98 protein-coding genes, 2 tRNA genes and 4 pseudogenes (2 of these 104 only partly in view) are annotated in these 115,343 nt (G+C 37.9%); 34 read left to right on the top strand and 70 right to left on the bottom strand.

Annotated features, from left to right (window positions below; all coding sequences use genetic code 11):
• The 11 genes from rplJ to JO40_RS00785 form a co-directional block, all read right to left on the bottom strand.
• On the bottom strand, window positions 1-162 hold the start of the coding sequence (gene rplJ / locus JO40_RS00735) for a 50S ribosomal protein L10 (RefSeq protein WP_044977398.1). The gene continues 417 nt to the left of window position 1, outside the view; 162 of the gene's 579 nt are visible here — the first part of the coding sequence; its start codon is at window positions 160-162; its stop codon lies beyond the left edge, outside the window.
• A gap of 1 nt (window position 163) precedes the next feature.
• Entirely contained in the window at window positions 164-844 is a 681-nt protein-coding gene (rplA, locus tag JO40_RS00740; protein ID WP_044977400.1) for a 50S ribosomal protein L1, read from the bottom strand.
• Window position 845: 1 nt separating this feature from the next.
• Window positions 846-1,277 (bottom strand): 50S ribosomal protein L11, encoded by a 432-nt coding sequence (gene rplK, locus JO40_RS00745; protein WP_044977401.1) that lies wholly within the window; start codon window positions 1,275-1,277, stop codon window positions 846-848.
• A 90-nt stretch (window positions 1,278-1,367) separates the two neighbouring features.
• Window positions 1,368-1,925, bottom strand: a complete 558-nt coding sequence (nusG, locus tag JO40_RS00750; RefSeq protein ID WP_044977403.1) for a transcription termination/antitermination protein NusG — start codon at window positions 1,923-1,925, stop codon at window positions 1,368-1,370.
• A gap of 3 nt (window positions 1,926-1,928) precedes the next feature.
• Window positions 1,929-2,108, bottom strand: coding sequence for a preprotein translocase subunit SecE (gene secE / locus JO40_RS00755; protein WP_044979646.1), 180 nt, complete (start codon window positions 2,106-2,108; stop codon window positions 1,929-1,931).
• 24 nt (window positions 2,109-2,132) lie between these two features.
• A tRNA-Trp gene (locus tag JO40_RS00760) sits at window positions 2,133-2,205 on the bottom strand.
• 46 nt (window positions 2,206-2,251) lie between these two features.
• A complete protein-coding gene (gene rpmG, locus JO40_RS00765) occupies window positions 2,252-2,422 on the bottom strand; it encodes a 50S ribosomal protein L33 (RefSeq protein ID WP_044977405.1) in 171 nt (56 codons plus the stop codon).
• Between the two features lie 41 nt (window positions 2,423-2,463).
• Window positions 2,464-2,536 (bottom strand) — tRNA-Thr (locus JO40_RS00770).
• Window positions 2,537-2,690: 154 nt separating this feature from the next.
• Entirely contained in the window at window positions 2,691-4,100 is a 1,410-nt protein-coding gene (locus JO40_RS00775; protein ID WP_044977407.1) for a TolC family protein, read from the bottom strand.
• The gene (locus tag JO40_RS00780; RefSeq protein WP_044977409.1) at window positions 4,097-5,236 is read right to left on the bottom strand and encodes an HlyD family secretion protein; all 1,140 of its coding nucleotides are present in this window, start codon (window positions 5,234-5,236) and stop codon (window positions 4,097-4,099) included. Before JO40_RS00780 ends, JO40_RS00775 begins: the two co-directional genes overlap by 4 nt.
• Window positions 5,233-7,389: a peptidase domain-containing ABC transporter gene (locus tag JO40_RS00785; protein WP_044977411.1), complete on the bottom strand. Its 2,157-nt coding sequence runs from the start codon at window positions 7,387-7,389 to the stop codon at window positions 5,233-5,235. Before JO40_RS00785 ends, JO40_RS00780 begins: the two co-directional genes overlap by 4 nt.
• Window positions 7,390-7,680: 291 nt before the next feature.
• On the opposite strand from JO40_RS00785, the gene JO40_RS00790 reads away from it, so the two are divergent.
• A complete protein-coding gene (locus tag JO40_RS00790) occupies window positions 7,681-8,730 on the top strand; it encodes a hypothetical protein (protein ID WP_044977413.1) in 1,050 nt (349 codons plus the stop codon).
• Window positions 8,730-9,431, top strand: coding sequence for a hypothetical protein (locus tag JO40_RS00795; RefSeq protein WP_044977414.1), 702 nt, complete (start codon window positions 8,730-8,732; stop codon window positions 9,429-9,431). Before JO40_RS00790 ends, JO40_RS00795 begins: the two co-directional genes overlap by 1 nt.
• 72 nt (window positions 9,432-9,503) lie before the next feature.
• Here JO40_RS00795 and JO40_RS00800 read toward each other — a convergent pair whose 3' ends face one another.
• Genes JO40_RS00800 through JO40_RS00810 form a run of 3 tightly spaced genes read right to left on the bottom strand, consistent with a single transcriptional unit; the run spans window position 9,504 to window position 12,682 of the window.
• A complete protein-coding gene (locus tag JO40_RS00800) occupies window positions 9,504-11,864 on the bottom strand; it encodes a polysaccharide deacetylase family protein (RefSeq protein WP_044977415.1) in 2,361 nt (786 codons plus the stop codon).
• 11 nt (window positions 11,865-11,875) lie between these two features.
• Window positions 11,876-12,058, bottom strand: coding sequence for a hypothetical protein (locus JO40_RS00805; RefSeq protein WP_044977417.1), 183 nt, complete (start codon window positions 12,056-12,058; stop codon window positions 11,876-11,878).
• 15 nt (window positions 12,059-12,073) lie between these two features.
• Window positions 12,074-12,682: a hypothetical protein gene (locus tag JO40_RS00810; protein WP_044977420.1), complete on the bottom strand. Its 609-nt coding sequence runs from the start codon at window positions 12,680-12,682 to the stop codon at window positions 12,074-12,076.
• Window positions 12,683-12,989: 307 nt separating this feature from the next.
• Here JO40_RS00810 and htpG point away from each other — a divergent pair, with 307 nt between their 5' ends.
• The 3 genes from htpG (at window position 12,990) to JO40_RS00825 (ending at window position 17,759) form a co-directional block, all read left to right on the top strand.
• A complete protein-coding gene (htpG, locus tag JO40_RS00815; RefSeq protein ID WP_044979647.1) occupies window positions 12,990-14,912 on the top strand; it encodes a molecular chaperone HtpG in 1,923 nt (640 codons plus the stop codon).
• Between the two features lie 74 nt (window positions 14,913-14,986).
• Window positions 14,987-15,376, top strand: a complete 390-nt coding sequence (locus JO40_RS00820; protein ID WP_044979648.1) for an Hpt domain-containing protein — start codon at window positions 14,987-14,989, stop codon at window positions 15,374-15,376.
• A gap of 145 nt (window positions 15,377-15,521) precedes the next feature.
• Window positions 15,522-17,759, top strand: coding sequence for an ATP-dependent helicase (locus JO40_RS00825; RefSeq protein ID WP_044977423.1), 2,238 nt, complete (start codon window positions 15,522-15,524; stop codon window positions 17,757-17,759).
• A gap of 2 nt (window positions 17,760-17,761) precedes the next feature.
• Here JO40_RS00825 and JO40_RS00830 read toward each other — a convergent pair whose 3' ends face one another.
• Together JO40_RS00830 and JO40_RS00835 are read right to left on the bottom strand one after the other, a co-directional pair.
• A complete protein-coding gene (locus JO40_RS00830; protein WP_044977424.1) occupies window positions 17,762-19,501 on the bottom strand; it encodes an ABC transporter ATP-binding protein in 1,740 nt (579 codons plus the stop codon).
• Window positions 19,491-21,284, bottom strand: a complete 1,794-nt coding sequence (locus JO40_RS00835) for an ABC transporter ATP-binding protein (RefSeq protein ID WP_044977425.1) — start codon at window positions 21,282-21,284, stop codon at window positions 19,491-19,493. Before JO40_RS00835 ends, JO40_RS00830 begins: the two co-directional genes overlap by 11 nt.
• A gap of 189 nt (window positions 21,285-21,473) precedes the next feature.
• Here JO40_RS00835 and pepT point away from each other — a divergent pair, with 189 nt between their 5' ends.
• On the top strand, window positions 21,474-22,679 hold the full coding sequence (gene pepT, locus JO40_RS00840; protein ID WP_044977427.1) for a peptidase T: 1,206 nt from the start codon (window positions 21,474-21,476) through the stop codon (window positions 22,677-22,679).
• A gap of 103 nt (window positions 22,680-22,782) precedes the next feature.
• On the opposite strand, the gene JO40_RS00845 is transcribed toward pepT, so the two are convergent.
• The 4 genes and pseudogenes from JO40_RS00845 to argF form a co-directional block, all read right to left on the bottom strand.
• Window positions 22,783-23,607: a PhnE/PtxC family ABC transporter permease gene (locus JO40_RS00845; protein WP_044977429.1), complete on the bottom strand. Its 825-nt coding sequence runs from the start codon at window positions 23,605-23,607 to the stop codon at window positions 22,783-22,785.
• Entirely contained in the window at window positions 23,604-24,470 is an 867-nt protein-coding gene (locus JO40_RS00850; RefSeq protein WP_044977431.1) for an ABC transporter permease subunit, read from the bottom strand. Before JO40_RS00850 ends, JO40_RS00845 begins: the two co-directional genes overlap by 4 nt.
• A pseudogene (phnC, locus tag JO40_RS00855) lies at window positions 24,467-25,238 on the bottom strand (phosphonate ABC transporter ATP-binding protein). The gene JO40_RS00850 and the pseudogene phnC overlap by 4 nt, the downstream one beginning before the upstream one ends.
• A gap of 72 nt (window positions 25,239-25,310) precedes the next feature.
• The gene (argF, locus tag JO40_RS00860; protein WP_044977432.1) at window positions 25,311-26,327 is read right to left on the bottom strand and encodes an ornithine carbamoyltransferase; all 1,017 of its coding nucleotides are present in this window, start codon (window positions 26,325-26,327) and stop codon (window positions 25,311-25,313) included.
• Window positions 26,328-26,461: 134 nt separating this feature from the next.
• Here argF and JO40_RS00865 point away from each other — a divergent pair, with 134 nt between their 5' ends.
• Both JO40_RS00865 and nth read left to right on the top strand, forming a co-directional pair.
• A complete protein-coding gene (locus tag JO40_RS00865; protein ID WP_044977434.1) occupies window positions 26,462-27,655 on the top strand; it encodes an MFS transporter in 1,194 nt (397 codons plus the stop codon).
• Window positions 27,639-28,271: an endonuclease III gene (gene nth, locus JO40_RS00870; protein WP_044977435.1), complete on the top strand. Its 633-nt coding sequence runs from the start codon at window positions 27,639-27,641 to the stop codon at window positions 28,269-28,271. The genes JO40_RS00865 and nth overlap by 17 nt, the downstream gene beginning before the upstream one ends.
• A gap of 152 nt (window positions 28,272-28,423) precedes the next feature.
• Here the strand turns inward: nth and JO40_RS00875 are convergent, their stop codons facing one another.
• Both JO40_RS00875 and JO40_RS00880 read right to left on the bottom strand, forming a co-directional pair.
• Window positions 28,424-29,278: a methyl-accepting chemotaxis protein gene (locus JO40_RS00875; protein ID WP_044979649.1), complete on the bottom strand. Its 855-nt coding sequence runs from the start codon at window positions 29,276-29,278 to the stop codon at window positions 28,424-28,426.
• 13 nt (window positions 29,279-29,291) lie between these two features.
• Window positions 29,292-30,062: an oxygen-binding di-iron domain-containing protein gene (locus JO40_RS00880; protein ID WP_044977436.1), complete on the bottom strand. Its 771-nt coding sequence runs from the start codon at window positions 30,060-30,062 to the stop codon at window positions 29,292-29,294.
• A 245-nt stretch (window positions 30,063-30,307) separates the two neighbouring features.
• On the opposite strand from JO40_RS00880, the gene JO40_RS00885 reads away from it, so the two are divergent.
• The gene (locus JO40_RS00885; RefSeq protein WP_044977438.1) at window positions 30,308-31,867 is read left to right on the top strand and encodes an NAD-dependent epimerase/dehydratase family protein; all 1,560 of its coding nucleotides are present in this window, start codon (window positions 30,308-30,310) and stop codon (window positions 31,865-31,867) included.
• A gap of 12 nt (window positions 31,868-31,879) precedes the next feature.
• On the opposite strand, the gene JO40_RS00890 is transcribed toward JO40_RS00885, so the two are convergent.
• Entirely contained in the window at window positions 31,880-33,490 is a 1,611-nt protein-coding gene (locus tag JO40_RS00890) for an ATP-binding protein (RefSeq protein WP_044979650.1), read from the bottom strand.
• A gap of 70 nt (window positions 33,491-33,560) precedes the next feature.
• Here JO40_RS00890 and mazG point away from each other — a divergent pair, with 70 nt between their 5' ends.
• Window positions 33,561-34,406, top strand: coding sequence for a nucleoside triphosphate pyrophosphohydrolase (mazG, locus tag JO40_RS00895; RefSeq protein WP_044977439.1), 846 nt, complete (start codon window positions 33,561-33,563; stop codon window positions 34,404-34,406).
• Here the strand turns inward: mazG and JO40_RS00900 are convergent.
• Both JO40_RS00900 and JO40_RS00905 read right to left on the bottom strand, forming a co-directional pair.
• Entirely contained in the window at window positions 34,396-35,205 is an 810-nt protein-coding gene (locus JO40_RS00900; protein WP_044977441.1) for an FKBP-type peptidyl-prolyl cis-trans isomerase, read from the bottom strand. The genes mazG and JO40_RS00900 overlap by 11 nt on opposite strands.
• Window positions 35,206-35,286: 81 nt before the next feature.
• Entirely contained in the window at window positions 35,287-35,793 is a 507-nt protein-coding gene (locus JO40_RS00905) for a hypothetical protein (protein WP_044977443.1), read from the bottom strand.
• A gap of 173 nt (window positions 35,794-35,966) precedes the next feature.
• On the opposite strand from JO40_RS00905, the gene JO40_RS00910 reads away from it, so the two are divergent.
• The 11 genes and pseudogenes from JO40_RS00910 to rsmG all read left to right on the top strand — a co-directional run bounded on the left by JO40_RS00910 (window position 35,967) and on the right by rsmG (window position 48,204).
• Window positions 35,967-37,619: a nucleoside kinase gene (locus JO40_RS00910; RefSeq protein ID WP_044977445.1), complete on the top strand. Its 1,653-nt coding sequence runs from the start codon at window positions 35,967-35,969 to the stop codon at window positions 37,617-37,619.
• 94 nt (window positions 37,620-37,713) lie between these two features.
• Window positions 37,714-38,796, top strand: coding sequence for a divergent polysaccharide deacetylase family protein (locus tag JO40_RS00915; protein ID WP_276324844.1), 1,083 nt, complete (start codon window positions 37,714-37,716; stop codon window positions 38,794-38,796).
• The gene (locus JO40_RS14975; protein WP_276324845.1) at window positions 38,702-38,983 is read left to right on the top strand and encodes a divergent polysaccharide deacetylase family protein; all 282 of its coding nucleotides are present in this window, start codon (window positions 38,702-38,704) and stop codon (window positions 38,981-38,983) included. The genes JO40_RS00915 and JO40_RS14975 overlap by 95 nt, the downstream gene beginning before the upstream one ends.
• Before the next feature lies 1 nt (window position 38,984).
• Window positions 38,985-40,001, top strand: a complete 1,017-nt coding sequence (tsaD, locus tag JO40_RS00920; protein ID WP_044977448.1) for a tRNA (adenosine(37)-N6)-threonylcarbamoyltransferase complex transferase subunit TsaD — start codon at window positions 38,985-38,987, stop codon at window positions 39,999-40,001.
• A 107-nt stretch (window positions 40,002-40,108) separates the two neighbouring features.
• Window positions 40,109-40,498, top strand: coding sequence for a hypothetical protein (locus JO40_RS00925; RefSeq protein WP_044977450.1), 390 nt, complete (start codon window positions 40,109-40,111; stop codon window positions 40,496-40,498).
• A 39-nt stretch (window positions 40,499-40,537) separates the two neighbouring features.
• A complete protein-coding gene (locus JO40_RS00930) occupies window positions 40,538-41,530 on the top strand; it encodes a radical SAM protein (RefSeq protein WP_044977452.1) in 993 nt (330 codons plus the stop codon).
• Between the two features lie 52 nt (window positions 41,531-41,582).
• The gene (locus JO40_RS00935) at window positions 41,583-42,467 is read left to right on the top strand and encodes a helix-turn-helix transcriptional regulator (protein ID WP_044977454.1); all 885 of its coding nucleotides are present in this window, start codon (window positions 41,583-41,585) and stop codon (window positions 42,465-42,467) included.
• Between the two features lie 109 nt (window positions 42,468-42,576).
• Window positions 42,577-44,311: pseudogene (locus JO40_RS00940) on the top strand (ABC transporter ATP-binding protein).
• Between the two features lies 1 nt (window position 44,312).
• Complete coding sequence (cydC, locus tag JO40_RS00945; RefSeq protein ID WP_044977456.1) at window positions 44,313-45,980, top strand: thiol reductant ABC exporter subunit CydC; 1,668 nt, start codon at window positions 44,313-44,315, stop codon at window positions 45,978-45,980.
• A 68-nt stretch (window positions 45,981-46,048) separates the two neighbouring features.
• Window positions 46,049-47,422 carry an aldehyde dehydrogenase gene (locus tag JO40_RS00950; RefSeq protein WP_044977457.1) on the top strand — a complete coding sequence of 458 codons (1,374 nt, stop codon included), beginning with the start codon at window positions 46,049-46,051 and terminating at the stop codon, window positions 47,420-47,422.
• Window positions 47,423-47,439: 17 nt separating this feature from the next.
• The gene (gene rsmG / locus JO40_RS00955; protein WP_044977460.1) at window positions 47,440-48,204 is read left to right on the top strand and encodes a 16S rRNA (guanine(527)-N(7))-methyltransferase RsmG; all 765 of its coding nucleotides are present in this window, start codon (window positions 47,440-47,442) and stop codon (window positions 48,202-48,204) included.
• Here the strand turns inward: rsmG and JO40_RS00960 are convergent.
• The 9 genes from JO40_RS00960 to JO40_RS01005 all read right to left on the bottom strand — a co-directional run bounded on the left by JO40_RS00960 (window position 48,201) and on the right by JO40_RS01005 (window position 55,845).
• On the bottom strand, window positions 48,201-48,878 hold the full coding sequence (locus JO40_RS00960; protein WP_044977461.1) for a metallophosphoesterase family protein: 678 nt from the start codon (window positions 48,876-48,878) through the stop codon (window positions 48,201-48,203). The two genes, rsmG and JO40_RS00960, sit on opposite strands and share 4 nt — an antisense overlap.
• 166 nt (window positions 48,879-49,044) lie before the next feature.
• Complete coding sequence (locus JO40_RS00965) at window positions 49,045-49,650, bottom strand: DUF2628 domain-containing protein (protein ID WP_044977463.1); 606 nt, start codon at window positions 49,648-49,650, stop codon at window positions 49,045-49,047.
• Window positions 49,651-49,667: 17 nt separating this feature from the next.
• Window positions 49,668-50,195 (bottom strand): hypothetical protein, encoded by a 528-nt coding sequence (locus JO40_RS00970; protein WP_044977464.1) that lies wholly within the window; start codon window positions 50,193-50,195, stop codon window positions 49,668-49,670.
• Between the two features lie 27 nt (window positions 50,196-50,222).
• The gene (locus tag JO40_RS00975) at window positions 50,223-50,450 is read right to left on the bottom strand and encodes a hypothetical protein (protein ID WP_044977467.1); all 228 of its coding nucleotides are present in this window, start codon (window positions 50,448-50,450) and stop codon (window positions 50,223-50,225) included.
• Between the two features lie 642 nt (window positions 50,451-51,092).
• Entirely contained in the window at window positions 51,093-51,353 is a 261-nt protein-coding gene (locus JO40_RS00985) for a Txe/YoeB family addiction module toxin (protein WP_044977471.1), read from the bottom strand.
• A complete protein-coding gene (locus JO40_RS00990; RefSeq protein WP_044901942.1) occupies window positions 51,350-51,610 on the bottom strand; it encodes a type II toxin-antitoxin system RelB/DinJ family antitoxin in 261 nt (86 codons plus the stop codon). Before JO40_RS00990 ends, JO40_RS00985 begins: the two co-directional genes overlap by 4 nt.
• Before the next feature lie 265 nt (window positions 51,611-51,875).
• Window positions 51,876-53,261: a DNA repair protein RadA gene (radA, locus tag JO40_RS00995; protein WP_044977473.1), complete on the bottom strand. Its 1,386-nt coding sequence runs from the start codon at window positions 53,259-53,261 to the stop codon at window positions 51,876-51,878.
• A gap of 15 nt (window positions 53,262-53,276) precedes the next feature.
• Entirely contained in the window at window positions 53,277-54,107 is an 831-nt protein-coding gene (locus JO40_RS01000; RefSeq protein ID WP_044977475.1) for an Mrp/NBP35 family ATP-binding protein, read from the bottom strand.
• 133 nt (window positions 54,108-54,240) lie between these two features.
• Window positions 54,241-55,845 carry an ATP-binding protein gene (locus JO40_RS01005; protein WP_044979651.1) on the bottom strand — a complete coding sequence of 535 codons (1,605 nt, stop codon included), beginning with the start codon at window positions 55,843-55,845 and terminating at the stop codon, window positions 54,241-54,243.
• Between the two features lie 299 nt (window positions 55,846-56,144).
• On the opposite strand from JO40_RS01005, the gene JO40_RS01010 reads away from it, so the two are divergent.
• Entirely contained in the window at window positions 56,145-56,966 is an 822-nt protein-coding gene (locus JO40_RS01010; RefSeq protein WP_044977476.1) for a leucine-rich repeat domain-containing protein, read from the top strand.
• Here JO40_RS01010 and JO40_RS01015 read toward each other — a convergent pair.
• From JO40_RS01015 to JO40_RS01050, 8 genes are all read right to left on the bottom strand, one after another.
• Window positions 56,963-57,742 carry an ABC transporter ATP-binding protein gene (locus JO40_RS01015; RefSeq protein ID WP_044977478.1) on the bottom strand — a complete coding sequence of 260 codons (780 nt, stop codon included), beginning with the start codon at window positions 57,740-57,742 and terminating at the stop codon, window positions 56,963-56,965. The two genes, JO40_RS01010 and JO40_RS01015, sit on opposite strands and share 4 nt — an antisense overlap.
• 5 nt (window positions 57,743-57,747) lie before the next feature.
• Window positions 57,748-58,767, bottom strand: a complete 1,020-nt coding sequence (locus JO40_RS01020; RefSeq protein WP_044977480.1) for a FecCD family ABC transporter permease — start codon at window positions 58,765-58,767, stop codon at window positions 57,748-57,750.
• On the bottom strand, window positions 58,767-59,702 hold the full coding sequence (locus JO40_RS01025) for an ABC transporter substrate-binding protein (RefSeq protein WP_044977482.1): 936 nt from the start codon (window positions 59,700-59,702) through the stop codon (window positions 58,767-58,769). Before JO40_RS01025 ends, JO40_RS01020 begins: the two co-directional genes overlap by 1 nt.
• Before the next feature lie 244 nt (window positions 59,703-59,946).
• Entirely contained in the window at window positions 59,947-61,185 is a 1,239-nt protein-coding gene (locus JO40_RS01030) for a methylaspartate ammonia-lyase (RefSeq protein WP_044977484.1), read from the bottom strand.
• 81 nt (window positions 61,186-61,266) lie between these two features.
• Entirely contained in the window at window positions 61,267-62,724 is a 1,458-nt protein-coding gene (locus JO40_RS01035; RefSeq protein ID WP_044977486.1) for a methylaspartate mutase subunit E, read from the bottom strand.
• A 148-nt stretch (window positions 62,725-62,872) separates the two neighbouring features.
• The gene (locus JO40_RS01040) at window positions 62,873-63,919 is read right to left on the bottom strand and encodes a dihydroorotase (RefSeq protein WP_044977488.1); all 1,047 of its coding nucleotides are present in this window, start codon (window positions 63,917-63,919) and stop codon (window positions 62,873-62,875) included.
• Window positions 63,920-63,946: 27 nt separating this feature from the next.
• Complete coding sequence (locus JO40_RS01045; RefSeq protein WP_044977490.1) at window positions 63,947-64,540, bottom strand: carboxypeptidase-like regulatory domain-containing protein; 594 nt, start codon at window positions 64,538-64,540, stop codon at window positions 63,947-63,949.
• Window positions 64,541-64,605: 65 nt separating this feature from the next.
• Window positions 64,606-66,318 carry a DEAD/DEAH box helicase gene (locus JO40_RS01050; protein WP_044977491.1) on the bottom strand — a complete coding sequence of 571 codons (1,713 nt, stop codon included), beginning with the start codon at window positions 66,316-66,318 and terminating at the stop codon, window positions 64,606-64,608.
• Between the two features lie 85 nt (window positions 66,319-66,403).
• On the opposite strand from JO40_RS01050, the gene pyrF reads away from it, so the two are divergent.
• The gene (gene pyrF / locus JO40_RS01055) at window positions 66,404-67,306 is read left to right on the top strand and encodes an orotidine-5'-phosphate decarboxylase (RefSeq protein ID WP_044977493.1); all 903 of its coding nucleotides are present in this window, start codon (window positions 66,404-66,406) and stop codon (window positions 67,304-67,306) included.
• Here the strand turns inward: pyrF and JO40_RS01060 are convergent.
• The 6 genes and pseudogenes from JO40_RS01060 to JO40_RS01085 form a co-directional block, all read right to left on the bottom strand.
• A complete protein-coding gene (locus JO40_RS01060) occupies window positions 67,296-68,210 on the bottom strand; it encodes a DUF4340 domain-containing protein (RefSeq protein ID WP_044977495.1) in 915 nt (304 codons plus the stop codon). The genes pyrF and JO40_RS01060 overlap by 11 nt on opposite strands.
• Window positions 68,207-69,693, bottom strand: a pseudogene (locus tag JO40_RS15135) (GldG family protein). Before JO40_RS15135 ends, JO40_RS01060 begins: the two are co-directional and overlap by 4 nt.
• Window positions 69,690-70,376 (bottom strand): ABC transporter permease, encoded by a 687-nt coding sequence (locus tag JO40_RS01070; protein ID WP_044977498.1) that lies wholly within the window; start codon window positions 70,374-70,376, stop codon window positions 69,690-69,692. The pseudogene JO40_RS15135 and the gene JO40_RS01070 overlap by 4 nt, the downstream one beginning before the upstream one ends.
• A gap of 39 nt (window positions 70,377-70,415) precedes the next feature.
• On the bottom strand, window positions 70,416-71,198 hold the full coding sequence (locus tag JO40_RS01075; RefSeq protein ID WP_044977500.1) for an ABC transporter ATP-binding protein: 783 nt from the start codon (window positions 71,196-71,198) through the stop codon (window positions 70,416-70,418).
• Between the two features lie 4 nt (window positions 71,199-71,202).
• Complete coding sequence (locus JO40_RS01080) at window positions 71,203-75,804, bottom strand: SpoIIE family protein phosphatase (RefSeq protein WP_044977502.1); 4,602 nt, start codon at window positions 75,802-75,804, stop codon at window positions 71,203-71,205.
• Entirely contained in the window at window positions 75,801-78,746 is a 2,946-nt protein-coding gene (locus JO40_RS01085; RefSeq protein WP_044977504.1) for a hypothetical protein, read from the bottom strand. Before JO40_RS01085 ends, JO40_RS01080 begins: the two co-directional genes overlap by 4 nt.
• Before the next feature lie 141 nt (window positions 78,747-78,887).
• Between JO40_RS01085 and JO40_RS01090 the strand changes: the two genes are divergently transcribed.
• Window positions 78,888-80,177, top strand: a complete 1,290-nt coding sequence (locus JO40_RS01090; RefSeq protein WP_044977506.1) for a UPF0164 family protein — start codon at window positions 78,888-78,890, stop codon at window positions 80,175-80,177.
• A gap of 3 nt (window positions 80,178-80,180) precedes the next feature.
• Here JO40_RS01090 and JO40_RS01095 read toward each other — a convergent pair whose 3' ends face one another.
• From JO40_RS01095 to JO40_RS01120, 5 genes are all read right to left on the bottom strand, one after another.
• The gene (locus JO40_RS01095; protein ID WP_044977508.1) at window positions 80,181-82,292 is read right to left on the bottom strand and encodes a DNA topoisomerase IV subunit A; all 2,112 of its coding nucleotides are present in this window, start codon (window positions 82,290-82,292) and stop codon (window positions 80,181-80,183) included.
• A 135-nt stretch (window positions 82,293-82,427) separates the two neighbouring features.
• Window positions 82,428-83,723: a glycine reductase complex selenoprotein B gene (gene grdB / locus JO40_RS01105; protein WP_084224501.1), complete on the bottom strand. Its 1,296-nt coding sequence runs from the start codon at window positions 83,721-83,723 to the stop codon at window positions 82,428-82,430.
• Between the two features lie 11 nt (window positions 83,724-83,734).
• Window positions 83,735-85,024, bottom strand: a complete 1,290-nt coding sequence (locus JO40_RS01110) for a glycine/sarcosine/betaine reductase component B subunit (RefSeq protein WP_044977514.1) — start codon at window positions 85,022-85,024, stop codon at window positions 83,735-83,737.
• Between the two features lie 118 nt (window positions 85,025-85,142).
• Window positions 85,143-85,760, bottom strand: coding sequence for an epoxyqueuosine reductase QueH (locus JO40_RS01115; protein ID WP_044977516.1), 618 nt, complete (start codon window positions 85,758-85,760; stop codon window positions 85,143-85,145).
• Entirely contained in the window at window positions 85,757-86,941 is a 1,185-nt protein-coding gene (locus JO40_RS01120; RefSeq protein ID WP_044977518.1) for a DHH family phosphoesterase, read from the bottom strand. The genes JO40_RS01115 and JO40_RS01120 overlap by 4 nt, the downstream gene beginning before the upstream one ends.
• Window positions 86,942-87,110: 169 nt before the next feature.
• Between JO40_RS01120 and JO40_RS01125 the strand changes: the two genes are divergently transcribed.
• Genes JO40_RS01125 through aat form a run of 3 tightly spaced genes read left to right on the top strand, consistent with a single transcriptional unit; the run spans window position 87,111 to window position 90,562 of the window.
• Complete coding sequence (locus JO40_RS01125; protein ID WP_044977519.1) at window positions 87,111-87,416, top strand: ATP-dependent Clp protease adaptor ClpS; 306 nt, start codon at window positions 87,111-87,113, stop codon at window positions 87,414-87,416.
• Window positions 87,413-89,791, top strand: a complete 2,379-nt coding sequence (gene clpA / locus JO40_RS01130) for an ATP-dependent Clp protease ATP-binding subunit ClpA (protein ID WP_044977520.1) — start codon at window positions 87,413-87,415, stop codon at window positions 89,789-89,791. The genes JO40_RS01125 and clpA overlap by 4 nt, the downstream gene beginning before the upstream one ends.
• A gap of 27 nt (window positions 89,792-89,818) precedes the next feature.
• Window positions 89,819-90,562, top strand: coding sequence for a leucyl/phenylalanyl-tRNA--protein transferase (gene aat / locus JO40_RS01135; RefSeq protein ID WP_044977521.1), 744 nt, complete (start codon window positions 89,819-89,821; stop codon window positions 90,560-90,562).
• A 23-nt stretch (window positions 90,563-90,585) separates the two neighbouring features.
• Here aat and trhA read toward each other — a convergent pair whose 3' ends face one another.
• From trhA to lon, 3 genes are all read right to left on the bottom strand, one after another.
• Window positions 90,586-91,236, bottom strand: coding sequence for a PAQR family membrane homeostasis protein TrhA (gene trhA, locus JO40_RS01140; RefSeq protein WP_044977522.1), 651 nt, complete (start codon window positions 91,234-91,236; stop codon window positions 90,586-90,588).
• A gap of 140 nt (window positions 91,237-91,376) precedes the next feature.
• On the bottom strand, window positions 91,377-92,279 hold the full coding sequence (locus JO40_RS01145) for a Fic family protein (RefSeq protein ID WP_201771187.1): 903 nt from the start codon (window positions 92,277-92,279) through the stop codon (window positions 91,377-91,379).
• A 63-nt stretch (window positions 92,280-92,342) separates the two neighbouring features.
• A complete protein-coding gene (lon, locus tag JO40_RS01150) occupies window positions 92,343-94,766 on the bottom strand; it encodes an endopeptidase La (protein ID WP_420832858.1) in 2,424 nt (807 codons plus the stop codon).
• A 171-nt stretch (window positions 94,767-94,937) separates the two neighbouring features.
• Here lon and JO40_RS15140 point away from each other — a divergent pair.
• Window positions 94,938-95,105 (top strand): annotated as a pseudogene (locus JO40_RS15140) (ABC transporter ATP-binding protein); the annotation flags it as partial.
• 21 nt (window positions 95,106-95,126) lie between these two features.
• On the top strand, window positions 95,127-95,933 hold the full coding sequence (locus tag JO40_RS01160) for a hypothetical protein (RefSeq protein ID WP_245608945.1): 807 nt from the start codon (window positions 95,127-95,129) through the stop codon (window positions 95,931-95,933).
• A 40-nt stretch (window positions 95,934-95,973) separates the two neighbouring features.
• Here the strand turns inward: JO40_RS01160 and JO40_RS01165 are convergent, their stop codons facing one another.
• From JO40_RS01165 to JO40_RS01195, 7 genes are all read right to left on the bottom strand, one after another.
• Complete coding sequence (locus JO40_RS01165; RefSeq protein WP_010691828.1) at window positions 95,974-96,486, bottom strand: ClbS/DfsB family four-helix bundle protein; 513 nt, start codon at window positions 96,484-96,486, stop codon at window positions 95,974-95,976.
• 73 nt (window positions 96,487-96,559) lie between these two features.
• Entirely contained in the window at window positions 96,560-97,465 is a 906-nt protein-coding gene (locus JO40_RS01170) for a helix-turn-helix transcriptional regulator (protein WP_044977524.1), read from the bottom strand.
• 92 nt (window positions 97,466-97,557) lie between these two features.
• Window positions 97,558-97,773, bottom strand: a complete 216-nt coding sequence (locus tag JO40_RS01175; protein WP_044977525.1) for a hypothetical protein — start codon at window positions 97,771-97,773, stop codon at window positions 97,558-97,560.
• A gap of 343 nt (window positions 97,774-98,116) precedes the next feature.
• A complete protein-coding gene (locus tag JO40_RS01180; RefSeq protein ID WP_044977526.1) occupies window positions 98,117-98,524 on the bottom strand; it encodes a type II toxin-antitoxin system VapC family toxin in 408 nt (135 codons plus the stop codon).
• Entirely contained in the window at window positions 98,508-98,786 is a 279-nt protein-coding gene (locus JO40_RS01185) for a FitA-like ribbon-helix-helix domain-containing protein (RefSeq protein WP_044977527.1), read from the bottom strand. The genes JO40_RS01180 and JO40_RS01185 overlap by 17 nt, the downstream gene beginning before the upstream one ends.
• Window positions 98,787-98,872: 86 nt before the next feature.
• Window positions 98,873-99,664, bottom strand: a complete 792-nt coding sequence (locus JO40_RS01190; protein ID WP_044977528.1) for an alpha/beta fold hydrolase — start codon at window positions 99,662-99,664, stop codon at window positions 98,873-98,875.
• A 120-nt stretch (window positions 99,665-99,784) separates the two neighbouring features.
• Window positions 99,785-100,105: a nucleotidyltransferase family protein gene (locus JO40_RS01195; RefSeq protein ID WP_044977529.1), complete on the bottom strand. Its 321-nt coding sequence runs from the start codon at window positions 100,103-100,105 to the stop codon at window positions 99,785-99,787.
• Between the two features lie 453 nt (window positions 100,106-100,558).
• Between JO40_RS01195 and JO40_RS01200 the strand changes: the two genes are divergently transcribed.
• Window positions 100,559-101,827 (top strand): OmpA family protein, encoded by a 1,269-nt coding sequence (locus JO40_RS01200; RefSeq protein ID WP_044977530.1) that lies wholly within the window; start codon window positions 100,559-100,561, stop codon window positions 101,825-101,827.
• 158 nt (window positions 101,828-101,985) lie between these two features.
• On the opposite strand, the gene nifJ is transcribed toward JO40_RS01200, so the two are convergent.
• Window positions 101,986-105,546, bottom strand: coding sequence for a pyruvate:ferredoxin (flavodoxin) oxidoreductase (nifJ, locus tag JO40_RS01205; protein ID WP_044977531.1), 3,561 nt, complete (start codon window positions 105,544-105,546; stop codon window positions 101,986-101,988).
• Between the two features lie 331 nt (window positions 105,547-105,877).
• Between nifJ and JO40_RS01210 the strand changes: the two genes are divergently transcribed.
• Both JO40_RS01210 and JO40_RS01215 read left to right on the top strand, forming a co-directional pair.
• The gene (locus tag JO40_RS01210; RefSeq protein WP_044977532.1) at window positions 105,878-107,479 is read left to right on the top strand and encodes a 5'-nucleotidase C-terminal domain-containing protein; all 1,602 of its coding nucleotides are present in this window, start codon (window positions 105,878-105,880) and stop codon (window positions 107,477-107,479) included.
• Between the two features lie 78 nt (window positions 107,480-107,557).
• Window positions 107,558-108,739 carry a YibE/F family protein gene (locus JO40_RS01215; RefSeq protein ID WP_044977533.1) on the top strand — a complete coding sequence of 394 codons (1,182 nt, stop codon included), beginning with the start codon at window positions 107,558-107,560 and terminating at the stop codon, window positions 108,737-108,739.
• A 53-nt stretch (window positions 108,740-108,792) separates the two neighbouring features.
• Here the strand turns inward: JO40_RS01215 and JO40_RS01220 are convergent, their stop codons facing one another.
• The 6 genes from JO40_RS01220 to eno all read right to left on the bottom strand — a co-directional run bounded on the left by JO40_RS01220 (window position 108,793) and on the right by eno (window position 114,468).
• The gene (locus JO40_RS01220; protein WP_245608946.1) at window positions 108,793-109,455 is read right to left on the bottom strand and encodes a C39 family peptidase; all 663 of its coding nucleotides are present in this window, start codon (window positions 109,453-109,455) and stop codon (window positions 108,793-108,795) included.
• Window positions 109,456-109,499: 44 nt separating this feature from the next.
• On the bottom strand, window positions 109,500-110,762 hold the full coding sequence (gene uraA / locus JO40_RS01225) for a uracil permease (RefSeq protein ID WP_044977534.1): 1,263 nt from the start codon (window positions 110,760-110,762) through the stop codon (window positions 109,500-109,502).
• 145 nt (window positions 110,763-110,907) lie between these two features.
• A complete protein-coding gene (locus tag JO40_RS01230) occupies window positions 110,908-111,429 on the bottom strand; it encodes a hypothetical protein (protein WP_044977535.1) in 522 nt (173 codons plus the stop codon).
• 114 nt (window positions 111,430-111,543) lie between these two features.
• Window positions 111,544-111,834: a DUF2087 domain-containing protein gene (locus JO40_RS01235; protein WP_044977536.1), complete on the bottom strand. Its 291-nt coding sequence runs from the start codon at window positions 111,832-111,834 to the stop codon at window positions 111,544-111,546.
• A 202-nt stretch (window positions 111,835-112,036) separates the two neighbouring features.
• Complete coding sequence (locus JO40_RS01240) at window positions 112,037-112,753, bottom strand: HAD family hydrolase (RefSeq protein ID WP_044977537.1); 717 nt, start codon at window positions 112,751-112,753, stop codon at window positions 112,037-112,039.
• A gap of 413 nt (window positions 112,754-113,166) precedes the next feature.
• Window positions 113,167-114,468: a phosphopyruvate hydratase gene (eno, locus tag JO40_RS01250; RefSeq protein WP_044977539.1), complete on the bottom strand. Its 1,302-nt coding sequence runs from the start codon at window positions 114,466-114,468 to the stop codon at window positions 113,167-113,169.
• 122 nt (window positions 114,469-114,590) lie between these two features.
• Here eno and JO40_RS01255 point away from each other — a divergent pair, with 122 nt between their 5' ends.
• On the top strand, window positions 114,591-115,145 hold the full coding sequence (locus tag JO40_RS01255; RefSeq protein WP_044979656.1) for a GNAT family N-acetyltransferase: 555 nt from the start codon (window positions 114,591-114,593) through the stop codon (window positions 115,143-115,145).
• A gap of 59 nt (window positions 115,146-115,204) precedes the next feature.
• Window positions 115,205-115,343, top strand: the 5' portion of a protein-coding gene (locus tag JO40_RS01260; protein ID WP_044977540.1) for a class I SAM-dependent methyltransferase. The gene runs 653 nt beyond the window's last position; only the first 139 of its 792 coding nucleotides appear in the window; its start codon is at window positions 115,205-115,207; its stop codon lies off the right edge, out of view.

The raw sequence follows: 115,343 nt of genomic DNA on the forward strand, positions 1-115,343 counted from the left end.
GCAAGCATTTTCCCTAAGCTTTTTGCGGAGCTCGGTAATCTGCTCAACCTTTAAGCCTCTGTACTCGGTAAAAATAAAAGCGGAGGAGGCTTTTACATCTTTTTTGATGTTTTCAATCGCTTCGATTTTTTGGCTATTCGGATTTTTTGTTCTTAATGCCATTTTACTCTCCTACCTTATAATCAACCCAAACGCCGGGGCCCATTGTCGAACTTATCGATACGGATCTGATATAGTCGCCTTTTGCATCGGCAGGCTTTTTTCTCATCGTTTCGTTTATAAGAGCCTGTACGTTTTCTACAATTTTGGAAGAATCCATAGAGACTTTTCCTACAGGGAGGTGCACAACCCCGCCCTTGTCGGCACGGAATTCCACACGGCCTTTCTTAAGCTCATTTATAGCGCTTGCAATATCCGTGGTAACCGTTCCTGTTTTGGGGTTAGGCATTAAACCTCTACGGCCGAGAACCATACCCAAACGTCCTACATCCTTCATCATGTCAGGGGTAGCAACGGCAATGTCAAAATCAAGCCAGCCTCCCTTTACCTTTTCAATGTATTCCGTAGAACCTGCATAGGCAGCTCCTGCATCAAGAGCTTCTTTTACTCTGTCATCGGTACAAAAAACCAAAACTTTCTTTTCACCCCTAAACTGATGGGGTAGAACAAGGGTATCTCTAACACTCTGTCCCTTACCAAGGGTCAAACTTACATGAACTTCGACTGTTTCATCGAATTTGGCGTATTTAAGCTCTTTGACAATATCAACAGCCTTGGGAAGCTCATAGGAAGCCGCAGAATCATACTTTGTAATTGCATTTTTGTAATTTTTTCCGTGTCTCATACTAACGCTCCACCTCTACACCCATACTTCGTGCAGTTCCTGCAATGATTTTTTTTGCAGCTTCAATGTCGTTTGCATTGATATCGGGCATCTTTGTTTTTGCGATTTCTTCCAATGCGGCCTTCGAAAGTTTTCCAACTTTTGCAGTAACCGATGCAGCAGAACCTTTTTCAATCTTACAGGCTTTTTTGATTAAAACCGATGCGGGCGGTGTTTTGAGGATAAAAGAAAAACTCTTATCGGCATATACCGTAATAACAACGGGGATAACCAAACCGGGCTCCATGGACTTTGTACGGTCATTGAACTGCTGTACAAACTGAGGCGCACTTACACCGTGCGGACCTAAAGCCGGGCCTACAGGCGGCGCAGGAGTTGCTTTTCCTGCGGGACACTGAAGTTTAATCTGTGTCACAACCTTTTTCTTTGCCATCTTCTCTCCTTCCGGTACAAACGGAGATATCTCTCCTCCCGTAATATACAATTAAAGTGCAGGTAAAGGATACCGCACCTTATTTAAAACTTAAATGATTTCAGCTTGAGACATTTCAACTTCAACCGGTGTAGTACGGCCGAAAATTGCAACCATAACTCTTAACTTATTTTTATCTGCCATAACCTCATCAATAACGCCTGTAAATGAAGCAAAAGCGCCTTCAATGATTTTGACATGCTGTCCTTCACTGAAATTCTGAATAACCCTGATATTTTTATCACCCTTAATTTCACCGGTTTTTTGTAAAATTTCCTTTGCTTCTTCGGAAGAAATAGGCTGAGGTTTTTCATTACCTGCCGTACCCAAAAATCCGGTTACACCCTGAATTTTGCGGATTTCGGAACAAATGTTTTTCCAGCCAAGATCGGGAAGATTCATCTCAACAAGCATATAGCCGGGGAGAAATTTACGCTTAACATTGCGCTTTTTTCCGCTCTTATTTTCTATTACAAGTTCTTCAGGTATTTTTATGTCCGTAACAAAATCTGCAGAAATAATGCCTTTTTCTATAAGAGTACGTATCGTTTTTTCAATTTTATTCTCATAGCCGGAATAGGTATGAAGAATATACCAAGCCTTAGCCATTACTTAAAAAATCCAACCTATGCAAGCTACAAAGAGAGCATCAAGCCCGCCGAGAAAAACAGCTACGATTAAGGTAGAAATCAAAACCACCTTTACCGAAGACCCTACTTCAGAAGCCGTAGGCCAGACAACTTTTCTAAGCTCCCCTATACATTCTTTCCAAAAAGTTCCAATTTTAGCCATAAAAACCTCGTTTTTTTTAAAATACAGGCCAGGAAGGACTCGAACCCTCAACATTCGGTTTTGGAGACCGACGCTCTACCATTGGAGCTACTGACCTAATTGAACCTAGACCCTGCATCCTAAACAGACACGGGTCTATTCGGTTATTTTATCTTTGTTTCCTTATGCAATGTATGCTTTCGATCAAAAGAACAATACTTCATCAGCTCAAGCTTACCTTGAATGTTTTTTCTGTTCTTAGATGTAGTATAATTCTTTCTTTTACATTCGCTGCATTGAAGAGCTATGAGCTCTACAGCCGTTTTTTTAGCCATTACTTTACCCTCCGCAAAATTCTAGGTCATCGTTTCCGAAAAGCTCCCGAGCAGAATTGAACTGCTGACCCCAACCTTACCATGGTTGTGCTCTGCCGACTGAGCTACAGGAGCAAAATGCCCACAAAATAGGTTCGTGCATTCTATCAAATCAGGCCTTTTTTGTCAATACATTGATATGGAATTTTAAGCTAAATTAAACTAAAATCAGGCATTTCAATAAAAAATGCCTGATTTTAAAAAATAAATCTAAAAAAGTATAAAACCTCTAAAAATTATAAACCTGCAAAACCTTTAAAACATACGATAGTCTTTCCGAATAATAATTTATTTCCGTTTCCTTTAAAAGATTTTTTGCAGCATCTAATTCATGAAAATCGGTTTTACCCTGTTTATAAAGCTCCTCAGCAAGAGTAAAGTATTTTTTTTGAATTTCAAGGGCTGATTTTGCCGTTTCTATCATAAAAAGAGCTTCCTTAATATCTTTTAATCCCGCTTTTTTTTCTTCTTCAATTTTACGCTTTAAAGAATTTTCATCTAAAGAGTTAATTTCTTTTAAAATTTTAAAATTTTTATTCAGTCTAAAATCATCATGCAGAGGAGATAAGTTTATCTTTAAATTCATAGAGACTGACCATTTAATTGAGGGATTATCCTTCCAATAGCCCATAAAGGCTGTCGAAAAAGACGGATAATGATCTTTTGAAGGAAGTACATCTGCACTAAAAGAAATAAACAAGTTGGGAATTCGGCTTTGAAAATTGCTAACCGATTCCATCCATAAAGTTTGATGTTTTAAAAGACTAACCTCGTCCCCGGCAGAGGCTTCTTTTTGAAGAAAAAAGGTAAAATTTTCAAAAAAAGACAGCCAATTGTCGATGTCTTCAGTTAAGTCATAAAAACGCAAGCCCATAGCTTCTATCTCATCAATAAGAGCATTGTAATTTTGTTGCGTTTGAAAAAGTAAAATTTCCGTTTGCCTCATTTTTTTATCCGCTTCGGAAAAGTCCAAAATAGAAAGCTTTCCTTGCGAAACCAAAACTTCATTTTTTTCGGTTTCTTCAATATTCCAATTTTGAACATGTTTTAATAGCTCAACCTTTTTCTTTAAAATTTTTTCTAAGCCGATGGCTGAAAGAGTTTTTAATATCAGCTTTTTTTTATCCAAATCTCTTTCAAGCGTGTAAAGTTTTTTCTTTTTTTGATAAAGTCCGAATTCTTGTTTTACAAAATCAGGCAGAACAGAAGGAGCCATAAACCATAAAGGCATATTTAAACCTGCTATAGAGTTATACTTATACGAATACTCCGGTGTACTATCAAGAAAAACCATGCAAGATTGTTTTCCTATGACATTAAGGTTCATACCGAGCGGAAGTCGTTGGTTAATTCCAAAAGACGAAACAAGATCTAAAGACTTATAAGGTTTATCAAACTTTACACCGGAAACCGAAGTATTTAACTCAGTATACGGAGCAGGGAACCAATTTGCAAATTCCGAAAAATTGAGCCTTTTATTCAGATTAAAGTTTAATTCTATTTTTTTGTATTGAGGATTTTTTTCGATTAATGGGTTTACCTTATCAAAAAATTCTTTTATTCCAACTTCACTATCCGCTTCAGCATAAGCCGAAAATAAAATAAAAACAAAAAATATATCTAATAAAAACTTTTTCATTGTACCTCCAGTCTTTTTAATATAAAGGAAAGAATGGAACCTGTTTCGGTTATTATAAAGGCTTCAGTGTCTAAGCCTGTTTTTAAAAAATGGGGCATACCTTTTTTATCAGACAAGCTATTTCCATTTAATTTTACAAATACGGCATACTCGAAATTTTTTGATCCTAAAAGAACATCGGGAAGAATGGTTTCAATCTGCCCCTCCAGACTGCCGAATTCGCTGTAAGGAAAGGCAGGAAATTTTAGACGGACTTTCATGTCTTCCCTTATCAAACCGGCTTGTGAAGAAGGAAGCCTCAGAACAACTCTAAGGTTATCATTAGAGGCAGGAACAATTTTTAGTATTTCTTGACCGCTAAAAATATTGTCTCCGCAATTTAAAGATGAAATTTCTTGAATTTCGCCTGAAATAGTAGCGTATATGTTAAAAAGTTTTAAATTTTCCATGACCTTAAAAAGCGAGATTTTCAGATTTTCTTTTTGAAGTTCCAAGGTTTCTTTTTCGGTGAGAAGAGAATGAAAAAAAGAGGTTTTATATTGTTCCAAATCACTTTTGTTCTTTTCAACGTTTAAACTAAGGATTTCAAGTTTTTTACTTGCCAAGCTAAAGTTGGGAAGAGCTTTTTCTTCTTCAAGCAGCTGGGAATTTGTCTCTAAAGTTTTTTCCAAATTATTTTTGATTGAAAAATAATTTTCCATACGTTTATAAGCTATTGCTCTTTCAGGCTGTACAAGCATTAAATCTTTTTCCGCACTTTCAATACACATCCGTGCATCTTTAATTTTCTTTTCAATTTTAGATATTAAATCTTCAAGATTCCGCCTTTCTTTTTCAGAGACCTTATCGTCTATGCTTAAAAGAATATCTCCTTTTTCTACATATTGTCCCGAAGTAAAATAAATGTTTTTTACGGTTCCTGCTGCAAAACTTTTTACAAAAGAAATGTTTTCTACAGGACGCACCATCCCTGATGTCCTTATGACTTCTTCTTTTTTTCCGAAAATAAGCCAAAAAATACCAAAAACCGCAAGCAGGCAAATAATAGAAATTACAGAGCTGAAAAAACCGGTCTTTTGCTCTTGTAATACCTCTCCGGTATAGCTTAAATCTTCAATATACAATATCTTTTTCATGCTACAATTTCCTCCGCTCCATTTTGTGTTTCCCACAATTTTGAATAAAGGCCATCCTTTTCCAGCAAATCGGCATGAGTCCCCGATTCAAGTATTTTTCCTTTGTCAAATACAAATATCTTGTCACAGTCTTTAATGGAACTTAGCCTATGTGCGATAATTATAGATGTACGCCCTGAAGTAATTTCTTTTAAAGTACCTAGAATTTCATTTTCAGAAATTCCGTCCAGAGCTGATGTCGCTTCATCTAAAATTAGAATTGAAGGGTTATGTAAGAGAATACGCGCAATAGCTATACGCTGCCTCTCGCCACCCGAAAGAGTTGTACCATGTTCTCCTACAAAGGTATTGTATCTATCCGGAAGAGCTTCGATATATGAAGAAGCACCTGAAATATCTGCCGCAGCAATCATCCGCCTATAATCGCAGTTTCCTGAACTCCAATTTATATTTTCAGCTATCGAACCTGAAAACAAAAGTATTTCCTGCGGAACATAACCTATGTGTTTTCGATAAGAATCCGTCTTTAAATCTTTTAAATTTATGTTATCGATAAAAATATCACCTTCTTGAGGAGAATAAAATTTCATTAACAGTTTCGCAAGGGTCGTTTTTCCCGATCCGGAGGCACCTACAAAGGCAACTCTTTCCCCGGGATTGATACTCATATTTATATTGCTCAAATTTGTTAAATGCGGATCATAGTTAAAAGAAAGATTTTTTATATCTATTTTTCCTGAAAAACCTTCCGTTTCAATTTTTCCGTTATCCAAATCCTCTTCCGTTGCTTCATCAAAAATTTCTGCAAGCCTCTCAGCTGCAACATAGGCTTCTTGCAGCTGAGGCTGGAGAGTCAATAATCTTGCAAGAGGATCTAAAAAGTATCCGGAAAGAATAACAAAAGAAATCAACTGACCTAAGGACATTGAGCCGTTTAATATATTCAAACTTCCCATCCAATAAATAGCCAAAGTTCCGCATCCTCCGATAAAATTTTGAATACTGTTTTGATAATTCGAAAACGAGCCTAAATTAATTCCTTTTCGAATAGCATTTACAATTTTAAATTCGGCACGGTCTACAGCCTTGTCTTCGGCCCCTAAAGCCTTGATTGTTGCGATTCCGTTTAAACTTTCTACAATGCAGGAATGTTTTTCTGCCTCGGCAGCAGCTCTTTTTCTAATTTTTGTTTGATAAGGTTTTGCATAAAACCATACAAGAATCGAGCTGATTATAACGGGAATAATAGCTGCAACCAGTAGATTGGAGCCCAATGAAATTAAAAATACGGATCCGAAAATCAGCATAAGAGAATCTAAGACTACGGTTAATGCCGTAGCAGAAATTACCTGCCTTATGGTTCCCGTATCGTTCATCCTGGCAATAATTTCACCTGTCTTTTTTTGAGTAAAAAAACGCATCGGCAGATGAAGCACATGTTCAAAATATCGGTGCACCAAGACCATATCTATTTTAAAACTCATATGCATCAAGAGTTGATTCCGGGCAAGAGCTAAAAGAGTCCTAAACATAACCACTCCTAAAAAACCTATCGAAAAACTTGTGAGAGAGTCGTTTAGACTTGAGCTTAGAACCTCATCAATTAAAAACCTAAAATAAAAGGCGCTTATGATACCAAGAAAAGACAATATAACGCTTGCCGCAAAAATTTCAACACATATTTTTTTATGAGATTTTAAAATACTCAAAAACCTAAACAAGCCCTTTGATGAATCTTTTCCGGAAAAATTATGGCCGGGTAAAACTATAAAAAATACGCCCGTCCACATATTTTTAAAAGTTTCTATGTCTATTTTTTTAGAGCCGCCCGAAGGATCAATTAAATGAACATACTTTGAATCCCATCGATAAACAGTGCAATAAAAATTCTCATTTTCTTTTACTATGTGGGCAATACAGGGCAGAGGAATGTTTTTAGGAAGTTCTTTTGACTCGGAAACAGCTCCGCGGCACGAAAAACCTAGGGTTTCGGCGGCATGAATTATGCCCCATCCCGACAAACGGTTTTTGTTGTGCCGTAAGATTTCCCGTATATTTTCTACTGCTATTGGCTTACCATAATGTCTGCATATATTGGCAATACATACAGCTCCGCAATCATCTTGATTTGTTTGTAAAATAATATTTTTCATATATACCTCTCTATATTTTTTATAGTTTTTTTTTGCAACAAATAGCAAAATTTTAAAAAATAAATACAAAAAAAATTAGAGCTTGAAAAAAATAAAAAAAGAGTATCATTATTTTATATATTGGGAGGTGCAATAAACAGTTCGGCACAAATGGTGCCTCTCTGTTTATCTGCCGAGTTTGCCTTTCCGGCAAACATCGCATTATTGTATGCAGTTTGTAAACAAACTGCTTGAAAAAACTTTTTTCAAAAATTTGATAATTTTTTCAAAAACTTTTTATGGGAGGTATCAATGAAAAAAAATTGTAAAATGATCATTATTCTGTCCGCCCTTGTGTTAATTTTGTTTTCCGCCTGTGCATCAAAACAAAAAACACAAGACGCTGAGCCGAAGCCGAAAATTGAAGAGCCGGAAGTTGTCGAAATAAAACCCGAAACTCCGAAACAGGAAACCGTTAAACCTGAAGACCCTCTTCTTGCAAAAATTAAGCTTTTTCAAGGAAAAAACGGAAAAGTAAATCAGGCGAGAAAAAAAGCCATGGATTTGAAAGCAGACAAAGCATATCCCGATTTCTTTAAAACTGCGGAAGATGTTAAACAAACGGCCGACACAGATGCTCAAGCAGGAAACTTAAAAGAAGCTATAGCTAAATACGAAGAAGCTATAATCAGATATGAAACCCTTCGCAATCTTACAGAAGCGGCTAATTTACGAGCCGAGATAGAAACTAACGGTTTTGCCGCATATAACCCTACAGACTATGTCGATGCCGAAAGATATTCGATCAACACATCAGATCATTATCCTTTAGACTATAAAATGGCAAAAGAATCTTCGGAAGATGCCTTACAACTCTATAAAAAAGTAGTAAATAAGGGTTATTTTGAATTTACCAAAACGTCAAAAGACACCGCAAAAGAGTATAAAGATGACTGTGATTCAATCAAAGTAGCAAGAAGCAGAAAAGAAGAATACAACAAGGCTGTAAGAACCTATAACCGTGGAAAATCGGCCGCCGACAGATCAAACTATAAGGAAGCCTACCAGTCGTATAATGAAGCTGCAAAAATCTTTGCAAAACTATACGAAGAAGTAGCTTTAAAACGAGCAGAAGCGGAAAAAGCAATGGCAGAAGCTGCAAAGCGGCAACAAGAAAGCTCGGATTTGGCCTTAGAAGCCGATCAGGAAGCTCCATTGACCGAAACCGGAGAAGGATTTACCGAAGGAGAGCTTGATTTACAAAACCTTTCTACACCTCAGACCGGAGCACCTGTTGAAAACATAAACACACATGGAGATGAGCCTGAAAACAGCCAAACTAGCGAAGGAGGAAACCAATAATGAAAAAGCTTATTACAATCTTAATATTTTTGATGGTTTTAATACCTCTTTTTGCCGTATCCTATGATGACAACGAATATCAAAGAAAAAGCAGGGCTTATACGGAACTTGCAGCAAAGGCCTATGATGAAGGAGATTACGAAGCCTCAATAGAATACTCAAAACTTGCAGAAAGCTATGCACAGCAATCGGCAGACTTTATCCAAAGAATGTTGGCTAAAACCGAAGCCGAACAAGAAATGAACAAGGCCCGCACAAGATTCACTTGGGCAAAAGCGAACGGAGCCGAAGAAAAATATCCTGATGCTTATAAAACAGCGGAAGAAGCCTTAAATGCAGGGGGCATAGCCTTCGATAACGAAAACTACGATGTAGCAGTCGTATGTGCCCAAAGAGTAATAGATGCTCTTTCGGTAGTTAAGGGAAAAGACAACACAGGCCTTGCAGAACTCCCTTCTCAATATAGGGTAAGAACTTGGAGAGGAGAAAAGGACTGTTTGTGGAACATTGCAGCCAAAAAGGAAATATATGGAAACCCCTTTATGTGGCGCAAACTATATGAGGCTAATAAGGATAAGCTCCCCGACCCCAAAAATCCAAACTGGGTAGAACCCGGTATAATTTTAACGATTCCGTCAATTAAGGGAGAAAAAAGATCCGGCCTTTACGATCCTTCAACAACCTATAAAAATTTTAAATAAGAAATTAAAAAAGCCTCCAAATTTTAAAATGTTCTGGAGGCTTTCCTACAAGAGATTTTATCGACAACTTTATTAAGAACCCAGTACTGTTCTTACATCGGTAATCTCATATCCCATCTCAGTTAAAACATCAATTAAAAGCTGCAAACTATAGTAAAGATAATCGCCTCTACTTGAAAGAGCTTTACCTATGCGTATGGGAATTATGGAGCCAGGCTGAACCGAATCAGCTATATCCTCAATCAGCTCCGCAGAAGACTTATAAAGGGACGGTACGGTCAATTTTTCATCGGCACTAAGCCAATCGGCCACACGCACATCCGGTGAAATAAAAACATAGCCTGCACTTTTTCCTGCATTTACAATGAGAGAAGAAGAAATATAATGAGGGGTATGCCAAATAAGAGAAAGCTCGGAACCTGTGAGAGAATAAAAATTATCTTCATTTCGGGCAAGTCCCTGCTTTATAAAATTATCATCTATTCTATAACCCGTATCGTTTAAATTCCATGTGGTAAAAAAGAGCGAACCGCACTGGTGTCCGCTTTTTACAATCTCTTTTACGGCATTGGGGTTTTGCCTCATGGCTTCTCCGTTTATAAAAAAAGTTGAATTTATATTATTCTTTTTTAAGGTATAAAGAATACTCGCAATTCCGTCCATATCGTCCATGGCATCAAATACCAAGGCAACACGTTTTTTTCCGTTCCGGCTTCCATGCGAAAAAACGGAAGAAGAATTGAGACTCTCAAACGAAGATTTTTTTTGAGCCGTATCCCGATCCCGTAAAAAGCCTCCGTCTTCCAACAATGGGCGCGTTATAAAATCTTTAAGGCGGCGGATATAAATCATATTTGAAAAATAGCCCGAATTTGAATCTATATAAATTCTATCTGAAAGATTTGTGTTTTTCTTTTGCATAATTTTTTTTGGAGAAAGTGTCCATGTTAAATTTGAAATGTATTGCAAAATTTCTACACTATCGGAGGCCGAAAGCTCACTATCGGGCTCATCATTAGGGCTGCTTTTTAAACTTATTAAAATTTCCTTGCCTGAATCCGACCAGCTATAATCCTGCATAGCCGAAACGGAAATTTTTTTCTTACTTATGTCCGAAAAGCTATCCTTAAAACTATACTCGTAAATATAATTTTCACCGCCTAAAAAAACGGTAAAGTTATTTTTCCAAACAGCCGAAAAGATTTTTTCATCGGAAAAAACATTTATCTTTTTCCATGAAGAGCCTCCGTTTTCTTCCGTATGTGAAGTATCATAAAAAACTATGCCCTCATCTTCCTTAAAAGCGGCAACTTCAAAATTAGGAGAGGCTGCTAAAAACGAGCTTTTTTCTAAAATGGGAATCCTTTCAAAACTTGAAGAAGAAGGAGGAATTTGCCATGCCCTTAAAATTTTTGCTCCGCCTTCAAGGCCTTCGGCAAAAACAATCGGAGAATTATCTTTCCAATGAACATAGACTTCAGCAGTATTCCCCGGAAGCAATAAATAAGGAATAGAGTCTGAGGAGTAAACATTTATATAATCGTCCCCATCCAGTTTAATATGGTAAACATTTCTTTTGTCTTTAACAAAAACGGCGGTCTTACCGTCAGGTGCTATAAAAATGGAATCAAAGGTCTGAGAAAAATCCGAAGGTATTTTTGCCGCAAGTTTTCCTGTCGAAAATAATGGAGCGTAAAAAGCCTTTGTAAAAAGCTCTATAGAGGAAGCCTTATAAAGGGCATTCCCCGATAAAAAAACAAATTCCGAGGAAGAAATCCATTTTAAATTTTTTATTTTGCCTTGAGAAAGTTTTCTAAAATTCTTATCGGGAAAAGAAGCTGCAGAAAACCATTCAGGCCGTGCAAAATAGATTATCGAATCGTCTTCATACAAAATAATTTTTGAATCAGGCGACCAGGATACGGGAAGATCATTTCGGACGGTTTTGTTACTCAATATATATCTTCGGCCCGTATGGGTGTCAACCAGTACGAGCCGACCGAAAACAAGGGATTCAGGCTCTACCAATGTAAGCCATCTTCCGTCAGGGCTTGATTTTATATTGTTAAAAGCTCCTATCTTTGACGAATTGGATGCTGAAAGAGGTTCAAAATCCGAATTAAAATCAACAGCCCCGGAATTAAGATCAAGCCTTATAATACCGAAGCGGTTTGAAACTTGTAAAAATTTATTGTTCCCTAAAAGCTGCAACTTTTCGGGAAAAAATGTAAGCTGTTCTATTTTATTTTTTTCATGTGAATACTTAAAAAGAGTTTTATATGAATAGTCGTCACAAGCATTCGTTTTGATCTCGAATAAAATATCTCCTTCATTATTTATATCGGCAGATTCAAAAGAAAGCTCGGGATGAAGACTTAATAAGCTAAAAAAAACAAAGCAAACCGATAAGATAAATTTTGATTTTTCTTTCATAAAAAACTCCGTCAATTTTCCGTCAATATATTTGAATGGGTGTTAATAATATAAGTCAACTCTTCTTCAAGTTTTTCCAAGGATTCCTCCATTTCGGTTATCTTCCTTATTGCAATTTTTTTTTGAATTTCACCTATTTTGCCGAAAACTTCGTCTATTTCTTTGCGGTCTTCACCGGCCATTGCTTTGTTCATTTTAATCACTCCTTTTTAAGAAATCAGAGCAGTTATATTCTTTCGGAATTCACCGGACGTAATTTCCCCATTGATAAAACTTTTTATCTCCTGTTTTATCCTCATAGGAAAACGGCTCCAATATTTTTCAGTCCAATTCCCCATAGTAGTTTTTAACTCATCGTTTTCTTTTGCACTCATTTCGCCTATACTGTAAGAAACAAATTGCAAAATCATTCCGTATAATACATCGGCAGGAATGCCGTCAACTTTTCCGTTTTTTGCAAGACTTTTTATAGTTCCGTCATAGGAACCTTGTTCGGGAATCCAAGAGTCGATAAGAGCCTTCATCTGATCCTCAGAAAGTTCCGGAGCTTCCTTTAAAAGCATATCGGCCGCAAAATCACGGAAAGTGTGACGTACGCCTTCAAGACTTGACTGAATCGACTTGTTGATGGATTCGGACATTTGCTTTGCCATATTTTCCGGATTTATAGCTGCAAGGGGACTTGAAGCTGAAGCCTCATTTCTTTTCCGTTCCAAGGCAGCTGCAATCACCTCTATTTCCCTTTCCCCGGCCCTATTTAGGATATAATCAACGGCATCAAAAAGCTCCCACTCCTTATTTTGCATATCATTAGCCATGTCTTTTATTATACATCTTTTTTAAGGCTTTGAAAAGAGATGATTTTCCATATAAATCAACACCCCCGATGCAAGCATTACCGAGAAATGGCGGATATTAACCGCACGAATACAATTCCATCCTCTTGCCTTTTTACTGATAATTTATTACTTTTTAAAACATATTGATTTAATATTACATTTTTAAATACCCCTTTGCGGTTTATTTTGATATAATATGCACTTTCTCATTTCATTACGAAAGTGCGTAAAAAAACAATGCTCGGGATTTGAAAATCCCTCAAGCTTATTTTTTTTGGAGGTTGATATGGCACAGTACAAGTTTGAAACTGAAGTGAACCAGCTTTTGTCGCTCATTATTCATTCGCTTTATTCAAACAAGGAAATCTTTTTAAGGGAGCTTGTCTCAAATGCTTCGGATGCATTAGACAAGTTAAAGTATTTGACCCTTTCCGATGAGGCTTATAAGCAGATTAAATTCGAGCCCAGAATCGATATCTGTTTTGACGACACAGCCAATACGCTTACCATACGGGATACCGGCTTGGGTATGAACGAGGAAGATCTAAAAAATAATTTGGGAACGATAGCAAGATCCGGAACAAAGGCTTTTTTAGATCAGCTTGCAGCGGCCGATAAAAAAGATTCCAATCTTATAGGGCAATTCGGTGTAGGCTTTTATTCGGCCTTTATGGCAGCATCTACCATCGACGTTATTTCCAAAAAAGCAGGTGAAAGCAATGTTTGGAAATGGACTTCGGACGGAAAGGGTTCCTACGATCTGGAAAAGGTTGACGATACGGCCTTCCCCATAATAGATGATGTGCCCGAAGGAGCAAACGGAACCTGCGTTATCCTTCACCTAAACAATGAAGATTCGGAATATGCTACTCGATGGCGTATCGAAGAAATAATTAAAACCTATTCCGACCACATCGCATTCCCAATCTATCTTCATTTTACCGAAAAGCAATATGACGATAAGGGCAAAGTAAAATCGGAAACCTTTAAAACCGAACAGATAAACGATGCCGGAGCTCTTTGGCAAAGACCAAAATCGGAATTAAAAGAAGAAGATTATTTTAACTTTTATAAATCCCTTTCACACGATTCCCAAGACCCTCTCCTTTATGTACACACAAAGGCGGAAGGAACTCAAGAATACACAACCCTCTTTTATGTTCCGTCGAAAGCACCCTTCGATATGTTCCATGCGGATTATAAACCGGGCGTTAAGCTATTCGTAAAGAGGGTCTTTATTACGGATGATGAAAAAGAACTTTTGCCCACGTACCTCCGTTTTGTAAGAGGTGTTATAGACAGTGAAGATTTACCCCTAAACGTAAGCCGCGAAATTTTACAGCAAAATAGAATTCTTTCAAGCATAAAAAATGCTTCGGTAAAAAGACTTTTAGGAGAGTTTAAAAAGCTCGCCGAAAACGACAAAGAAAAATACAATAAATTCGTAAGCGAATTTAACCGCCCTTTAAAGGAAGGCTTGTACAGCGACTATGAACATAGAGAAGAACTAGCCGACTTGGTACGCTTTAAAACGACTTCACCTGAAGTAAAAGAGGACGAGTGGACGAGCTTTGCTGATTATGTTTCAAGAATGAAAAGCGATCAAAAAGCTATCTACTACATCACAGGTGAAGACGAAAAGACCTTGCGCCAATCTCCTCATCTTGAAGTCTACAAGCAAAAAGGATTTGAAGTTTTAATTATGCCCGATGAGATTGACGATATAGTTATCCCTTCATTGGGAAAATACAAGGAATGGGAATTAAAAGCGGCAAACAGAGCCGGTTCCGATAAGGAGCTTAATACCGAAGAAGAAACTAAGGAAGCTGAAAAAAAAGAAAAGGACTTTAAGCCCGTACTCGAAAAGATTAAAGAGGTTCTCGGCGATAAAGTAAAAGAGGTACGCTTTTCAAAACGGCTTTCCGATTCTCCTTCATGTATAGTAGTGGACGAAACCGATCCCAGTTTGCAGATGGAAAGGATGATGAAGGCAATGGGGCAGTTTAATACGAGTTCCGTAAAACCGATTTTGGAAGTAAATGCCGACCATCCCTTAGTTCAAAAATTAAAGGATTCGGAAGATAAAGAATTTGTAGAAGATATGTCTAACCTCCTTTTAGAACAAGCGCTTTTGGTCGAAAGCGGAGAGCTAAAGGCTCCAGTGGATTTTGTAAAGAGGCTTAATAGGCTGATGACAAATTTAAAATAGATTTTATTGACGGAATGATAAACAGTTCGGCATGGATTCTGTCGGGCTGTTTATCTTCGTATTTGGGAGAAGATATGTATTTAGATAAAACAGCGGCAATGGAGCTTGTAGACGGGGACATGGAAATATACATGAGCTTACTTGAAACCTTTATCGAAGCCTATGAAAAAGATGAGGCCGAAATGGATCGTTTAAAATTTATTTTAGATGCAAGTGCCGAAGCTGTTTTAAGCGATGAGACCTTGCGTGAAAATGTACGGAAAACGGCACACAAGATAAAGGGAAGTTCCTATACGGTCGGTGCAAACATCTTGGGCGACTCTGCAAAAAATATCGAAAAGTTTTTGGTTGAACCTTCAAATATTAAAACTCTTGCAAACATTGAATTGCTTGAAGGATTTCTTGCAAAGTTTAAAGAAAATTATGCTAATACTTTAAAAGAGATAAAAACGGTTATTGCATAAAAATTCCAGTTATAGGGAACTTCAGATTTTTAGAAGTTTTCTTTAAATTTATTCAAGTATTTTGTATTTTGGGAGCCGATCTTTCCCTTGTACAATCCATAAAAACGTGCTAAAATGCAAAACCTTAATTTTGCGGAGGATTGTTTTGGCTCAACCGGATTATTTGAACATTCTTAATGAAGAGCAGCTTGCAGCTGTTAAGCATCAAGGCTCTCCTCTTTTGATTCTTGCGGGCGCAGGCTCCGGAAAAACACGGGTTATTACAACTAAGATTGCATACCTTATTGCCGAACATAATATCGGACCTGAACGGATCCTTGCCGTAACCTTTACAAACAAGGCTGCCAAAGAAATGTCCGAAAGAGCGGCTCATCTGGATAAAAGAGCGGAGAGGGCAATGATCAGAACCTTTCATTCATTTGGAGCATGGATACTACGCATGTATGCGGAATGGGCAGGGCTCTCTCATAATTTTACAATCTATGATGATGACGACTCTCTTTCCCTTTTGACCCAAGCCTCCCCCACTCTTACAAAAAATGCTGCCCGCGGTATCATAAAAAAAATTTCGCGTGCAAAGGATTATTGCCTTCTTCCCGATGATCCGCTTTTACAGGAAGTCGATCCTAATCCCGAATTTGCAAAAATCTATGCCGAATATCAAAAGAGATTAAAAGAAACCGGAAACGTAGACTTCGGAGATCTCATCATGATTCCCGTTATGCTCTTAAAAGAAAACCCTCAAATAAGAACATCTCTTCAAAACCGGTTTTCCGTAATAATGGTCGATGAATATCAGGACTCGAACATAGCCCAATTTGAATTCTTAAAAGTCCTCACAGGAGAAAATACTTATATCTGCGTTGTAGGAGACGATGACCAATCAATCTACCGTTTCCGCGGTGCCGAAGTTCAAAACATATTAACCTTTGCCGATACTTTTAAAAACACAAAAATAATAAGGCTCGAAAAAAATTACCGCTCATACTCGGAAATTCTTGCAGTCGCAGATTCCGTTGTAAAAAAGAATACGGGCCGTCTCGGTAAGACCCTTGTTGCCGAAAGAGGAAAGGGTCAAAAACCTCATATTTATTTTTTGCCTAATCAGGAAACCGAGGCGGAACTTTGTGCCCGCCTTATATCGCAAGAAGTCGAAAACGGAGGAGCATATTCCGACTGGGCTGTCTTGTACAGGACTAACGCCCAATCCTTAAATTTTGAAACGGATTTTTTACACAAAAAAATTCCATATCAGGTTATAGGTACTTTAAAATTTTATGAGCGTGAAGAAATAAAGGATGCGCTTGCCGTTCTTGCCTTTATCTCAAACGGAAGGGACGAGGTTGCTTTAAGGCGTATCATAAATAAACCTGCACGAGGTGTAGGAGAAATTACTCAAAAAAAATTAATCGATCTTTCCCGAGAACTTATGTTTTCTCAAAAAAGCGATGAGCTCATGTTGGAGTCCAAGGACGATTATATCTCGGCCATGTCTGCCCTCATTAATTCGGTCTCCCTCACAAAAAAAGCAAAAGAAGGCTTAAAGAATTTTTTAAACACCATAAAGGAATTACGCAGTATAATAGAAGCCGGAGACATCTTTTTTAAAAAAGAAGAACCGAAGGGCGAAGGCTTAGCTCCTTTTATCTATGAGGTTTTAAAACAATCGGGCTTTGCCGAATATTACGAATCGGTAGACTCTGCCTCCGGCACTCAAAAGACGGCGAACTTAAATGAGCTTGCAAACACAGCATCGCTTTACGATTTTTCGGTAAAGGGCTTGAGCGAATTTTTAGAACACATCGAATTGGATAGAAGCCTTGCCGGCTCCGAAGAAAAAAAAGATTCCGTAAACCTCATTACCATTCATAACACGAAGGGCTTGGAATTTAAAAACGTAATTATCACGGGCCTTGAAACGGGAGTCTTTCCCCGCGACAACGGAAACTTCGATGAGCTTGAAGAAGAAAGAAGACTTATGTATGTAGCCTGCACCCGTGCAAAGGATGCTCTCTACATGACAAGCTGTGCTTCCCGCCGCCTTTACGGCAGCCTAAGCTTTACCCAGCCAAGCCGCTTTATCTTCGAAATAGATCAAGGCCTTGTAAACATCTCGGAGGCCTCATCTTCTTATTCTACTTTTTCAGGAAGTTTCGGGAAACAAATACCTGCCGATTTTAGCACAAAAAAAGAAGAGCATCCCCTTCTTTCCAAATGGAAGAAGGGAGAAAAAATTTATCACGATGATTACGGCTACGGGGCAATAATTAAGGCCGATGCTTCAAGCGGAGAACTTGTAGTAAATATCCAATTTGAAACCGGCCTTATAAAACGCTTTATGCCTGAATATCAGGCAAACGATATGACAATAATAAAAGACTGATTTTACTTTTGCAGTCTGTACCATTCGGCGTATTTGGAATTTAGGGCAATAAGTTCTTCGTGAGTTCCCGATTCCAATAATTTGCCGTCATCGATTACATTTATTATATCGGCATTTTTTACTGTAGAAAGACGGTGTGCAATTATAAGTGTGGTGCGACCCTTCTTTAAAACTTCGATACCTGCATTTATAAATTTTTCGGTTTCGGTGTCAATGTTTGCCGTAGCCTCATCTAAGATCAGAATTTTAGGATCCCTTACCATGGCACGGGCAAAACAGATAATCTGCCTCTCACCTTCCGAAAAGTTTTTTCCGTTTTCGCTCACTTCGGCATCCAAACCTTTTTCCGAACGGCCTATAATGTTTATACCGCCTACAGCCTTTAAAGCTTTTTCGCAAGATTCCCTGTTTATAAAAGGATCGTTTAAACTTATGTTGTCAAAAATCGTTCCGCTAAAAAGATATGGTTCCTGCAAGACCACTGCAATTTTGGAACGCAGAGTTTTTAATTCAAGCGAGCGTATATCTTTCCCGTCAATTAAAACTTCACCGCCGGAATTTTCATAAAAACCTAAAATCAAATTCATAATCGTAGATTTTCCGCAGCCGGTTTTTCCGACAAAGGCTATGGTCATCCCGTCTTCCGCATTAAAATCAAGCCCTTTTAAAATCGGAATACCTTCCTTGTATTCAAATTGAGTGTTTGAAAATTTTATATCACCCAGGGGTGAATAAGGAGAGCCGTTTGTTCTTTCATGTTCAAAATTGATTATCTCCGAAACTCTTCCCGCCGCAACAAAAGCGTTTTTGTAAATATTTATCTGCATAAATAATTTTAAAAAGACATCTGTTATTTCCTTGTTATAACTTATAGCGATTACAAGAGTACCGACAAGAAAATAAGCTCCCTGAAAATACAGATACCCGAATACTCCCAAGAGGGCGGCGTAAATTAGTGTCCTGATTCTTGCAATAATATTCCAAGAAAAAAGTCCTGAAAGTAAAACCATTTTCCGTTTTGAAGTATAGGCCGGAAGATTAAATTTATCGAATTCTTTTTCTATTTTTTCCTCTGCACAAAAAGCTTGCACGCTTTCAATAGAATTAATGCTTTCATTAAAAAATCCGCTTAACTCTCCGATTGAATTCCTATAATCGCGTGTCGGCTTGTCGGCTTTTTTTAAATAATACCAAGCAAGAAAATAAATAATCGGCAGGTAGGCAAAACTCGCTCCAAAAAGATATAGGCTCATAAATGCCAAACGGATATATAAAACTATGCACAATAAAATTACACTAAATACCTCGCCTAAAACCGAGAAGTATAAATCTCCTACTGCATTTACATCGGAAGAAAAACGGCTCATTATATTTCCCGAAGTCATTTCATCAAAATGTTTCATCTTTAAATTTAAAAGATGACCGGCCATATCCATTTGAATATGCTCACAGGCAGTATTTGCAATTTTTCTAAAAAGCAATGTTTTTACATACATCGATAAGAAAAATAAAAGAGCAGTCCCAAAAAACAAAAGAGCGTGTTTAATTAAAAAATCTTTTAAATCCGGCATATTTACAAGGTCGGCATTTATAACGCTTGCCGTAATTGTAGGAAGATAGGCTGAAGATGCAATAAAAATTCCTACTGCAACAAAGGCTGCAAAAACATAAGCCTTGCAGTATTTTAGGTACGAAAGAAAAAATCTGTAATTTACTTTGAGTTTATTGGTCTTATCTTTCATCTTTTTTTCCTCCGTCAATTTGCAGGTCTGCATCTTCAGCTTGCATAAGTTCCGCAGAATGGCTGTGCTGGTACTCAAACTGCTCCGCATACCAGCCGCCTTCTTTTATAAGTTTTTCGTGTGTTCCTTGTTGAATAATTTTACCGTCATCAAGCACAATTATTTTGTCTGCATGCTGAACAGCCGAAAGACGGTGTGCCGATATAATGCAGATATTAAATGAAGAAGATTTTTTTAGGTTTTCGATTATCTTAACTTCGGTGTCTGCATCGACGGCAGAAATGGCATCATCCAAAATTAAAACTTCCGGCTCCTTAAGAAGAGCACGGGCAAGGGCAATTCGCTGTCTTTGTCCTCCCGAAAGCATAACTCCCTTTTCTCCTATTTTTGTATCGATTCCGTTTGTAAGTTTTTCGATGTCGTTTTTTACGTCAGCTGCTTCCAAAACCTTTAATATTTTTTCTTTTTCAATTTCCTTTTCATAAAAACACAAGTTTTCGCAAACGGTTCCCGATAAAAGTTGAGGACGCTGACTTACATAAGCGGTCTTATTTCTAAAAGAAAAAATATCGCAATTTTTTAAGGGAATATTATTTACGAATATATTTTCATTTTGAGGATACAGGCTGAAAAATTGTTTTATCAAACTTGTTTTACCCGAACCGGTTTTTCCGGTAATCCCTAAAATTTCTCCTTGTGAAATTTCAAAAGAAATATCCTGTAAAACTTTCTTTTCGGAATCGGAATACGCAAAGCTGAAATTTTTAAAAGAAATTTTTTCTACTCTTTCGATTTTTTCTTTGTTTTCCATGGGCGGAAATTCGTTGTTATCTTTTATAAGAGCATTTATTCTGTCGATAGCTGCATCTGCCGACTTTTGAATTTGTAAGTAAAAGCCGCTTGCCATTCCGCTCCATGCAATTATTCCGACAAAAACAAAAAACGAAACAAGATTGCCTGAAGTAATTTCTCCTATGCGAACAAGATAGCCTCCGTAGCAAAAGGCTATTATGATACAAAGATTTGTAATAAAGGCTGTACACGGCTGTAAAAAGGAAGTGAGTTTAACTTGTGCATAAAGAACCGAAAAATAATTTTTAACAATTGAAGAAAGTTTTTTTAACCTGACTTGTTCATTCACGTAACAACGGATAAGTTTTATTCCTTCGGCAAGCTCCAAAATACCTTGGTTGACCTTGGAAAATTCCGCATAGGTTTTACTCGTTCTATCCTTTATTACTTTACCCAAATAAAAATAAATAAGAGTTATAAGCGGTATTGGAAGGACTACTGCAAGGGTCAGCTTCCATGAAATTAAAACCGACATCATAAAAATTGTAACTCCGGGATAGGCAAAGGAATCCATCAGCATTACAAAGCCGCTAGCAAAATAATTTTCTACGGCAGCAACATCATTTGAGGTGCGTGCCAAAATATCGCCTGAAGTATATTTTTTAAAAAACGGCGGAGTCTTTTTTAAAACCGAAGAAATTATTTTTTTTCTAAAAAGATAGGCCGCCCTGTTCCCGGAATTATGAATAAAAAACATAAACATTGAAGAAAAGAAATATCCCAAAAAAGTGAAAAAAATTATCTTTACAACATATGCAATAAGGGAACTTTGCGTCATAGTAGAATTTTTTAACTCATCTACGGCAAGACCTATGTAGTAACCCGGAACAACCGTCAAAAACTCATCCGAAAGCAAAAAAAATCCTCCGAACATTCTTTTAAGCCTGATAGATTTAAAAATATCCCCGGCATCCTTTTGTATCTTAAACATAACTACTTCAATGCCTCCTAAATATTGTAAACTTAATCTTACAAAATAGTATAATATATCGGAACCGATATTGTCAATAAGTACATAGAACGGACATAAGACGGAACGGATATCTTATCCCCTCTTTACACAATACAGTAAAAGTGTTAGGTTGTAAGCCGTAAAACTTAATATTTGTATGGAGGCATTATGGATTATCTTGAAAGATTTAAAAAATACATTTCGATGGACACTAAGTCTAACGAAGAAAATGAGTGCTGTCCCAGCACTCCCGGACAGCTTGAGCTGGGAAAATATCTTGTAAAAGAATTGACCGATATGGGCTTAAAGGCCGAACAGGATGAACACGGTTATGTTTATTCGTCAATCCCTTCCAACACCGATAAAAAGGTTCCCGCAATCGGTTTTATAGCCCACATGGACACGGCTCCCGATTTGGACGGTAAGTGCGTAAACCCGAAAGTCTTTGTGTACAAGGGCGGAGATATTAAACTCAACGATGAGTACACCATGACCGTCAAAGATTTTCCTTTCTTAAAAGAGCTTGAAGGTCAGGAGATTATTACAACCGACGGAACAACCCTCTTGGGTGCAGACGATAAGGCCGGTATTACAATCATCATGGGTGCTATAGAATATCTTTTGGCTCATCCCGAAATTAAACACGGTGAAATAAAAATAGGCTTTACACCCGATGAGGAAATCGGAAGAGGCGCCGATCTTTTTGATGTAAAAAAATTCGGAGCGGACTTTGCCTATACTGTAGACGGCGGTCCCTTGGGTGAACTCGAATACGAAAACTTTAATGCCGCAAGCGTTAAAATAGAAATTCAAGGAAAGAATGTGCACCCGGGTTCTGCAAAGAATATGATGGTTAATTCTCTTTCTGCGGCCAGAGAATTGGAAAATATGCTTCCCGAAGAACAAAAACCGGAATACACCGAAGGTTATGAAGGCTTTATTCATTTAACTTCAATCGAAGGAAGCGTTGATTTTACAAAGATGTCTTACATTATCCGCGATCACTTTATGGAAAGTTTCCTTCACAAAAAAGAACTCATGAAGGCTGCGGTTGATTTTTTAAATAAAAAATACGGCAATATAATCAAAATGGAAATAAAAGATTCCTATTACAATATGAAAGAAAAAATCGAACCTCACATGGAAATAATTGAGCTTGCAAAAAAATCTATGATTGATATAGGTATTGAACCCAATATAGTACCGGTCAGGGGAGGAACTGACGGAGCCCGCCTTTCTTTTATGGGACTTCCATGTCCTAACCTTTTTGCAGGAGGTTATAATTTTCACGGCCGCTTTGAGTTTATCCCCACAAGAGCATTCGAAAAGGGAATTGAACTTGTAGTAAAAATTGTTGAGAATAACGCAAAGTAATTTTTTGTTTCAATACGAACGGGGGCAGTTTGAATTTTTTTCTTATTCTTTCTGCCCCGTCAGGCATCTTGTAAAAATACAAAAAGTTTTTTTACAAGATGCCTTAATGCCTAATCTTGTTTCTTATCCTTGTTGAAGAGATTTCCAAAATAATTGCCGTTCCGAAAATAAGATAAGATATAAATCCGACTTCACTCATATTAAAATTTAAGGAGCCGGCCATAAAAAGCTCATAACCTATTCCGCCGGCTCCTGCAGCAGCTCCTACGGCAACCGCATTTCCAAAGTTAATCTCGAATCTAAAAAAGCTCCACGAGATTAGATTATTTATCGAAGCGGGAAGAACTGCCTGACTTATAATTTCGATGTAGCTTGCCCCGCAGGCTTTTAAGGCCTCAATCGTTTTTTTGTCTATGCCGTCAAAGCTTTCCGAAAAACCTTTTACGAGATAGGCTGTGCTGTGAAAGCTCATACCGAGGACGGCAGCCTCTGCTCCTATGTTTGCAACTACCGAAAATATTAAGACCCAAATAATTGTAGGCACGGAGCGGATAAGGGACATTGCCGTTCTTATGATTTTTACAAGATACTTGTTTGAAAGATTTTCCGAAGCGACTATCCCTAAAAAGAAAGCAAGCACCACTCCGAACACGGTGGTTAAAAGGGCAAGGCTTAAACTCACCAAAAGAGAAAAAAATATTTCCGCATAAGAATATTTTTGAGACAGCTTAGGGTAAAAAAGCAAATCTTTTGAATATTCGGTAAATTGTAAAAATGCCTTTTGAATTCCATAGTCGGGTTTTTCTATTTTAAATAAAGTTATAATTGTAAGACAGGATAAAAAAATAAGAACAAATAAAATTAAGCCTCTTTGTTTTGAGAATTTTCTTATCTTTATTTTTTTAATTTTGTTTGCTCGTTCAATCATAGAAGAACTCTCCTTATTTTGTTTGAAAGAATGTCGATGAGTAAAACTATGATTACAAGGCATAGAATAATTAAGCCTGCACTGTTATAACGGAAACTTTTAAAATAAAGGTTAAATAAAAAACCTATTCCCGTTCCGGTTAGAATTCCTATTAGAGCAGAGTCCCTCACATTCGTTTCGACTGTGTATAAGAGCCACGAAACAAGGCCGGGTGCTATGCTTGGGAATACGGCATTAAAGAGGGCCGGAAAATACGGAACACCGGCAGCCCGCAGTGCCGTAAAGGATTCTTCACTCGTTTCTTCTATCATCTCCTTAAAAACCCTTACCAGATGGCCCAAGGTAATTATAAAGAGGGCTAAAAAGCCTGTAAAATTATTTTGTTTAAATGAAAACAATAAAAGCATTGTCCACGCTACCAGCGGAATATTTCTTAAAAACGAAGCTATAAGGGTAAGGATTATTGTAAAGGGTTTATTTATTCCTGTGGTTTGAGAACCGAGGAGGGCTAAGATAAGGGCAAAAAATGCCGCCGCAGTCGTTGCCGAGACAGCTATTACACAGGTCTCACCCAAAGTTTTTATTATAAGCGGAATATGTTTTAAACTTTCATTGTCGGGTATAAAGTTTTTTATAAGCCAAGTTATTGCAAGGGGAAATTTAAGAACCGCTTTAATATCTTTAAAACCGGTTATATTTGATGCAAAATAATATATTAAAACAAGACTTAAAAGAATAATGATTGCCTTTAGTTTTTTTCTTGCAAAAAAAATTTGTTTTTTTTCCCAAGAGTATGAAGTTTCTTTTTTATGATAATGTCTTTTCTTTTTGTCCTCAGAGTAAATTTTTAAGTCGAACTTCATAGGACTTTTTCCCCGCTGTCCATAGAAACACTTGTAAAAATTTCTTTATGCAAGACTTCATCGTTTAGGGAATCCGGTCTTCCGTCAAAAACTATTTTTCCGTTATTGAGCGCGATGATTCTGTCGGCATATTTTTTTTGCAGCTTCCATTTGGTGCAGACTTATAAGACAGGCAATGTTTTTATTTACTGCAAATTCTTTAATATAATTTAAAACCGTTTCTGCCGACTGAGGGTCAAGGGAGGCTATGGGCTCATCACATAATAAAAGCTTCGGATTTTGCATTAAGGCTCTTGCAATTCCTATTCTTTGTTTTTGGCCTCCGCTTAATTCGCTGCATCTTTGAAAAGCAAATTCTTCCATGCCCACGGTTTTTAAAAGAGCAAAGGCTTTTTCTTTTTCTTCTTCGGTATAAAGGCCTAGAGCTCCCCGGTAAGAAGGGATTGAGCCGAGGCAGCCGTGCAGAACATTTTCGACTGAATTAAGACGCTCGACCAGATTATAATTTTGAAAAATCATTCCTATCTTTGAGCGGTATTGCCTTAATTCTTTTCCTTTAAGCCTGTTTATTTTTTCTCCCAAAAAAATAATTTCTCCCTCATCCGGCTCAACCAAGCGGTTTATACATCGAAGCATGGTAGATTTTCCAGCTCCCGATAAACCTATTACTGCTGCAATTTCGCCTTCTTCTATTTTAAAAGAAATATTTTGTAAGGCCTTCCGTCCGGAAGGATAAGTTTTTGAAATATTTTTAAGTTCAAGAATCACAAGGCTAACCTTCGAGTTTTTCATAAGTCTTTATTTAATGACTTATGAAAAACATCGCAAATATAAAAAAGATTAGCACATTGTGGCATACATAACTGCTTTGATAGTATGCATGCGGTTTTCGGCTTCATCAAAAACAACTGATTTTTGAGATTCAAAAACTTCATTTGTAACTTCCATTTCGGGAAGACCGAATTTTTTGTGAATCTCCTGCCCCTTTGTTGTCTTTAAGTCATGGAACGAGGGGAGACAATGTAAGAAGATTGCATCCTTGTCCGCATTGTCCATAGCGGCCTTATTTACCTGATAGGGTTTTAAGAGTTTAATACGCTCTTCCCATACGCTGTCGGGTTCTCCCATTGATACCCAAATGTCGGTATAAAGAACATGAGCTCCCTTTGTACCCTCGTTTACGTTTTCGGTTAAGGTTACGCTTGCTCCAGTTTCGGCTGCGATTTTCTTTGCTTCGGCCACCAAGTCTTCAGCAGGGAAAAGGTGCTTGGGCGAACATGCTGTAAAGTGCATTCCCATTTTTACGCAAGCTATCATGAGAGAGTTGGCCACGTTGTTTCGGGCATCTCCCATGTATGTAAATTTAAGCCCCTTCAAATAGCCGAATTTTTCTTCGATTGTAAGAAGGTCTGCGAGCATTTGAGTCGGGTGAAAGAGGTCGGTTAATCCGTTCCATACGGGAACGCCGGAATATTCGGCCAAGGTTTCTACGAGTTCTTGGCTGAAGCCTCTGTACTCGATACCGTCATACATTCTTCCTAAAACGCGGGCAGTGTCTTCAATAGATTCTTTATGTCCCATCTGTGAAGAGTTCGGATCAAGGTAGGTAACGCCCATTCCAAGGTCATAACCTGCAACTTCAAAAGAGCATCGTGTTCTTGTAGATGTTTTTTCAAAAAGAAGAACGATGTTTTTTCCTTCGAGGTATCTGTGAGGAATTCCAGCCCTTTTCATATCTTTAAAATTTTTTGAAAGGTTAAGTAAATACCGGATTTCATCTGTAGTAAAATCCAACAATTTTAGAAAACTTTTTCCGCGCAAATTTTTTGCGCTCTTTCCGCGAATTTCTTTAAGCATAGTTTTAACTCCTTAAACTGCTATTGATGAATGGGAACAATATATCAGCTTTTGTAAAAATAATCCAGTACCTAAAATACAATGCGGACACTTGACTATTCCGATAAAAAGCAATATCATAGCGGCAGTTTCTTATGAAAGATTTACGAAAAAGAACCTTTAATGTTTCAGGCCTTAGTTTTTTAGTTTATTCTCTTTCTTCTATTGCAATCTCAATATGCCTCGTAAATATTAAAAGAGACTTAAATTTTTCACTTACGGAAGCGGGCTTATTCGGAATGCTTTGTGCTATCGAGCAGATGATAATTCTTTTTATAAGCCCCATCTTTGCAGCCAAGTTCGGCAAGATAAAAGTTCTGCGAGCTTCTCTTTTGATATTAACAGCAGGGCTTTTTTTCTTTTCAAAAAGCATTAACTTTTTTACTGCACTTTTAAGCGCTCTTTGCATGGGACTGGGCGTTGCAAACATGGAAGCCCTGCTGACTCCCATAGTAAATGATTTGTACCCGAACGATACTGGCGCAAAGATGAATATGATGCACGCCTTTTGGCCATTGGGAACTTGTTCCGGACTGATAGGTTTCGGCTATCTTCTTTCGATAGGAATAAACTGGAGATACATTTACATAGGCCTATCGATTTTTGCTTTCTTAATTTGCTTTTCCTATCCTTCATCAAAAAAAGTAAAACTTCCGCCCTCGGACGGAAGCAAGGCTGCCTTTAAAGAAATATTTTCCCTACCCTCTTTTTGGCTTTTCGGTCTATCCCTCTTTTTTGCAGGAGGAGCCGAAGGAGCTTTTGCCTTTTGGTCAGCTACTCTGATTCAACTTTATTTAAAGGCCTCTGCCTTTTACGCAGGAATTGTAACGGCGGGCTTTGCGCTCGGAATGTTTATCGGAAGGTCATTAAACAGCAAAGTCTTAAAAAAAGTTTCCATTCAAAAAGCGATAATAGTTTCTTCGATTGCTTCGTTTATAGTCAGCCTCTTATTTATTTTTGTAAACTCGCTTTTCGGCTTAGCAGTCTTTTTATTTTTTATGGGACTTTGCCTTGCCTGCCTTTGGCCGACAATCCAATCCTTTGCTGCAGCCATCCTTCCGGTAGACGCAACGGCCCTTATGATCTTTTTATCCTGCTTCGGAGTTCCCGGTTACAGCACTGCAAGTTTTATCATGGGAATAGTTGGAGATAAATACAATTTGTTCATTGCCTTTATTACGGTAGTTCCGGTATTTTTAATTTTAGTTCCGATTCTTTTTATCATGGGCTGTAAGCTGTCCGGCTCTCCTAAACTAAAAAAGGTAAAACAAAATGAATCTATTGGATAAAGATGAAATCGAAGAAGTATACCGCCGTTTCAAAAAGAATAATCCTAACCCGAAAGGAGAATTACATTCTGAAAATATTTTCACTCTTTTGGTCGCAGTGGTACTCTCAGCTCAAGCGACCGATGTAGGCGTAAACAAAGCAACAGGACCTTTCTTTAAGGCAGCCGACACGCCTCAAAAGATGATAGAGCTGGGTGAAGAAGGGATCCGCTCATACATCAAAACAATAAATTTATATCCGACAAAGGCTAAACGTATTTTTGAGTTAAGCCGAATAATTCAAAACGAGTATTCGGGAAAGGTTCCAGACACAATGGAAGAACTTATAAAACTTCCCGGTGTCGGACGTAAAACGGCAAACGTGGTTTTAAACATGGGTTTCGGGAAACCTGCAATCGCAGTAGATACTCACATCCTCAGAACCGCCCCGCGCATAGGTCTTTCATCCGGAAAGACCCCCATACAAGTTGAGGAGGATTTACTCAAGGTTACTCCAAAAAAATATTTATTAAATGCCCACCATTGGATTCTCCTCCACGGACGTTATATCTGCAAGGCCAGAAAGCCTGAATGTGAAACCTGCTTCTTATCGGATATCTGTATGAAGAATTTGTAGACCCGATTAAAAATACTGCCGAGTTTGTAAAACAAATTCTTTTTTTTATACTAAGAACTCTTCTTATAAAGAAGGGTAAAACTATGTAACCGGCTTTTCCAAAATGGCAATTTAATTTGTAATTAAAGCTTTACTCCCTTGTAGGTTTTATTTTACTTTTGCTGCAACAGGGTTCCTAAATGTTCATGGCTTGTTTGAACTGCATCAAGAATCGTTGAGGTATCATGTAAAAAGTCATCGATCTTTTTTAATGATAAAAAACCTTCTCTTATGGTAATATCCTGTTCTTTTATTGAAGCGGTTATTTCGGCCAACGAAGAACCGGCTTCTTTAAGAGTTACAGAGTTCTCATCCAAATTAGACAATACGCCGTTAAATGACTTTCTGAATTTTGAAAAAAGTTCTATAAAACCTGTCATGCTGTTATTTATTTCACTAACCGATTTATTTAGCTCTTCCAGTTTTAATTCGATTTTTTTTGCAAAATCTCCTGTTTGAGTTGCAAGAGAGCGGACTTCATTGGCAATAATTCTAAAACCGTTTCCGACACTTCCGGCGCGGGCGGCTTCGATCGAAGCATTGATTGCAAGGATACCGGTCTTTACGGAAACATCCTTAATACCAGACAACATATCTTCAACTTCCGCAGTCCTATCCTTTAGCACCTCAAAAGCCGAAGCTGTATTTTCCGCACTTTCTGCAGAGGCTTCAATTTCGTCAACCCGCTCATGAACTTCTTCTTGGATTATATTTCTTTTTTTTAAAACATTGGAGAGCATTTCATCAACATAGTTGGCATTAGATGCAGAAGAACTGCTTTCCTTTTGGATTTCTTCAAAAACGGAAAGGATAGTTTCAAACTTTTCCTGCAAATTATCCATAGATTCTTCAATAATTTTAAATGAATGAGAGGTTACAAAATCAAGAATAACGCCTTTGTTATATTGTACAACAATTTTATCTACTAGATCGGAAAAGTTATCAATAGCATTTTGTTCATCTTTCATACTGATTCCCAAATTAAAATAAGTTTTCAATATAATCTATGCCGCATTTTAAACCTGAAAGCCAATTTAAAAAATTATTTACTTGTTCGTCTTTATATATTGCCCCGTGTTGTGGGGCTATAATTAGAGGGTTTAAACGGCGTACATTTTCTGCCCATTTGCTGACAATTTTATTGGAAGCCATATACCTGACATGAAATCCCTCAATCAAAGGAAGATGCTTTTCAAAATCTTCTACAAAGGTAGTTTCATTGTCATCATCAAAAACTGCGGCCCCTATATCTCCGGAAAACAAAATACGGGAGCGCTCATCGTATAAACCGAATTGCCCGGGAGAATGCATAAAGTGTGAAGGAATACACTTCATATTTGAACCTGAAGGAAGCGATATGTTCATCCCTTTATCCGGTATCGGAACCATTCTCGAAATATCTACGATACCGAAGTGAGGCATAAACCGTATCCAAAGCGAAGAAATATATATTTTAGCCTTTGTAATACCCAGCCATAAAGCTATGCCGGAAGAAACATCGGGGTCTTGATGTGAAAAGAAAATCGTGTCGATTTTATCTACGGAAATAAATCGGCTTACCGCAGTAACTACTCTGGAAAAAAGGTGGACTCCGCCCGGATCAAGAAGAACACCTCGCCCCCTATCTATAATAAGATACTGCATTGTTTGAACAGCACCCTTTCTTTGCTTGCTTTCCGAGCCCAGCCATATAAATTTATGATCTGAATCTTCATATAGAATAATTCCGTCAATATCGCTATGTTCACTCATTTTATACCTCTCCGTATTTTAAAGCTCAGTTTACAAATCCAAGTATATCAATAATTTACATGATATACAAGTATTCAAAAAACGAGAAATTTATTTTGCAGAAAATTTATTTTGTAATCAACAACCCTCCGCACGAATAAAAAAGATATTGACAAGTTTTGGTAATATTTACGAAAAAAAATTCTAAAAAATTTTTCATAAAATGATACCTTGCAAAAATCTAAAAAGTTTTATACTATAGACATATGAAAAAGACTATTTTAATTACCGGTGCTTCGGGCTCGATGTGCTCTGAAGTTTTAAAACAAATTGCCGAAACCGGAAAAAACAATATTACCGTAATCTTACGGGAAAAAAAAGCCAATATACGTTTAGCCGCATCTTTGCAAAAAAAATATCCTGATATAAAAATTATTTTCGGAGACTTATCAATCTTTGCAGACTGCGAAAGAGCCGTCGAAAATGCCGATTATATAATCCATTGTGCAGCGATAATCCCTCCCGTAATAGACCACAACCCCGATGCAGGTTATAAATCAAACTTTTTGGGAACCTTAAATTTAATAAATGCCGCAAAAAAATCGCCTCAAAAAGACGGAATAAAATTCATTCATATAGGAACGGTTGCCCAATACGGGAACAGAACATTTAAACACCCATGGATAAGAACAGGGGATCCTTTAATAGGCTCAGCCTTTGACTTTTACGGAGCGACAAAGATTATGGCCGAACGGGAGGTAATAGAATCGGGCTTAAACTATTGGGTTTCATTGAGGCAGTCGGGTGTTTTATACGATGATATTATGCTTAAAAACATGAATGACGGCCTTATGTTCCATACAGGCTGGAATACTCCCATAGAATGGGCGACAGCACGAACCTCAGGCCTCATGCTTAAAAACCTCATCGAAAAAGATGCAGACGGCACTCTACCCGAAGATTTTTGGAAGAGGGTTTATAACATAGGCAACGGAAAAGAAGCCCGTGTTACAGGGTATGAAACCCTCGACCGAGGCTTTAAACTTATGGGCAGATCGGCAAAGGAGATTTTTAAGCCCCGCTGGAATGCTGCGCGCAACTTTCATTGCGGCTGGTTCTATGATTCTCATGTGCTGAACGGCTATCTTGATTTTCAATATGAAGGCTTTGAGGACTTCTTTAAAAAACTCGATAAAAAGTTTTGGTATTTTAAGCTGGGAAAACCGTTCCCGCACCTTATAAGAAAATTTGCCATAGAACCTCTTTTAAAAACAAGCAATGCCCCTCTTTATTGGATTAAACATAATTTTGAAGGCAGAATAAGGGCCTTTTTCGGCTCGAAAGAAGACTTTGAAAAAATCCCTCAAAACTGGAAAGAATATAATCTTTTATCGGAAAACAAAAATCCGAAAACCGGAGAAGCTCTGAATTATTCCGAATTAAAAGACGAAAAAAAAGCTGCTACCCTTTTGCTAAAACACGGCTATGATGAATCCAAAAAAGAAAGCGAACTCGATATAAGCGATGCAAGAGAGGCTGCCCGTTTTAGGGGCGGAGACTGCTTGAGTGCCGAAATGAAAAAGGGAGACCTTTACACTCCTCTTGAGTGGAGCTGTGCCTATGGACACAAATTTAAAGCGAGCCCCTTCCTAGTTCTAAAAACAGGGCACTGGTGCCCCGAATGTGCATGTCCTCCATGGAATTTTGACGAGCAGGCAAAGAAAGCTCCTTTTTATGCCCAAATTTGGTATGACGATCACAGCCCCGATGAAAACAATTTTTATGATAAGGACTGCTTTAGGGATATTTTGGCCACTGCCAAATAGGCATCTTTAAAATTAAACCTCTTCAATAATCCATTCTCCGACGGTCTTTTCTTCCGGATCAAAGCTGACACCGATGAGCATTATCTTTTTATTTTCAGCCCTGTATTTTTCGGCATAGTTTTTTTCTTTTATTTGCTCTAAGGCGGCTTCCGCATTCTCTTTTAGCTTAAACTCAAAAATATAAATCGTACTTTCCGTTTTTATCACTGCATCGGTTCTTCCGTTGGAAACAGGAGTTTCAAGTTCGATAAACTGTCCCAATAGAGCAAATACCAAGTATACGCAAATTTGAAAATTATGTTCCCTCAATACGATGCTTTCCCCGCTGTCTTTTTTTATGTTGTCATAGGGGAGAGCCGCCATTATAGATTTTAACCTCTGCATAAACTCTTCTATCCTGCCTGCAATTATATCCCTATAAAATTGAGCAATACAAAAGGGGCCGTCAGCATAAACTACATTACAATAGCTCGGAAAAAGATTATATAAAAAGCCGTATCTGACTTCATCATTCGGAAAGCCCAGCCTATAAAGCTGTAATAATTTATCGTAACCCTTTATTGTCAAATATCCCGCTTGGAACAATATAGGTATTTCGGAGCCCGCTCCTGCCCTGTAATCCGACAAACCGGCAGAGGTCATCTCTACATTTCCGTCTAAGTTAGGGATATGGAAATCTTCTTTTTTTAAAGCATTTACCAAAAAGGTGGGTGTTCCCGTTGCAAACCAATAATACTCAAATTGTTGCCCAAAAAATACATTGAGCAGACTAAAGGGATTGTACATTCTTTCCGTGTCGGGAGAAAAGCAATAGCCGTCATATTTTTGTTTTAGGGTTTTGATGCACTCGTCATAGCTTAAGCCGTTAGCATCGGCTAGGGCTCTTATTTCAGGTTCAAAGGTGCTTAATAGTTCTTTTTGGCTTATCCCGCAGATGCCTGAAAATTGAGGTAAGAGACTTATATCATTTAAGTTGTTTAAGTCGCTGAAAATACTTACCTTGCTGAATTTGGTAACACCGGTTAAAAAGGCAAACCGTATCGCTTCGTCGGCTGTTTTTATAACCCCGAAGAAGCCCTTTAGGATTGTTTTATAGGTTTCATTTAAAGCTTCATCTTTCCACATAGTATAAAGAAGGGGCTTATCATACTCATCGATGAGGATGACGGCCTGCCTTCCGGTTTTTTTGTATGCTCTGTTTATGATGCCGAAAAAGCGTTCTGCAACGGTGTTTTCGGAATTACTGTTGCCGTATATTTCTTCCCACCTGCAAAGATGATTATTTAAAACACTTTCCAAGTCTTCCCTTGTTTCATATTTTGCAAGATTAAAGTCTAAATATAGAACGGGATATGCCTGCCAGATTTCTCGTTTTCCCTTTTCGGCTTCTTCAAGGCTTTCTATTGCCAAGCCCTTGAAAAGTTCTTTTTGCCCTAAAAAGTAGGCTTCTAATGTCGAAAGGAAAAGGCTTTTTCCGAACCTGCGGGGGCGGCTTAAAAAATAAACTTTACTTGCATTTGCAAGACGAAAAACATATTCGGTTTTATCCGCATAGAGGAATTCTTTTTCGCGTAAATCCTTAAAACTTTGTACGCCTATAGGCAATTTTCTGCTAAAATCCATCATATTTATAGTCTAGCATAAGGGAGGTCAATTGTCAATTATTGTATTTTTTTGATATAATGTTTGCCTTATGGAAAATTCACAATTGATTGAGAGCTTTGAAGCTCTTTTTGCTGTAATTAAAAGATTAAGGGGTCCGGGAGGCTGTCCATGGGATATAGCTCAAGACCCTATGAGTATGAGGAGACCTCTTTTAGAAGAAGCCTACGAAGCAGCTGATGCAATAGAGGAACACCATAGCTTAGGCCAAAATGCCGAACATGTAAAAGAAGAACTCGGCGATATTCTTTTAAACGTACTTATGATTTCGTATATGTATGAACAAGAAGGGCTTTTTTCAACTGCCGATATTATGAAAAATCTTACCGAAAAGCTGATACGGCGGCACCCGCATGTCTTCGGCAAAACGGAAGGATATGAAGGGCCTGAAAGCGATAAAAAAGCCTCAACCCCCGAATCGGTTTTAAACCAGTGGGAAAACATAAAGGAAAAAATAGAAAGACCTAAGCCTGTATCAATTTTGGACTCCATCCCTAAAAATTTTCCACCGATGTTGAGAGCCTTAAAGATTTCAAAAAAAGCTGCAAAATCAGGCTTTGAGTGGACTGAAATCGGAGGCCTTATCGAAAAGATGGAAGAAGAGACGGCAGAATTTGCCGAAGCCGTTAAATCAGGTTCGGAATCTGCAATGGAAGACGAAATAGGAGATGTCTTCCTTGTTGCCGTCAACGCTGCCCGCTTTTTAAAGATAGACCCTGAAATGGCTTTAATGCATGCAAACAAAAAATTTGAAAGACGGTTCCGGTTTGTCGAGGCCGAAATGAAAAAAAACGGTCTTGAACTTTTACCTGAAAATTGGGAAAAGATGGAAGAATTTTGGAATAAGGCAAAACTTAAAGAAAAGACTAAAAATTAGCGGACATAAAAAAAGAGTTTTGCTTAAATGCAAAACTCTTTTTTTTCTTTAGTTTTTTGGGTGAAATACCTACAAGCTCAACATCAAAAATCAAAACCGCATTCGAGGGAATTATAACAGTGCCTCCTTGAGCAATTCCCTGTTCCCCGTAAGCCAATGCAGGCGGAACGTAGAGCCTGTATTTTGCACCGGCACTCATCAACTGTAGGCCCTCTTTCCAGCCGGGGATAACCCTTGATAATTGAATCTTGACACTTGAACCGGTTGTATATGAATCATCAAAAACCGTGCCGTCAACAAGTTTTCCTGAATAGTTTACTTCAACTTCATCGTCTTCATTAGGATGTATATCATCTTTACCCTTCGAAAGAATTTCATACTGCAAACCCGATTCGGTAACAACAACACCCTCTTTAGCCTTATTTTTTTCCAAAAAAGCATTAGCTTCTTCAAGGGCCTTTGCTGCCTTTTCCATCTGCGCCATTTGAAAGGCCTTATTTAAAACCAGCTGAGCATCTTGAATTCCTTTTTCTTCAAAGTTTTTAGACATAGCATCTTTAAATCCCTTCACAATCTTATCGGGATTGATCTTTATACCGTCCTGTTTTACACTTTGGGCCACAAGAACGCCGAAGGCATAACCTACTTCATCCTCGGTTACCGAAACCTTTTTTTCAGAATCGGCAGAAGAGGACTCGGAAGAAACTCCAGATTCCGTTTTTTTGTCCTTACAAGCCGCAAAAACAAAAAGCAAACAGACACAGCATAAAATAAGAGGTAAATTCTTAATAAATTTCATAAATAAATCCTTAATAAATGTATAAAATAATAGAAGTGAAAAGAATATCAATCTTTTAAAAAACAGTCAATAGCCGGACTTTTACATTCTCTCCCAAATGGGCTTTATGTTACGCCTTTTATAGTCGGCTTTTGTGTTAAAGGCTGAAACCATTATTGATATTCTTTTAGAAGAACTATCATATCCGCCTAAAAAAGCATAGACACCTATTTTTTCACCTTTTTTAACATCATTTTTTAAATTCTGAGCAATGCTGTTTTGGAATACCATAACCAGTTCGTATCCGTTTGGAAGTTTATTTGTAATAACACTCCCGAAAAAATTTTCAGGCATTTTAAACCAATATGTAAACATCCAAATTTCTTGTTCATATTTTTTATCTTTTTCAGCACTTGGATACTCATCCAATGTAACAGGGAGACCTATAAAGCTGTTAAATATGGTAAGGCCTCCATCTTCATTTTCTTTAGCAGCAGACTCTACAATTTTTATTAAATCATCAATAGATATCTCCTCATAGTTTTCATACTTAAAAGAATATGCAAAAACCGTAACAAATAAAAATAAGACAACTAGAAATTTCTTCATTTTTCCTCCATCGAAAAAACTATATTTCTCAAAATTTATATTATTTGGAGTTTATTTGATAAAAATAATTATGTCAAGGCCTTGCTAATCTTTTAAACTATACATAAATAGCTGGACTTTTATAAAAAATATGGTATAATTGAAAGGTACAATTTAACTTCAAGGAGAGTCTTATGGCTTCATTTAAAATAACTTTTCCTGACGGAACTCAAAAAGAATTCGTTCATCCTGTGTCGGCACGTGAGCTGATACAATACTTTCCTGCGTCCCAGTCTCCTATAGTAGGTATAAAGGTAAACAATTTGGCCGTTCCCCTAAACAAAGCTATTGATGTTCAGTCCAAAATAGAACCTGTAACCTTAACCGACCGTGAAGGCTCAAACTTTTATAGGAGAACTCTCTGCATGATTTTAGCTGCCGCCGCAAAGGAGCTTTATCCCGATTTAAGGCTTTTAATGGGACACAGCTTGGATTACGGTTATTATTATACTCTTGAAGGAAAAAAATCGGATAAGGCAGACTTTAAAGCTATTAAGGCAAAAATGGATGAAATGGTAGCTAAAGATATGCCTATTGATACACATTGGCTTTCTTACGAAGAAGCTTTGGAAAAATTTGAACGCTCGAACCAGCCCGATACCTACAGACTCTTAAACTACACAAGTAAGCCCCGTATTTTAATAAACCGTTTAGGCAATTATGAGGACTTATATTTTCAGCCCTTAATGGACCGTATAGGTGAAGTCAAGGTTTTTGATGTAATGCCATATCAAGACGGTTTTTTGCTCCGTTTTCCGAGAACATCATCCCCTACAAAACTTTCGGAATTTAATGACTTTCCACATCTTTTTGAAATTTATAAGGAATATAAACAGTGGGGAAAATTAGTCGGTGTTTCCTCCGTCGGCCAGCTAAACGATTTGATTACATCAAGAAAAATCAAAGACTACGTAGAAATTACCGAAATACTGCAAAACAATAAACTTGCAGAAATTGCAAAACAGGTAACGGCAAAAAAAACCGTAAGGGTTATCCTGATAGCAGGGCCTTCAAGCTCAGGCAAAACTACCTCGGCTAAAAAACTTTCAATGCAGCTTAAAGTTCTCGGTTATATACCCAAGGTTATAAGCCTGGACGATTTTTATCTGGGCATTGCTAAAGCACCTAAAAAAGAAGACGGCAGACCCGACTTTGAATGCGTCGAAGCCTTAGATATTGAACTTTTAAACGATGTACTCATCCGCCTCTTTAAAGGTGAAACGGTCGAAATGCCTTCATACGATTTTAAGACAAGTGCCCGTAGACCAGAAGGTAAGATGTTCACTCCTGAAAAAAACACCATCTTTATACTGGAAGGAATACATGCTCTAAACGATAAGCTCACGGCAAAAATAGATGGAGCCTTAAAGTTTAAGGTTTATCTTTCGGCCTTAACTCAGCTTAACTTAGATGACCACAACCGCATTCCTACCTCGGATAACAGACTTATAAGGCGTATTGTTCGGGATGCCCAATTTAGAGGAAGTCCCGCAGCAAAAACAATAGGAATGTGGGGCGACGTAAGAAGCGGAGAATCAAAATATATTTTCCCTTTTCAAGGAAATGCCGATGCAGCCTTTAACACAGCCCTCGACTATGAACTTGCAGTACTTAAAGTTTATGCAGAGCCTCTTTTAAAAGCAGTAAAACCGAATCAAAAAGAATACAACGAGGCATCAAGGCTATTAACCTTTTTAAGTAACTTTTTACCCCTGCCGGCCAGCTTTGTGCACGGACAGTCCATATTGCGGGAATTCATTGGAGACAGCGCCTTTTCGTATAATTAAGATTAGGTCTAATAGGACTTATTAAAAACCAGCTATAGAATATTTTAGCTGTCGATAACCTTAAAATTCTCCCCGATTGACAAAAGCTGCTTTAATGCTTATCTTCATATCCATGGCAAAAAAAGAAGCGGATAAAAAAACATCGGCATCAAGGGCGAAAAAAAATACGGAAAAAAAAGCAAGTCCTAAAAGAGTGCCGAAAGGACTATCTAAAAGGAGAAGATCGAAAAAGAAAAAAATTAACTATACCGGAGCTATAGCCGGTTTTTTTGCTGTTTGTGTAATAATGCTCGCCGTTTTTTTATTTATCATTCCTTCCGTAAAAAACAAGGATGATGCAGCCGAAAAAACACAGATTGCCAAAGAAGAACTAAATAAGCAAAAAGAGGAATCCGGTAAATCCGTACCGGAGCCAAAACCTAAACAAGAGGAAAAGGCCATTACCGGCAATAAGAAAAAAAACGCCGATAAAACTGCCGATAGGCCTAAAGAAGCTGAAAAACATTCTTCAAAAGATAAACTTAAAGAAACCGAAACGCAGGCCGCAAAAAATCAGCCTAAGGAAACCGAAAAGCCGGACAAAGAAAACAAGGCAATAAAGCCTGAAAGTCCTGTAACTACGGATAAACATAAACCTCAAGAAAAAGAAACGGAAGCCTCGTCCTATCCCATTCAGGACTTGCCTGAACTTCCTTCAAAGGGAAAGCTGATTTTTGTATTTGACGATGCGGGTCATAACTTGGAACAATTGCAGTATTTTTTGGATTTACCCTTTCCCTGTACCATAGCCGTTTTGCCTAAACTGCCTAACTCAAGGGAAACGGCAAAAAGAATAAGAGCTGCAGGAAAAGAAGTTATACTTCATCAGCCGATGCAGGCCGTAAACCCGAATATAGATCCGGGAGAGGGAGCCGTTAGACCCGGCATGAACAGCGAAGAGATAAAAAAAGTCGTATCTTCAAATGTTGAAGAAATCGGTCCCATAGCCGGAATGAATAATCATGAGGGCTCTCTTATAACATCGGACGAGGAAGCTATGGAAGCAGTTCTTGAACTGTGCAAAGAAAAAAATATATACTTTCTTGATTCCCGCACCAGTTCAAAAAGCGTTGTCCCTCAAGCTGCAAAAAAAACTGAATATGAACATTTGGGAAAGAGCGGTCTTTATCGACAATAAAAAAGATAAGGCCTATATGAAAAAACAAATTATAGAAGGCTTGGAAATCGCTTCGCAAAGAGGAGAAGCAATTATGATAGGCCACGTGTTTACCGTAGATCTTGCAATTCTTCTAAAAGAAATGTACTCCGATTTAACTCAAGAAGGATATACATTTTCTACAATTTCAAAATTAAAAGGAAAATAAAATGAAAATATTAGGAATAGAAAGTTCTTGCGATGAAACTGCGGCGGCAGTCGTCGAGGACGGAAATAAAATTTTAAGCAATATTGTTGCAACGCAAATTCCTTTTCACAAAATGTATAACGGCGTCGTTCCCGAAATAGCAAGCCGCAAACATACCGAATGGATTTTGCCGGTAGTTAAACAGGCCTTAGCCGAGGCCGATTTGCGCCTTGAAGAAATAGACGGCATCGCCGCCACAGGAAGACCGGGACTCATGGGCTCCCTTTTAGTGGGACTCACCTTTGCAAAAACTCTTGCATGGTCTTCAAATAAACCCTTTATTGCCGTAAATCACATGCTGGGACATCTATATGCAAGCCATCTGGAAAATGATATTCCCTATCCATATCTTGGGCTTTTAGTTTCAGGCGGGCACTCGATTATCTGCAAGGTAAATAACTTTGACGACATCGAAGTCCTCGGCACAACAATCGACGATGCTCCGGGTGAAGCCTTTGACAAGGTTGCTAAGTTTTATAATTTTGGATACCCGGGAGGAGCCGTAATCGACAAACTCGCCAAAAACGGAAATCCAAAGGCGGCTAACTTACCCATGCCCATAATCCACAAGGAAGGGCACAAGTACGATGTTTCTTATTCGGGATTAAAAACCGCTGTCATAAACCAGATAGACCGGTTTTGGAATAAGGATTTTGAAAAAACACCTGAAAACATTGCAGCCTCTTTTCAAATAAGGGCGGTAAAAATTTTGCTTAGGCCCCTTTTGGATGCTTCGATAGATACGGGCTTAAAAACGATAGTAGCAGGAGGAGGAGTTGCGGCCAATTCTTTGTTGAGGGAAAAACTTGCAGAGCACAAGGAATTAAAGTGCATCTTCCCCTCGCTTAAATTCTGTACGGATAATGCGGCGATGATTGCAGGCCTCGGTTATCATTACCTAAAACGCGGAGACAGAACGCCCTTTACCGTCGAAGCCTCCGCCCGAGTTGAAGGCTTCAGCAAAAAAGGCAAGCAATAGGTAATTGATAAAAATCCTATTAGATTTTTATCAATTACCGACGAGTTTTTCATAAGTATTTCAATACTTATGAAAAACATCGCAAAGTTAATAGTAAGGATGATATTATGGATACGATGGAAAAATTTTATTCGGATGCGAGCAGGCTTGTAGAAAGGTTTAGTAAAGACGGAGACACAGCAGGCTTTGACAGCCGCCTGACCGAAATCTTTTGCAAAGCGGTTTCGCTTTACGATAAACAGGCTCAAGTTTTGGCAAACGATTTTGCCGACTATTGGCTTTCGGCCTATTCGGCCGGCAGACAAAAAAAAGAAGATGCTGTCGAATGGTTCTATCAAATATTTTCTCTTATTGCAGGCAATTTTGAAGATGACATGGACTTTCCGCAAGAAGATTGGGAGCAGATAAATTTAATTATTTCTTCCGAGGCTGAAACTTTGGATATGAATCTTTTAAACTCGATAATGACGGTGATTGTCGAGCGCAAAAAAATATAAGAAAATCAGTAAAAAAACAGCCCAATGGACGCCTAATAAATGCTTTCTTTTGAAGATTTTAGTTTTAAAGAATACGACTCATGCACTCTCTGCCCTAAAAATTGCAAGGTAAACCGCAATAAGGGCGAAAAAGGCTTTTGCCGAGAAACAAGGGACTTGCGCCTTGCATGGGCAGGCCTCCACTTCGGGGAAGAGCCGCCAATCACGGGAGCCGGAGGCTCGGGCACAATCTTTGTTACCGGCTGCAACCTTCGCTGTTCCTTTTGCCAAAACTATCAGATATCCCAAGAAGGCATGGGAAGGGCTGTAAGCCTTGAAGAATTCTTAAACTTGTGTTTTGTTCTCGAAAAAGAAGGGGCAGAAAACATAAACATCGTTACAGGCAGCCATGCAATCCCTGCAATAGCCCTCGGCCTAAAAGAAGCAAAAGGCCGAGGCTTAAAAATTCCTGTTGTCTGGAATTCTTCCGCCTATGAAGCCGAAGAAGCTATAAGCCTCCTTTCGGACTGTGTTGACGGCTGGCTTCCCGACTTAAAAACCTTAAACCCGCAAATTTCTTCTCAAGTTTTTTACGCACCCGATTATCCTGAAACGGCAACAAGGGCAATCCTAAAAATGGCCGGCCTTTCTCCCTTAAAAATCGGCACGGAAAACAAAGAAAAATATCCTTTAGGAAAACTTTACTCAGGCGTCATAGTCCGCCACCTTGCCCTCCCCTCCCGCATTGCGGACTCGAAGGCTGTCCTAAGATGGTTTGCAAAAAACTTAAGAGGCAGGGCTCTTATTTCGGTGATGACCCAATACACTCCGGTTAAAAGAACGGCCGGCATAAAAAACTATTCTCTCTTTGAAAACCGAATGTTAAGCCTAAAGGAAGACGAAACCTTAAAAAACCTCCTTTCAAGCTTAAAAATAGATGAAGGCTTTTACCAAGAGCTTGCCGCCTCCGATGACTGGCTCCCCGATTTTAACCGCGTACAAACCTTTTCTTCGGAACTCTCAAAACCTTTGTGGCATTGGAAGTTAAACTAAACTTACAAAAAAGACTAGACAAGCTGAATAGAAAATATTAAACTCATTTTATATGAAAGAAAAAACAAAAGACGATACCATTATAATAAAGTTATATGAGGGGATACATCTGGAAATATACGACACTTATACCGAGAAATCATATAGATTAAAAGGAGAACCTAGGAATGTTTTTAGAATCGATTACTGCTTTCAAGGGCTTCTGGAAGGTAAATTTGAAAATCAAACTTTTTCGTATTTAGGAGAAAAAGAAACAGCTATAAATTATGAAAAAGTTGCATTATCAAAAAGCTTTTTTCCGTTGAAGTTTTATAAGGGCATAAGTATACTATTCTTTCTTGATAAAATAAATTCGAATTTCAAAAATACTGCACAATTATTTAATATAGATGTTGAAAAAATATGCAAAAATTTAGATTTGCAGGACGGATGGTATAAAATAAAAATTAATTCCGAGATCTCTTATATAATGAATACACTGTATGAAAAACAAAGCTTGAAACATATAGAGTACTTTCAAATTAAATTATTCGAAATTCTATATCTTTTAAGTGTAATCAATACGGAAGAATACCGAAAAGAAGAATTTTATTCGGGTTATCACATCAATAAGGTAAAAAAAATTCATGAATATGCCGTTAATAATATAGATAAAAATATATCTTTTAAAAAGATGGTTAAAAATGAAGATTTAAGCTACACTATTTTTCAAAAATTATTTAAGCAAATTTACGGAGAAAGCCCTTACTCATATTTAAAAAAATATCGATTAAAAATTGCAGCATTTTATATTTCCTCTACCGATAGAAAAATTACCGATATAGCTATAAATTGCGGATACTTAAATGCAAGTAAATTTTCTGATGCATTTAAATCCGTTTACGGCATCAGCCCAATCCAATACAGAAATGGAGAAAAACCTACAATAACTAAATAAAAATATCATTTTGGATTATTTTCAATTAAAATAGAGTAGAAAAATTTATCATAATTCAGTATAGTTAGCTAATACTAACTTTATAAAACGAAAGTGGAGATAAACAATTATGATGCTTAACAGAAGAGTTATCGAATTGACAAAAGGTATTAAATGCAGCATTTTGTTTAAAGCCCTATTGGGTGTTGCCGTATCGGGAACTTATGTAGCTCAAGCTGTCTTGTTGGGGAAAATAGTGGGACAACTTTATTCCAAAGAAGAATTATCCGTGGTAATACAAAGTATCTTATACATATCGGCAATCATAGCATCCCGCCTTATTTTAATATATTACAATTCGGTTTACGGTAAAAAAATTATCGGCAAAGTAAAAAACATTTTGCGTCGCCGCATTTACGATAAGCTGTTAAAACTGGGACCTGCATTTTTAGATGATGAAAGAACAGGTAAATTAGGCTCAACAATGGTAAGCGGAGTAGACTATTTAGAAGGGTATTTAACGCTATACATTCCGCAAATACTTGTGTGTGTAATTGCATGCGGTGCAATGCTCATTTATGTTTTTTCGCTGCATTATGTTTTAGGCATAATATCGACGGCAGCCTTAATCGCCGTATTGATTTCTCCCGTTGCTTTCGGGAAGATACTATCGGAATCTTCCAATGCACATTGGACGGCTTATAGAAATTTAACTGCAGAAATTTTAGACGGCATTCAAGGAATTACAACGGCAAAGGCATATAATGCACAAGAAAGGCTAGGAAAATTATTAAAAGAAAAAATGAGAACACTTTTTTCTGAAACTATGCACAACTTAAAAGTAAACCTAGCCGAAATAGGTATTTCCAATTTTGCTTCCGGTATCGGTACAAGTTTTACCCTTGCCGTAGCAGCACTATTAACTTCTATGCATATAATTCCCGCATCCTCATTACTTATTCTACTTTTTATGACCAACGAAGTTTTTAGACCTGCAAACGAATTGGCGGCATACTTTCATCAAGGCTTTATGGGCATAACCTCTATGGGCGGAATTTTTGCCTTACTTGATGAAGAAGAAAAAATAAAAGATGAGGGGACTAAAACCATTGACATAAAATCGGCGGATGGTTTTGAAATAAAATATAAAAATATTGAATTCGCTTACAACCGAAAAAAAAATACGGTTTTTAGGAATTTAAATTTCACTGTTGCAAAAAATGAAAAAACTTGCAGTTGCAGGAGAATCGGGAAGCGGAAAAACTACTATTATAAATTTATTGTTAAGATTTTATGAGCCTACAAACGGAAGTATTTATATCAACGGTACCGATATAAAAGACTTGACGCTAAAATCTTTGCGAAGTTTAATTACGGTTGTTTCACAAGAAACCTATTTGTTTAACGGAACAATAAAAGAAAATCTTTTACATGCAAATGAAGATGCAGATGAAAAGAAGCTTATAGATGCGTGTAAAGCAGCAAACATTCATTCCTTTATTCAAAGTTTACCGGAAGGTTACAATACAAAAGTTGGAGAAAGAGGGCTTAACTTTTCTGGAGGGCAAAGACAAAGAATTGCAATTGCAAGAGCTGTTTTAAAAAACTCACCGATTGTAGTTCTTGATGAAGCTACTTCCAGCGTGGATACCGAAAATGAAAATGAAATTAAACAAAGTCTTAATCACTTGTTAAGAAACAGAACAAGTATTACGATTGCGCATCGCTTAAATACAATTGAAAACAGTGATAGAATTCTGGTTTTGCACAGAGGAGAGATCGTAGAAGAAGGTTCTTACAAGGAACTTATTTTAAAAGACGGATATTATAAAAAGCTTGTAGAAGCGCAACAAGGAGAAAATTAATATGTTTAAAGAAAAATATAAACCGCTTATAAAAATGACCAAATACATAAGCTTTTATAAAAAAGAATTTATTATTTCGATTATTTACGGAATATTTAATAGTGTTTTTGCTTTGCTCACCGTCTTAACGGGCGCATATATAGCTTCAGCGGCTCTGTTTAAAATGAGCACAGGAAAAATACTTTATCTTTTTATACCGCTGATTATTTTTATTATCGGCAAAGGACTTTTTGCCTTTTTGGAAATGTACGAATGTCATTTGGTTTCATACGGTGTAATCGAAAAAATAAGAAACCTTTTATATGATTCGATTTCCAAAACAGCACCGCAATCCACAGGCAAAAAAAGAAGCGGAAGTATTACCTCTGTGTTTGTCGAAGATGTTGAAGCCACCGAAGTTTTTTATGCTCATACCGCAGGCTCTTACATAATTGCATTTGTCTGCACTGTTCTTTATCTTGCTGCATTAAGTTTTCTTTCATTTAAAATAAGCGCAGCCGTTTTTGCCGCCTGTATTCTTGTTGCAGCCGTTCCGTATTTTTTTAATCCTATTACAAAAAAAATCGGAGAAGAGATACGAGACGGTTTGGCTGAGGTAAATGCCGAAGCTGTAGATACGGTTCAAGGTTTACGTGAGATTTTAATTTTCGGCAAAGAAAAAAAATACATTGAAAAGGTTGCCGCCGACACCTTACGCTTAAATAAAAAAGAAATACGGGACGGGAGATTTAAGGGCTTACACAGTTTGGTAATAAACTTAATTACCTCCGCCGTTTTAATTTCAACAATATTACTTGCTCATTCGGAAGTAATTGCAGGCTCGTTAAAACCTGAAATGGTTTCGGTTGTTATAATATTTTCTCTTTTTGCCTTTGTGCCTATAATGAGCGTTTCGGTTACGGCAGGAGCTATGAATATTTCAAATGGAGCGGCAAAAAGAATTTTGGATATATTAGAAGAAGAACCGGCCGTTAAAGACAGAGTGCCATATATTCCGCAAAACAAATATTCGGTTAAGGGAAACATAGAATTTAAAGATGTAAAATTTTCTTACGAAAAAGGTACCGAAGTTTTGCACGGAGTTAATTTTACGGTTAAGGCCGGTGAAAGCATTGCTCTTACGGGTGAATCGGGAGCGGGAAAATCTACAATAGCGAATTTGCTTATGCGCTTTTACGAACCTGACAGCGGAGCAATTTATATTGACGGAAAAAACATAAAAGACATACACCAAAATTCCCTGAGAGATATAATCGCCTATGTACCGCAGGATGTTTATCTTTTTAATAAAACCATAAAAGAAAACATTTCCCTTGCCTGTCCCGATGCAAGCGATGAAGAAATTAAACAAGCTGCTAAGGTTGCGATGGCTGACGGCTTTATTAAAAGGCTGGAACAAGGCTACGATACCAATGTCGGTGAGCGGGGTGTTCAGCTCTCAGGCGGAGAAAAACAAAGAATTGCTATAGCGCGCGCCGTCTTAAAAAATTCTCCCATATTACTGATGGACGAAGCCGTTTCCAATTTGGATAGTGAAAGCGAAGCACTCTTCCGGCAAGCCCTAAATAATATCCGCAAAAATAAAACCATAATAACGATTGCACATCGTCCTTCTACAATAAAAGAGGCTGACAGGGTTATAAAAATCGAAAACGGAAAAATAGTTTAAAATTTCAGCCTTGAATTTTATTCGGTTTATATGTATAATGCTTCGACAAAACATTGCCGGAGCACATAATGAATCAAGATATAGAAACAATCGTAAAAAATTGCAGGATTTTTTTTGAAACAAATAAAACAAAAAGCTATGAGTTTAGGATTTCTCAATTATTAAAATTACAGGAAGTTTTAAACCAAAACAAAAAAGAACTTTTAAATGCCCTTTATTCCGACTTACACAAAACCGAAATGGAAGGCTTCTTTTCGGAATTTGCTATCGTACGCGGAGAACTTAAATTTGCAATAAAGCACTTAAAAAAATGGATTAAACCTAAAAGGGTTCCGACCTCGATTGCTCATTTTAAAAGCTCAAGCAAAATAATGTATGAGCCCTTCGGCACCGTGCTCATCATGTCGCCGTGGAACTATCCTTTAAATTTAACCCTAGCTCCCTTGGTCGGGGCCATTGCTGCAGGAAACTGTGCCGTTGTAAAGCCTTCAAATTATTCGCCTGCGACATCGGAGGTTATAAAAAAAATAATCTCCGAAAACTTTCCGCCGGAATATATATCGGTAATTACCGGAGGGCGGGAAGAAAACTCAAAACTTTTGGAGCAGCGTTTTGACTACATCTTTTTTACGGGCGGAACAACTGTCGGCAAACTCGTAATGGAAGCGGCGGCTAAATATGTAACCCCCGTAACCTTAGAGCTCGGCGGAAAGTCTCCCTGCGTAGTCGAAAAATCGGCAAACTTAAAAGTTGCAGCCCGCCGAATAGCTTTCGGAAAATACCTTAACGCTGGACAAACCTGCATAGCCCCCGATTATCTTTTAATTCAATATGAGGTAAAAGAAAAATTTATCGAAGAATTAAAAGAAGCTTTAAAAGAATTTTTCCCCACGGAAACCTATTTGGACATGCACCTTCCCCACATCGTAAACGAAAAACATTTTGACCGCCTCATGGGTTTAATTGAAGGAGAAAAAATAATCACGGGCGGCAATGGAGAAAAAAACAGAAAATTTATTGAGCCCACGGTTTTAGATAACATTACCTTTGATTCCAAAATAATGCAGGAAGAAATTTTCGGGCCAATCCTTCCCGTAATAAGTTTTAAGACAATAGAGGAAGCAATTAAACTGATTAAATCCCGCGAAAAGCCCCTAGCCTCTTATCTTTTTACAACCGACTCAAAGATAGAAAAGAAATTCTTAAATGAGGTTTCTTTCGGGGGCGGCTGTATCAACGATACGATAGTCCACTTGGCAAGCGATTACCTTCCCTTCGGAGGAGTCGGCTTTAGCGGCATAGGAAAATACCACGGAGACGAAAGCTTTAAAGTTTTCAGCAATGCAAAAAGCATCCTAAAAAAATCAAACCTCATCGACATCAAGCTCCGCTATCATCCCTATTCCGAAAAAAAACTAAACATAATAGATAAGATGATGTAGGAAACGGGCTTTAAAAAATGGACACCGATAAACTTTTATCAAAGGACTTTTTATCAGATGGCCTTCTACTAAAGGGCTTAAAAGAATTAGGCATAAACGAAAAGGCTCATAATAAGCTTTCTAAACTTTTAAACATTTATATGCGGGAGCTTAAAATGTTTAATGCCTCATTTAACTTGGTGAAGGTTAAGGGCGATGAAGAATTAATCGTCTCCCATGTTTTAGATTCCCTTTCGGCTTGGCATTTTTTCTATAACGAAACCAAAAATACTGAAAGCAAAACCGCACTCAACAATGCCGAAACCAAAAATACTAATGAAGCTCTTCTTACAAGTGAGTCTTTTTATATTGCCGATGCCGGGACCGGAGCGGGCTTTCCCGGGGTTCCCCTTGCAGCTCTCTTTATTTCTTTAGGCAATTTAGATGTAAAACTTTCTTTAATTGAAAGAATGCAAAAGCGATGCACATTTTTAGAAAACATCAAAGCGGTTCTCCAATTAAATAACACCGAGATTATCGAAAGCGAAGCCGAAAAAGCCCCTCAAAATAAATTTGATATTGTAACTTGCAGAGCCTTCCGCACCTTGGATAAGCACATCCTAAACACCCTTTTAAATCTTGCAAAGCCTAAGGGTAAATTATTTTTATACAAGGCCATGGAAGAAAAAATAAATGAAGAGACGGAGCTTATCAAAAAAGAAGGTCTAAACTATAAAATAGAAAAACTTGATGTTCCCTTTTTAAAAAAAGAAAGGCACCTTCTCATAATCGAAAAGCCTTAATCCAAGGTTTTTAACTCTACAGAAACTTCAAAACCCTTTTCGTTTTTTGTAATATCGGCAAGAGCATAGCGGCCTTCCATCAGGGCACCGGGGTTTACCAAAACGGTTTCGCCGATTTTATCTACCGCAAAGGACTCGTGAATATGCCCAGACACAACCAAAAGAGGCTTATGCTTTTCGATAAAGGCAGTGATACCCTTTGAGCCCACATGCACCATGGGAGCCACCTTATCGACCTTGGCCCCATGCGGAGGATTATGACAAACCAAAACCAAGTTACCGGCTTCGGTAATATTTGCTTTTTCAAAGGCATCGGTCAAGTCTTTTACAAGCTCTTCATCGGTTCTTTCGTAAGGAGTCATTCCTGTAAATTTACTTCCGCCCCCGGAACCAGCAAAGATAAGCCCTTCAAAATTTTTTACCTCGCCCGTAATCGAAACACCGGCATCCTTTAATTTTTTTTCAAACTCAGGAGCATCGCAATTCCCCAACACGGCAAAAATATTTTTATGAATCTTTAAAAGCTCGTTTAAAAAAGGAGCCCCCGTTTCAATCTTTTTAAAAGCAGCAAAGTCCCCTCCGAAAATAAGGGCATCAACCCCATCGGCAACAGGTTTTATCTTTTTTAGTTTTTCAAGATCCCCATGCCCGTCCGAAATAATCAATAACTTCATAAGTATTAAAGCCTCCTAAATCTGTTTGCGATGTTTTTCATAAGTCTTAAAGACTTATGAAAACTCGACAGTCTAGCCTAAAAATCGAATTAGATTTTTAGGCTAGACCAATTATACATTATTTTGGGGAAATGGTATATGGAGTAAAAGATATGTAGTATAACAATCAACTATCTATACATTGATCCGATAACTTACTATGACAGTACCTGCATAAGATAGCAACTTTCCGTATTTTCTCGCCGCAATAAGGGCAGGTTTTAAAATCGGCCTCATCATCAGGTTGAGGAATACTTACTTCTTCCAATATTTCGTCCTGAACGATTTCCGGTTTTGCAGCACAGGCAGGGTCTTTTTCGGGTTCGGGACTGTTTGCAGGGTTTTCTGTGAATGCGGCTTTTTGTTGTTTTTTGTTTCTGATGGATTGGTATTTTAGTATTGCGGTATCAGCATCTGCTGCCGGAACAGAACCTTTGTAGACATACCCCTGTTTTCTCAATCTTTCCTTTACCCAGCCGTTTCCTTGTAAACCGAAAACTATTGCACTTATTATCGACATAGCAAAAAGATATGAGTTGTCGATAATATAATAATCATAATAATAATCATGAATGAGTATAAAATCAATAATTATAGCTATAATGGCGGCTAAAAATAAATTTTTATAAAAAGCCCAAAACTCACCCAGTAAAAAAGCAGGCCATGACCAGCCGTTTTTTACGGCTTGAATATCCTCACCATGAGGATGAACATAAACACTAAAAGTTTTCATAGTATTTCTCACATCTCCTATTTATACAAATAGTAAATAGTTATTTTATACTGTTTTTTATTTGTAAGATATTCATTTATTATTACAAAATCTACATTGGTATCCCAATTAGTGCTTGTACAAAGCGTAACACTTATATCACAGCCCCGCTGTTTCATTAAGGCTTTCACGGAATTTGCTAAAGCCGTATTGTTATTGTTAACACGAATATTATCAAAATCAATAACATAGCCAAGCCGTTCTACCCAATTCGGAATAACTCTATCATATATGTCTGAAGCATTTCCATTGTGATATGTTATTGTATCATAAAGCCAGTAGTGCAGTTTGCGCCCTAAAACAAGAGCATAGCCGTCCTGCTCCCTATAAGAATCGGCAAAACTACTATTATTACCCCAGTCGGCTTCTGAACCATAAAATTTTTTACCGTTTAAGGTTACGGGGCTGGTGTACTCCCAATAGTACATAGGCGAGGTTCCGTCTTCTTGAGCAAAACACAACAAACCGATTAGGCAAAATACTAAAATTAAAATGCTTTTTTTCATACTAAAAGTCTCCTTGTCTTTATAGTTTTATGGCAGGTATGGACGGACATAGGCATCTTTGCTTGTAACAAGCCCCCCATCAAAAGGATTATGTTTAGCCCCCTTACCCTTAAAGCAATACTCAAATATTTGTCCGCCTGCATATCTTATGTTAGTACAATAGCTGCCTCCATAATTCTTTGTCCATTCCCAAAAAAAGTTGTCCTCTGCTGCATCGCCTCCTAAACCGTGAACAGCTCTGAATTCTCTTGTCAAATGATTCCAAGCACTTTTAGCGCGGTCTTTATCATCAAATACCCATTACACATTATCCATTGGATTGAATTGTCTCAATCCGTAGGACATTCCGATTATTCCTTTGCGAACTTGAGCAAAGCTCAGCTCTTTGTGCCCCTTGCGGTTTTATTAAACGGTGTATGAAAAAAGCCCAAGGACAGAAAGCCGGTATTTGACTGACAGGCTGTCTTTGGGCATGATTTGAGTAATTAGTCTTTATTGTGAAAATTTCATTTAGGCATGATAAGGCCTTAGCTGTGAGGCTGTGAGGCTGTGAGGCTGTGAGGCTGTGAGGCTGTGAGGCTGTGAGGCTGTGAGGCTGTGAGGCTGTGAATTTTACCCGATACTTTATATTGTGTCAAGTGTTTTTCAAAACTTTTTGTACTTTTTTTGTGAGAATGTTTGTAACTGCCGGCGGAGCCTTTGTCTATCATTACGGTATAGTATAGCATGTTTCCACACAAATATCAACCGTTTGAATGGTTCAAAACCAATTTAAAATAACCGATAACACAAGGGCCGAATGAACTGTCGGCTGTCCCCAAATGGGACAGCCTTTTAATTCGGTAAATAAATTCATCTATAGATATTTTTTTGTATTTATATATAACCTCATTTCGATTAATCCTCGTAATGTCCACGGCAGGATAGAATTTCTAGAGTATTTTTGCTTACACGGTACACAAGCCTGTTCACTTCATCAATACGATGGCTCCAAAACCCGCTCAACTCGCCTTTTAGGGGTTCCGGTTTTCCTATACCGTCAAAGTTTCTACGTTCAATATCTTTAACCAGCATGTTGATACGCTTTATTGTTTTCTTATCTTGTGTTTGCCAATACACATAATCTTCCCAAGCTTCATCAAACCATATTTTTTTCATTCGCCCGCCTCGATAAGCTCATGTTCTACCCATTTTCCGGCGTTCAGAGCTTCAATTCCGCGGCGTAAGTGAGCCATGTTACTTTCACTGTAGAATGGATCTGTTGATATTTCAAACGGTATTTTTTGTTTCCTAACCGCCGCTTTTGCAAACACGCAAAATGCTGTTGTCATTGTCATTCCAATATCGGAACAAAAAGCTTCAAACTGGTTTTTTAAGTCCTCATCTATACGGATATTTATGTTTGTCTGTGCCATAGTAGTAACTCCTTTTTGTATATTATAAATAAATATATTGGCAATGTCAACTTTTTCGATTCGACATGTCATTGCATTTCCTCTGTCAATGTAAAATTTTATATTGACATCAAATATACAAGCATATATAATTATAGATCAACCCAATTACAATACCAAATCATGAACCAATCAACAACCCCGACGCAGAGCATCGGGGTTGTTGATTTACTTTCAAAAAAATCTAAAGAAACAAGATTAAGATAAATTCTGCTCATGCATAAAATTACCCAAACACCTTTTTGATTGCCGAGCTTAAATCTTCCGCTTTAAAAAGCTGTGAGATGTTTATGTCTCCCGCTTCAGAATCGGAAGGAGGAGGCGACACGACTTTTGTAAAGCCCATGCTTTGGGCGGTTTTGATTCTTTGCTTTAATTTTTTGACGCTTCGGATTTCTCCTGCGAGGCTTAATTCGCCTATGTAGGCTCCTTCTTTTTGAGCAGGTATATTTGCACGGGCGGAATAAAGAGCAAGTGCTATGGCGAGGTCGGCGGCGGGTTCTTTAAGCCTTATACCTCCTGCAACGTTTACATAAATATCCTGATCCGAAAATTGTAAGCCTATTCTTTTTTCCAAAACGGCGGCGATGCGGCTGACGCGGGCGGAATCTATCTTGTCCGAAAAGACCCTTGTAACCGCGCCCTTGGCAGGAACCGTAAGAGCCTGTATTTCTACCATAAAAACACGGCTCCCCTCGCAGACGGGAACGGCAGCAGAGCCCGCAGGCAGAGGCCCTGTCCGATTAGTAATAAATAATGAAGACGGGTCATCTATGGCTTTTAAACCGCTTTCATCCATCGAGAAAATTCCAAGCTCGTCAACCGAGCCGAAGCGGTTTTTTAGGGCACGCAAAAAACGCACATCGTCTTCTGTTCTCTCAAAGGAAATGACCGTATCCACGAGGTGTTCGAGAACCTTAGGCCCCGCTATGTTTCCGTCCTTTGTTACATGGGCAGTTAAAAACAAAACGCTGTCCCTCTCTTTAACCCAAGATACAAGCTCGTGAGCACATAGCTTTAATTGATTTATAGTTCCCGGAACGGCTCCGGCATCTGCGGAATACATAGTTTGAATTGAATCGATTATAACAAAAACGGGATTTACCTTGTTTAAAACTCTCTCTACATCTTCCAACCTGCAAGTGCATAAAAGTTCAATATTTTTTAAAGGAAGATTCAGTCTGTCGGCACGGGAACGGATTTGTCCGCCCGATTCTTCTCCCGAAACATACAGAACTTTTTTTACGGAGCCCGAAGAAGAGGCCGAAGCAGCTTGTAAGAGCAGTGTCGATTTTCCTATGCCCGGCTCTCCTCCGATTAAAATTGCCGAACGCTTTACGGCACCACCTCCCAGCACCCTGTCAAATTCCGCAATCCCCGTAGAAAGGCGGACGGCATCATTTGCTTCAATAGCATCAAGAGGAACGGAATGAGCTTCTTTTACAAATTTTTCTGCAATGCTTCTTTCGGTTGCGGAATAATCTTGATTGATTGTAACCTCTTCAAAGGTATTCCATTCGCCGCATTCGGGACATCGGCCTAGCCAGCGGGCTTGAGTGTAACCGCAGTTGTTGCAGCGGTGTGCAAGGTCTCCTGTTTTCTTTTTTGCCATAAGCCTTCCTTAAAATTAAAGTTTTGCGATACATTCAACAATAGGATTGAACCATGGTGCATCAACATCTTCTATTTTGCCTTTATCGCAAGCCTTCGCAATTTCAGGATCAATAGGAAGTTTTGCAAGAACCGGAATACCGTACTCTAAAGCTATTTCATCAATGCCGCTTTCTCCGAAAATATGATAATCTTTTCCGTTATCGGGACAAGTAAAATACGAAAAGTTTTCAACCAAACCGATTATTGGTATGTTCATTTTTTTTGCCATATTGACAGCCTTGGCAACTATCATTGAAACAAGTTCTTGAGGAGAAGTCGCCACAATAATACCGTCTACAGGTATGGATTGAAAAACGGTGAGAGGAACATCGCCGGTTCCGGGAGGCATATCGATAAACATAAAATCAATGTCCTTCCAAATAACATCCGTCCAAAATTGTTTTACAGTTCCGGCAATTACAGGCCCCCTCCATATAACAGGATCGGTTTCGTTTTCAAGAAGCAAATTAACCGACATAATGTCAATCCCTGTTTTAGTCTTTGCAGGGAAAATACCTGAATCGTTTCCTACGACAGTTTCGGATATTCCGAAGGCCTTAGGAATTGACGGCCCTGTAATATCGGCATCAAGGATAGCACATTGATAGCCTTTTTTTTGGGATTGTACCGCAGACAAGGAAGTAATAAGAGATTTTCCTACCCCGCCCTTCCCGCTTATAATTGCGATAACTTTTTTAATGCTGCTTAGTTTATTAGGACGCTCAATAAAACTGTTCGGCGCAGCAGTTCTTTCATTGCAAGTTAAATTACAACCTTCACATTCATGATTACACGTTTGACTCATACTCTCTCTCACGATAAAAATTTATTGGGAAGCATACTCAATATATTAATAATTACTATACATTCAATTTGAAAAGACTTCAAGTAGGCGTAAAACGTTGACCTAAAAATTGAGTATGAAGTAATTGCCGCACTTAAATTATAGCCTCAGTCTTCCAGTCCTTGATAGTCCGTTTTTCTTCGTCAAAACTAGAACCGATTGCAATTATTTTTTTACCTCTTCCCGAGTACTTGTCTGCATAGCCTTTCTCTTTGATTTGTTTTACGGCATTCTCCGGCGTTTCATTTGAGGTAAGCTTAAATTCAAAAATATAAACTTTATCTTTAAATTCAACAATGCAGTCGGCCCGTCCGGTTGCACAATGAACTTCAGTGTGCACAAACTGATTCATAAGAGCAAACACAAGATAAACCGCTGTCTGATAATTTTGTTCACGTAAGACTAAATCTTTTTCGGTTAAGTTATCATAAGGAATGCCCGATATTATTCCCTTCATCTTTTGCATAAACCCGTCTACATCTCCCGCCTCAATCTGCTCGTAGAATTCCCAAATCGAAAGCCCTGTTTTGTCAGCCCTTATCGAAGTGTAGGCGGGCATAAGGTTATGTAAAAAACCGTAACGCACCTCATCGTTAGGAAATCCCAAACGGTAAAGACCCGCAAAGTCATTATAGTCTTTGATTGTCAAATATCCGGATTGAAACAATATTGGCAGAGGGAGAATAGGATCAGCTCTATACTCATTAAGACCCTGCTCATCAAGCTGAATATTTCCGTCAAGGTCGGGAATATTGTAATAAGCCTTTTTTAAGTATTCTACCAAAAAGGTCGGAGTACCTGTCGCAAACCAGTAGTCACGCATTCTTCCGTCAGCAAAAACATTTAGCAAGCTGAATGGATTATACATATTCGTTCCGGTTTCAGAAAATTTATAGCCATCATATCTCTGCTTTAATTTTGCAAGAGCTTCATCATAAGTCAAGTTATTTTTTTCTGCAAGATTTTTAATTTCAGGTTTAAAATCGGCTTCAAGTTCTTCTTGCGAGATACCGCAGATAGCCGAATAATCCGACAATAAACTCAAATCCCTTAAGTTGTTTAAATCGCTGAATATGCTGATCTTGCTGAATTTTGTAACTCCGGTTAAAAATGCAAAGCGGAGGTACTGGTCTGCACTTTTTATAACTCCGAAAAAGCCTTTAAGGATTGTGCGGTAGGTTTCGTTTAAGGCCTCATCTTTCCACATCGTTTGAAGAAGGGGCTTATCATATTCATCGATGAGAATAACAGCTTGCCTGCCGGTTTTTTCGTAGGCAGCCTTTATCAAATTTTGAAAGCGGTCGGGCAGATCAAGCCCCGTACTTCCATATATTTTTTCATATTCCTGCAAAAAGGAATTTAATCTATTTAAAAGGCCTTCCTTTGTATCGTAAATGCCTGTGTTAAAATCCAAATAGAGCACGGGATATTCCTGCCAGATTTCTCGCTTTTTCTTTTCGGCTTCTTCAAATTTCTCTATGGCTAAGCCTTTAAAGAGTTCTTTTTGACCTAGAAAGTAGGCTTTTAGTGTAGAAAGTAAAAGGCTTTTCCCGAAACGGCGCGGACGGCTTAAAAAGTGGACTCGGCTTTCGTTTACTAATTTCCAAATAAGTTCTGTTTTATCTACATAAATAAAATTTTCTTTACGTAGAACCTCAAAACTTTGAACACCTATCGGCATTTTTCTAATCTTACTCATAAACATAGTATAACAGAAAAAAAAGAAATTGACAATCTAAAGGACATCTTTAAAAACATTGTTAGATTTTTACAAGATCACTTGCATTGTATTTTAGGATATGATATACTCTCGAAAGTTGTGAGGCTCAAGATGTTTTATCAAAATGGCAGTCAAATTTTTAGAAACACACAAAAACAAACAACTTTCTTCATATATATATGCACGTCTGACGACCTGTCTGACGACATGTCCATTCAACCATTTCAATAATTTTATTTTACATACAGCTTATTATATGCAAGTAAAGGAGAAACTTTATGGAAACAAGTACTATTATTGACGGAGGCACTTCTTTTGTAATCGACTCCGAAAAGAAAACAATTACGGTTTATGTTGAAACGGCAGATAACTCCTGTGTAGAGGTCGAGGGCTGTGCAGAAACTATAATTGAAAGCGGAACTGAATCAACTTTAAGTGTTAAATCTTCTTTAATAATTTTAAGAGGTAATATTATTGAATTTAACTGCGGTGGTAACCCTTATACCTATGGGAACCAAATTAAAAGTTTAAACGTGCTGGGTCTAAAAAACTTAGAAAAACTTAATTGCAGCGGTAATGACCTTACCGAATTAAACATTAAAGGCTTAAATAACTTAAAAGTACTTGCATGCAGATATAATAGGCTTTCAAGTTTGGATGTTGCCGATTTATCGGCTTTGGAATTTTTATGGTGCTCTGCAAATTTAATTACAGATTTAAACTTACCAAATATGTCTTCTTTAAAACGGCTTGGTTGTAATAACAATAAACTTGAAGTGTTAAACCTTGAAGGCTTAACTTCACTTGAATACCTTTGGTGCGGTAGCAATTTGTTAAATAAACTCAATTTAACCGAACTGAAAAATTTGACCAGTTTAAATTGTGAAAAAAATAAACTTACCGAACTGGACTTAACCGGATTAACGGCATTGGAACATCTGTGGTGCAGTAAAAATTTGTTAACAAAACTTAATTTAACAAACACACTACATTTGCAAAGCCTTGATTGCAGTTCAAATATGCTTACCGAGCTTAACACGGAAGAATTGCATGATTTACAATATTTAAATTCATCAGGGAACCGTTTACCTGCAACCTAAAAAACCGTAAGCCATAAATTAAAAGAATTTTTCATCCATTCGGCTACATCCATTCCGTAAACGGATTGTAAAATTTCTCTGTTTAAAATCTCATCTTTTTTTCCTGAGGCTTGTATTGTACCGTCTTTTAAAAAAATAAGTTTATCGGCAAATTGAAGGGTCAAATTTATATCGTGGAATACACCTATGACGGTTTTATCTTCTTTTTTGCAAACCTCTTTTAAAAAAAGAATAAGTTCGGTTTGGGCTTTTAAGTCCAGATGATTTGTAGGTTCATCGAGTAAGATAAGATCGGGTTCTTGGGCAAGAGTACGCGCCAAGTAAACCCGCTGAAGCTGTCCGCCTGAAAGTTCATCTATTTTCTTTTCACGCAACTCCCAAATGTCAACAGCCCTTAAACATTTTTCGACATAGGCCCTGTCTTTTTTTGAAACGGAAAGAAAAGAGCCGCCTTCTCTGTGAACATATCTTCCCATCATAACGGTGTCATAAACGGAATATGAAAAATATATTGAAGAAACTTGGCTTAAAACAGCTATTTTTTTTGCTATATCCTTACGCTTGATATTTTTTAAGTTTTGACCGTTTAAAAGAATTTCGCCAGAATAACCGATAAGACCGGCAAGAGTTTTTAAGAGAGTCGTCTTTCCGCAGCCGTTAGGCCCTAAAATACAAAGGCTCTCTCCTTTTAAAACAGAAAAAGAAATATCTTTTAAAACAGGAATTTTTGAATATCCCGCATAAACCGATTTTACATCTACTAAAGGATAATCCATAAGATTTAATTTCTCCTCCGTCCCTTAAAATAAACATAGAAAAAAAACGGAGCACCGGCGAGGGCCGTGATTGCACCCACCGGAAGCTCTTGGGGGGACATAACAGTTCTTGCCGTCATATCGCATAGAACCATTGCAGTGCCTCCTATACAAAACGACATGGGAATCACTATCTTATGCTTCGCTCCGAATATTTTTCTTACGATATGAGGAGAAATCAAATCGATAAACCCGATTATGCCTGCAAAGGAAATTACGGTTCCCGTAAGGGCAGAGGCCAAAAACAAAAGAGTCCATTTAACTTTTTTTGTATCTACACCCATAGTCTTAGCCTGCTCTTCGCCGAATGTAAGTAAATCCATCTCGTTTGAAAGGGCTGTAAGAATAAAAGTTCCGGCTGCGCAGATCGGCAGTAATAGATTAAAGTTCTTTATATTCTGGCCTGCAAAACTCCCCATCTGCCAAAATATGAGACGGGCCATTCCATTCCGGTTAAGAGCAATTATGACGGTTATAACTCCGTTTATAAAAAGAGAAAAAACTATACCGGTCAAAATGATTGTAGAGTTTTCAAAATTTTTATCGATCAAAGATGCAAATTTTACTGAAACATAAACCGTAAAAAGGCCTGCAATTGTTCCTGCAAGGGGAAGAGTAAATGCAGGTATCAAAGGAAGAAAAAAGCCCGTCAAAATTACAATGGCCGCTCCGAGAGCCGCTCCCGATGAGACGCCCATAGTGTAAGAAGAAGCTAAAGGGTTTTTTAAGATGCTTTGCATTACAGCACCGCTTACGGCAAGGGACCCGCCTGCCAAAAAAGCAACCAGAACCCTAGGCAGCCTCACGTTCCAAACTATTGCAGCAAAGGTTTCTTGAATACCGTAAATTTCTTTTTGAGCTATTTTTGAAAAGATGATTTTGATAATATCTTGGGGCGGAACAAAGACCGAGCCTATTCCTACCCCCAAGATGAGAACAAGGATGCAGGCTGCAACCGAGCCTGCAAGCTTGAATTGAAGTTTCATTATTTATAAATTTCAGGATAAACGGCTTTAGCCATTTCTTTTAAGGCCTTTATAATGTTATGATTCGGTCTTGAAGAAGAATTATTGTCTATGCCGAAAACCTTTTTGCCCTTTACGGCTTTAAGGGAAGTCCATCCCGATCTGGCCATTATTTCATCAATGGGATTAGGAATATAACTTACATTCGTCAAAATTATATCGGGATCCTTAGCCAAAACCATTTCTTCTGAAACGGCTATCCAATTTTTTTGATCGGCAAAAATATTTTTAGCTCCTATGATTTCGATCATCTCATTGATAAAGGTTCCGGTACCTAAGCTGTACATATAAGGAGCGGCCCCTATTTCAAAGTAAACGGTTTTCTTTTTATCTTCAGCAATAGAAGCACCTTTCTTTCGGATAGCTTCAATTTCCTTTTTCATGTTTGCAATAATTTTTGCTCCCTTTCCTTCTTGTTTTACGACGGCAGCTATGTATGCAATATCAAGATAAATAGCATCGATACTCGAGGATGAGGGAATGTTGACAACACAGATACCCGCATCAATTAAAGGAGAAAAAGGCGTAGTTCCCTTTGAATTTGACATACCCGAAATAAAAACTACATCCGGTTTTAGGGCGATAAGTTTTTCCGCATCCGGCTTCATCATATCGAAATATGGAATATCTTGTTTTAAAAGTCCGTCCTTTTGAGTGTTGGTATCGGCGGCAATAATCTTGTCGGCTACTCCTAAATCGATTAGGATTTCGGTAGTCGATGGAGCCATAGAAACAATTTTTTCTACTTTCGCAGGTAAGACAACGGGGTCTCCTGCCCTATCCATCGTTAAGTCAACCGAGGGAAGGCTTGCTTCTTTTGCCCCTCCTGCAAAAACCATTGTGCCAGCTGCCAAAAGCATGGCCAGCACAAAGAAAATTTTCTTAAAATTCTTCATAAACCTACTCCTTAAAAAAGTTTTTGAAGGATTATCAAATCCTGAAAAAAGTTTTTTCGAGTAGTTTTGCGGAATGCAAAACTACATACAATAACACGATGTTTGCCTGCAAGGCAAACTCGAAGATAAACATGGAGGCTTGTATTTCAAGCCGTAATGTTTATCGAAACTCCTAATAAATAATCATAGATAAACAGTGAGGCACCATTTGTACCGAACTGTTTATCGAAACTCCTAATAAAACTTATTTCCTATTGGCTAGGGCAACGATTCTATTCATTTCGTTATTGATGATCATATAGCCTTCGTCAACACCCATACCGGGTTTTGCAAGCTGCTGGGCAGCTCCGGCTGCAACGGAACAGTTTACGATAACCTCTGCCGAGCGGTTGGTTTCGTTACATGTGCCTCCGCAATAGGCACCTACTCCCTTTTCCTTGCAGTAAAGAATAGCTTCAATCGTGTTGTTAATTCCGCCAAGGTCGGGGGTCTTAATCTGAATCATGTGGCCTGCGCGGTTATCTGCAAAGTATTGAATGTCTTCAAGGGTGTTACACCATTCATCTGCAACAAGCTCTACCTTTACGCCGTTATCGTCAAGGCTCTTTGTGAGAGCTGCCAGCGCCTTCATTTGCTTTTCCCTGTCTCCCATATCCATGGGGCCTTCGATTCTAAGTTTAAAGGGAGAAGCAGCAGCTTCCAGTGTTTTAAGATAAGCTGTCATCTTGGGAACATCGTTATTTGTAAAGTCTCCAATTGTACCGTATACGTCAATATGGAAGATGGGATTGTAGTCCTTGCGGGTTCTCATAGTTTCGACCCTGTTTTTGAGCCACTTGACATATTCTAAAAGTTTTTCTCCGTTTTTACCGGTTTTTTCTTCAACATTGTTAAAAAGACCGTGGGGAAGAACTTCAGCCTGCTTGATAATCATCTTATCGGCATTTAAGTAGCGGTCATCTCCTGATTGGGTAAAGATCGGGATTCTCTTTATTTTACAGCCGGTCTTGTATTCTTTTACAACAACTTCGGCCATCGTTATGTGCTGAGACTTTGCAACGGCATCGAGAATAGCTTGAGATATGCCGTAGCGTAAAGCCGTATGCATTCTTTTTCCGTTTACCTTGTGCTCTTCAAAGGTCTTAGCCATCTCTCTGAAGTTTGTAATTTCTTTTCCTACAAAGAGGGGCTTTATATCCTTTTCAATTACGGGGATAAAGTCCTTTGCCAAAAAGAGAGGATCGCGTCCGCCGGCTCCGGAATACTGTACTGCAGCACAGTCTCCATAAGCGACCTGTCCGTCTTCAAGAATAAACATAACGGAAATAGCTTCGCCTGCTTGTCTGATTGAGGTAAAGCCCTCGGTTACGGGTTTTCCAGTATAAAAAAATCCGTCATGTCCTGCACCCATTTTGATAGCCTTTTGGTCATCAAAATAAAAACCTGTTTTGCCTTCTGCGCAAACAACATCAATAATTTTCATCTTTAATACTCCTTAGATAAACATGGAGGCTTGTATCTCAAGCCGGAATGTTTATCGAATCTCCTAATTCCTAAGATAATTTTAGTGTTTAGCCGGTCTTCCTACGAGAACGCCGGAACTTACGGCATAAACGTCATCAACCGACATTTGGAAGTCAACCTCCCTCTTATCGGCCTTGGCCCTTTCTTCAAGTTTTTCCCTGTTAAAGTCGAGAATGTCCTTTGTAAAGGGAAGATTTCCCGGCATCAGATAGCGGATACATCCGTCATTGTCTCGGGCAGGCATTACCTTTCCGGCATTGTACTGGGAGGGAGCAAATGGAATGTCGATTACACCGGCTTCAAAGGCCTTGATAGTGCCTTCAACCAAGTCGCCGCCTCCTATTTCATAAACTCTGTCCATAATACACTTTGTTTCTGCCTTGATAAGCTCAATCTCTTGAGCGAGTACCCTTGAATCGGGATAACGCTGTCCCTTCAAAAGGTTTAGAACCATCTTAGTAGCCTTTATACCTCCTGCATTCGCTTCTTTGGTAGGAATACCGAAAGCTTCATGCGGGGTCTTAACGATTACCTTTGTAGCTCCGGAAAGGGCAGCCGTGGTACTTCCCAATGAAATAAGGCCGTATGCCCTGGACTCATCGGCAGGGAAGCCTCCCATCCATTGGTGGAAAACCGTAGTGATGCACGTATCCTTGTAGCCGAATTTTTTCATGTAATCCTTTGTAATTTCTCTTAAAGAAATAACGGCTGCAACGTCCTGCGTCATGTTTCCGCACATACCATAACCTACGGTAATGCTCTTTACGCCCTGCTCTGCGGCCAATAGGGCTTCGATAACGCCTACGGCGATAGCAACCGAAGGAGGAACGAGGGTTCCTGTAAGAGGGCCGAAGGGTTCCCTGTTAATGTGAACTCCGTTTTCTTCATAAAATCCTACGAGGCGGTCGGCATATTGCCAACACATGATGCTGTGTTCGATTGAAACGGCTTTTGCATAGGGAACATTATAGCTTATTCCACCGCCTTCGTTCGAGGTATAACCTCCGGCATGAATGATCTCGGAAAGAAGACGGGCATCGGGGGTTCCGTGTCTTGCCTGCAAGGGAAGATTTACAGCTTCCAAAACTTGGCGGCATGGGCCTACACCCCAGTTTACGGCAGGAAAACCGTTCATAAGAGAGCGCCCTGCCCTCTTTGAAGCTTCAATACCGGCCTCTCCTTCTTCATACCGGTTTTGACGCGTATAAGCGTCAATGGTGCTCGGTAAAAAGTCGGCGCCTCCTTCATCCTGTAAAAACTTCAATAGATTGATGTGTTCATCCAAAAGGGGAACACCGGCTCGCGGCTGGGCCGTAGTGATACCTTCTTTGTCCGCTTGTTCAAGTTTGATTGCAAAGTTTTTTTCAGGCGGGATCTTCTTTAAATAATCGATAGACTCTTTTAAGTCAACATCCTTTCCCGTGGGCCATGTTTGGAGAATCTCTTCTCTCATCTCCATAAACTCCCCTTCGGGTATTTTTTTATTCTTCCATCTCATACTCTTGCTCCTAAAGTACAGTATTTCATTGTATCACAAGGATGATATAGCTTCAAGAGGGGATACGGTTTTTTAATTGAACCGCAGGGAACTGTTGAGTTTGCGCTAAACTTCGCAAAGAAAATAGCAAGCAAAATAAAAAAAGAAATTACATAAACTCAAAGGCATCAAAGGGATAGCCGGCTCTTAAACTTGGAAGAGAAGCTTCAATTTCGGTATTTGAGGGAACTTTATAAGCCAAATTAAGTTTAAAAATCCGGTTTACGGCCTTGCCGCAAAGTTCGTCCAGCCTTTTTTCGGAGCAGCCGGCCTTACGTAGTTCTTTTAAAAGAATCAGCGAACCGGCAAATCCCGGAATACCTGAAGCTCCCTTTTTCTTATCTTCATATGTATGGGGGGCGTGGTCGCTTTCAATCCAATCAACCCCGCCTGAGATAAGAGAGCTAAACACGGCTTCTTGCTCTTCTTTTTCACGCAAGGGAGGGTTCATCTTTACAAAGATACCCGATTTTTTATAAGCATCAGTGTTTAAGAGGGCGTGATGAGCCGTAGCCCCGCACGAAATGTTAAGGCCTCTTTTTTTTGCCTCGGAAACGAGCCTTATGCCCTCTTTTGTACTTATGTGACAGACATGAAGGTGTCCCTTAAAGCCCTCGCTTTGCATAAGTTCAATCTGATCCTTTATGGATTCGGTTTCGGCAATGGGAGGGCGGGCAAGGCTGTAAGTAAGAGGATTTTCAATATCAAAGATAGAATTATTCATAAGGCTTTCTTTTTCGCAATGAATTGCAAGAACACCCCTGTAATCGAATTTTTTAAGAGAGGCATAGACTTTCCTCTGCTCTTCTTTTTCAACTATGCCCATGTTTCCGGTCGAATGGCCAGCAAACATTTTAAAGCCGACTATTCTAGGAAAATTTTTTTTGTAGAACAAAACCATCTCTTCTATCTGTAAAGAATCTGAAGTAAGCCCCCCGTAAACGCCGTAAAAGGCAGGAAAGCCCGCCTCCTTTATGGATTTTTCTGCAAGGGCAAACCTGTCAAGGACGGCTTTTCCGGATGTAAGCGGAGGATTTGTATTCGGCATATCAAAGAAAGCCGTAAAACCTGCGGGGCAGGCTAAGGACAAAGCATGGACTATGGTTTCTTTTTCGGACAAAAGACCGTCTCTAAGATGAACATGGGAATCTATCATAAATCAATCTTATTTAAAAACCTATATTTAGAAAAATAAAACGGCTTCGCCGTACCCGTCATCTTTTATAACACTTATTTCAAGTTTATTTTTTCCGTCGAATTCAATACCATCCAACATTATTTTTAAGGCATAGGCCTTTATAGGTTCAACTCCTTTATTAACCGTTTCGCTTATAACCCTCATTGTAATAATTTCATAAAAATCTCCGTTGATGGAAACGGTTATATCATCGGTGCTCAGCTCCGGAGCTATAGATTTTTGTTCTTCTAAAATAAGTTTTAAGCTCATTGGCCTAAAATAAACCATCATAGTATTATCCGTATCCAAAGAAGGGAAAAATATCAAACTAAAAATTTCTGTTTTACCAAGCACAGGGTTTATCTCAAGGTCATTTCGTAAATCTATATTGTAACCCCAAAAATCAAGAAATTTTTGATGAAATCCTTTTGAAGCGATAAAATAAGGATACTTTTTTGATTCAGCTTCCAAACGGAAACAGCCTGCTTCATCAGCTTCACCGCTGATGATAACTTCAAACCTCTCCGTTAAAAGAGCAACTTTAGCATAACCGACAGGCTGTTTATTTCTATCCTGCACAATTCCTTTTATAACACTCATAAAACAACTCCTGTGATTTAGATTATAGCGTATAGAATAGAATATTGTCAAGGCAAAAACAAAAACTATTTCCGCTTATACTTTGAGGCGGAACCTAGACTTTCTTTTTTCCTTTGTGTTCCGTTTTTCCGTTTTTGCCCCAGTTTGCCTTTGCCGATACGGCCCGAAGATTTGGGGCTTTCGCTTTTTATGTCAATATGCATATGAGGCAGGCCTCTTTTCTTTTTACAAAGGCGCAGAGCATCATTTGCGGCATTTTTAGGCATTGTCGCAAGGGAAAACTTATCCATAACCTCTATATCATCTACAAGCCTCTCAGGTATTGAAAGAAGACGGCTTAGCATTTCGGCAAGTTTGCGCTTTGTAATGCCGTCCTTTCGGCCTACACCTATATAAAGGCGCAAAAAATCGTCATCCGATTTTCGAGCCCTCCCTTCGGAGCGCACAGGCTTTATTGTTTTATAATGTGCAGGCGATAAAAATGAGCCGTACTGCATTTGAAGAATAAAGGAGAGGACTGTTTGGGCATCTCCGTATTCGGTGAGCTTATTTGCAAAGGCGGCAAAGCCCTGTTCAGGTTTTTCTTCATTCATCTTTTTTTCGATTTGGGCAGCCGTCTCTTTTAAGATACGTGTACGTTTGATTTCGATGACTTGCTCGATTGAAGGAATTTTACCTTCTTTTAATTCTCCGCGGGCATGCTTGCGCAGGTACTCTATTCTTTTTACCTCATTAGGCCGTACAAAGCTGACGGCAATCCCTGCCGCTCCGGCTCGTCCCGTTCTTCCTATACGGTGGGTATAAGTCGGCCCGTCATAAGGAATTGCATAGTTTACAACATGGGAAATGCCTTCGATGTCTATACCCCGTGCGGCTACATCTGTTGCGACCAAAATGCGGGTCTTTTTCGATCTAAAGCGTTCCAATATTTTTTCCCTTTGGCTTTGAGGAATATCTCCGTGGAGGGCGGCAGCTTCATAATGCCTTTCGTCAAGCTCCTTTGCAACATCATCGGCATCGATTTTTGTTTGGCAAAATACGAGGCCGTAAAAGTCAGGGCTTGTATCTATAAGACGGACAAGGGCTTCGGTTTTATCCCCTTCCCTTACGACCCAAAAAAATTGTTCCGTTAAAGATGCTCTTTCTTCTTGAGGTTCTTCTTCGACAATTTCATAGTCCCCCATAAAGTCGGAAGCTATAGTTAGTATCTGCTTGGGCATCGTCGCCGAAAACATTAAAACACGGGCTTCAGGATTTGCCTGTGAAAAGATATTTTCTATGTCTTCGATAAAGCCCATATTAAGCATCTCATCGGCTTCATCCAAAATAAAATATTCTATATCTTCAATTTTTAGGGAGCCCCGTTCAAGATGATCCATTACGCGGCCGGGTGTTCCTACAACTATTTCAACGCCGGTTTTTAGACTTCTGAGTTGAGGGCCTATCGCCGCTCCACCGTAAACGGTTGTGATACGGGGATATTCTTCAATCCTAAAAGACTCAAGTTCACCGGCAACTTGAACGGCAAGCTCTCTGGTAGGAACTAAAATAAGGGCTCTCACCTTTCCGGTATTTGAACGCAGCTCCTGCACAAGAGGAAGGCCGAAAGCGGCCGTCTTTCCCGTTCCTGTCCGGGCCTTAGCGATAACATTTGCTTCTCCTGAAAGAAGACGGGGAATAGCCAAAACCTGAATAGGAGTAGGTTCTTCAAAACCCTTGGCTTCAACTGCTTGCAGGACTATATCGTCAAGTCCCAGTTCTTTAAAAGTAATTAACATAATTTTTTAAATATAATAAATTCGTAAGAAAAAATCTATAGCTCAAATTGACACATTTTCCGTTTTAGGCTAAACTTACTCGTATATGAACTACATCGATTTATTAAAAACTTCGGCAGAAAAAACAAATAACTGCGCATGTATGGGCTTAGACCCTATTTTTGAAGCTGTTCCAAATAAAACGGGAAGAGTAAAGGATAATCTTGTAAACTTTTTTAAAGAGCTTTTCGGTAAGATGCAGGAAAGAAATTTAGTTCCGGCAGCTTTTAAACCGAATATAGGTTATTATTCGGCTCTTGATAAACCCAGAGAAAAGGATTTTTCTGGTTCTGAAAGCCTTGCAGAAATTTTATCCCTAATCGAAAAAAAATTTTCCGGCATTCCTGTGATCCTCGATTCAAAGCGTGGAGATATTGCCCGCTCCAGTCTTAACTATGCTATCGAAGCATTTGACGGCTGGAAGGCGGATGCTTTAACGGTAAGTCCCTACATGGGAAGCGATTCTATTCTTCCTTTTATTTCTGAAAAATATTCGGATAAGGGAGCTTATATTTTAAACCGGACAAGTAATCCCGGGGCAAAGGATTTTCAAAATCTTAAAACGGATTCTGAAAGCAAAAATAATTCGGAGCTTTATATCCATGTTGCAAAAAAAATTGCTTTTTATGCAAAGGAATTTCCGGGAACGGGGGCCGTTGTAGGAGCTACGGGAATGGAAGAGTTAAGAGTAATTTCAGATATTTATGCTCAAGCAGGAGAGGTTCCCATGCTGATTCCGGGAGTCGGCTCCCAAGGAGGGGATGCAAAAACGGTAATGGAAGTTCTTAAAAATACAGGCTGCGATTTATCCCTTATACGAATAAACAGTTCAAGTGCCTTAACCCATCCTTGGAAAAAAGCACCTGTGCCTGAAAACTATTTGGAGCTTTGTATAAACAATATCGAAAAACTTCTAACCGATACTGCAATTAACAGCATCAGTTTTTAGAATCTTCAAAAATAGAATCTAAAATGGAATCGATGCGGCGTTTTGTGTATCCGCTTATGACATAAGAATTACTGAAGCCTGAATCAAACAGAATAAAATCGCCGCTCTCCATCGGTGTAAGAAAAATATTTATTTTTTCTCCCGTACCTAAAGTTAAATTAAGCTCTTGAGTTTCCGAATTAGTAATCGGAAATGCGGGAAAAATATCTATACATGAAAATTGTTTTAAAAATGTTTCCAATTCGTCAATTTTTTCTTTATTTTTATCCGAAAGGGTGATAAGCTGTTTGTTTTTTTCGATAAGTTGAATTGAGTTATTTTCAAATCTGTATTTATAAATTTGTAAGTCAAGCCAAAAATTTGTTTTTACGGTTAAAAAAGAAGCTAAGACATCGGGCATAATAAAAATTTTTGTTCGGGCATCTATTCGGACATAACGGTTTATCCCTAGAGTATCGTTTTTTCCGAAAACAAAATCACCTATTATAGTTTTATCTGAACGTAATAGCTGTAGGCGGGCGGCATGATCTTCATCCAAGCCGAAATTAATATATTGCTTTATGTCATTGCTTACAAATTTAAAATTTTGTTTAGTACTTAAAACCGAAAAAAATCTTTCAATTAAGGCGGGCTGGACCTTATATTCTCCCGATTGAGTACTTAAAATAAACTTATCTTTTTTTTTGATAAGTCTTAACTCGTTAAAACGCGGAGGAAGAGAATTATCGGGAATAGTAAAAACAATTTCGTATATGTTTTCTATATTTTGTTTTAAAACAAAGGAGATGTTAAAAACATTAGCTTCATTTTTTGGAATATTTAAAAAAATCAAACTTAATAGAAAAAAAATATTTGCAAAAATCAAAATTTGAGTATATTTTTTTAGTTTAAAAAAGTTTTTCACTTTAATCTCCTTTGTTTTACAAAAACGCAAAGACCTACAATAAAAATAGAAAGAGGAAGAAGTATGATAGAAATTAATCTTGCTCTAAATATAAGGCTTGTCATTTTTTCCCTATCTTCAAAGTGTTTAAAGGGCGGAGGAGAATGTTTTTTGTTTTTTAATAAAAGAAGATTATCTTTTAAAGAAACATATTCCAAACAGTTTACCATAAAATCCATATTGTATGTAGAACCGGTGTAATCTATTGCCCTGCTTATCATATACTCATCGCTTATAACCAAGATACGGGAAGGCTTTGTCTGCCCTGCAACAATTACCGAAGGCTTAAAAGACGCATCTTCAAATTTTTTTAAATGATTTTCAAGAGGATCGGTGCTGTAAGAATCAAAAACCGTCAAAGAGTTTTTACCTGTAAGTGCATAAGGAACAAGCTCGGTGTTTTTATTTAAATCCAAATCGATTGAAGAAGGCCAAAAAGAAATCAATGACCTGTAAGCTGCAAATATAGGATGGTCTCGGTTAATACCGCTTAAAGGAAGCTGAATCCAAAAAGGATAATTGATTAACTTTGTGCCATTATTATCGACTTGGGACATCGTAATACGGAAGTTATTTATTAAATCCAAGGCCATATCGGCATTTATATAAAAACCGTGATGTGAAAGAACATCCAATAAGGCATCATTTATTTTAGGAGTTGCTTTCCAAGACCCCTTTACATCAACCTTATTTCCCGAAACAAAAAAACAGCCTTGCCTTCTTTTTGTAAAAACATATCTATCGCAGCAGCGGAAGAATAATCTATATAATCGGATCCTATAACCAAAAGCGGAAACTCGGCGGGTATGTTGTTTACAGGTAATTCCAGAGGTAAAACATTAAAACCTGCATATTCAAGCCAAGGAATTACATAAGAATAATCGGTTGCAAGCAAAGCAGGATCTGCAATAAGAAAAATTGTTTCCGCTTGGGTATTCCCCAAAGCATCATCCCTCATACTCAAAATAAATCTTGCGAGGTCATACTCTAATGTATCAATATCGTCGATAAAGGGGATAACTCTTGTTTGTCCCATATATTCTACCATAAGACCCGAATATAATTTATGAATTATCTTTACGGCATTATCCTGAGCTTCTATTTCACGCGGAACAAGTCCTATCCTGCTTATTGCATCGGATGAAAGGCTTGAAGTATCTGTTACTACAACATCAAAATTTCCCTTGGAATATAATTTATATTCCGATAACATATCATTTAAATATTTTAATGAAGGAAAAAAACTATCAACATTTAAACTTTTAAACCAAGTTACTTTTACGGAACTCTCAAGATTGACCAATAATTCTTTTGTGTAATTTGACAAGGTGTAATTTTTTTCTTTTGTCATATCAAGTCTAAAATATACTTTTGAAGAAACAAGAGAAATTAAAATAAGCATCAAAACAAAAAGAAAAAATTGAAACTTATATTCTTTTTTCATCTTACATCCCTTTGTTTTGTTAGAATAAAAACATTCAACTCAATTCCTAAAACAACTAAAATTAAATAGAAGATAAGGTCTCTGGAATCAAACAGTCCCCGTGCAGCCGATTCAAAATGAGGGCTAAAAGAAAAATAACCTATAATCGTATTCAGCAATAACGGAAGATTTAAATTTTTTGTTAAAGGGTAAATAAGGGTAAAAAATAAAACCGTCAAAAATGAAAGCAAAAAATTAATTTCAGATTTACCGCTTACAGCCGAAAGTCCTAGAGAAATGGAAATAATACCCGTACCGAATAAAAACATAGAAATATAAGAAACAAAAAAAGAACCGGAATCAAAATAAGCCAATGAAAAAACGGAAAGCGGTATTACTAGACTTAAAGCGATCATAATAGACCAGCTTAAAATAAGGCTTAAATATTTACCCAATACAATATAGCGTATTGAGACCGGCAGAGAAAACAAGAATTTATCGGTAAATTGCTTTTTTTCATCACTCCATACACTCATCGTCAGCATCGGAATCACAATGCAAAACAATATAGGCATGTTTAAAAAAAAAGTTTTTAGATCCGACAAGCCTGCGTTAAACCACGAATCGGAACCGATGAAAGCAATACCCGCACTCGTTAGAAAAAAAAGAGAAGAAGCATAAAAAGGAGAACTTTTATACATCATCTTAAATTCTTTTTTTGCAATAAAAAAATAAGTTTTTTATCAGTTTTTTCTAAATTCATTTTTATTTATCCCCGCAAAAAATTCAAAGGCTTTTTCCAATACGGAATAATTTATTTCCGAATCAAACTCACAGCCTTCAGCCTGTAATTGTTCTTTTATTTCTAAAAGATTACCTTCGGCTATTATTTCTCCCTTATTAAGTAAAATATGATTTGAGCAAAGCTCTGCAGCTTGTCTTAAATCATGGGTGCATATCAAAATAGTTTTTTCTTTTGCAATACGCAATATTTTTTTTTCAAAATCTTTTACCTGAACAGAATCAAAACCTGAAGCAGGTTCATCTAAAATAATCAAAGGAGGATTATGTAAAACAGCTTGAGCAAGCCCTACACGCTGCTTAAAGCCCTTAGACAAACTTTTAATTGAATTATTTTTTACTTCATTTATTTCACAAAAATCGATTACCTCATTTAAAGCGTCATTCAATTTATTTTTTTCTATTCCGTGCATTTGACCTGCAAAATATAAAAAATCATAAACTGTCATATTTGAATAAAGAGGGTTTTGCTCATATAGGATGCCTATAAGTTTTTTTGCTTCGATGCCGTTATTTAATATGGAATATGGGCCTATAAAAGCGCCTCCTTCGTCCGGAGTATAATAGCCTGAAATGCAGTTTATGATACTGCTTTTGCCGGCACCGTTTAAACCTAGAAGCGAAGTTATTTCACCTGTTTTTAATTCAAACGAAATATTTTTACAGCCTACGACCGGAGCTTTTCTACTTCCGTAATATTTACTTAAATTTTGTACTTTGAGCATGATTTTATTTTTTCTTAACTCCCAAAATAGTTAAATCATCGTATTGCTGATCTTCTCTTACATTTGTATAATAAAGATACTCATTATAACTCGTGTTCGGTACACGGTGTCCGCAATAAGTTTGATATTGCCTAAAATGTTTATTTAAAAACAGATCTATTTTCTTATCTACCTGAACCATATCCCTCTCGGTTGCCTTAGGATCCTGATACATTCGGAATATTTTTTCGACTGAAACAAGACCTATAACTGCATCTTCAATTGTTCCCTCAAGGTTAGTAAAATCAAAATCAAATTGTTCATTCTCAATCGGGTTATGCCATTTTTTTAAGCTAAAAGAACTGCGGGCAAAAATATTCTCGATAATTTCGCATACGCGGGGCTTGCCTAATTCTTCTCCGTCCTGACCTACAGTATGAGTTTCATGTTCGGCATCTTTTTCAAGTCCGGGCTCTTCACATAAAACCGGCTCCAGTTTGGAATTTCTAAACAAGCGCTTGGCTTCTTCAATACCGTCAGTGTAAAGGAATAGAACATCTCCGGGATTTAGTTTAACGGTTTCAACTTTAAAGCCGCCTTTCATGTCTATCATAAATGTCGGGAAAACTCCTGCAGCAGAAACTTCGCTTAGGATAACTTCTTTCATTTTCTTTGAGGCTGCATCATAAATATTGATAACATTATCACCTGCATTACAAAAATGAACATTGCCTGTTATTGAATCCATAATACAAAGGGTAAAGGCTGCGAAACGTCCTTTAAAACCTCTGGATTCAAGTAAGTCGTTTATTCGTGATACAATCCGATCTATTTTTAGTCCCTGCTTTTTATAGCTCCAGTCTCTAAAATAGTCCAAGAAAAGAGTTGCGACTTCGACCATTATAAGAGCGGCAGGAACTCCCTTGCCTGCAACGTCGCACTTTATAATTGCATAATATCTGTCATCCAATTTTATATAGTCGAAATAGTCCCCGGAAACGCCTCTGGCACCTTCATAATAACCGAAGAATTCTACATTATCGTCTACACTCTTTCCGGATGTAAGTTTTCTTCCAGCCTCATCCAAATCAAGGGGTAAAAACATTTTTTGAATTTCTTTACCCATAGTCAAGTCCTTTGAAGCTGCAGCGGCCTCGACAAGGCCGTTTGTCATTGCATTTATGGTTGTTCCTAAAACACCTATCTCATCCTTTGTTTTAAGTTTAACATCTTTACCTGCAAGCAGTTCTTTATCTTCAGTAGCTGAAATCATTGCAACGTGTTCAACAAGTTTTTTTATAGGTGCCGTGATAATCGAAGACAAGATATAAGCACCTGCTATACCTGCAGCAAGAGCACTCAATGAAATCAATAATATAATTTTATACAATGTAGAAGTTGCTTCATCAATTTGTTCAATCAATCCTTTTGTAGAAACTTGAACATAAACCATACCATGAATAAAACTTGATTGATCCCCTGCCTGTCTGTAAAGTATGGGTTTATAGAAAAGATAATTTGTAACATCTCTGGACAATTTTTTTGAATTAAATTCCGGATAAGAACCTGAACCTTTTGCACTTAACCGGCTCAATTCGGAATTAAGTTTTTCTTCCATTTGATTTATCGCAGATTGAATTTCATTTCGTCTTTCTATCGATTTACTATCCGTGCTCAAGGCAATTTCCATAGCTGTATTTGTTAATGACTGTATTTCTTCAGCAAGCTCTCCGACGTTTTCACGGGCTTCTTCATCTATCTTATCAAGATTTTGATATACGGGTTCAAGATCAGGCAATGATAATTCCGACTCACCTATAATAAATTCTGAACTATCGATTTTGGATATAATATCACTATCATTGGATGCCCAAACAAAGTTATAGCTTACTTTTTTATTATCAATATGGACTCCCGTTATTGTTGCAAAGTTTGCCTCTTTAAGAGCAGAAGTCTGCGAAGGCAAAAATCCCAATTCCAATACATTTTTTGACGGAAGATAAGCTTTAGCACCCGATGTCAAGCTTTCAAGCAAAACTTGAGTATTTGAAGCCAAGCCTTCAGCCAGCAATCTTTCCTGTGTTTCAGAAAATCTAGAACCTAGAGGAAGTGCTAAGGTTAAAATAACCGATATTACCAAAGTAGTTGTAAACAAAATAAACTTTAATCTTAATCCCATTCCTCTGACTTTTAATTCAGATATTTTCTTTTCCTTTCCGAATATCATAGCACCTCCGCTCAATAAGACAGTTACCTCATTTTTTATTTTTATAGTTTCTTTTATAGAATAAATAACTCCCGTTATCGAAAAAATCATAACAAGTAAAATAAACACGGTTAAAAAAATAATAAAAAAATAATCCGTGAAATCCGAATTCATAGCCGAAAGAAGCCAATTATATTTATATGAATCTTTATAGTTTCCCAGTTTAATATTTCCTATATCATTAAAGGTTATAGTTTTTCCGGCAAAGTATATTCCGCGACCTGAGTGCATTAGTCCCACATAGTATTTTCCGGGATCCAAATAATCTATTTTTATATTCGATATAAGTTTATCACTTAGAATAGAAAAATCTTTTTTATCTATCGTTAAATCATAAGGAGGCGAACCGTCTGCATCGATATAAAGAGCAGTTACCGCACCTCCTGCCGAAAAGCCCTTACCTACTATAGAAAGGGAAATGGAGCCGTCAAGATTTTGCTCTGTATTTATATCTGCAACATAAGTATATGGAATATATTTATTTAAAGCAAAATACTTTACAGCGGGGACACCTATATTCCCAAAAGCATCTACAGCGGAAACAGTTAGAGCATAGAGACCGTTTTCATAATTTTTAAATTCTCTTTTGTTTAAAGTAGAATTTATTTTTGATGTGCTTAATTCGGCATTTAAATTATTCGATAAAATTTCTTGCACAGCGGTATCATCTATAAATGATGGGTTTGCGTTTTTTATATATAAAAGGAATTTATCTACAGTACCCAAATAAGAAAGATTCCATATATATCCGTTTATAGCAGTTTCAGGTTTTCCTTCTATATCAAATTCAGGCGGATTCCATTGAATATCAAAGGTATTTGATTTTAAAAAACCGCTCTTATCTAAAGCTAATAAATCAAATATTGGGGCCGAAGGAGGAACTATATCTCTCTCATAAGAAATGGTAGACATCTCAGACCAATTTCCGGCATAGTCGCAAACCCTCACACCCAAATACCATAAACCGTCTTCTTCGGGCTCATATACCAAAACGGATTCATTTGGTAATTTTTTAATTACAGGTTCTACAAATTCGGGAGGAGCATCTTTTGTCCATTCATAAGAATAGCCTGCAACACCCGATGAGTCATTCGGAAATTTAATCTTCATTGTAATTTTTTGTTTACCGTCTAAAGTTTTTGAATCAAAATCCAGAGGCTGCAATTGAGCTTTTCCAACTTCATAATCAGGTTCAACATGCATTATCTTTGCCGAACGGATTCCTTCCTGCCAAAGAATATGAAGATTTCCATCAACAAAAAAAGGATTTACAAAAAGCAAAGAACCTGTTATAGATTCTACAGAATCGATTACCCAGTTTGAATCATCTTTTCTTGCAATCAAAACGGACGCTTTACCGTTATAGTCTTCAGACCATGCAATAAGAGGTTTATTATTATAAGCTATAACTTTAGGGCTAAATATTGTCCCGTCACCGGACGGCAGCACTTCAATTGGAGAAGTAAGCATTCCCTTATTATCCAAAACGGCATAGGCGGTAGAGCTTTTTTCACGGCGGTAAGGCGATTGTTCCCATACAAGAAAAATAGATTTTTCCGAACGAATATATAAGAGGTTCGGTCTTTGATTATTAAAATTAAAATCATCGGTTATTCTTATAGGTTCTGACCACGAAGAACCTCCATCTGAAGAAAAGGAGGAAAAAAGTTGATAGGAACTTATATTTTCATTCTTATCCAATGCTTGAAAAATCAAAACATCATTTTTTTCGGCCGCCGTATGAGCCGGAAAAAAAACTCTATCGGTTTTTTTTATAAAATCAAATTCTTTAAAATCCGGCCAATCTAAACCGTTTTTAGATGAAGAAAAAAACACCGAGAATTTTTCATCAGCACCATGAGAAACGAACATAAGGTAATTGCCGTTGGAAGCAACGGATAATTGAGGAGATAATAAATCATATATTTCGGTAGTAATATTTTTAACTGTATAAGTCTTACCGTAGTCCGTACTTTTTAAAATAGTAATAGTGTTGCGGTTTTTTACCAATGCAATTAAAATACTGTCATCATTTCCGACAGTTATAGAAGCAATTGATGGTATATCTGCAGTATAAGAAATAGGAGGAATTATTCTTTCATTTATTATCCATTTTTTATTTGCATATACACCTGCCGAAATATAAATTAAACCTGCATCATCAGAAGACTTAACAACTTCCTCCCAAACAGATGCTGAAATATTTCCATTTGAAGCCGATTGTAGAAACTGCCCATTCCTTCCGCTTATGACTGAAGGACTTTCCCAATAAAATTCTTTTGCCGATAAAAAACTCATAAAAAATAAGAACATTAAAAATATGTTTAAGAATTTCTTCAAATGTTTTTTTCCTTTAATCATAATAAAGCATCTATCCTCTTTTTTAATTCTCTAACCTTTGCAGAATTTCTTGCATTCGGGCTTTGCATAAGCTGTTCAACCAATGCCGCTGCTATAATTTTATTTCCTCGTTGTAACTCGGCAATAGCTTGCTGATATTTTGCTTCATCTGAAGCAGAAAGAACAATAACGGCAGCACCGCCCATACTCATTTGAATCGAGTCCTTTAATTGTATCGCATCAACATTTTGAGGGTTAAGTTTAATAGCCGTATCTAATTGCTGGATTGCAATTGGGAATGAAAGACTATCACCTGAATTGTATATTGCCTGAGCCGATTTCGTAAGATCGGCAGACTCTGCAATTGCTTTAAGATTTGGAGAAGGGAATTTAAGTCCTAAGTAAATTTCAATTTCGTCCTTTAAGGCTGCAAGTCCCGAAAAGTTTTTATCTATGCTATACAAATTCAATAACTCGCTATAAGCTTGTTGAGAATTACGCTTGTAATCATTTCTAATAGTTTGAACTTTCCGTCTGAATTGTTCATTAAAGTTTGCAGGATCTATCAACTTATCTATTTTTAAGCTTAATTGACCTGCAATTTCATTATATGGGAATATAAGCAATACCTGTCTTATATTATCTTTCGCTTGATTTAAATCGGTTAAAGCGGATTTCTGCTGACCGGATTTTATTTTTTGCTCCGCATCCAAGTAAAGCTGATTGGCATTATTCAAAAGCTGAATCATTTGAGGATAAAGAGGTGCCGAAACTGGAATAGTTCTTCCCGTCTTTAAGGTGTCCGCAGTACTTACAATTGTTAGCCAGTTCTCAACTTCTTCGTTAGGGTCAACATGAGTTACCGCCCAGCGGCTGCGTGCTGAAATTAAAGTTTCTTCCGCCTGCCTGAAATCCGTGTTAAAATAATCTCTTTTTGCTTTTTCCAAATACTCTCTGACATCTTTAACAACTACAGTATTTTCAGCATCATTGATTTCTTTACCTAATTTATCAAGCCTTTCATCAGTCATACTACGATATTCGGAATTCTCTTCAAGCTCCAAAGCGTTGTTTGTTCTTGTTCTGGACAATTCTATACTTCGGCGGGCCGCAGCAAAATTGCCGGATGCCAAGTTTCTTTTTGCCTCTTCAAATCTTAGATCGGCTTCATTTTTTGCCAACTGTATTTTTAAAAGTATTGATTCAGTATCAGCCAAATCAGTCTCTATAACACTGGAAAGATTTTTAAGAGAGTCAATTGTTTTTTCAATACCGTTTTTGTTTTCTGCAAATATTTTGCTTGTTTCTTCTACAGAAGGATCGGTATTTTTAATAAAATCATTCAAAAGCCGAATATCCAAATTTACAATCTCATTTAAACTCAATAATTCTTTTCTAATTTCAGCAGGAGTTGTTTTATCCGAATTTTCGTTTTTTTGCTTATCAACATCGTTTTTAAAATTATCATATCTTTGTTTTGTTTCAGCCAATGCCTGATTACCTGACTTATTATTTATGATTGCAATCTCTTCATAGCAAATTAAGCGGGTCTTATCCAAATTATCCAAAAATAATTTTTGTTTGGATTGTAATACTTCTTCTTCCTTTGCAAGATCATTTTCTTTATGTACCGATAAAAATTGCGATAATTGATTTATGGATGCAATCATACCATCCAATTCTTTAATTTTTGCTTTTAAATCCGTAATTTTAACATTATTAGGATTGCGCAATTCATCGGAACTTCCTGTATACGTTTCAGGAGAACGCTCAACCTTTTCTCTTAAAACTAAAAAGCGGCTGTAATATTCCTTTGTGGAATTTATTATATTGCCCAGCTCTGCAAAAGAATTTCTTTTTTTACTTTGCGTGTCTACACTTTTTACAAACCTCGAATCCGACCTTGTATTGATAAGAGAATAAATTTCTATTAAATTTTTTAAATGAAATTCAATCAAGGATATGTTTTTTTGAATTGGTATATCATTTTCAAAATTAAACGTATTACAAGATTCAAACCATAATCTTTCGATTTCGGCCCAGTGTCTGTCTAGCAAGGTGTAAAGCGGCTCATATACCCCAGCTTCCATTGCACCTTCAATACCCTCATACTCTTTTGCCGAATCCCGTCCTATAGTTAAACGATAAGCAAAGGGTAATATGGTTTCTTCAGCATCGCTATTTATTTTTTTTTCATTTGAATAAATTTGCTTTAAAACCGCGCCGGATCTAACTAACGAACCGGTTATGCTTCTGAGTCTAGAAGCGGAATTTTTCAAATTGTTCAATTCTTTTTCAATTGAAGACGGAGCGGATGAAAAAGCTTTATTTCCATATTTATTTAAATCGGATATAAATTCGGCATAGGTCTTTTCATATTGCTCCGTATCGGATTTGACCGAATCAAGAGAATTGCTTAAAATATTATTTATTCTATTATATTCATCTTCATTGAGAGATTCTCCGTCATACATCGAAAGTCCCTTAACAAAAGTTTTAGATGCATCATTATATTTTTGGGACTTAATTAAAGCATTACCCTCGTTCATAATATCATTAAACTTGATACGGTAAATTGCATAGAATGAAGAAATTTTTAATTTGTCTAAAAATTCTTTAAGCACAGGATCAATATCCGATTCTAAAGCCTCCATTTTATCGATCATAGCAATCCGTTGAATGTTATTGTTAGGATTTTCTTTTAAAAGCGCTATAAGCTCATGAAAGGTCTGCTGAAATTCGGCTTGATTTTTCATCGTCTTTCGTGCAAGACTGATTCCGCTTTCTATAGATTCGGGTTTAGCTTCTATGACCTCGACTATATTTTCCAATGCAGCCGTATTTTCAGATGACTCAAAATAAGAATTAGCGGATGCATAATCCTTTTCGGCGGCTCCTTTGGAAAAAGCTGAAACAGAGAAAATACCGATTAAAATGCTCAAAATAAACCGTCTTTTATTCAATTAAAAAACCTACCGATAACTTTAAAAACAAAAATTTTAAAGGCTTTCCTATATCAATTTTCGGCTTTTTATAGTTTTTTTTAACAAAAATCTCTAAAAAGTACTTAAAAAAAACCGAAACTCATATATAATAGTATAAATATGAAGAGATTTTTTCAAGTCTTTTACATAATTATTTTTCTCATTTTTTGTAAAGTCAGCCTTTTTTCTGCCGATATTTCGGATTTTTATGCAGGCGTATCGTCGGTTTTTGATATTTTTACCCAAAAATTTGAAGGTGAAACGGCATTTAGGTCTCTTTTAATCCCCTCAGGAGGCCGTTTTGAAGGACTTGGAGGAAGTTTTACAGCTCTTTCAAACGATATAAGCTTTTTTGATGCAAACCCCGCTGCCAGCGCTCTTTTAAAAGAAACCGAATTAAATGTGCTGCACAATAGTTGGATAGCCGACTCCAAACTGGAAACAATAGGCTATACCCAAAGAAAAAACCATCTGGGCTGGGGAACATCATTAAGGTGTTTTTATGTACCATTCACAGAATACGGCCCTTTGGGTGAAAAAAAAGCATCAGGCTATTACAGCGAAACCTTTTTAACCGCAAATATAGCCTATAATTTTTTTGCCGGATATGATTTTAAGGGCCTAACTGTAGGAGGAAGTATAAAAACCGGCATAAGATCAATGCCGCCTTTTTCAGGACAAGATGAAGCGGCAGATCCGGATAACACAGCCCCTCAATATAAAAACGCTTCGAAAAACAACGGATATGCCGTTCTTGGCGATTTAGGAATTATGATAAGGGCAAACGTTAAAAAAATTTTTTACAGTGATGAACCTAATTTTTATTTCGGCCTTAGCTTAAAGAATTTCGGCCCACCGATAAGGGGAGAAATACCTCCGTCTTATATTGCATTGGGATTTGCATACCGTCCTGTTGACGTCTTTTTATTTGAAATAGATATAAATCAGGGAATAAATCTTATAAATATAAAGAATTCAGGCCTGCCGTCCGGAAGCGTAGGTTTTATGTTTTCCATCACAAAGTATTTTAACCTTTTAACAGGCTTCGGGATTAATGGTGGAAATCCGAGGTTCAATCTTGGAGGAGAAGTAAATTTTTCAAATGTACAAATCTCTGCAAATTACGCTTTAGATTTGGCAAGTCAAGTTACAAATATCAGCCGCATAAGTGTGGGAGTAAAATTCCTTTTAGGACAGGATAAAAGAGATGAAAAGCTGAATACAGTAAAAAAGCTCTACATTCAAGGCTTAAAAGAGTATAATAATAAAAACTATGAAAAAGCAATAGAAGTTTGGAAAGAAATTTTAGCAATAGACAAACGTTATGACCCTGCAATAGAAGGCATAATCAGAGCCGAGCAGCAGCTTCAACTTTTAGAAGAAATCAAAAAAATCTTGTTGCTTGATTAGAGTTTATTTATCCGATGTTTTTTTCTTCCCTGTTTTTGAAGTCTTCTGAACTTCGCCCGCCTTGTCCTTTTTGACAGTCTTGGACGTTTTTTCAGGCTTAGTCTTTTTTATAGATTCTTTTTTTTCTTTCATAGAGGCTTCCTTTTTAACCGCCGTTTTTGTTTCGGTCTTTTTTTCTTGAGCTTTTTTAATCAAGGATTTTTTTTCCGTTACTTCTTCGGCAGAAAGAGTTTCACGTACTGAAAGACGTACGCCTTGGGCCTTTAAGCCCTTCTCGGCAAAGGAATCGGCCTTAAATTCTTCTTCTATCTTCTTTACTCTCGGTTTTGGTTCATAGTTCAGTTTAAAAGAAAATTTAGACTTAGTACTTGCAAAAAGAACTTCGGTATTGTCAGGGGCAAAAAGATAATCCCTGTTTAGGATATAGCCTTCTACCCTAGCCCTTTTTATATAGGCGCATTTTGTCTTGGAATCGCGGTAAATTACGGTAAAAAGCACCTTAGAAAGCTCCTCTTTTTCGGCAAAACCGCAGTACCACATTCCCGTATCGACAAAAACCCTGTCAGGCACATCCATTACAGTGTAAACCCCGCTCTTCCGCAAGACAAAGATGCGGTCATAGGGACTGACCCTCAAGATTTCTTTTCCGGTAGTAACGGAGGTACCGAGATAACCCGTCTCCTCATCGTAGCGGAGGGCCGTATCCCTTGTTACGGCTTCTTTTACATCAACCTTTGTAAAGCCGGTAATCTCTGTTCTGCGCTTAAATTCTTCGGAAGGGAGCTTTGCCGCAATTCCGTCCAAAACCGAAATTGCATAGCCCTTTAAATTCTTTAAGAGCTTTGCAATTTCCTTCAAGCGGTTGTTTATTTCCCTAACCTCTTCACGGTTCTTGTTTATGTCATAAAGAGATATTCGGCGGATGGGGATTTTAAGCAATTTATCGACATCATCTTCGGTTACGTCACGGATTAATTCCTTTTTAAAGGGAACAAAGCCCTTTATAACCGCATTGACGACCCCTTCGGCCGTCTTCATCGTTTCTATCTTCTTATATATGCGCTCCTCGATAAAAATACGCTCAAGGGTGCGCATGTGGAGGCGGTCGGTCAGCATTGCTCTTTCATATTCAAGCTCGTCCTTTAAAATCTGCATCAGCTGTTTGGCATGGTATTTTATTATGTCCGTTACGGTAATTTGAACCGGAAGATTATCCTTTATTACCAAAAGATTGCAGGGAATCGACTGCTCGCATTCGGTAAAAGCATAAAGGGCATCCACCACATCGGCCGAATAGACACCTCTGGGGAGTTTTAACTCAATCTCGACCTTTTCACCCGTATAGTCACTTATTTCAGAAATCTTGACCTTACCGGCCTTTGAAGCGGCTTCTATAGAGTTTATCATACTTTCCGTAGTACTTCCGAAGGGGAGCTCCCTTATTACTATCCTTTTTTCGTCGGAGGTGTCGAGCTTAGCCCTGACTAAGACTTTGCCTAGGCCGTCTTCATATTCTGAAACGTCTATCAATCCTCCTGTAGGAAAATCCGGAAAAAGAGCAAAGGATTTTCCGCTTAAAAAGGCTTTTTCGGCCTCAATTATTTCGAGAATATTATGGGGCAAAATCTTTGTGGACATACCTACGGCAATACCCTCTGCCCCTATTGCAAGAACTACGGGGAGCTTAGCCCTAAAAGCTATCGGCTCCTTGTTTCTTCCGTCATAGGAAACAGTGTAAACGGTTATATGGGGATTATAAAAGATGGTCTTTGCAAACTCGTTTACCCTGCACTCTATGTATCGGGGAGCGGAAGCTTCATCACCTGTAAAAATATTCCCGAAGTTTCCTTGTGTGTCAATAAAAAGCTCTTTTGAAGCAAGGACAACTAGGGCATTCCCTATGGAGGCATCTCCGTGGGGATGGTATTTCATACAGTGACCGATAACGTTTGCCACCTTGTGAAACTTCCCGTCATCCATCTCAAAAAGAGAATGTAAAATCCTCCTTTGAACGGGCTTTAAGCCGTCATCAAGGTCGGGAATTGCCCTATCACGGATAACATAACTTGCATATTCCAAAAAATTCTTATTAAAAAGACTTTCAATATAATCCATCTTTTTCCTCGAAAAAAAGTATTTTAAGATGATACACTAAAAGCTGAAATTTGTCTACAAGAAGAGAAAATATATCAAAAAACAAAAAAGCCCCCTTGCCTTTAGAGCTTGGGGGCTTTAGTTTAAAAAGCTAAATTAAAAAACCGTTTGTTCTGAAATGGGTGTTTCAAGAGCTTTTAATGCTTTTTCAACTAAACCGCGGCGGAGTTTTTTCTCATCTGCGTCGTTCATTTTAGGATCACCGAGCGGGTGAGGAATAGCTACAGCCGGCACAATTCTATTTGCACCTACGGTTTTTGAAATAGGAACAACAGTTGCAATATGTACTACCGGGAGGAATCTCTCGATTTCTTTTACCATCGTTGCACCGCAACGAGTACAAGTGCCTCACGTAGAGGTAAGAATTACAGCCTGCACTCCGTCGTTCACAAGTTTTTGAACAATTTCTTCGGCAAATTTCTTTGCGCGTTTAACGGCAGTACCGTTACCGACAGTTGTATAGTACTTGTCATGAAGTTTTCCGATCTTTCCTTCTTTTTCGAGATCACGCATAACGTCTACAGGAAGAACTCGGTTGGGGTTTGCGTTACAATAGGTCGGATCATATCCTCCGTGAGCTGTTTCGCTGTCTTTTGATGAAAGAGCGGCCATACCTGCGATTGAATATTCGCCGTAGTGTGAAGCGTTTGAAGCTTCAATGTGGTCGGGGTTACCCTTGGGTACAACACCGCCTGAAGTTACCAATGCAACCTTTGCCTTGGTAATATCCTTAACGGGAGGCTGAGGAGGTACTCTGTCGAATACGGGCATCGGATATTCGGTTACGAATTCTTCACCCTTGATCTTCTTGAGGAGCATGTCAACAGCTCTCTTTGCACCTCTTTCTTCTGCAAAGTAGTTTTGGCGTACGCCTCTGGGTAAGAGGCCTTCTTTTTCGGGGCAGCAAACTTTTTCACCTTTTAAAAGTTTTTTAGCCAAAGCTCCGATAGCAGGAACAGCTTCTCTCATGCTTACAGCAGAGTTGCCTGTCTTGATTGTGTACATAAAGGCTTTAAATACATCATAACCGGGGTTTTCTTCGTAGAGACCGGAAATAGCAGGGATTCCGAGCTCAAAGGCAACCTTTGCAGCGTTACCGCAAGCCATACCGTATCGTCCGGCATTAAATCCGGGACCGGCAATAAGAAGGTCAGCTTTTGTATCGATAAGAACTTTTTTAACAAATGCAAGAGCTTCTTCTTCATGTTCGTTAAAATAGTTATCACCGCAAATAATGGTCTTGACGATCTTTCCTGCATCACCTACGGCACCTTGAATTCCGGTACCGGGCCCTGCTGTTCCGTCAATAACCTCCGGTTTGTAGTCAGCCATGTCTTCTCCGCCCTTTCCGGCAAAGAACTGATTGATATAATGAACAATTACTTTACTCATAGCTTAACTCCTTATAGTCCTCTTGCGCTAAGATTCCAGAACCCGAGCTCGTTTGTAGCACCGGTAATAACCTGAATTTCAGCTTCGATTGTTCCGTCTGCATGTAAGCTTCCGTCCCAAGCACCCGCAATAACGTTTGCCTGTTTTACATCTCCGATAATGGTCTTCATCGGGGGAAGTTTTACAACAGCGTTTGCGTTTCCGTTAGAAACTACAGCATTTCCTAAGGGGTTTGAGTCGGCAAGAGACTGACTTGCACCGTCTTGACCGGCATATTCATCGGTTACGAGAACGGTCTTGATACCCATCTCTTCGATCTTGCGGCAGTTCATAATCAAGTCGGCATCGGGATTTCCGAAACCTTCTTCAGAAACGATAACTGCATCGCAGCCTAGCTGCTGAGCCAACTTTGCTGCAAGGTTAGAAGACCTTTCCTTGTCTGCAAGAGTAACGTTTTCATTTGTAATGACTACACCCATAAAGTTGATGTCTTTTCCGTGCCTCTTATAGAGCTCATGGATAATGGGGCTGTTCTGGTGAACATAGGTCGGGTTTTTATCGCATGCAGAAACGCAGTTACCGCTTACGATTGCACCGTCCATAACTTCTGTGGGGTACATAATTGTGGGAAGAATTTGCTTTACGTCGATACCGTAGTAATAGGTGTCGTGTAAAAGTCCCTGACTTTGAAGCATATAAACATAGCCTACCTTGGGAAGGTTCGGATACTGTTTAGCCTGCTCTGCGAAAGGAAGAGTTTCGTATGTTTCTACAGAAGAGGGTTTTACATTTTTAGCAGCTTCTCCGAGGTATCGGGCTGTTTTTAGGCCCATAAGGCGTAAGGCCTTCTCTTTAATAGCACGGGTAACATCGTCTTGGATTTTACAATCAACAACAAGGTTTACGGTCTTTGAGAAGGGTGTGTATTCGGCACCCGGGCCGCTCATGTCGATGATACCTTCCTGAAAACCTACAACTGTTCCGGTTGTAACTACAGCAGCACCCTTCAATACGTGGGTTTTACCTGCTCCAACAGTAGCCTCCTCACCGGTAAAGAAACCGGGGAAGCAAACGCCGCTGCCTTCTACCTTGCATCTGGGTTCAAGAACATCTTTTACAGGGATGATTCGGGTGTTATCACCGGGTTTTGCAATGTGCAATTCAACACCGGTTACAAGCGGATCTTCCTTGATAAGAGCCTCAAGTTCAGCTTTGTTTACTTCAAGGCATGTTCCGTTAACGGCAGTTTTGTTTCCAAATTTCATGTCGTTAATGGGGATAATACCTAATTCAAGTTTCACTTTTGACCTCCTAATATTTATAGTCAATAGATTGATTACTTTAGCTTTTATTATAGCAGGAATTAAGTATATAGTCAATTCTAAAACTTGAATTTATGAATATAAAATGAATAAAATTTTATCGTTTTGAGTATTTGCAGCCGCAGTAATCCTGCCTATAAAGCCCGTATTTTTTGCTTAAATTTATGGAATCAAGGTAGCCGTTCCGTTTTTTAAAATCACTTGGAAGCCATTTACAAGTTTCACTTTCAAGGGAAAGACCTATATTATTAAGTTTTTCTGCATTTTTTAAGGGACTCACCGAAAGGGTTGAGGTAAAAAAATCAAAACCGTCATTTTTAGCCCTTTCGGCAGTTTTTTTTAGCCGTAAAAGGTAGCACCTCATACACCTTTCTCCCCCTTCAAGGCAGTCTTCCAGCCCTTCGGATATTTTATAAAATTCATCAGGAAGATAGGGTTCTTCAAATATGTCTATAATATGAGGCGATATGTTTTCGTCATTGTATATAGAAATAATATGTCTTTGTTCCTCAGCTCTTTTTGTGTATTCTTCATCCGTGTCTATATTAGGATTGTAATAGAAAACAGTAAGCTTAAAAAAAGGAGCCAGTTTTAAAATAACGGAAGAACTGCAAGGCGCACAGCAGGAATGGAGCAAAAGGGTCTTATTATTTGAACCCAATTTTTTTACGGTTTCCTGCATCAATCTGTCATAGTTTATTTTTTGAGCCGTCATTGCGGAATAAGGGTTTTAACTCTTTTGGAAATCTTATCGACATAGGCCGGAAGATCCGTGATTTCAGTGCGGGGAAACCTAAAACCTATAGCTCCGGGATGGCCTCCTCCGTCTTCAATACCGAATTCGCTTAAAATGGGTCTTACATCAATACCCTTTACATCGCCCGATGCTCTTATTCGAAATTGAATTTTATCGGAAATTTCTGCAGGATCAAAGTATGCCGATATGCCCACTCCATGAACTTTTTCGGCGATATTATCCGTAGCACGTTTTATAACGCCCAAAAATTGATTATAATCAATTCCGGAGCTTAAAGCGTCTGACCGCTTTTCATCTAAGATAATGGTTCCTATACGCCCGTCATAAGAAACATTTTTCATTATCTCGTTATAAAGTTTTGCATCTTCATCCGACAGCTTTTCTATCAAATCCAGTATTTCTTTAACGGAGCTTATATTTCCCGATCCCTCATTAAATTCTTTGCTGAGTATACTATTGAATTTTTTTAAAAAATAATCATAAAAGACCTTATCTCTGCGTTTAAAAAGATAATTTCCCATTTTTGCATCGCCTATCATACCTGTAAGCATTGCAAGGACTATATTTCGGGAATAGAGATCACTTATACCGTATTTTTTTAAAATCTCAGGGCGTTTTTCAAGTTTTAAACACATTTGCCCGATTATTTCGCAGGTACTTGAAGCTCTCATTGTAAGCCTATAATCTTCATCTCCCGAATAGTCCGCATCAGCCGTAAAGTGATGATCTATCTCAACTTTCGGTATTTTTTTATTATTAAAAAAAAGCCTAATCTCATCATTTAAGGCTATCATATCGGGTTTAGGGGTATCCAAAATAACGATAACATCGGGTGCCGTAGGAACAGTCAAATCTTTTACAAACAAAAAAATAGAATTATAGCTGCAAATACCGGCAAAAAACGAAAGATTTTCAGGTACACCATCTTCTAAAAAAATACTGACCGTTTTTCCGAATTTACGCAGCAGCAAACCGAACGCTACAAGAGAAGAGACACAATCTTCATCTGCATGTTCATGCCCTAAAAGCAAAAAGGATGATTTAGAATATATAAGTTCAAAAATCCTCTCCATTACCGCATTTTTTTTACCTATGCTGAGAGGTATCATTTTTTTTGTTTCAGAATTCCCATAACTCATGAAGTACAGTATACCACATTATATTAAAATATCAATGTCTTTTTTTTCTTTTTTTCTTTTTTTGCAAATATACCTATATTTTTAACGAATTCATCGTTTTCTTAAAGAATATTATTAAAAAAATAAAAAAATGCTTGTAAAATATGGATTTTTACAGTACTTTATATGTATGGAAGTAAAAAAACAGCCCCAAAAGGGGACAATTATTTCTGATAAATTTATAGAACCTGAAAATTATAGAGTTATACTCCTCAATGATGATTTTACCCCAATGGATTTTGTTGTGGCAATTCTTGTTTCTATCTTTAATAAGTCACCGGAAGAGGCCGAAGCTTTAATGTTTAAGGTTCATAAAACAGGACAAGCATCCGTTGGAATTTATGTATATGACATAGCAGCAACAAAATGCTTTCAAGTATTAACAGCAGCAAAACATAATAATTTTCCGCTGCAGTGCACGGTTGAAAAAGTATGAATTTTACAGTAAGCATAACGGTCAGACGCATTTTTCAAGATGCGGTAGAAGACGCAAAAAAAAGGAATCATGAATTTGTTACTCCTGAGCACCTCTTGTGGGCAATTATGTTCAATCCGAAGGCTTTGGAGCTTTTTACCCTGTCAGGTTCGGATCTGGGCTATATTCACGATAATTTAAATACATACCTTAAAAATAAAATTCCTATAAGAACCCAAAATACTCAAGCAGAACCGATTCAAACAGTAGGCCTTCAAAATGTTTTTGAAAGAGCTATTTTGAACTGTAATGCCGCCGAAAAGTCGGTTATAGGTATTAATGACATAATAGTAAGCCTTATGGACGAGGAAAAAAATCATTGTTCTTTTTTTATGAAACAAAGCGGTATAGACCGGCTAAGACTCTTGCAGCTGGTAAGCAGCCCCGATTTTTATGATGACGGCAGGCAAAGAAGCGCTTATGAAAATACCGAAAAAGAAGGGCAGGCCGAATTATTCGTTTTAGAAGACAATGCGGACGATCAAGTACAAAATACTGAAACGCCGAATACAAGAACAAACAAAAAAACTAAAACACAAAGAGGTTTCCTCGAAAGATTTACTGTAAACTTAACTCAAAAAGCCTATAGGGGGCATATTTCGCCCATTATAGGGAGAGAAGAAGAAATAGAAAGGACTATTCAGATTTTATGCCGCAAACAAAAAAACAACCCGATTCATGTCGGCGCGGCCGGAGTGGGAAAGACGGCTATAACTGAAGGTTTGGCAATACGTATTGCAAAAAACGAAGTTCCGGTTTTTTTAAAAAACGCAAATATCTACAGCTTAAGCCTATCTGATTTAATGGCCGGAGCAAAATTTAGAGGCGACTTTGAAGAAAGGCTAAAAAGGATAGTCCTTGAAGCATCAAAGGAAAAAAATGCTATTCTCTTTATAGATGAAATTCACACCATTGTAAATGCAAACTCGGGAGGGGGCGGAATTGAGGCCCCGGATCTTTTAAAACCTGTCCTGACCAATGGAAGGGTGAGATGCATAGGGGCTACAACATTTGAGGAGTATAATAAACATTTTACAAAGGATGCAGCTTTAGCACGCAGGTTTCAAAAAATAGACATTGAAGAGCCAAGTGAAGAAGAAACCGTTAAAATTTTAAAGGGCCTTCGCGAAAGTTACGAGAAATTTCATAAGGTTCATTACAGTGATGAGGTTTTGGAGTCGGCAGTCCATCTTTCGGCTCTTCATATCAGGGATAGGTTTTTACCCGACAAGGCTATAGACCTCATAGATGAAGCCGGGGCTCTGATTAAAATAAGAGCTGATAAAGAAAAAAACGAAGATGAAGCTGATGAAAAAGGCCTTGAAGAAAGAGCCTTGCCGGAGGTAAGCCTTTCGGACATAGATAAGATAATTGCAAAAACGGCCAAGATTCCGGAGCAAAGGGTTTCGGTAAACGAAACGGAAAAGCTGCGGCACTTTGAAGAAATTCTTTCAAAAAAAATCTTCGGACAAGATACAGCCATAGAGGGAGTTACCAAGGCAGTAAAACGCTCCCGTGCAGGCTTCCGCTCTAAGGATAAGCCGGTTGCAAACTTTTTGTTTGTCGGCCCCACCGGTGTCGGTAAAACCGAGCTGGCTAAGACCCTTGCCGAAGAGCTGGGTATTCCCCTCCTCCGCTTCGATATGAGCGAATATCAGGAGAAGCACACGGTAAGCCGACTTATAGGTTCACCCCCCGGTTATGTAGGCTTTGAAGAAGGCGGGCTTTTAACCTCTGCCGTACAAAAAAGCCCGAATGCGGTTCTTCTATTGGATGAGATAGAAAAAGCTCATGCCGACATTTATAACATTCTCTTACAAATTATGGACTATGCTACCCTTACCGATAATCAGGGCAGGAAGGCGGCCTTTAACAATATAATTCTTATTATGACAAGCAATGCAGGCTCTTCCAACATAGGAAAACCCTTAATCGGTTTCGGAGGAGAGCGTATTTCGGAATCGGCTGTCGATGAAGCCGTCGAAAAGACCTTTAGCCCCGAATTCAGAAACCGTCTGGATGCAGTTATAAAATTCGGCCCCCTTACGATGCAGGTTATGAGCCTTATTATCAAAAAGGAAGTAGAAAAAATACGCTCCCAACTTGCCGAAAAGGACATCAGTCTTGAGCTTGAAGAAGACGTTATTTCTCTTTTAGCAGAAAAGGGATATTCGGAAGAATTCGGAGCCCGAAATGCAGCCCGCCTTGTCGAAGACGAATTTGTAACCCCTTTAACGGATATGATTCTTTTTGGGGAAACAAAGAAGGGCAGCTCAGTAAAATGCCGAATCGGGGACAAACTTAAAAAGCCCTATTTGGTATTAAACGTAAAATAAAAAGGTGCGGCCTTTTAGCAAAAACAAATGCAGACCGATTTTTCTTCATTATCGCTTTTAGGTTCTACGGAAAAAGATATACTCTTAAAAAGAAGCCAAAAGGATTTTCCTTGGCTTGAGAGTGAGGATTTTTTTGATTTTAATAAGGCCTTGGGAGAGGAAGATTATATTCAAAAATCCCAAGATGATGAGGCCATATCGGGGGGAAATCTTTCGCCGGGGATGATTCTTTCGGCCTATAAACATTCTTTTTTTCCTTGGTTTTCCGAAGAAGACCCTATAATCTGGTTTTCTCCTTGCCTGAGGTTTGTAATCGACAAGGATTCTTTTCATATTCCGTCCCGCTTAAAAAGGGAAATAAAAAAGGCGGATTTTAGGATAAGCCTAGATTCTGCCTTTGATCAGGTTATAGAAAACTGCGCCTTAATCAAAAGAGAGGGGCAAAAAGGAACTTGGATCACCGATGACATGGTTCAAGCCTACAGGATTCTTCATAAAATAGGCTTTGCCCATTCCATCGAAGCATGGAGAGGAAACGAATTGGCGGGAGGCTTTTACGGCCTTTATATAAACGAGGTATTTATAGGCGAATCCATGTTCAGCAAGATAAGCGGGGCATCTAAAACAGCCTTTGCCCTCTTTGCCCAAGACTTCTTTGAAAACAAAAAAGGCATTTTAATAGATGCCCAAATTCCTTCCGAAAACATAAAACGCTTCGGCGGCTTTAAAATACCTAGAAATCGGTACCTCGGGATTTTGAATTCTCTCTAAGGACATGTCAAAGTAAAACAGAATTAAATACTGTAATAAAGCGAAAAAAAGTGCATTATGCTTCCGGCTATAACAAAGAGGTGCCAGATACTATGAGCCCATTTTACTTTCTTCATTGCATAAAAAATACAGCCGGCAGTGTAAATAATTCCGCCTATAAGCAAAAACTTAAAACTTAAAAGCGGCAGCTGTTCTTTTAATGGTTTTGAGGCAAAGATAATGAGCCAGCCCATGGGGATATAGGTAATAACCGATAAAATCCTCACCCTGCTTCCGAATACCGAGTATAAAACTATGCCTAGGACAGCCATTCCCCAGATAATGCCGAAGATAGTCCAGCCCACCGCTCCATGAAGAGCCGAAAGGCAGTAGGCAGTATAGGTTCCGGCTATAAGCACATAGATTGAACAGTGGTCAAAGATGCCGAATACTTTTTTTGCCTTTAAGGGAAGAGCATGGTATAGGGTCGAAAAAATATAGAGGATTATTAAGGAGGCTCCGAAAATGGTAAAGCCCACTACGTAACCGGCCTTTAAATCCGGCGGCGCATAACGGGCAGCCCTTATAATTAAAAGCACAAGGGCGGCAATCGAAAGTCCCGCTCCTATACCGTGAGTTACGGAATTTGCAATTTCTTCACCTATAGAATATCTGCGTTTAATTTCTTCTTTCATATTTGTTTAGACAGCTTAAATGGACTAAAGTTGCAGGTGGAAGACAATAGCTAAAAATATTGTTCAATTAATTTTGAATCTATACAGTCATATAATCCACTGGAAAAAACTTTGTTTATATTCATTTATTGAAATAATGATTAATTATACATAATACCAAAATAATCCAAACATTTTTTCATTAAATCCTGTCCGGTAAGACAAGTATCTCTTAAAAACCCGCGTTCATTTTTCCAATTTTTAATTCCTCTGTAATAGTAAACTTTTAGTTCTTCAGTAATTATGAAAGGGACAATATTGTGTTTAAGACATTCTTTGAACATTATTAATCTTCCAATACGGCCATTACCATCTTGGAATGGATGAATAGCTTCAAATCGGACATGAAAATCTAACACATCATCAAAAGTGATTTCAGATTTTTCATTGTATTCCATTAATAATAATTTCATCTCTGCCGTAACATTCTCAGGTTTTGTGGTTTCATTTCCACCCACTTCGTTTTCCAGCATTTTGTAATCCCCAGCCTTAAACCATGATTTCTGACTATCAGTTGTTCCCGACTTTAAAATATAATGAAGCTGTTTTATGAAGCTTTCCGAAAGTTTCGTATGGGCACCTTCGATTATTAAGTCAATACAATGGAAATGATTTACCGTTTCAATAATATCATCAACTCTAACAACTTCATCTGTAACGCCAAGTGTTTTTGTTTCAAAAATGAAGCGAGTTTGATCATGTGTAAGTTTTGACCCTTCGATATGATTTGAATTATAAGTAAGGTCAATCTGAATTTTGTGATAAATTCCGCCTTTCAAGCCAGCTTCCTTTTCACGTTTAAGAAATGATAAAAGAGTAGACTGTTTTGCAGCATGACGATTTTTTCGATGAGGCTTTTCTGCATCAGAAGGAATATTCCATGTTTTGCCCTCTAGAAGAGCCCCCACAATTCTACCCTGCAAGCAGTAATTTCTTACACTACGTTCACTAATTTGCCAGCGTTTTGCAGTTTCTTTAACAGATATGTATGTTATCTTATTCATAGGTATTCTTATAACATATTATCGGCAATATATAAACTGTTTTTATACTTAAAATCCGCTCGCCTATCTTTTTTTCTTCGTCAACGCACCCCTAAAGGCTATGTCCAAAACTTCTTCAACATGGCTTACGGGGTAAAACTTAATGCCCTTCTTAATATATTCGGGGATCTCGTCTAAGTCCCTTGTGTTAGCCTTGGGGATTATAACTTCTTTTATCCCGTTGCGGCGGGCAGCGATTGTTTTTTCTTTTAGGCCGCCTATGGCAAGAACCTGTCCCGTAAGTGAAAGCTCTCCGGTCATAGCAAGTTTCGGTTTTATGATCTTCCCTGAAAATAGAGATAAAAAAGCTGTGGCCATCGTGATACCGGCTGAAGGCCCGTCTTTGGGCGTGGCTCCTTCCGGCAGGTGAAGGTGGATTATGTTTTTTTCAAACCAGTCCGGTTTTTTTATTTTATTTTCTACGGCAAAGATTCGTGTCCATGACAGGGCGATTCCGGCGGATTCTTTCATAACGTTTCCGGCTTGACCTGTGAGTTTAAAGCCGCCTTTTCCCGCCATCGATGCCGCTTCTATCAAAAGAGTATCCCCTCCCATCGATGTCCAAGCAAGGCCTATTGCCGTACCGGGAACATCGGCTTTTTTTATATCATCATCGCGGAAGATAACCTTGCCAAGCATCTTTTCAACATCGGCCTTTGTTACGGTTAATTGTTCATCTTCTTTTCTTTTACCGTTTACAATTTCAGTTGCAACCTTTCGGTGAATCTTATCCAGCTTCTTTTCAAAGTTGCGCACGCCGGCTTCCCTTGCGTAAGAGTTGGCAATATAAAGAAGCATATCCTGACTGTAGACAACTTGATTCTTTTTAAGACCGTGCTTTTCAAGGCTTTTCGGAATAAGGTGTTTTTTTGCTATCTGCACCTTTTCGGAATCTATGTAGCCCGAAAGATTTATTACCTCAGCCCTGTCCAAAAGCGGACGGGGAATAGAATCGAGGGTGTTTGCCGTAAGTATAAAAACTATGTTGGAAAGGTCAAAGGGCAAATCCAAATAGTGGTCTCTAAAGTTTATGTTTTGCTCAGGGTCTAAGACTTCAAGGAGGGCACTTGATGGATCTCCCTGATAGCTTTGTCCCATCTTATCCACCTCGTCTATCATAAAAACGGGGGAATTGGTTTTGACTACCTTTAAGCCCTGTAGGATTTTACCGGGCATGGCCCCTATATAGGTTCTTCGGTGTCCCTTTATTTCGGCCTCGTCCCTCATACCTCCTACTGAAAACCTAAAGAATGGTTTGCGCATGGCTCGGGCTATGGACATTCCTACACTTGTTTTACCTACACCGGGCGGGCCTACCAAAAGAATTATGGAACCCTTAGTGTCTTTTTTTAGCTTGCGCACGGAAAGGTATTCTATTATTCGGGTCTTTACATCTTCAAGTCCGTAGTGATCCTTGTTTAAAATCTTTTGAGCTTTTGCAATATCGTATTCTTCCGGTTCCGAATTTTTCCACGGAAGGGAAAGAATGGTTTCCAAATAATTTCGGGTAACTATGTATTCGGAAGAATAGGGGTCGAGCATCTTAAATTTTTCAAACTCGGAATCTACAGCCTCTTTTACTTCTCCGGAAAATTGAAACTCTTCTATTCTCTTTGCAAAGTTTTCTTCTTCATTGGTCTTAGGATCGGTGGTCAGCCCCAATTCTTCTTTGATGGATTTAAGTTCTTCCCTTAAAAAATAGTCGCGCTGATTTTTTTCTACACGCGTATTAAGGTCTTCCTGTATTTTTCGCTGAACCTGCAAAAGTTCTTGTTCTTTTTTGATGTGAATAAAAACCTCTTCCATTCTCTTTTTTACGTTTAAGGTTTCAAGAATCTTTTGCTGATCTTCTTTTTGAATGTTTAAAATACTTGCGATAAAGTCTGCAATCTTTCCGGGATGGTCAATGTTGATCATATTGAGCCGCATCTCTTCGGAAAACAGAGGATTGTTTTCAGAAAGCTGCTTCATCTCGCTTATAAGGGCTCTTGTTAGGGCCTCCACCTCATGGTTTTTTTCTTCTTCATCATCCAGATATTGAACGGCTACGACTATCGGGTTTGTATCATTGACCGTTTTGCGTATTTTAAAACGTTTTTGAGTTGCGATAAAAACATTGAGACCTCCGTCCGGCAGATTTATTTTACGCACTATTTTTGCGGCACATCCTACTTTGTACAAATCCTTGGCCTGAGGGTTTTCAATATTGTTTTTAAGAAGGGTAAGCCCTATAAAGCCGTCTCCCGCATAGGCATCTTCAATGGATTTTATGTCTTCAGGGGCATTAATTAAAAGCGGCGTAAAAATGCCGGGAAAAATCGGTCTGCCGCTCAAGGGAATAATATTTAACTTTTGCGGCAGCAAACTTTCTATCGGAATAATTTCTTTTTTATCACTCATTCTATAAATATCACAATAATTTAAAAAAAAGTCAATCGGAAAAAGCATTTATTACGGGCTAACAGTGTTATAAAAGCTGTAATTAATCCTTTACACCTCAAATTTTTAACATATAAATATTTTATTGCAAAATATGAATTCTTCAAAAGATGAGGTATTTGAAATAAAAAGAGCTCTTTTAAGCATCTATATTGAAAATCAAAATCCTTCGGTTCTTGTAAAGGAGAACCTATATCCAAAATAAAGGGTAAAGACATTTCGGCTTTTAGACGGAACAACTTAGGCTTTGTGTTTCAAGACTATAATCTCTTGGGTCAGTTTTCCGTAAAGGATAATATATTACTCCCTCTTGTGCTCTCAAACTATTCTACCGATGAGATAAAAAAATTATCGGATAACATTACAAATATGAAAAGTGATGAGATTTTTATCTTTTGTAATAATAATCAAATTGACTATACAAGGCCATTACAAATAGGGCAAAAAAAATTTAAAGTAAAAAAGTTTGAAAATAAATTCGTATCAGTGATGAGCAATTCTCCTTATATTCCTTATTCCCCGTTTCCTTATATAAACCTGATAGCTAAAAATTCTAAAAGCCTTGAACTTATTAAAAATGAATTAAACTTATTAAAAGAAGAGGCAAAGACTAAGTTTAAAAACAAAGAACTGCTCGCGCTTGAAAAATCATTTTTTTGGAATACCTCCGCCGATAATCTTAAAACTATTCCTCAAAACTATATTCAAGACATAAAAAAATCGGCAAAGGCTTCGGATGCAGGGCTGTTTTATGGCAATAAATTTCAGTCTTATAAAGACAGAAGAGAATTTGACGGCAGCTTTTTATTTTTAGGAACTTTTTTGAGCCTTATGTTTTTAATATGGCTCATTCTGATTATGTACTTCAAACAGATTTCCGAAGGTGTAGAAGACAGACGACGGTATCAAATAATGCTCAAAATAGGAATGGACTGTTCTTTAATCAAAAAAACTTCACAAGCCCAGCTCGTTTGGCTCTTTGTGCTGCCTGTTTTAGTTTCGCTTGTCCACTGTTTTTTTGCTTCTCCCTTATTTAGCCGGCTGCTATTAGTCCTGGGGCTTTTTGACACGTCCGTTTTTTTTGCCGCCTTGCTTTTAACCGGAGGCTTTACCCTGATTTTATATTTGCTTTTTTATAAGATTACTTTGAATAAGTATAATAAAATTATCCGATAGAGAAAAGGCTGTTCCATTTGGGAACAGCCTTTGTTTGATACTATTTCCCGCGATATTTCTTTAAAGCTTTTTTTATATCCTTGATTGCCCAGTCGTAATGACTGGAAGTAGCGGATACACAGTAACTGCCGAGGGTCGTTGTACCGGTCCAGTCAAAATATTTTTTTGAAAAAAGTTCATCATTGGAAAAAGTTTCGATTAGTTTCATAACTTCTTTATGCGTTTTTTTAAGCATTTTTTCGGCATCGGCATAAGGGGTGCCTTGATGCTTTTTCCAAAACTCAACATTCATTTCAGGATAAGTTTTCCAGTTGTAAGGTTCAGGCAAAAAGGCCGCCGGTTTCCCTTTTGTGTTGGACTTGATCCAATTCAATAAAAGGCAGTGCCATTCATAAAGATGAACAATTACATCGCGTAGATTTTTATCGCGCTCGTTCGGATTTATATCGGCAGTTCTTTCTTTTTCAGTCATACCGTCAATTAAATTCCACAGTTTTTCAAACTGCTCATTTGAAGCAAAAATCAAATCTTCTTTTGTTGTAGGTCTCGGCATCGTCTACTCCTTGTATAACACAGCTATTATAGCACATCAACCTGTCAGAATGTGTCAGGTTTGAAAAAAGAATTTAAACTTTCCTATACCATTTCATAATTTCTTCTGCAAGTTTTGCGATTTCGGTTTTTAAGTTTTCCGGTTCAAGGATTTCTACTTCGGTGCCGAGCGACAGGACAAAACCGCAGACCCACGAATCAAAAGGGAGGGCTGCATTCAGGGTATATGAGCCGTCGGAATTTTTTGCGATAAGCTCCTGAGGAAATTCATCGTAGAGTCTGTAGGCGGTTTTAGCAGTGCATTTTAATTTAATGTTTGTAAGGGGAAGCGGTGCCGCTTCTTTATTGTCAGGTATTTTGCCGAGCAATTCTGCACGATTAAATGTTTTTAAAGTCTTTGTAATAGAAAGTATACGGGTTAATCTAAAAAGTCTGTATGCGTTTTTTTCGGTACAATAGCATTCGGCATACCAAGCCTTCGATTTATACAAAAGACATAATGGGTAGACGGTTCGTTCCATTTTTTCTCCGTATGAGCTGAGATATTCCAGCTTGACGGCTCTTCTTTCTAAAATTGCATCTTTAAGCGTTTTAAAAAGTTGATGATCGTTTTTGTTGTCCCAGCGGGAATAATCAATCCTGATCCAATCGGCATTTTTTTGAAAGATTGCAGATAAGCGGTTTAAGATAGATTCGGTGTGTATCTCATCGATTGGTGAAAGGCATTGCAAAGCAAGCAGTATTCTCTCCTGTTCTTCTTTTGTTAGAATCGATTTATTGATTGTGTAGCTTTCATCGATAAAAATTCCTCCGCCTGTTCCCTGTACAGTGTACACGGGAATTCCTGCACTGCTTAAAATATCTATGTCGCGGTAAATAGTGCGCACCGATACGCCGAATTTTTTTGCAAGTTCTTGTGCAGTTGTCTGCTTCCGATTGAGAAGGATAAATACGATTTCAAAAAGTCTTTCCGAGCGCATAGTTAAATACTATCATACAATTTTAGCTTTGGAATAACTGTCTGAATAAGCTTAAAATGTCTGTCGTTGGCCCATATTTGTATCTACTAAAATCATGCAAGACTTTTTTCCCTCAGTTCAGTAACGGCATTACAATCTAAATGAATTTTTCCTGCTAAGTCAAAAAAGGCTTGCTTGCTTTTGATTTCTGTATGCTTAGTTAAAACACTATTTTGCTCCGATTGGAGAAACTTAATAAATACAGAAACAGACATCAAAAGTTGTTCCGGTAGAGTTCGTATTTGCTCAATTAATATATCATAAGACATAATTAACCCTCATAAAGACTTTTTGCAGGAAACCTAAGTTTCCGAAAAAAGTTTTTTCAAGCGGTTTATTTACAAACCGCATACAATATCGATAAACAGTGAGGCTGAATTTCTGCCGAACTGTTTATCATATCTCCTTGCTTTAATCATATCACAAAAAACACTAGGTTTCAAGTTAACCTGTACAAAAGATCGAAACGGGCGAATGAAAAAAATATGGTTTGATTAAGTGAACAGGCTTGTATACCGAGTGAGCAAAAATACTTTGGAAATTCTTTCCTGCGCGGACATTACGAGGATTAATCGAAATGCGGTTACGTATAGTATGGATAATCATTTAATTTTATTGAACATTCTTTTTCCAGTTTTCCAATTTCAATAACGGAACATTTTCAAAATGCTTTGTGTTATTTGTTACTAAAGTCAAATCGTTGTAAATTGCCGTTGCTGCAATAAATAAATCCATATCTTCTATTCTTATTGCCTTTGCATACAGCTTTGCCTTTATGTCGGCAAATACTTCCATGACATCGGCATTTAATTCTTCGATGGGATAAATTTCGCGAATATGATTTACCTTTATCATATTCTTATGTTCATTCTTAGACCGAGTTGCACCAAAGACAAGCTCTGCATAAGTAATCATCGAAATAGAAATAGGAATATGCTTGTTTTCTTCAAATTTTGCCAGTACGGTCTTGTCGCCTCGGAGTGCAAAAATTATTATATCAGTATCAATCAAATATGCCATCTAAAACCTCAAATCTTGTTGAATTGATACGGGAATCTCTTATATCATCGATAATTTCTTCTGTGTTTCGCAAATCTTCCCATGAGCCTGCAAGTTTTAAAAATTCCTCTGTAGCATTTTTTGTTTTTACGGGAGCAGAAGTAAAATAATCTTGTAAAATTGTAATAACTTGCTGACTGATTGAGCGGTTATCTCGTTTTGCTGCGAATTTTAATCTATCATATAAACGATCATCCATATCACGGACTTGTAAAATTGCCATACTATGTCTCCAAGTATATTATATAAGATATTGTATGAAAAATCAAGCAAAATTCATTATATAAACAAATTCGAGAAGATTTGGAATTAATAATTAACAAAAAAATCAAAGGCTCTTTTGTTAAAATCTTTTGCTTCTTCATATGCAGAATGGCCATAATCTTCATACATATAAATTTCACAGTTCAGTTTATCGGCAATTTCATTCGATGATTTTCCTTCAACAATTTTATCATCTTTTCCGCCCAAAACAAGAACAGGGCATTTGATTTTCACTAATTTCTCATAAGTGTTACAGGTCAAACATGCTTTTGCCATATTTATAAATCGAATCGGGTTTTTAGGCTTTCCAATTTTTTTTAACAACGGGAAAAATATTTTGTATTTTTTCAAATAGTTATTTGAATACATTTTTTCAAAAAGATCTTGGACCAAATTTTCATACAAATTACTTTCAGCCATTTTTATCCAATTATTCACACAATTAATTACTGTCGGATTATTTTTTGAAAGAGTTACACCCAAGCAAAGTTTTTTTACCAACTCAGGATATTTGATAGCCAGATTTTGTGCTATCATTCCACCTTGCGATATTCCAAAAATATTTGCATTTGAAATATTTAAGTGCTTCATACAAAAAGATAAATCATCTGCAAAATTTTCAACTGTAGCAGTTTCCGGAATATCATTCCGTTTATCAAAACAGTAAACTCTATATTTTTTTGAAAAAATGCGATACATGTAAGCTATGAAGATTCCATTCCCTTTTACTCCTCGTAATGATAAACCGGGAATTAAAACCAAAGGTTCCGTTCCTTTACCAAAGACAACATAATTTATTTGAGTGTTATCTAATTCTATCGAACCTTCTTTTATCATTTTCCGTCTCTCCAAGATGCAGCAGTATATAAATATAACATTCGCTTAAACTGAATTCCCTTATTTGATTACTCGATTGGTAGAGAATTTTGAAGTTCTTTTATTTTGTTTGATACGAAATCATAAATGTTTTTCATACAATACAACCCCCTCACGATCTACGATATTTTCAAGGGTCTTGCGCGTTCTTCTTTCTTCAAAACCTGAAACAGAGCCGACAACTATATCGACTGAACGGCGCTTCAAACCGCGCAAGGAGCGATAAGCTTTTTGAGAAACTGAAAGCCTGTCCGTTATAGAATCTGACATTACAAGATAAAAATCATAGTCGCTATCATCCTTCTCTTCATTCCTTGCAAAAGACCCGAAAAGGTAGATTTTTTGAGGATTTACGCTTTTTTGAAGCCTCTCGGCAATAGCACGGATTTCATTTGTTATCATAGTCTGCTCCTGACAACTTTATTATATCACAATATTCCGCATTTGTATGTAAATTAAATACGTTTTATGCCGCAATAAAATAACTTAATAAGTATTATCATTTTTCACCATAATGGGTTCTACACTGAATTATTTGCCTATTCCACTATATCATGCACGATATATTTCTATCTTTATTATCAATGTAAGCCGCATTTAGATTGTGGCAGTTATGAAGAAAATAAAAAACCCGACAGGCAAAAGGAGGAGAAAAACCTGTCGGGAAACTGCAAAGGAGGTATATTGAATTGTTTGTTGTCGTTCAACATACACTAAACAAAACTATTTAGGGGCTTTTAGTTACACAAAAATTTAAAAATTTAAGAAAAATTTTAGAATTTTCATGCGAAAATAGAATTTTTTTTACAAAAAACTTTTTCTAAAGGTTTATTCTAAAAATACCGATAAGAAAATGTGGAATACCGTATTTTTAAGAATAATATTTTAAAAAAACTTGTCTTGTTCGTGTTTATTTTGCTTTTTTCTCTACTTTTTGCTCAAGAGGATGAAAAAAACGCCGAATTTCTCTTTAAATTTAAATTTATTGACGATGATGCATATAAAATTCACTCCGTTGTAGATGAAAAGGTCTATGTAAACGGAAAATTTCATCATAAAGCCCAAATTATCAACAGAATTGAGGTAGAAGTCTCGGATATAGAAACCGGAGAAAGCGATAAAACCGCTTCGGCTCTTTTTTCGTGTATGTTTATGACCAGCGAACAAAATTCCAACAAAACATTTGACTGGTCCCGAAATTACCCAAGCGTTTTTAGGCGGGATGAAGCCGGTTTTTACACTATCGGAGATGAATATTATATGCCTGTTGTACGGAATGTGCCGATATTTCCAAATTATCCCGTTAAACCCGGCGATACATGGACAGGAGAAGGTTTTGAAGCCCACGATTTTCGAGATGCCTTTGGGATTGAAAAGCCTTTCACTTTTCCGTTCAAGGTTGAATATCAATACATAGGCCTTGCAGAAATAGACGGTCAAACCTACCGCCACATAACGGCAAGCTATGATTTAAACCATGCTGTCCCTCAAGAGGTTCTTAAAAATTATAAGGGAAAAATAGACGTGCCTGTAAAAATTTTAGGAAAATCGAGACAAAACCTATATTGGGATGAAGAAAGAGGCAATCTATATTGCTATAATGAAGAATTTAGCATTAAAATGCTCCTTTATTCAGGCTACACCTATGATTTTATAGGGACAGCAAGGGCTAAGGTTATTGAAGTAAAAAAGATAGATACAAGCACTGAAGAAGAAATAAAAAAGAGTGTTGAAGACCTAAATCTTGAAAATACTACTATTGAAAAAACCGATGAGGGCTTAACAATCAGTATTGAAAATATCCAGTTTTTGCCTAATTCTGCAATTTTAAGAGAAACTGAAAAAGAAAAATTAAAAAAAATAGGCGAAATTCTTTTAAAATTTCACGATAGGGAATTTTTGATCTCCGGGCATACAGCCTTAGCCGGTACCGAAGAAGAAAGACAAAAACTCTCTGAAGAAAGGGCCGCTGCAGTAGCTAATTATCTTATAGAGTTGGGAGTTCAAAAAAGAGAACATGTCTATACCCGAGGTTTCGGAGCCCGCAGGCCCGTTGCAGCCAACAACTCGCCTGAAAACATGGCGAAAAATAGGCGCGTCGAAATAACTATCTTGGATAAGTAAAATCTCTAAATTGAAACAAATCCGTCAAGAGATAAGCGGGTTCTTAGGCGATTGCAAGCCGGCGCCGCAATCTAAAGCCCCTAAGCGGTTCTTTTGAAAGAAGAGAGAGAAGGAGAAGAAAACTTTTATCAGAAAAAGTCTTCCTCTCCCCCTAATTTTTAGAAGGGCCTATCAGCCAAATACTTGTATTCCTGCCACTGCCTCTTAGCCTTAGCAACAGCCTTATCCAAGAGCATCTGAGCTCTTGCAGGATCGGCGTTCTTTAAGGTCTTAAAGCGGACTTCTTTGTACATAAAGTCGGCAAGATTAAAGTCGGGTTCCTTGCTGTCAAGCTGGAATGGGTTTTTGCCCTGCTCGACAAGTCTCGGATCATATCTGTACAAGGGCCATAAACCGCAAGAAACTGCTTCTTTTTGGTTTGTCATACCCTTTGTCATGTTGATACCGTGGTTGATACAATGACTGTAAGCGATGATAATCGAAGGTCCGTCATAGCTTTCGGCTTCACGGAATGCTTTGATTACCTGACTCATATTTGCACCCATAGAAATATGAGCAACATAGACATAGCCGTAGCTCATAGCCATCATGCCTAAGTCTTTTTTGCTTACTTCCTTACCTGAAGCGGCAAATTTTGCAACTGCACCAATAGGTGTAGCTTTTGACATCTGTCCGCCGGTATTCGAGTAAACTTCAGTATCCATTACAAGAACATTGATGTTTTTACCTGAAGCAAGGACGTGGTCCAAACCGCCGTATCCGATATCGTATGCCCATCCGTCTCCTCCGAGGATCCAAACGGAGCGTTTGATAAAGTGGTCGGTTAAAGAATCCAACTCTTTAGCCAATTCATCCTTTGAACCTGCTAATTCTTTTTTAAGCTCTGCAACAAAGGCTCTCTGATCTTCAATAGCTGCATCATCTTCTTGAGCGTTATTGAGAATCTTGTCGATTACGCCTGCTGCAATACCTTTTGCTTTTGCCTTAGCGGCGACTTCGCGGGCATAAACTGCAAGCTTATCGCTTGTCAATCTCATACCGTAACCGAATTCTGCTGCATCCTCAAACAAGGAGTTAGACCAAGCCGGGCCTCTTCCGTCACATCGTTTTGCATAGGGTGTTGTGGGCAGGTTTCCTCCATAGATTGAAGAACAGCCTGTTGCGTTTGCAATAACGGCTCTGTCTCCGAAAAGCTGTGAAAGGAGCTTTACATAAGGCGTTTCACCGCAGCCTGCACATGCACCTGAGAACTCGAAAAGGGGTCTCTTCATACCGATGCCCTTGGGAACACTCAAATTAAGCTTCTTTACATCAGGGTCAGGAATATCGTTAAAGAAGAAGTTCCAGTTTGCAACTTCCTGCTTTCTGTGTTCAACAAAGTTTTCCATATTGATGGCTTTAATTTCGGGATTTTCCTTGGACTTTGCAGGACACTGCTGAACGCAAAGACCGCAGCCTGTACAATCTTCCGATGAAACTTGAATTGTAAATTTGGCTCCTTCAAATTCCTTACCCTTATAATCGCAGGATTTAAAGCCCTGGGGTGCCTTTGCCAAAAGTGAGCCGTCATAAGCCTTCATTCGGATACAGGCATGGGGACAAACCATGACACACTGACCGCACTGAATACAGATGTCGCTCTTCCAGATCGGAATATGTTCTGCAATAGCTCTCTTTTCGTATTGAGTGGTAGCGGTCGGGAAAGTGCCGTCTTCGGGCATTTCGCTTACCTTTATATCATCACCTTTTTGGATGGCAACCTTGCCCAAAACATTCTTTACGAATTCGGGTGCATCGCCTGCGATTGCAGGGTGCATCTTGAGCTTGCTTGTTGCTGTCTTGGGATAATCAACCTTTTCAACTCCCTCAAGAGCCATATCTATTGTCGTAATATTCTTTTGAACGATTTCAGGGCCTTTTTTTCCGTAGGACTTTTCAATGAATTTTTTGATGAGGTCTACAGCTTCGGCTTCAGGCAAGATTCCGAAGATTTTAAAAAAGGCAGTCTGCATAACAACGTTAATTCTGTTACCCATTCCGGCTTTTTCTGCAATCTTGATAGCATCGATTACATAGAATTTAGCTTCTTTTTCGATAATCTGCTTTTGGACCTCGACCGGAATATTGTCCCAGATTTCGTTCTTTCCGTAAGGAGCGTTCAAAAGGAATGTCCCGCCTTTTTTAAGGCTGTGGAGCATATCATAGGTTTCAAGATAGCTGAACTTATGGCATGCAACGAAGTCCGCATTTGTTATTAAATAAGGTTTTCGGATTGCGTGTTTTCCGAAGCGGAGGTGAGAAATCGTAAAACCGCCGGATTTTTTACTGTCATAGGCAAAGTAGGCTTGTGCCTTATTGTCCGTGGCTTCACCGATAATCTTAATAGAGTTCTTATTAGCACCTACAGTACCGTCGGAACCCAAACCGAAGAACATAGCCTGATGCATATCCTTATCTTCAAGTTTAAAGCTGGGGTCATACTTGATGCTGGTGTGTGTAACATCATCTTCGATACCTACAGAGAAGTTGGCTTTCTTTTCGCCTTCAAGGTTATCGAATACTCCCTTAACCATTGCCGGTGTAAATTCTTTTGAACCGAGACCGTAGCGTCCTCCGATGATGACCGGATAATGAGTAAAGGGGCATTTTTTTGCAGCCTGCATTTCGCCGATAGCTGTTCTTACATCTTCGTAGAGGGGTTCGCCTAAGGAGCCGGCTTCCTTACATCTGTCGAGAACTGCAATTCCTTTTACGGTGGCGGGAATGGCTTTTACAAAATGCTCGGCACTGAATGGCCTATAAAGCCTTACTTTAAGAACGCCGTATTTTCCGCCCTTGGAGTTAAGCTCGTCTACCGTTTCTTCGACGGTATCCGCACCTGAACCCATGAGAATTATGATTTGCTCGGCATCAGCTGCACCGTGATAGTCAAATAAGTGATATTGTCTTCCTGTAAGTTTTGCATACTTATCCATTTGTTTTTGAACAATTTCGGGAGTAGCAAGGTAGTATTTATTTACGGCTTCTCGTCCTTGGAAGTAAATATCGGGGTTTTGAGCTGTTCCGCGGAGTTCGGGATTTTCAGGGGTCAAACCGCGTTTTCGATGAGCTCGAACAAGCTCGTCGCTTACCATTTGGCGCATAATGTCGTAAGAAACTTCTTCAATTTTTTGGATTTCGTGAGAAGTTCTAAATCCGTCAAAGAAGTGGAGGAAGGGAACTCTTGCTTCCAATGTGGCCGCATGAGAAATAATGGCAAGATCCATAACTTCTTGAACCGAGTTGGATGCCAACATAGCCCAACCTGTTTGGCGGCAAGCCATTACGTCTTGGTGATCACCAAAGATTGAAAGAGCACTGCAAGCTACGGCACGGGCAGCAATGTGGAATACAGTGCTGGTCAACTCGCCGGCTATTTTGTACATATTCGGAATCATTAAGAGCAAGCCCTGAGATGCGGTAAATGTTGCAGAGAGAGCTCCTGTTGTCAAGGCTCCGTGTACGGCACCTGCAGCACCTCCTTCGGATTGAAGTTCAACAACATCGGGAACAGTGCCCCAAATATTTTCTCTTCCGCGGGCCGAATATTCATCAGCGACCTCACCCATCGGACTTGACGGTGTGATCGGGTAAATGGCAATTACCTCGCTTAAAGCGTGGGCAACATGACCGGCAGCAGTATTACCGTCGATCATTACAAGTTTTTTTTCTTGGCTCATAAAAACCGTCCTTATAAAAGTATTAGGGATTATTTAAATCGGTTATATTTTTAAAGAAGTGTGTAAAAATGCATACTACAGCTATAACGGAAATAAATAAACCTAGTAGAGAATATCATAAAACCAATATTTTTTCAAGGTATAAAATCAATATTTAGCCTATTACCGTTACATAAAGAAAAACGTTATTTGGCGGTTCAATAGGCAGTCGATTGCAGCTGCAATAGATTGCCTATTCCAGCTGCAGTCGATTTTCTAAATCGTTTAAAAAACTTGTAATTTTTCTTGTACTGGTGTATAATTTTACTATCAAATTATTAGGAGTATGCTTATGAAGAACAGCAAATTTTTTAAAGCCGTCGGCTTTGTTGTAATCGTTCTCATCCTGAGTGCCGCATTTACAGGATGTGAAACCGAATCCCATGATGTAAGCGGTCAGTATGCGGGAATTGAGGCAAAGGCGCCTGCAAACAGGATAGATATTCTTCTTTTTAACGACTTTCACGGAAACGTTGCAGAAGATACCCGTCCCGGAAAGGGAAAGAATGCCGGTATGGCTAAGATGATAGGCTATGTCCGCACTGCCGGAATGGAAAATCCTAATACCATTGTGGTTGCAGGAGGCGATAACTATCAGGGAACAGCCATATCCAATCTTACCTATGGAGCTCCCGTTTCGGCTATGATGAGGGCTATGGATGTAAAGGTCTGTGCCGTAGGTAACCATGAATTTGACTGGGGTTCAAACCGCATGACAAAGTGGCAAAAGGATGGAAACTTTACCTTCTTGGCTGCAAACATTGTCGAAAAGAAAACCGGAAAGCCCGTATCATGGGCAAAACCCTATGCAATCATCAAAAAAGGAAACTACAAGATTGCCTTTATCGGTTTGGCTCACCCCGATACGGCTGTATTGACAAGCGCTGAACATGTAAGCGGTTTGGAATTTACCGATCCGGTAAAAACAGGCCAAGAATGGGTAGACTATCTATTAGCTGGAAAGGCTAAAGAAGGCAAGCCCGATGCAATTATCGCCTTAACCCACATCGATTCATTCCAAGAAGATGGAAAAATCAGCGGAAATGCAGTTAAACTTACCGAAATTAAGGGCTTGGATGCTGTTCTTTCGGCTCACAGCCATCGAACAGTTTCAGGAAATGTAAACGGTATTCCCATACTTCAAGCCTATTGTTACGGCAGGGCTGTAGGTAAACTCAGCATCACCTTCGGAAGCGAGAACAAGATTGCAAAGATTGAATCCGCAGTCGATGAAATCTACAAGCACAAAGATTCTCTTATCGAGGATGAAAAAGGAAAGGCTCTCTTTACAAAATATGACACGGAGCTGAAACCTATTATGGGTGAAGTAATCGGTGTTGCCGAGGGCGAGTTTACCCATGAAAGAAGCGAAAAGGGAAGCAATACCCTTTTGGGTGCATGGGCAGCTGAAGTTCAACGCCAATTGGGAAAGGCCGATATAGCCATCCAAAACGGAGGAGGCTTACGCCGAACCCTTGCAGCAGGCAATATCACCGTAGGCGACCTTTATGAGATTATGCCCTTTGATAATTATCTCGTTGTTTTCGATCTCCCCGGTTCCGAGATTAAAAAGGCAATCGATCACGGTATAATGAATCCTAATATTACCGACGGTCAATTTGCAGGTTTAAGGGTAGAATATGACGGTAGAAAGCCTTTTGAGAACAGAATCACAAAGATTACGCTTATGGACGGAACGCCTCTTGATATGAATAAAAAATATAAGGTTGTTGTAAACAGCTTTATGTTTACGGGAGGAGATTCCTACGATTTTAGCAAGGCAACAAATTCTGCCGAAAGCGTATCTATAAGAGATGCTCTCATTGATGCCATTAAAAAGGCTAAAACAATTAAACCCATACCTGTCGATTATATTAAAGATATAAGCAAATAACAGGATTCGATTATAAAAAGCGGTGTAGAAAAATTTTCTCGCCGCTTTTTTATTAAATAAAGATGACCGGAATTAAACATGAAGCGTATTTTCCTTTTTATTGTAAGCCTCTTATTTTTTAATTTATATGCAGAAGACACAGGGCAAATTTCCTCTGAAAATTTATCTCAAGATATGGAGAAGAAGTATGATGGGTTAAGCAGTTATTATAGTACCTATATAAATGCTCCCGAAAGTCAGGTCGTTAAAGCTAAAGTTATCGAAATCGTTTATGACGATACAAAGGAAAACCGCCCCGATATTCCTATAGAATCGGACTTTCGGTATCAGCATTTAAAGATAAAAATTTTAACCGGAAAGCATAGAGGAGAGGTTTATACAATACGGAACACAATAGAGCTTGCGATCCCTTATAGACTTATTTTTAAGATAAACGAAAAACTCATCTTACAGCTGGATGAAGATGAAACGGGGAAGGTAAACAATTTGCGTATTTATGAGAGGGCAAGGGACTATAAAGTCTATGCTCTTATTTTTATTTTTGCAGCTGTTTTAATTTTTGTCGGTAAAAAAAACGGTTTAAAAGCTCTTATATCACTAGGGCTTACCGTAGGTCTTATATTCGGAATTTTTCTTCCTCTCATTCTTAAAGGTTATAATCCTATTTTTTGGGCTATTATAATTTGCAGCCTTGCTTCCGTTATGACTCTTTTTATCATTTCGGGAAGGAATAACAAAACCTATACGGCAATTTTGGGAACTATAGGCGGTGTTATTATAGCAGGCCTTTTTGCCTTTGTTGCAGGAAAAATTCTAAGACTTTCAGGTTTGGGAAATGAAGATGCTCAAATGCTAGCCTTTGTTCCCCAGTACCGTAAAATAGATTATCAGGGACTCTTATTTGCAGGTATTATGATAGGCTCCCTCGGAGCCGTTATGGATGTAGCTATGTCTATTTCTTCTTCAATGTGGGAGATTGTATCTGTAAGTCCTAAGATACCGAATAAGCAGCTTATAAAATCGGGGATGAATATAGGGCGTGATATTATAGGCTCAATGTCCAATACGCTTATTTTAGCCTATGTTAGTACGTCAATTCCCGTGCTTTTACTCTTTATCATTTTTTCGCACGGGTTTACCGAAATCATAAATTTGGAAATTTTATCAGCCGAGATATTGCGTGCCGTCTCCGGAAGTATAGGTTTAATCTGTACGATTCCCATAACCGTCAACTTAGTAAATATTTTTAGAAAGAACTAAAAAAGGTTTTTAGTCTGAGGTACGGAATCTTTTATTTTCAAAAGAAACTAATTTTATCCGCAAACCAATGCCCAATTTTTAAAAAATATTTTATAGCCTCCCTTATCCCAAAGTTTTATAAGGCCGGAATATTCGTAATAACGATTTCCGTAATATTGAGGCTTGTCTTTTATTGTTTTTCGCGGATTTGATTTTGTCTTTTCTTGCAGAGAGTCGTAAAGAATAAAACCTTTTTCGTCGTAACCTATTACCGTTACATAATGCAAAACTTTTTTTATTTTTATTAAAAGAATAATCGGCTTTCCTTCGTCGACTGTATTTTTTATCCAATTAATTTTTTCGGCATCGGAACAGCAGGATAAAATTGCTTCTTTTGTTTTTATTCCGTGTTTGTGCAATACTTGAATAAGGCCTTGCGGCATGGTTAAATTATTTTTTATCCGCCATCCTGTTTCTCTTGCTAAAAGTTCCGGATCTATTTCTTTTTTTGTTATTACATTTATCGCAGCCATTGCAGAATAGGGTGCACAGTTATTAAAAGTTTGACGGTAATAAATATCGCTCATGGCTAAGATATTTTTTTGTCTATGGTTTTCTTTTGTGTTTAATCCGATGGACGGAAAAGCTCTGCCTAGACTTGCGATTAAAACGGCAAGCTGAATGAGTACTAAAAAGAAAAACAAAAATCTTTTTTGTATCCGCATCAAAATTTCCATTGCCAATAATTATCCAATATTTTTTTGAGAATATTGTCAGCCCTCTATTCTTCCAGCACTCCAAGTTTTTCAAAAATAAAGAAGATAAGGCTTAAAGCGACGGCAACGAGGGAGGCTAAAACCATTCCCTTAAATTCGATTTCACCGAATTTTATGCTGAGGCCGCTCAATCCTGTGGTGAATACTATCGAGGTTAGGATTAAGTTTTTTGATTTTGAATAATCGACCTTTGAATCTACTAAAAGGCGTATTCCTGAGGCTCCTATCATTCCATAGAGAAGAAAGGTTATGCCTCCGATGACGTTCCCGGGCACGGTGCGGATTAGGGCTGCAAGGGGGCTTATAAAGGCCATGCAGATTGAAATTATTGCGGCTCCTGCAATTACATAAACGCTGTAAATACCGGTAACTGCCATAACGCCTATGTTTTCACCGTAGGTTGTTGTGGGTACTCCTCCGACAAGACCTGAAAGAGCAGTCGAAAAATTATCGGCAAAGATACTCCTGTGTAGGCCGGGGTTTTTTAGGAGGTCTCTTCCGACAATGTTGGAAGTTACTACCTGATGGCTTATGTGTTCACTTGTGATAACGAGTAATACCGGAAGCATTGTTATAACGGCCATGAGATCGAATTTAGGAAGCTGAAAATGAGGAAGGGTAAAAAGCCCCGCTTCTCTTATTATTGAAAAATCTACCATCCCGAAAAAGGTTGCGGCTATGTAGCCTGCAATACTTGCAATCAAAATGGAAATGGTGGATAAAAAGCCCTTAAAAAGAACTGAGCCTAAAACGGCAGCTCCTATCGTAATAAAGAAGACTATTATATCGCCCCGTGAAGCTGTGCCCGTCATAATGTTTGCCCCGATAGTTCCGCCTTGAACGGTAAGACTTGTAAGCTCAAAGCCGATCAGAGAAACTACGGCACCCATAGCTGCCGGAGGCAGGATTACGTTTATCCATGAGGTTCCGAACTTATAAATTATAAAAGCAATCAGACAGCCTAAAAGTCCCGTTACTATAAAGGCTCCTTGGGCATATTGAAAACCCATAGAAGAAATTATAAGGGTTGCAGGCCCTAGAAAGGCAAAACTTGAACCTAAATAGGCGGGAGCTTTGCCCTTTGTTATAGCTATGAACAAAAGGGTTCCCACACCGTTCATAAATAGTACGATACCCGCATCTATTCCGAAGACAATCGGGACTAAAACCGAGGCACCGAACATTGCAAATGTGTGCTGAATACTTAAAGGTAAGAAAAGCCCAGCCGGAACTTTTTCGTCGACTTGATAAATTCTTTTATTTGACATACTAATCTCCATCGGGGCTGTATAGTATAACTAATTGATAAATAAGTCAATCGCCGCATTTATACAAAAATTTTTAATCTGATAGGAGACCCTCACTGTCTCATAAAATGTTATATAAAATGCTGTATACTTTGTGTAGGGCTTATCAACTTTTTCTCATCATTACACCGATTATTACCGGAATTATTTGCAAGGCAAAAGCTATAAAAAAAGAAATCAATATTTTTGTTATAATGCGTGCTTTCCGAACAATTTTTTGTAATTTGATTAAGTTTTCTGATTCTCCCGTTAAATCCAAATTAGAAAATTCCAAAAAGCTTTGTCGATATAAATATGTATCGGAGCCGTAAAAACCTCGTGGAGGCATACATGTACCAAATTTGATAAAGCCTTCCAACAAAGTATCACAAAGGCCTTTGTGCCTTCCTGTCGAACTGAGATGAACAATAATTTCTTGTACATTTGAATAGGTTTTATGCTCACACACTATAAAATAAATCAAAAAAAATGCACCGAAAACCCAAACAATAATAGGTATAAAAACAAAATCCAAATAATATGAATTTATGCCTGCCAATATCTCAATGAATATAATAGTTGTTATTAATCCCATATTTAAAAAATAGGTATCAAGTGAAATCATATATTTTTTGACACCCCTAATCATTAAAAATAGAGAAAGAAAAAAATCAAAACTTAAAAAAATAATTAAAAATATCAGTTTATTTTAACTCCTTTATTAGTACTTTAACTTTTTCTTCATCAGTCATAGTAATATCATTTAAGTCATAATTTTATCTGTATTAACCCAATATTCTTTACAATCAGGTGTCCGCTCCAATAAAAATTTATCAAAAAGCTCACGTCTCAACAGAGCATGGTCATTGAATGTGTGCCAAGCTTTTAAGACTGTATTCACTTCAATTTCAGAATATTTTTTATCAGGTTCAAATTTTCTTTGCAGATATTTTAAGACATTTATTTTATCATAAGTTTTCTTGGGCCATCTGACAATACGGCCTTCTTCATCAAGAAATTGTGAAATTTGTTTTTTTAAAATCGGTAAATTCATAAAACCAGTTTCTTCCATCTTAAATACTATCGGTTATCTTCAACAATAATTTTTTCATAAGCAGCCAAAGCTTCTTGATATTTCCCCATTGATTCTAATCTTGCAGCGGTTATAATTTGTGAATCCATTGCGTATCTACCTCCGACGTATATTTGTCTTTATTATTACACCCCAATATTTTATATCTGATTTTCCATTTTATTTAATTATCAATAATTTCCATAAAATCATTGATATAAAAGTCAGCTTGATGTTGTCTATACTTCTTATCTTTATCATATAAACAGGTTTTTATGCCTACAGCCTTTGCTCCCATAATATCGGCTTTTTCATTATCTCCCACCATAAGCGTTTCATGGATTTTTGCATCCAGCGATATAAGAGCTCGTAAAAAAATAGAAGGATGAGGTTTCATATAGGTATTTTCATAACTGAAGGTATAATTATCAATAAATAAATCAACCCCTTCCCTCATAAAAATTTCAAGATATATTTCTTTAGGATACATAATATTTGAAACTACACCTATTTTACAACCTTTCTCTTTTAAAATTTTAAGACAATTAATTACCCCTTCATTAGGATGAGCATAATTATAAAAATCAAGATAATCTTTTTTTAATATTTCAATAATTTCTTTATAGGAAACATGTATTCCTAACTTTCCAAATTTTAAGAACAAGGCTTCACAAATACGGTATTCCAGTCTTTTGATTTTACGTTCATTTTCAACATAATCATACCAAGGTAAAATAACTTCCTTGTCTATTTTATCGGCAATGGATTTACCGTAAATATTAGAAATATAAGCTATCATACGGTTATGACCGTTTTTAAGTATTTCACTTTCATTCCATTTTGAATTATGAAATTCCAATAAGGTGGAACCCATATCAAAAAGATAAGATGTATATTTCATATAGCCTCTACCTTTTAAAATAAATAAAATTCTTGCAATACTTTTCTAATTTGATATATATATCGCCAGTTTGTAAATTCAATTATATAAAATTTTTCTTCTTCAAAATTCCTTACATAGTCATTTATTAAATATTTTGTAATAGTGTTATATGACTCACATTCTATATAATTTTCCTTAATTCTAAAATAAGAATCATGCGGTCTTTTAAAATCAAAATTACATCTTTTACTTATCACTTTATAATTTCTTTATTTTAGTTGTTTTTTTATAAATTATCTAGTGTAAACTATTGACATAATACATCTTAAAATATTTAAACAAAATAACTTTTAACTTTTATTTTATTCATCACCTATTAAAAAATCCGGCAAGGCTTTAATAAACCATGCCGGTTAAAAGTCTGTATCCTTTTATTTTTTTATCAGGTTTGCAAATGTTGACATGCCTGCATAGCGGGCGTTATAGCCGAGCTCATCTTCAATTCTCATAAGCTGGTTATATTTTGCGATGCGGTCGCTTCGGCTCATTGAACCGGTTTTAATTTGTCCGGTTTCAAGAGCTACGGCTAAGTCGGCAATAAAGGCATCTTCGGTTTCGCCTGAGCGGTGCGAGATAACGGCGGTGTAGCCGGCCTTTTGAGCCATTCTTACGGCATCGATTGTTTCGGTAACGGTTCCGATTTGGTTGAGCTTTATCAAAATAGAATTGCAAGCTCCTTCTTCAATACCGCGGGCAAGCCGTTTTGTGTTTGTTACAAAAAAGTCATCGCCCACAATCTGAATCTGATTTCCCAATTCCTTTGTCATCTTTGCATAGCCTTCCCAATCATTTTGATCGAGCGGGTCTTCAATAGAAACAATCGGATACTTGCTTATCCAATCCTTAAAAAGGTCTACCATCTCATCGGCATTTAAAATTTTAGAAGGTTCCGACTTCCAGAATTTATAGCCTTTTCTGTCGCCTGCATCAAAGAGCTCGGAAGAAGCGCAGTCCAAAGCTATTACCACATCCTTTCCGGGTTTGTAGCCGGCCTTTTCGATAGCCTTCATTATATAATCTAAGGCTTGAACATTTTCGATATTGGGAGCAAAACCGCCTTCATCTCCTACTGCCGTAACATGGCCGTCCTTCTTTAAAATGTCCTTTAAGGCATGGAAGACCTCGGCTGTCATTCTTATGGCTTCACGGATTGACGGAGCTCCTACAGGCATAATCATGTACTCTTGAAAATCTATCTTGTTGTCGGAATGACGGCCGCCGTTTATGATATTAGCCATGGGAACAGGCATCTGCATAGTGTGAACGCCTCCCAAATAGCGGTAAAGCGGCAAGCCTAAACTGTCGGCAGCGGCACGGGCTACAGCCATCGAAACACCGAGCATAGCATTTGCTCCGAGCTTGGATTTATTTTCGGTGCCGTCAAGATTGATAAGCATATTGTCTATTTCGGCCTGATCCAAAGCATCAGCCCCGTCAAGTTCTTCGGCAATAACCGTATTAACTTGATCAACAGCCTTTAAAACACCCTTTCCCATGTAGCGGCTCTTATCACCGTCCCTCATTTCCAAAGCTTCATATTCTCCCGTAGAAGCCCCGGAAGGAACACAGGCTCTGCCGCAGCTAAAATCGCTTAACTGAACCTCAACCTCTACAGTCGGATTTCCCCGCGAATCCAAAATCTCGCGGCCTTCAATATAAATAATATCAGACATATTAACCTCCTTAAGATAAGCCTATACTTAATTCTACTCTTATTGCAAAATAAAATCAAGGCCGAAAATAAAACACGGTAAAGATATTGACCATCCTCTTTCTTTTAGATATAATTCGGCTCATGTACATCAAAAAACTTATCGGAAAAAAATGTTATCTTGCCCCAATGAGGATTGAAGATGCGGAAAAATACGCTGTTTGGGCAAACGATCAAGAAGTGTCTGAATATCTTAATTTTGCTTCTTCGATTATAGGCCTTGAAGCCGAGCGCATTATAATCGATAGGATTTCAAAAGAACATAATTACGCAATAGTAGATTCCGAGACCGATGAGCTTATAGGAAATGTGGGGCTTATGAGTATCAATCATATGAATAGGACAGCCGAGCTCGGTATCTTTATAGGGAACAAGGCCTATTGGTCAAAGGGTTACGGTACCGAGGCTATGTGCTTACTCATAAACTATGCCTATCAAAAACTAAACTTACACAATATCATTTTAAATGTATATTCTTATAATGAAAGAGCTATTAAGGCTTACGAAAAAGCAGGCTTTAAAAAAATAGGCGCAAGGAGAGGAGCTTTAATCCGAAACCGTAAAATGCACGATATAATATTAATGGATATTATCCCTGAAGATTTTTACGCAAAGCATCCTGAGTTTGAAATAGTTTGATCTATAAGATTGATTTATCGAGATTGATTTATCGGAAAACCTTGTTAGAATAATAGGCTATGAAAAAGCAAAAATTAAGCGGAGCCGAGGGCTTTGAAAGCTATTATCTTTCGATTTTCGGCGAAAGATGGCAGAGCTTAAAAGCCGCCCTTTTAGAAGAAAACAAGGCACAAGCCTACAGTGAAAACCTCATACAAA

Origin of the sequence: Treponema putidum, assembly GCF_000755145.1 — a bacterium.
GTDB lineage: Bacteria > Spirochaetota > Spirochaetia > Treponematales > Treponemataceae > Treponema_B > Treponema_B putidum.

What these genes read in the sequence shown, in the direction of transcription:
- JO40_RS00880 (WP_044977436.1), bottom strand. Translation starts at nt 30,062, where the DNA reads ATGAGTGAACATAGCGATATTGACGGAATTATTCTATATGAAGATTCA.
- JO40_RS01035 (WP_044977486.1), bottom strand. Translation starts at nt 62,724, where the DNA reads ATGAGATGGAAGAATAAAAAAATACCCGAAGGGGAGTTTATGGAGATG.
- trhA (WP_044977522.1), bottom strand. Translation starts at nt 91,236, where the DNA reads ATGAAAGAAGAAATTAAACGCAGATATTCTATAGGTGAAGAAATTGCA.
- JO40_RS00990 (WP_044901942.1), bottom strand. Translation starts at nt 51,610, where the DNA reads ATGGCACAGACAAACATAAATATCCGTATAGATGAGGACTTAAAAAAC.
- JO40_RS00810 (WP_044977420.1), bottom strand. Translation starts at nt 12,682, where the DNA reads ATGGCTAATGATATGCAAAATAAGGAGTGGGAGCTTTTTGATGCCGTT.
- pepT (WP_044977427.1), top strand. Translation starts at nt 21,474, where the DNA reads ATGGATTATCTTGAAAGATTTAAAAAATACATTTCGATGGACACTAAG.
- mazG (WP_044977439.1), top strand. Translation starts at nt 33,561, where the DNA reads ATGGAAAATTCACAATTGATTGAGAGCTTTGAAGCTCTTTTTGCTGTA.
- rplK (WP_044977401.1), bottom strand. Translation starts at nt 1,277, where the DNA reads ATGGCAAAGAAAAAGGTTGTGACACAGATTAAACTTCAGTGTCCCGCA.
- cydC (WP_044977456.1), top strand. Translation starts at nt 44,313, where the DNA reads ATGTTTAAAGAAAAATATAAACCGCTTATAAAAATGACCAAATACATA.
- JO40_RS01095 (WP_044977508.1), bottom strand. Translation starts at nt 82,292, where the DNA reads ATGGATTATATTGAAAGTCTTTTTAATAAGAATTTTTTGGAATATGCA.
- JO40_RS01185 (WP_044977527.1), bottom strand. Translation starts at nt 98,786, where the DNA reads ATGGCAATTTTACAAGTCCGTGATATGGATGATCGTTTATATGATAGA.
- JO40_RS01120 (WP_044977518.1), bottom strand. Translation starts at nt 86,941, where the DNA reads ATGAGTTATGGGAATTCTGAAACAAAAAAAATGATACCTCTCAGCATA.
- rsmG (WP_044977460.1), top strand. Translation starts at nt 47,440, where the DNA reads ATGGACACCGATAAACTTTTATCAAAGGACTTTTTATCAGATGGCCTT.
- nusG (WP_044977403.1), bottom strand. Translation starts at nt 1,925, where the DNA reads ATGGCTAAGGCTTGGTATATTCTTCATACCTATTCCGGCTATGAGAAT.
- JO40_RS01160 (WP_245608945.1), top strand. Translation starts at nt 95,127, where the DNA reads ATGAAAAGTGATGAGATTTTTATCTTTTGTAATAATAATCAAATTGAC.
- htpG (WP_044979647.1), top strand. Translation starts at nt 12,990, where the DNA reads ATGGCACAGTACAAGTTTGAAACTGAAGTGAACCAGCTTTTGTCGCTC.
- JO40_RS00960 (WP_044977461.1), bottom strand. Translation starts at nt 48,878, where the DNA reads ATGAAGTTATTGATTATTTCGGACGGGCATGGGGATCTTGAAAAACTA.
- nifJ (WP_044977531.1), bottom strand. Translation starts at nt 105,546, where the DNA reads ATGAGCCAAGAAAAAAAACTTGTAATGATCGACGGTAATACTGCTGCC.
- clpA (WP_044977520.1), top strand. Translation starts at nt 87,413, where the DNA reads ATGAATTTTACAGTAAGCATAACGGTCAGACGCATTTTTCAAGATGCG.
- JO40_RS00785 (WP_044977411.1), bottom strand. Translation starts at nt 7,389, where the DNA reads ATGAAAAATATTATTTTACAAACAAATCAAGATGATTGCGGAGCTGTA.
- JO40_RS00800 (WP_044977415.1), bottom strand. Translation starts at nt 11,864, where the DNA reads ATGAAAGAAAAATCAAAATTTATCTTATCGGTTTGCTTTGTTTTTTTT.
- JO40_RS00805 (WP_044977417.1), bottom strand. Translation starts at nt 12,058, where the DNA reads ATGAACAAAGCAATGGCCGGTGAAGACCGCAAAGAAATAGACGAAGTT.
- radA (WP_044977473.1), bottom strand. Translation starts at nt 53,261, where the DNA reads ATGGCAAAAAAGAAAACAGGAGACCTTGCACACCGCTGCAACAACTGC.
- JO40_RS00985 (WP_044977471.1), bottom strand. Translation starts at nt 51,353, where the DNA reads ATGAAAAAAATATGGTTTGATGAAGCTTGGGAAGATTATGTGTATTGG.
- rpmG (WP_044977405.1), bottom strand. Translation starts at nt 2,422, where the DNA reads ATGGCTAAAAAAACGGCTGTAGAGCTCATAGCTCTTCAATGCAGCGAA.
- argF (WP_044977432.1), bottom strand. Translation starts at nt 26,327, where the DNA reads ATGCTTAAAGAAATTCGCGGAAAGAGCGCAAAAAATTTGCGCGGAAAA.
- JO40_RS01030 (WP_044977484.1), bottom strand. Translation starts at nt 61,185, where the DNA reads ATGAAAATTATTGATGTTGTTTGCGCAGAAGGCAAAACAGGTTTTTAT.
- JO40_RS01115 (WP_044977516.1), bottom strand. Translation starts at nt 85,760, where the DNA reads ATGACGGCTCAAAAAATAAACTATGACAGATTGATGCAGGAAACCGTA.
- JO40_RS01050 (WP_044977491.1), bottom strand. Translation starts at nt 66,318, where the DNA reads ATGTTAATTACTTTTAAAGAACTGGGACTTGACGATATAGTCCTGCAA.
- JO40_RS00830 (WP_044977424.1), bottom strand. Translation starts at nt 19,501, where the DNA reads ATGAAAGATAAGACCAATAAACTCAAAGTAAATTACAGATTTTTTCTT.
- aat (WP_044977521.1), top strand. Translation starts at nt 89,819, where the DNA reads ATGCAGACCGATTTTTCTTCATTATCGCTTTTAGGTTCTACGGAAAAA.
- JO40_RS00905 (WP_044977443.1), bottom strand. Translation starts at nt 35,793, where the DNA reads ATGAAGAAATTTCTAGTTGTCTTATTTTTATTTGTTACGGTTTTTGCA.
- JO40_RS01240 (WP_044977537.1), bottom strand. Translation starts at nt 112,753, where the DNA reads ATGAAATATACATCTTATCTTTTTGATATGGGTTCCACCTTATTGGAA.
- JO40_RS00890 (WP_044979650.1), bottom strand. Translation starts at nt 33,490, where the DNA reads ATGGATTTTAGCAGAAAATTGCCTATAGGCGTACAAAGTTTTAAGGAT.
- JO40_RS01040 (WP_044977488.1), bottom strand. Translation starts at nt 63,919, where the DNA reads ATGATAGATTCCCATGTTCATCTTAGAGACGGTCTTTTGTCCGAAAAA.
- JO40_RS00820 (WP_044979648.1), top strand. Translation starts at nt 14,987, where the DNA reads ATGTATTTAGATAAAACAGCGGCAATGGAGCTTGTAGACGGGGACATG.
- JO40_RS01235 (WP_044977536.1), bottom strand. Translation starts at nt 111,834, where the DNA reads ATGAATTTACCGATTTTAAAAAAACAAATTTCACAATTTCTTGATGAA.
- JO40_RS01190 (WP_044977528.1), bottom strand. Translation starts at nt 99,664, where the DNA reads ATGATAAAAGAAGGTTCGATAGAATTAGATAACACTCAAATAAATTAT.
- JO40_RS00950 (WP_044977457.1), top strand. Translation starts at nt 46,049, where the DNA reads ATGAATCAAGATATAGAAACAATCGTAAAAAATTGCAGGATTTTTTTT.
- JO40_RS01170 (WP_044977524.1), bottom strand. Translation starts at nt 97,465, where the DNA reads ATGCGCTCGGAAAGACTTTTTGAAATCGTATTTATCCTTCTCAATCGG.
- tsaD (WP_044977448.1), top strand. Translation starts at nt 38,985, where the DNA reads ATGAAAATATTAGGAATAGAAAGTTCTTGCGATGAAACTGCGGCGGCA.
- JO40_RS00925 (WP_044977450.1), top strand. Translation starts at nt 40,109, where the DNA reads ATGGATACGATGGAAAAATTTTATTCGGATGCGAGCAGGCTTGTAGAA.
- JO40_RS01010 (WP_044977476.1), top strand. Translation starts at nt 56,145, where the DNA reads ATGGAAACAAGTACTATTATTGACGGAGGCACTTCTTTTGTAATCGAC.
- JO40_RS00850 (WP_044977431.1), bottom strand. Translation starts at nt 24,470, where the DNA reads ATGAAGTTCGACTTAAAAATTTACTCTGAGGACAAAAAGAAAAGACAT.
- JO40_RS00835 (WP_044977425.1), bottom strand. Translation starts at nt 21,284, where the DNA reads ATGTTTAAGATACAAAAGGATGCCGGGGATATTTTTAAATCTATCAGG.
- secE (WP_044979646.1), bottom strand. Translation starts at nt 2,108, where the DNA reads ATGGCTAAAATTGGAACTTTTTGGAAAGAATGTATAGGGGAGCTTAGA.
- JO40_RS00790 (WP_044977413.1), top strand. Translation starts at nt 7,681, where the DNA reads ATGAAAAAAAATTGTAAAATGATCATTATTCTGTCCGCCCTTGTGTTA.
- JO40_RS00910 (WP_044977445.1), top strand. Translation starts at nt 35,967, where the DNA reads ATGGCTTCATTTAAAATAACTTTTCCTGACGGAACTCAAAAAGAATTC.
- JO40_RS01145 (WP_201771187.1), bottom strand. Translation starts at nt 92,279, where the DNA reads ATGAATAAGATAACATACATATCTGTTAAAGAAACTGCAAAACGCTGG.
- JO40_RS00970 (WP_044977464.1), bottom strand. Translation starts at nt 50,195, where the DNA reads ATGAAAAAAAGCATTTTAATTTTAGTATTTTGCCTAATCGGTTTGTTG.
- JO40_RS01195 (WP_044977529.1), bottom strand. Translation starts at nt 100,105, where the DNA reads ATGATAACAAATGAAATCCGTGCTATTGCCGAGAGGCTTCAAAAAAGC.
- eno (WP_044977539.1), bottom strand. Translation starts at nt 114,468, where the DNA reads ATGTCTGATATTATTTATATTGAAGGCCGCGAGATTTTGGATTCGCGG.
- JO40_RS01255 (WP_044979656.1), top strand. Translation starts at nt 114,591, where the DNA reads ATGTACATCAAAAAACTTATCGGAAAAAAATGTTATCTTGCCCCAATG.
- JO40_RS00930 (WP_044977452.1), top strand. Translation starts at nt 40,538, where the DNA reads ATGCTTTCTTTTGAAGATTTTAGTTTTAAAGAATACGACTCATGCACT.
- JO40_RS01015 (WP_044977478.1), bottom strand. Translation starts at nt 57,742, where the DNA reads ATGGATTATCCTTTAGTAGATGTAAAATCGGTTTATGCGGGATATTCA.
- JO40_RS00965 (WP_044977463.1), bottom strand. Translation starts at nt 49,650, where the DNA reads ATGAAAACTTTTAGTGTTTATGTTCATCCTCATGGTGAGGATATTCAA.
- JO40_RS01075 (WP_044977500.1), bottom strand. Translation starts at nt 71,198, where the DNA reads ATGCTCAAAGTACAAAATTTAAGTAAATATTACGGAAGTAGAAAAGCT.
- lon (WP_420832858.1), bottom strand. Translation starts at nt 94,766, where the DNA reads ATGCTTTTTCCGATTGACTTTTTTTTAAATTATTGTGATATTTATAGA.
- JO40_RS01025 (WP_044977482.1), bottom strand. Translation starts at nt 59,702, where the DNA reads ATGAAGAATTTTAAGAAAATTTTCTTTGTGCTGGCCATGCTTTTGGCA.
- JO40_RS00845 (WP_044977429.1), bottom strand. Translation starts at nt 23,607, where the DNA reads ATGATTGAACGAGCAAACAAAATTAAAAAAATAAAGATAAGAAAATTC.
- JO40_RS01180 (WP_044977526.1), bottom strand. Translation starts at nt 98,524, where the DNA reads ATGGCATATTTGATTGATACTGATATAATAATTTTTGCACTCCGAGGC.
- nth (WP_044977435.1), top strand. Translation starts at nt 27,639, where the DNA reads ATGAATCTATTGGATAAAGATGAAATCGAAGAAGTATACCGCCGTTTC.
- JO40_RS01005 (WP_044979651.1), bottom strand. Translation starts at nt 55,845, where the DNA reads ATGAGTAAGATTAGAAAAATGCCGATAGGTGTTCAAAGTTTTGAGGTT.
- JO40_RS00780 (WP_044977409.1), bottom strand. Translation starts at nt 5,236, where the DNA reads ATGAAAAAGATATTGTATATTGAAGATTTAAGCTATACCGGAGAGGTA.
- JO40_RS00915 (WP_276324844.1), top strand. Translation starts at nt 37,714, where the DNA reads ATGCTTATCTTCATATCCATGGCAAAAAAAGAAGCGGATAAAAAAACA.
- JO40_RS01230 (WP_044977535.1), bottom strand. Translation starts at nt 111,429, where the DNA reads ATGATTAGGGGTGTCAAAAAATATATGATTTCACTTGATACCTATTTT.
- JO40_RS00865 (WP_044977434.1), top strand. Translation starts at nt 26,462, where the DNA reads ATGAAAGATTTACGAAAAAGAACCTTTAATGTTTCAGGCCTTAGTTTT.
- JO40_RS01080 (WP_044977502.1), bottom strand. Translation starts at nt 75,804, where the DNA reads ATGATTAAAGGAAAAAAACATTTGAAGAAATTCTTAAACATATTTTTA.
- JO40_RS01210 (WP_044977532.1), top strand. Translation starts at nt 105,878, where the DNA reads ATGAAGAACAGCAAATTTTTTAAAGCCGTCGGCTTTGTTGTAATCGTT.
- JO40_RS01175 (WP_044977525.1), bottom strand. Translation starts at nt 97,773, where the DNA reads ATGTCTTATGATATATTAATTGAGCAAATACGAACTCTACCGGAACAA.
- JO40_RS01070 (WP_044977498.1), bottom strand. Translation starts at nt 70,376, where the DNA reads ATGATGTATAAAAGTTCTCCTTTTTATGCTTCTTCTCTTTTTTTTCTA.
- pyrF (WP_044977493.1), top strand. Translation starts at nt 66,404, where the DNA reads ATGAACTACATCGATTTATTAAAAACTTCGGCAGAAAAAACAAATAAC.
- JO40_RS00900 (WP_044977441.1), bottom strand. Translation starts at nt 35,205, where the DNA reads ATGAAATTTATTAAGAATTTACCTCTTATTTTATGCTGTGTCTGTTTG.
- JO40_RS01045 (WP_044977490.1), bottom strand. Translation starts at nt 64,540, where the DNA reads ATGAGTGTTATAAAAGGAATTGTGCAGGATAGAAATAAACAGCCTGTC.
- JO40_RS01020 (WP_044977480.1), bottom strand. Translation starts at nt 58,767, where the DNA reads ATGAAACTTCAATTCAAGCTTGCAGGCTCGGTTGCAGCCTGCATCCTT.
- JO40_RS00935 (WP_044977454.1), top strand. Translation starts at nt 41,583, where the DNA reads ATGAAAGAAAAAACAAAAGACGATACCATTATAATAAAGTTATATGAG.
- rplA (WP_044977400.1), bottom strand. Translation starts at nt 844, where the DNA reads ATGAGACACGGAAAAAATTACAAAAATGCAATTACAAAGTATGATTCT.
- JO40_RS01215 (WP_044977533.1), top strand. Translation starts at nt 107,558, where the DNA reads ATGAAGCGTATTTTCCTTTTTATTGTAAGCCTCTTATTTTTTAATTTA.
- JO40_RS00875 (WP_044979649.1), bottom strand. Translation starts at nt 29,278, where the DNA reads ATGAAAGATGAACAAAATGCTATTGATAACTTTTCCGATCTAGTAGAT.
- JO40_RS01220 (WP_245608946.1), bottom strand. Translation starts at nt 109,455, where the DNA reads ATGGAAATTTTGATGCGGATACAAAAAAGATTTTTGTTTTTCTTTTTA.
- JO40_RS00795 (WP_044977414.1), top strand. Translation starts at nt 8,730, where the DNA reads ATGAAAAAGCTTATTACAATCTTAATATTTTTGATGGTTTTAATACCT.
- JO40_RS01090 (WP_044977506.1), top strand. Translation starts at nt 78,888, where the DNA reads ATGAAGAGATTTTTTCAAGTCTTTTACATAATTATTTTTCTCATTTTT.
- JO40_RS00775 (WP_044977407.1), bottom strand. Translation starts at nt 4,100, where the DNA reads ATGAAAAAGTTTTTATTAGATATATTTTTTGTTTTTATTTTATTTTCG.
- JO40_RS01125 (WP_044977519.1), top strand. Translation starts at nt 87,111, where the DNA reads ATGGAAGTAAAAAAACAGCCCCAAAAGGGGACAATTATTTCTGATAAA.
- uraA (WP_044977534.1), bottom strand. Translation starts at nt 110,762, where the DNA reads ATGTCAAATAAAAGAATTTATCAAGTCGACGAAAAAGTTCCGGCTGGG.
- JO40_RS01165 (WP_010691828.1), bottom strand. Translation starts at nt 96,486, where the DNA reads ATGCCGAGACCTACAACAAAAGAAGATTTGATTTTTGCTTCAAATGAG.
- JO40_RS00885 (WP_044977438.1), top strand. Translation starts at nt 30,308, where the DNA reads ATGAAAAAGACTATTTTAATTACCGGTGCTTCGGGCTCGATGTGCTCT.
- JO40_RS01000 (WP_044977475.1), bottom strand. Translation starts at nt 54,107, where the DNA reads ATGAGTCAAACGTGTAATCATGAATGTGAAGGTTGTAATTTAACTTGC.